The following is a 113,482-nucleotide window of genomic DNA, read 5'->3' as shown; positions in this document are numbered from 1 at the left end:
CGCCGACCAGCTCGCGGCGGTCGCCTCCGGTCTGACCTCACTGACCGCCGGTGCCTCGCGCATCTTCGAGGGCGGCAGTGTGAACCAGACGGTTGTGGAGATGGAGCGGGGATTCCTCTTCATCATGTCCATCTCCGACGGTTCGTCGCTCGCAGTTCTTGCACACCCGGAGGCGGACATCGGCCTCGTTGGGTACGAGATGGCGCTTCTGGTGGACCGTGCCGGTACGGTCCTCACCCCTGATCTGCGTGCGGAGCTCCAAGGGAGCCTTCTCAACTAACAGTCAGACGGTGCGTTTTGGCGTCCCGTGGCCGTAAGGTTTCGGGACGCGGCTCCACAGTGATGGGTGCCAGGCACAGTCGGAGGAGGAGAAAGTGGCAACACCCCCAGGCGGTTCGTCTTCGGGCAACTGGTCATACGGCCCTGCCCAGGGCCCGGGTCAGGACGACGGGTCGGCGAACCGGTACAACTTCCCCTCCGCACCGAGCCAGCGGCGGCAACAGCCGTACCCGCCTCAGGGGCCGCAGGGTCCCGGGCCGTACGACCAGCCGCATCAGCCGCGCATCCAGCCGGTGCAGCCGCAGCGACGCGCCCCTGAGCAGGCGCCCGCCGGGGCGTCAAGCAACCCCCTGGTGCGCCCGTACGCCATGACCGGCGGCCGGACGCGCCCGCGTTACCAGCTCGCCATCGAGGCACTGGTGCACACCACCGCGCAGCCGCATCAGATGCAGGGCCAGTTGCCCGAGCATCAGCGAATCTGCAACCTCTGCCGAGAGATCAAGTCGGTGGCCGAGGTCTCGGCTCTCCTCACGATCCCCCTCGGCGTGGCCAGGATCCTCGTCGCCGACTTGGCGGAGGCGGGCCTGGTCGCCATCCATCAGCCCGGCGGCGACGAGAACGCCGGCGGCCAGCCAGACGTGACACTGCTCGAAAGGGTGCTCAGTGGACTTCGCAAGCTCTAGCGGAGGGCCTTCCCGCTCCACCACGTCCGCGAAGATCGTGGTGGCTGGCGGCTTCGGCGTGGGCAAGACCACGTTCGTCGGCGCCGTCTCGGAGATCAACCCGCTGCGCACGGAGGCCGTCATGACGTCTGCTTCGGCAGGCATCGACGACCTCACCCACACCGGGGACAAGACGACCACGACGGTCGCCATGGACTTCGGCCGTATCACCCTGGACCAGGACCTCATCCTGTACCTGTTCGGCACCCCCGGTCAGGACCGGTTCTGGTTCATGTGGGACGACCTGGTGCGCGGCGCCATCGGCGCGGTCGTCCTGGTCGACACCCGCCGTCTCGCCGACTGCTTCCCCGCGGTCGACTACTTCGAGAACAGCGGACTCCCGTTCGTCATCGCCCTCAACGGCTTCGACGGACAGCAGCCGTACAATCCGGACGAGGTCCGGGAAGCGCTTCAGATCGGGCCTGACACTCCGATCATCACGACGGACGCGCGGCATCGCGCGGACGCGAAGTCGACGCTGATCACTCTCGTGGAGCATGCGTTGATGGCTCGCTTGCGCTAGCCGCGCGGTGCCAAAAGGGGGCGCCCTCTCCGTTTGGAGAGGGCGCCCCCTTTTGGTGTGCTGCGTGCGGCTACTGGGCTGCCCCTGCGGGTAGTTGGCCGTCTGCGGGCCGTGTGTGGCTGGTCGCGCAGTTCCCCGCGCCCCTTACGGGGTGGGTCTTAGCGCCAGCTGTGCGGGGCCCGGAAACCCGGCTCGCGCTCCAGGCGGCGCCAGCCGGCCTTGGCGCGGCCTCGGTGGGTCGGCTCGGTGGGCGGCTGGGCGGCGGCGCGGGCGAGGAGGATGGCTGTGATGGCGGCGACTTCCTCGGGCTCGGCGTGGCCCTTCTCGACGCGGATGTCAGGGGTGTTCATAGGTCTCAGTCTCCGTGAGAGAGGTTTCCGCGCGGGTAGCGCAGAGGGTCCGCTGGGTTACTGCGGAGGGTTGCCGTGCTTGCGGGAGGGCAGGTCTGCGTGCTTGGTGTGCAGCATCGCCAGGGACTTGATCAGGACCTCGCGGGTTTCCGCCGGGTCGATCACGTCGTCGACCAGACCGCGCTCGGCCGCGTAATACGGGTGCATCAGCTCGGACTTGTACTCCTTGACCATCCGGGCCCGCATCGCCTCGGGATCTTCCGCCTCGGCGATCTGCCGGCGGAAGATGACGTTGGCCGCGCCTTCCGCGCCCATCACCGCGATCTCGTTCGTCGGCCAGGCGTACGTCAGGTCGGCACCGATGGACTGGCTGTCCATGACGATGTACGCACCTCCGTAGGCCTTGCGCAGGATCAGCGAGATCCGCGGCACGGTCGCGTTGCAGTAGGCGTAGAGCAGCTTCGCTCCGTGCCGGATGATCCCGCCGTGTTCCTGGTCGACACCGGGGAGGAACCCCGGCACGTCCAGGAAAGTGACGATCGGGATGTTAAAAGCGTCACACATCTGGACAAAGCGCGCAGCTTTTTCCGAGGCCTCGATGTCCAGGACCCCGGCGAGGGTCTGCGGCTGGTTGGCGATGATGCCGACCACCTGGCCGTCGAGCCGGGCCAGCGCGCAGATGATGTTGCGGGCCCAGCGCTCGTGGACCTCGAGGTAGTCGCCGTCGTCGACGATCTCTTCGATCACCTTCGCCATGTCGTACGGCCGGTTCCCGTCCGCCGGCACCAGGTCCAGCAGGACGTCGCTGCGGCGGTCCGGGGCGTCCGTGGAGTCCACCCGGGGCGGGTTCTCGCGGTTGTTCTGCGGGAGCATCGACAGCAGGTAGCGCACCTCGGCGAGGCACGTCTCCTCGTCGTCGTAGGCGAAGTGGCACACGCCGGAGGTCTCGGCGTGCACGTCCGCGCCGCCCAGGCCGTTCTGGGTGATCTCCTCGCCGGTGACCGCCTTGACCACGTCCGGGCCGGTGATGAACATCTGCGAGGTCTCGCGGACCATGAACACGAAGTCGGTCAGCGCGGGGCTGTAGGCCGCGCCGCCCGCGCACGGGCCCAGCATCACCGAGATCTGCGGGATCACGCCGGACGCCCTGGTGTTGCGCTGGAAAATGCCGCCGTATCCGGCGAGCGCCGAGACGCCCTCCTGAATACGGGCCCCCGCACCGTCGTTCAGCGACACCAGCGGCGCCCCGGCCGCGATGGCCATGTCCATGATCTTGTGGATCTTCGTCGCGTGGGCCTCGCCCAGCGCACCGCCGAAGATGCGGAAGTCGTGGGCGTAGACGAAGACCGTACGACCCTCCACCGTGCCCCAGCCGGTGATCACACCGTCCGTGTACGGCTTCTTGCCCTCCAGACCGAACCCGGTCGCCCGGTGCCGGCGCAACTGCTCGACCTCCCGGAAGGACTCCGGGTCGAGGAGCAGCTCGATGCGCTCCCGGGCCGTCAGCTTGCCCTTGGCGTGCTGCGCCGACGTCGCCTTCTCGCTCGGACCGGCCACCGCCTGCGCCCGGATCTCGTGCAGCTCGGCCACGCGCCCGCGGGCGTCGGTCGGCTCGCTCGTGGACTCACCCGGCGCCTCATCCAAAACGGTCATGTAGCGACCTTACGAAGGACAGCAAGGAAAGCGGGCCGTCGACTCCGTACAGTCTCCGGCCCGTTTTCCTGGTACCCCTGGACAGAACCTCGACGGCATGCAGGCGTTCCGACTGGTCAGAGGGGATCCGGCTTGTAGAGGTCGCACAATTTGTCAGCCGAGAGCCACCTCACATTCATGTGCGGCACATGCCATCGCCGGAGTGAAACTCAGGCACGGCTCGACGGCCGGTCGAGCGTACCTCCAGGCGACTGCCCGGCGGCCTTTCAGGAACACGGCGCGCAAGATGTTGAAGCTCGAACGGAATAGGTCTACGGTCGGCCGTGTTGACCTCGTTGAATCTTCAACATCACCGGCCGTGGTCTCCGCCCGGAGCCGCGACCCGTCCCCTTTGGAGCAGATCATGGGCATCTTCGGCCGCAAGGAAGACACCACCGCGACCGCCGCCGAGACCGCCGCGGCGACCTCCGACCTGGCCGCCCTGACCGGCGACTACACCATCGACCCGGCTCATTCCTCGATCGGGTTCGTCGCCCGCCACGCCATGGTCACGAACGTCAAGGGCAAATTCCTCGACTTCACCGGCTCGCTGCACCTGGACGGCACCGACCCGGCGCAGTCCACCGCCTCCATCGACGTCAAGATGGACAGCGTCGACACGGGTTCCGCGGACCGTGACGGGCATCTGAAGGGCTCCGACTTCTTCAAGATCGAGGAGTTCCCGACCATGACCTTCCGCTCCACCAAGGCGGAGGCCCTCGGCGACGACGACTACCGGATCACCGGCGACCTGAGCATCCTCGGCGTCACCAAGCCACTCACCATCGACCTGGAGTTCAACGGCGCCGCGAAGGACCCCTTCGGCAACGAGCGCGTCGGCTTCGAGGGCAAGGCGGAGATCAAGCGCTCCGAGTGGGGCCTGACCTGGAACGCGGCGCTGGAGACCGGCGGTGTCCTGGTCTCCGACAAGATCAAGCTGAACTTCGACATCTCGGCGATCAAGAACGCGTGACGCTGCGCTCGGCTTGAACGGGGTTTCCTGAACGTGGCTCCGTAAAGGTGAACGGGCCTCCGTGAAACCGCGCCGCATGAGCACGCACGCCCGCCCTCCACCCGTCGTAGCGGGAGGGCGGGCGTTCGGCGTTCAGCCCGCTACCAACTTTGCGATCACCGCGGCGAGTTGGACGGCTCGGCTCTCAGGGGTACGGGCCTGGAGCAGGCCGAGCATGACGAGGTACCGGTCCGTCTTGCCGAGCCGGTCGAAGGCGGCCTTGGCCCGTGGGTTCCGCTCCAGTTCCCGCGCCAGATCCTCCGGTACGGCGGCGTTCTTCTGCGACTCGTACGCAGCCTCCCAACGCCCGTCCGCTTTGGCCGCGTTCACTTCTGCGAGGCCCGCGGGGCGCATCCGGCCGTCCTCGGAGAGTTCCGCCACCCGCCGCACGTTGACCATCGACCAGAGGCTGCCCGGCCTGCGCGGGGTGATCCTCTGGAGGAAGTACGAGTCGTCGAGCGCCCTGCGCCGGCCCGTGATCCAACCGTGGCAGAGGGCCACGTCATTGACGTCGGCGGCCGTGACGGAGGGGATGCCCGAGCCCTTCTTCGCGACCTTCACCCACAGGCCGGGATGCGGCGCCGGGTGAGCCGTGAGCCAGGCGTCCAGGTCGGCGACGGACGTGAAGAGGTGGGGCTGCGGCTCGTCGGGAGACGTCATGGGGAAACCGTAGGCGCGGAAAACCGGTGGAGCGGGTCACGTGGGGGCCGTTAGTGTGCGTCCCGTGTCCAGCCCCGAAGCGTCCAGACTCCGGCCACCGGCTCTCCGGTGGCTGTTCGTGACCTCGGGCTGAGCAGGCGCCCTCCGCGTCTGCCGCGATCCGTCATGTCGTCGCGTCGTCACGCCACCGGACTGCCGTCCGACGTGTCGTGTTCGACTTCGACTTCGGGTTGCGGAGTTTCTTCATGCCGTTCGCTCTTCTTCTGCTGGGCGTTGCCGTCTTCGCCCAGGGGACCTCTGAATTCATGCTGTCCGGACTGGTGCCGGACATCGCCCGGGATCTACGCGTTTCCGTCCCCGCCGCGGGTGCTCTGACCTCGTCTTTCGCCGTGGGGATGATCGTCGGGGCGCCCTTGATGGCCGGGCTCGGCAGGCGCTGGTCGCGGCGGGGTGCGCTGCTGGGATTCCTGGGCACCTTTCTCGTCGTCCATGTCGTCGGTGCGGTCACCGACAGTTTCGGCGTGCTGCTCGCCACGCGGGTCGTGGCCGCGCTCGCGAACGCCGGGTTCCTGGCCGTGGCCCTGGTGGCCGCCGTCGACATGGTGAAGCCCGATGCCAAGGGGCGGGCCACGTCCACGCTGCTGGGCGGGGTCACCCTCGCCTGTGTGATCGGGGTGCCCGCGGGGGCGCTGCTCGGTCAACTGTGGGGCTGGCGTTCGGCGTTCTGGGCGGTGGCCCTGCTGTCGGTGCCGGCGCTGGCGGCGGTCGCGAGGTCGGTGCCGGCCGGGGCCGCCGATGTCACGCGTCCCGCGCTACGGCTGGAGATGCGCACGCTGCGCCGTCCCCGGCTCCTGGTCACGCTGCTGCTGGGCGCCCTGGTCAACGGCGCGACCTTCTGTTCGTTCACCTATCTCGCGCCTCTGGTCACCCACGTCACCGGGCTGCCGGGCGGCTGGGTGCCCATCGTGCTCGCGCTGTTCGGCCTGGGCTCGTTCGTCGGGGTGAGCGTCGGCGGGCGGCTCGCGGACCGGCGGCCCGCTCTGGTGCTGGGGGCGGGCGGTGTCGCGTTGGGCGTCGGGTGGGGTGCGCTCGCGTTCGCGGCCGGGAACCCGGGCCTCGCGCTCGGCCTCGTCCTCGTGCAGGGCGCGCTCGCCTTCGGCGTCGGGTCCACCCTCATCTCCCGGGCGCTCTACGCCGCGTCCGGCGCGCCCACGCTCGCGGGCGGTTTCGCCACGGCCGCGTTCAACGTCGGTGCCGCGCTGGGCCCTTGGCTCGGCGGTACGGCGATCGGCTCCGGGCTCGGCTACCGGTCGCCCCTGTGGATCAGCGCGGCGCTGGTGGCGATCGCGCTCGCCGTGGCCGTCGCCATCAGGCCACGAAGGAACTAGGTGGTTGGCCGGTTTTCGGTCCTTGTGCACGCGCTCACAGCGTCCACATAATCCAGCAACCAGGAATTGACCGGTCCATGCCAGAACCGTCATGTCAGACATGAACGGGCGTGGGCCGGTCGATTGCCAACCCCCCACGGAAGGCGTCACGTTGAAGACTCTCCTCAAAGCCCTCAAGAGATGCGCGGTCGCCGGTGCGGCCGTGCTCGCGGTCGTCAGCCTTCAGCCCGTGTCCTCGGCGCAGGCCGCTCCCGCGCCCGTGGTCGGCGGAACCCGCGCCGCGCAGGGCGAGTTCCCGTTCATGGTCCGGCTCTCCATGGGTTGTGGTGGCGCGCTCTACACCCAGCAGATCGTGCTCACCGCCGCGCACTGCGTCGGCTCCACCGGCCCCAACACCAGCATCACCGCCACCGCCGGTGTCGTGGACCTCCAGTCCACCTCCGGCCGCGTCCAGGTCCGCTCGACGTACGTCTACCGGGCACCCGGCTACAACGGCACCGGCAAGGACTGGGCCCTCATCAAGCTCGCCCAGCCGATCAACCTGCCGACGCTGAAGATCGCCACGACCAACCAGTACAACACCGGCACCTTCACCGTCGCCGGCTGGGGCGCCGCCACCGAGGGCGGCGGCCAGCAGCGATACATGCTCAAGGCGACCGTGCCGTTCGTCAGTGACGCCACCTGCCGCACCTACAGCGGCTACAGCGGCCTCGTCGCGAACGAGGAGATCTGCGCGGGGTTCGCCTCCGGCGGGGTCGACACCTGCCAGGGTGACTCCGGCGGTCCCATGTTCCGCCGTGACGCGTCCAACGCGTGGATCCAGGTCGGCATAGTCAGCTGGGGCATCGGGTGTGCCCGCCCGAACGCGCCCGGTGTCTACACTGAGGTCTCCACCTTCGCCTCCGCGATCGCTTCGGCCGCCTCGTCGCTCTGAGTTCCCTGTCTCGTACGGCTTGATGGGCCCCGGTGCGGATGTGTGCGCCGGGGCCCTTCGCTCCGCGGGTTGTGCCGCGATCGGTTGTCGGTCGGCTGCGGGTCCGTCGTGGCTTGTCGCGCAGTTCCCCGCGCCCCTTACGGCGCTTCAGAACCCTCCGCCGAAGTCCCCGCCCCCTCCGAAGTCCCCGCCTCCGAAGCCGCCGCTGAAGTCGTCCGAGCTGAAGTCGGCGCCAGAGACATCGCCGCCCTCATAACCGCCGGAGCCGAAGTCGCCGTAGCCGGAGCCGTAGTCGGCCGCGTAGGCGGGGGTGGCCATCATGCTGCCGAGCACGGTGCCGATGAGGAGGCCGGGCAGGATGCCACCGCCGAAGTAGCCGCCCGCCCAGGGGCCGTACGCCGGGCCCGCGTCCCAGTAGGGGCGGCGGCCGGAGTCGGTGTCCACCTCGCGGACCATCGGATCGCGGCCGTCGGCCAGCCGGGACCGGTCGGCTGCGCAGACGGGCACCTCGCGGGGTGCGCCGCCGGACGGCGTCCAGGCCTCGTCGGCGACGGACGGGCCGTGCCGCGGGTCGAAGAAGCAGGGCGGCCGGCGTTCGGGCAGAGGGCTCTTCTCGCGCCTCGCCTCCAGCCGGGCCAGCGAGAAGCGGCCGTCCTCCAGGGACTGCGTGACGGCACGGACGTGCTCGGGTTTCTCCGCCTGAGCCATGTGCGTCTTCGCCTTGTCATAGGCGTCGAGCGCGTGCTCGTAGTCCTCCCGCATGGCGTCGTCCGCGCCGGGCTCGCCCGGATGGAAGTCGAGGCGGTCCAGCTCCTCGCCGAAGGCGGTGATGTCCTCGTCGACGACGACCCGCAGCTTCTCCAGTGCGGCCCGCTGCTCCCGCTCATGCATCAGACGCCGGCGCCGCACCAGCGCGTAGGCGCCCGCACCGCCCGCTGCCAGCACCACACCGGTGGTGACCAGACCGGCGACCGGCACGCCGTCGTCCGTCGTCGTGGAACCCCAGGACGACGGCGCCGAGCCGCCCACGTTCTGCAGGGCGGAGTCGACGAAGTCGTTCAGCTGGGCCTTGGGATCGGCGGTGCTCTCGGCGGCCGTGACCAGGTTGTCCACGGCCTGGTTGGGGAGCACGGAGGAGTCGGCCTGGGCACCGAAGCGGTCACCGCTGCGGATCGCGTACAAGCCGGTGATGCCGGTCTCCGTACGGAGGTTCTTGAAGAGGTCGTTCTCAGGCTGATCGGCCGGCAGAACCGCCACGAAGACGGGCTTGTCGGCGTCCCTGATCTTGTCGGCGAGCGCCTCGGCGTCCGCCGACGACAGCTGGTCGGAGGCGGCGGGGTCCACATAGACGGGGTCCTCGCGCAGCGCCTCGGCGACTGTCGACAGATCCGCGACCGCGGACGCGCCGGGCACACCGGCGGTCAGCACCGCCAGCGTGGCGGCGACCGGGACGAGGGCCCAGCGCACAAGGCCCCGGAGCAACGGAGTCCTCATACTTCGACGCTACCTGACGAATCGGGCAAACGGACCGGGTCCGACGGGGGCAAATCCCGCCGGACCCGGTGCCGTACGACGGGCTCAACCCGCCCGGTAGGCAGCGGTCAGCTTCTCCACCGCCGTCCCGTACCGCCCCTGCGTCAACAGCCGGTCCGCCTCGGCGAAGGGCTTGGCGGAGGCCGGCGTGATCGCCTTTTGCTGGACGATCAGCCTCGCCTTCGTGACCAGCGCACGGCCCGCCTCGTCCGCCCCGGCCCGCTCGGCCAGCGCCGCCGCGATCCCGAGCGCCTTCAGCGCGGTCGCCCCGCCCTGCGGGACCTTGGTCAGCGTGGTCAGGCCCCAGCCGTACGGGAACTGCGGGTCGTACGCCGAGTCGCCGACGTTGATCGGCAGCTGCGCCTGCGACTTCGGCCAGGTCACCGGAAGCTGCCCGGTGAACGGCCGCCTGCCGTACAGCACGTCCGCCACGCCGTCGCCCTCCGTGCCCGGCAGCCAGGACGCCACCAGCGCGTCGATGTCGCCGAGCCGGTCGCCGATCAGCTGCGGGCGCCCGGAGACGATCAGCACCGCGCACTTCATCGCCGCGCACACCTTGTCCACGGCCGCCTTGTCGGCGTCGGTCAGCTCCAGGTCGTGGCCGTTGCCGACGTCACCGACGCCCTCGGCGTAAGGGGTCTCGCCGACGACCACGACACCGACGTCATGGCCGGTCGTCGGCGCCGACGCGTCCTTCGAGTACGTCAGCTGCGCGGAGCTCTTCCGCATCCCCTCCAGGATCGTCGTGCCCTCGGTGATGTCCCCGGACGAGCCCTGCCAGGTGATCGTCCAGCCGCCGGTCTGGTTGCCGATGTCGTCGGCGTTGGACCCGGCGACGTACACCTTCTGCGACTTCTTCAGCGGCAGGACGGAGCCCGCGTTCTTCAGCAGCACCTGCGACTCGGCCGCCGCCTCCCGCGCCACGGCCCGGTGACCGGCGGAACCGATCTTGGAGGCGCCGCTCGTGTCGGCGTACGGCTGCTCGAAGAGCCCCAGCTTGAACTTCTGGGTGAGGATGCGGGAGACGGCGTCGTCGATCCGCTTCTCGCTGATCCGGCCCGCCTCGACCTCGTCGACCAGCGTGGTGTGGAAGTCCTTGTACGCGTACGGGACCATGATCATGTCGAGGCCCGCGTTGACCGACGTACGGACGTCGGACGGGTAGTCGCCCGGGATCTGGTCGATGGCCTGCCAGTCGCTGATCACGAAGCCGTCGAAGCCCATCCGGTCCTTGAGCACGCCGTTGATCATGTCGGCGCTCGCGTGCATCTTCACCGGGCCCTCGTCGTCGCCGAGGAGGTCGAGGGAGGAGTACGACGGCATGACCGTGCCGACGCCCCGGTCCACGGCGTCCTGGTACGGCGCGAGATGGACGGCCTCCAGTTCCCGCTCGGTGACCTTGGTGACGCCCTGGTCGATGGTGTAGGTGCCGGTGGTGGAGGAGCCGTACTCGGTGCCGCCGTCGCCGACGAAGTGCTTGGCGGTGGCGAGCACCTTGTCGTTCCGGTCCAGGTCCCGTCCGTCCGCGCGCCCTTGAAGGCCCTGGATGACCGTCTCCATGGACTCGACGAGGGCCGGGTCCTCGCCGAAGGACTCGTAGGAGCGGCCCCAGCGTTCGTCGCGGGTGACGCACAGGCAGGGGGCGAAGTCCCACGGGATGCCGGTGGCCCGGACCTCGGCGGCGGTCACCGCGCCCGCCTGGTAGGCGAGTCGGGGATCGCGGCTCGCCCCGATGCCGATGTTGTGCGGCATGATCGTCGCGCCGACCAGGTTGTTGTGGCCGTGCACCGCGTCGACGCCGTAGATCAGCGGGATCTGGAAGCGGGTCGCCTGGGCCCGCAGCTGGAAGCCGTCGATCATCTTCGCCCAGGCCTCGGGGGTGTTGGGCGTCGGCGTCGAGCCACCGCCGGAGAGCAGCGAGCCGAGGTCGTACGTCGCGATGTCACCCTGCGCGGTGAGCGCTCCGCGTTCGGCCTGGGTCATCTGACCGGCTTTCTCCGCGAGGGTCATGCGGGACAGGAGGTCGGCGACGCGCTTCTTCAGCGGCAGCTTGGTGTTCAGGTACGGCAGTCCGTGGGCGTCGACGACGACCTGCGCGGTTTCCGCCGGGGCCTTGGCACCGGTGACCGTCAGCTTCAGCGGGACCGTCTCCGCGGACTCGGCTGACCGGTCCTTGAGGGTGGGGACCTGGACGGTGCGGGTCGTGCCGGAGGCGGTGCCGGCGGGGAAGGCGATCGTGCCGGTGACCGGGGTGTAGTCCTTGCCGGGGTCGGCGGTGCCGGCCGCTGTCTCGTAGGTGACCGTCACGGGCTCGTCGATCGGAGCGGACCCGGTGGTGACGACGGAGACCTTCACCGCAGCCGTGCCGCCCTCCTTCACCGGGTACACGGCGGCGCCGGTCGTGACGGACGCGCGCAGCGACTGGTCCGCCTTGCCGTAGAGCTCGACGCCGTCCATGGCGAAGTCGCTCTTGACGCCGACGGGGAGCGTGACGGCGTATCCCCACATCTCGGTGAGGCCGAGGACCTGGTCGATACCGCCGACGGGCTGGTAGTCCGTGCGATACGTGAAGTCGGTGAAGGGGATCTCGATCTGTTTCCAGCCACTGAAGTCGTCGGTGAAAGAGGTCGTCCACAGCTCGGAGGCCTCGCCGTTGGCGCCGCCGTCCTTGAGTTCGAAGGGGACCTTCTTGCCGTTGTTCCGGCCGTCCCACCAGAAGCGGATGCCTTTGCTGGCCGACCAGTCGTGGGCGGGCTTGTCGAAGGCGAAGTCGTGGGTGAAGCCGCCGTAGCCGCTGATGTCGTAGGTGCCGGTCAGGACCTTCTCGCCCTCGGGTGCGTCGGGGCGGGCGGTCAGCTGGAGGGCGGGCGGGTCGTCGGTGTCGCTGCCCCAGGTGAAGATGCCCTCGGCGGGCGGGCTCGCGAAGGGGACCTCGCCCTCGAAGCGGTCGACGGGGACGGGCGCGGGTTCATCGGCGCCGGCGGCCGCGCTCGCGGCGGTCAGCGGCAGCAATCCGGTCAGCAGGGCGGTGGAGACGAGCAGGGCGGTTCTTCGCATGGACCTTCCCTCGGCTCTCATAGTCCACATACGACTTAGATCACGCCGTGAGTTAACAAGCGCCCCTCGCTGCCGTCAAGACTTCACGTCAGAACCGGTACAGAGGCAACGGGCGGCCGGAACTGGGCCGTTGTCCGTTCGACCAATGAATGCGCGACCCCTTGACGGCTCCACGAAGCCGTCATTAACTCACGGCTCGCACGCCCCGCTTCCCCCACCACAACCCCCACGGAAGGGCGGCGCACCATGAGACGACCCCCACGCGCGATCCGGATGGTTCTCGCCGGACTGCTCACCACCGCCGGACTCACCGGCCTGGCCCACTCGTCAGCGCACGCGGCCGGCGAGCCGGTCACGGCCTACCTGACCACGACCGACGACGCCGGCGGACGCCACGTCGTTCGCGGACTCCAGGCCCAGACGCCGTTCAACTTCCAGGCAGGCAGCGGCGGTTCGGGCGAGAACATCACCGTCGACGAGAACACCCGCTACCAGAGCTTCACCGGCGGCGGCGCGTCCTTCACGGACACCGCGGCCTGGCTGATGGACGGCAGCGGCGCCCTGTCCCAGGCCACCCGGGACGACACCATGCGCAAGCTGTTCTCACCGACGGACGGCATCGGGCTGTCGTTCCTGCGCAATCCGATGGGCGGTTCGGACCTGGCACGGTTCGGCTACACCTACGACGACATGCCGGCCGGGCAGACGGACCCCGACCTCTCCGAGTTCACCATCGCGCACGATCTGCAGGACGTCGCGCCGCTGACCAAGCAGGCGCTCCAGCTGAACCCGTCCCTGACAGTGATGGCGTCACCGTGGACCGCTCCGGCCTGGATGAAGGACAGCGGGCAGCTCAACGGGGGCTGGCTGAAGGCGGAGTACTACGGGACATTCGCCTCGTACTTCGTGAAGTACGTGCAGGCCTACCAGGCGCAGGGCATCCCGATCTCGTACGTCACCGCGCAGAACGAGCCGACGTGCTGCGCCGGCTATCCGTCGATGAGCTGGAACTCCTCCGGGCTGCACTACTTCACCAAGAACGAGCTGCTGCCCAAGCTCCAGGCGGCCGGGCTGTCCACCAAGGTGCTGGCGCACGACTGGAACTGGGACACCTACGACGCCTACGCCGCCCAGACGGTGGACGACGCGGCGATCCGCTCGCACCCGAACTTCGGCGGGATCGCCTGGCACGGGTACGGCGGTGACGTGGCCAAGCAGACGCAGGTGCACAACCAGTACCCGCAGCTGGACGCCTTCGGCACCGAGCACTCCGGCGGGACGTGGATCGCCAACCAGCAGCGCGAGGACATGATGAACATCATCGACTACACCCGTAACTGGGCGAAGTCGGTGACGAAGTGGTCCCTCGCCCTGGACCAGAACCGCGGCCCGCACAACGGCGGTTGCGGCACCTGCGACGGACTGATCACCGTGCACAACGGCGACTCCCGGCACGGCCAGGTCGACTTCACCGTCGAGTACTACACGATGGGCCATCTGACGAAGTTCGTGAAGCCGGGTGCGCAGCGGATCGCCTCCACGGCATCCTCGTCGGTGCCGAACGTGGCATGGCGCAACCCGGACGGTTCGAAGGCGCTGATCGCGTACAACGACGCGTCGACCGCGAAGACGGTGACCATCAACTGGGGCTCGCAGCACGCCACTTACTCGCTGCCGGGCAAGACGTCGGCGACGTTCACATGGTGATCTGACGCGGGGCCGCTACGATGCCCTGGCCGCCGTGGACGGCGCGCCAGTCACAGCAGAAGGGCAGGGGGATGCTCCGCAGACGCAGCGCCGCCGACATGACGGTGTCCGAACTCAGCGAGCTGGACCGGTCGCGTACCCGGGCCGAGCTGCTGTGGGAGCTGTTCCGGCACGCCGAGCGCGAGGCGACGGACGCCATCGGCTGGTATCTGGCCAAGCGCCGAAGCCCGTCCAAGTGGTCGCGGGCGCTGCGGGCGCTGGCGGCGCTGCTGGGCATCGTCGGCACGCTCACACCGCTGGTGCACGCGGCCGTTCCGGAAAGCATCCAGCCGGAATGGGGCTTCGTGTTCCTGGCCGGCGGTGCGGGCTGTGTCCTGTTCGACCGGATCTTCGGTTTCTCCGCGTCCTGGACCCGCTACATCCGCACCGAGGTGGCGTTGCAGCAGGTCCTCAAGAAGGCCCAGGCCGACTGGGCGCAGGCCTACTTGAGGACCACCGACTCCCCCAGCGACAAGGAGCAGGCCGCGCTGCTGGGCATCATCGAGCGGCTGCGGATGGACACCCAGCGGATCCTGGAGGAGGAGAGCTCGGCCTGGATCGGCTACCTGGCGGACGGCGTCGAGGAGCTGACCCGCTCCACGGCGCACGTCCCCGGGCAGCGGCCGGGCGGCGCCGGGCTGTTCCGCCTGGACCGGATGCCCGGACGCGACCGGGGCGCCGACCAGATGCCGAGGCAGCGCGACACGGCCTTGTGACACGGCCCGGCTGCGGGCGGCCTACTCCGCCGGCTCCACGCCCGCCCGCAGCAGCCCGTAGGCGTAGGCGTCCTCCAGCGCCTGCCAGGACGCGGCGATGACGTTCTCGCCGACGCCCACCGTCGACCACTCGCCCTCTCCGTCGGAGGTGGCGATGAGGACACGGGTCGTGGACTGGGTGCCGTGCTTTCCTTCGAGGATGCGGACCTTGTAGTCGACGAGCTCGAGCTTGGCGAGCTGCGGGTAGATCTTCTCCAGGGCGACCCGCAGGGCGCGGTCCAGGGCGTTGACCGGGCCGTTGCCCTCGGCCGTGGCGACGATGCGCTCGCTCTTGGCCCACAGCTTGACGGTGGCCTCGTTGGCGTGGGTGCCGTCGGGGCGGTCCTCGACGATCGCGCGCCAGGACTCGACCTCGAAGTACTTCAGCGGCCTGCCCTCGACCTCGGCACGCAGCAGCAGCTCGAAGGACGCGTCGGCGGCTTCGTACGTGTAGCCCTTGAGCTCCCGCTCCTTCACCCGCTCGACGACCCGGCCGACCAGCTCGCGGTCGCCACCGAGGTCGACGCCGAGCTCCTTGCCCTTGAGCTCGATGGAGGCGCGGCCCGCCATGTCGGAGACCAGCATGCGCATGGTGTTGCCGACCTGCTCGGGGTCGATGTGCTGGTACAGGTCGGGGTCGACCTTGATCGCGGAGGCGTGCAGTCCCGCCTTGTGCGCGAAGGCGGAGACGCCGACGTAGGGCTGGTGGGTGGAGGGGGTGAGGTTCACGACCTCGGCGATGGCGTGCGAGATCCGGGTCATCTCGCGGAGGTGGCCGTCGGGGAGCACCTTCTTGCCGTACTTCAGCTCCAGGGCCGCGACGACGGGGAAGAGGTTGGCGTTGCCGACGCGCTCGCCGTAGCCGTTCGCCGTGCACTGGACGTGGGTCGCGCCGGCGTCCACGGCGGCGAGGGTGTTGGCGACGGCGCAGCCGGTGTCGTCCTGGGCGTGGATGCCGAGCCGGGCGCCCGTGTCGGCCAGGACCGTCGAGACGACCGCCTGGACCTGCGCCGGGAGCATGCCGCCGTTGGTGTCGCAGAGGATCACGACGTCGGCGCCGGCGTCCGACGCCGTACGGACGACGGCCTTGGCGTACTCGGGGTTGGCGCGGTAGCCGTCGAAGAAGTGCTCGCAGTCGACGAAGACGCGGCGGCCCTGTTCCTTCAGGAAGGAGACCGTGTCGCGGACCATCTCCAGGTTCTCGTCGAGCGTGGTGCGCAGCGCGAGTTCGACATGCCGGTCATGGGACTTGGCGACCAGGGTGATCACCGGGGCGCCGGACTCCAGCAACGCCCTGACCTGGTGGTCCTCGCTCGCCTTGCCGCCCGCGCGACGGGTGGCGCCGAAGGCGACCAGCTGGGCGTGCTGGAAGGCGATCTCCGCCTGCGCCCGAGCGAAGAACTCCGTGTCCCGCGGGTTGGCGCCGGGCCAGCCGCCCTCGATGAAGCCCACGCCGAAGTCGTCCAGGTGCCGTGCGATGGCCAGCTTGTCCGCGACGGTGAGGTTGATGCCCTCCCGCTGCGCGCCGTCGCGCAGGGTGGTGTCGAAGACGTGGAACGAGTCGTCGAGTTCGCTGGTTTCCGTCATGGTCTGTTGGCTCCTGATGAAGGGATCTCGGTCGTTACCGGAATGACCGGCTCCACCGTCCTCCAATGATCCCTCGCGCTGCGCTCCCGGCTGTAGGTGGGCCAGAAATGCGAAAAACCCCTCGCGGGTGCGAGAGGTCTGCGCGCGGGTCGAGGACGACGGTGTCCGCCCGTACCTGGTCGTACGTGGCGGTCACTGCGGACCGGCGCGCCTGCTGCCAATAATCATGGCGAACGAGAGCACGGGGGCAGTCTGGCACAGCTTTCCCCCGCGCTCACCGTCCGTCTCATGATGCGAACAGCCGGTTGATCATCGCAGGTGGCGTACGAACGCGTCGGCGCCGTCGTTGGTGTCGCCGGCCGGGATCAGCGTCGGGTCGAACGACTGGAAGACGATACGGCGGGCACCGTCGGCGATCCGGCCCGGCAGGACCTCGGCGGAAGCGGTGCCGCCGGTGGTGTCCGGGGTGACCAGGGTGGTGGTGCCCTTCTTCAGGTCCCGCAGATAGACGGGCGTCTCCTTGCCGTAACGGCTGCCGGGCTCGGCCACCTCCGACATGAACGTGAGATACCGGCCGTCGGAACTGATCGCGCCGTTGCGGGTGTAGACCTCGCCGGGGCCGCCCTGGGTGCCGTGGATGCGCTGGTTGGCGCCGGTGGCGACGTCGTGGACGAAGACATTCCAGCTGACGTCGTTGTCATCGGGGACCAGGTGGGTGTCGCGGGACTCGAAGACGACGGTACGGCCGTTGCCGCTGATCGACGGGTTCAGGGACTCCTTCTCCGTCTGCGAGCCGTCGTGGGAGCGGTCGATCTGGGTGTGCTCGCCCCTGGTGCGGTCGTACATCCAGACGTCGCCCCAGTCGTCGCCGCGCGGGCCGTTCATGAAGTTGTACTGGTAGACGACCCGGCGGCCGTCGTCGCTGACCGTCGGCCGGGAGGCGTTGCGCGGCTCCCAGGTGGGCTTCGGGTGGCTGATCCGCTCGGTGGTGCCGGCGACGCGGTCGCGCAGGAAGACCACGCTCGCGCTGCTCTCGGCGCTCTCCTGGAGCGTGTAGACGGCGTAGCGGCCGTTGGGGCTCACGGAGACCTCGGCGGGCTGTCCGGTGAAGCCCTCGGGGATCTCCAGGCCGAATCCCACCCGCTTCCCCGTGTCGATGTCGTGGATCCACACGTCCGTGTCCTCGTTGGACGGGCCGTACTGGACGTAGACATAGCGGCCGTCGTCGAGAACCGCCACCAGGCCGCCGAACCCCGCGAATCGGAGCTTGCCGGTGTGCGGGTCACGCAGGTACATGCCGCCGTGCGGCACGTTGGGGTCGAGGTCTTCGGCGTCCGAAGTGAGCGCGATGTGACGGCCGTTGCGGCTGATGACGGAGTTGTGCGTGATGCCGTTGCCCGCCTTGCCCTCCGGTGTGACGCTGATCGGCTCGGTGCGCGGAGCGCCGGGTGCGGCGCCCGCCGTGGTTCCCGTCAGCGCCACCGTGACGGCGACGGCGACGGCAGTGAGCGCGGCAATCCGCTTGCCGCTGTGCATGGTTGTTCCCCCCGTGGCTGGACATGTTCCCCCTGAGTTCCCCGTGGACGCTTCTCCCCCGGCCCCGCGCCGAGGGCTCTCTTCGAGGCAAACGCACCACGCGCTACAGGGTCAATCGCCCTTTTTGCGTACAACCAGGGCGTGTGGTCAGACGTCCGCGAGGAGGCTCTCGTCGAGGAACTCCCGTACGTGGCTGAGAATCTGCGCTCGGTCCGTGCCGCGCAGCCCGATCGCCACGTGGATGGAGAAGCCGTCGAGCAGGGCTCGCAGACGGGCGGCGAAGCGGTCCGGGTCGACCGCCCGGAACTCCCCTCTCGACATCCCTTCCGCCACCAGGGCCACCAGGTCCCGGTGCCAGACGCCCTCGATGGCGGCCTGGCGTTCGCGGGCCTCGTCGTCGGCGTTCTGCGAGCGGTTCCAGACCTCCAGCCAGAGCGTCCAGTGAGGGTCGCGGTGGCCGTCGGGCACGTACAGGTCGACGTACGCGTCGAGCCGCTCCCGGGCCGGTGCGGACCGGGTCAGCAGCCGGCCGCGCTCCGCGCCCAGTCTGCCTTCGCTCCACTCCAGGGTCTGGAGCAGCAGCTCGTCCTTGGAGTGGAAGTAGTAGAGGAGATGGCCGCTGCTCATCCCGACCTGGCGGCCGAGCGCCGCCATGGTCAGCTTCTCCAGACCGCGCTCGGCGATCATCTCCATGGCGGCGGCGAGAACGTCCTCGCGGGGCGGGGCGGGGGTGCGGCGACGGGTCGTCACTCGGCCGCCTCCACCTGCACGGCGTCGGGCAGGAAGTGGATCTCGTACGGGACGTAGCAGTCGCTGAACAGGGTCGCGACCAGCCCTCCGCAGCATCCGCACACCCGGTTGGGCCCCTCCTGGCCGGGTGCGCCGCAGCAGCCGATCTCCGACGACTCGGGGTTGTGGGACAGCCGACCTGCCGTGTCCTCGGGATGTGTCACCAGGGTGTCGCGCGGTCCGGCCGACATCAGGAACCCGTCGCCGTCGGGGTCCGAGATGCACACACCCGGGATCGCCGCCCCCGCCCACTCCGGATCCGGATGTGGCACGAACGGTGCCCCGGACGGCTCCGGGTCCACCGCGTAGGTGCCGCGCGGCACGGTCGACGGGGCGTGCCGTGAGCCGTCCGGATTCTTCAGCCCGCCGTACTCGGGGCGTTCCGGCAGCCCGGGCAGCGGTCGCAGCGGCTCGGTCAGCCGGTGTCCGCAAGCGGCGCAGAGCAGTACGTTCACCCGTACGTTCTACCTGACCGGCACCTTGGGCTGCTGCTGAGTGACGCAGTGGATCCCGCCGCCGCCCGCGAAGATCGTCCGGGCGTCCACCAGCGTCACCGTCCGCTCCGGGAACAGCCGGCGGAAGATCCCGGCCGCGATCTCGTCGCGCGGGTCGTCGAAACCGCAGAGCACCACGCCGCCGTTGCAGAGGTAGTGGTTGATGTAGGAGTAGTCGGCCCAGTGGCCGTCCGCCTCCAGGACGGTCGGCGCGGGCACCTCGACGACCTCCAGCCGGCGCCCGCGCGCGTCCGTCTGCGACGTCAGCAGGCCGACGATCTCCTGGGTCACCTCGTGGTCGGGGTGCGCCGGGTCCGGCTGCACATGGGCCACGACCACACCCGGGCGGGCGAAGGCGGCCACGATGTCCACGTGCCCCAGCGTGCCGAAGCCGTTGGGCGGGTAGTCGCCGGTGAGGCCGCGCGGCAGCCAGATCGCCTTGCGGGTGCCGAGGTGGGCGTGGATCTCCGCCTCGACCTGCGCCTTCGTCCAGCCCGGGTTGCGCTCGGGACCGAGCTGGACCGTCTCGGTCAGCAGCACCGTGCCCTCGCCGTCGACGTGGATCGCGCCACCTTCGTTGACGAGTTTCGAGGCGTACGTCTTCGTCGCACCCGCGAGGTCCGAGACATACGCGGCGATCTTCGCGTCGTGCTCCCAGCGGGCCCAGCTCTGGGCGCCCCAGCCGTTGAACGTCCAGTCGACGGCGGCGAGTTCACGCCCGTTGGTCAGGAAGGTCGGCCCGATGTCGCGCATCCAGGCGTCGTCGAGTTCGCGCTCGACGATCTCGATGTCCTCGCCCAGCAGGGACCGGTCGGCCTGCCCCGGCCCGCACACCACCGTCACCGGCTCGAACCGGCGGATCGCCCGGGCGACCGACGCCCACGCGGCACGGGAGTCCGCCAGGTCGTCCGGGTCCTCGAAGGTCGGGTTCGGACCCGGCCAGGCCATCCACGTGCGCTCGTGCGGGGCCCACTCGGCGGGCATGCGGAAGCCGTCGGAGGCGGGAGTGCTCACAGGGTTCCTCACAGGAAGTACAGGCGGTTGAGGGAGACCGAGTCGGCGGGCTCGGAGCGCATCGGATCGCCGTCGAGGGTGACCAGTCCGGTGCGCTGGTCCACATCGACGGTTCCGGTACGGGAGTTGCGGCGCAGGTCGGCCGGTCCGATACCGCGGGTGCCGCGGACGGCGACCCGGCGGCGGCGCGTCGGCATCGAGTCGTCGCCCTGGTCGACGGCGGCCCGGGCGACGAAGGCCACCGAGAGGTCGGCGGGTGTGGCGCCGTACGCCCCGAACTGCGGTCCGAGGACGAGGGGTTCGCAGGTGTCGGTGGCCGCGTTGGGGTCGCCGACCACGCCGTACGCCGGGAAGCCCGCCTTGAGTACGAGCTGCGGCTTGGCGCCGAAGTACTCCGGCCGCCACAGCACGATGTCGGCGAGCTTGCCGACCTCCAGTGAGCCCACCTCGTGCGAAAGCCCGTGCGCGATGGCCGGGTTGATCGTCAGCTTGGCCATATAGCGCAGGACGCGGTCGTTGTCGTGACCGTCGTCCGGGGCGCCGAACTCGGCCTTCATCTTCCCGGCCATCGCGAACGTACGGCGCACCGTCTCGCCCGCGCGTCCCATGCCCTGCGCGTCCGACGAGGTGATGCCGATCGCGCCCAGGTCGTGCAGCACGTCCTCGGCGCCCATGGTCCCGGCGCGGATGCGGTCGCGAGCCATGGCGGCGTCGCCCGGCAGGTCGGTCTTCAGGTCGTGGACGGACACGATCATGCCGTAGTGCTCGGCGACCGCGTCCCGGCCGAAGGGCAGGGTGGGGTTGGTGGAGGAGCCGATGACGTTCGCGACGCCAGCCATCTTCAGCACGTTCGGCACATGTCCGCCGCCGCAGCCCTCGATGTGGAAGGCGTGGATCGTACGCCCCTCCAGGACCCGCAGGGTGTCCTCGACCGACAGGCACTCGTTCAACCCGTCGCTGTGCAGGGCGACTTGGACATCGTGCTCCTCGGCGACCCGCAACGCCGTGTCCAGCGCCCGCGTATGGGCGCCCATGTCCTCGTGCACCTTGAAGCCGGAGGCACCTCCTTCGGCCAGGGCCTCCACCAAGGGCGCCTCATGCGACGACGAACCCCGGCCCAGGAAGCCGATGTTGACCGGCCAGGCGTCGAAGGCGTTGAACGCATGCCGCAGCGCCCAGGGCGAGTTGACCCCGACCCCCCACACGGGCCCGAACTCCTGGCCGATGATGGTGGTCACCCCGGACGCCAGTGACGCCTCCATGATCCGCGGCGACAGCAGATGGACGTGCGTGTCCACGGCACCGGCGGTGGCGATGAGCCCCTCGCCGGACACGATCGACGTACCCGTGCCGACGACGACATCGACCCCGTCGAGGGTGTCCGGGTTCCCGGCCCGCCCGATGGAGCAGATGCGTCCCTCACGGATGCCGATGGAGACCTTCCGGATCCCCTGCACGGCGTCGATCACGACCACATTGCTGATCACCACGTCACAGGTCTCCCGCACGGCGGCGGCCTTGAGGTGCAGCCCGTCGCGCGCGGTCTTGCCGAATCCGGCGAGGAACTCGTCGCCGTAGCGCTGGGAGTCGTCCTCAACACGGATCACCAGACCCGAGTCGCCGAGGCGGACGCGGTCGCCCGCGCGCGGGCCGTGCGTGGACGCGTACTCGTACGGATTCACCGTTCGACTCCCAGGTATCCGCAGGCGGCGGCCCTGCGCAGGGCCTCTTCCTTCACCCCCGGCGCGTCCAGCGCCCCGTCGACCAGACCGGCGAACCCGATCGCGATCCGCTCACCCCCGATGGGCACGAGCCCGACCTCGACGCTCTCCCCCGGCCCGAACCGCACCGACGACCCGGCGGGCACGGCGAGCCGCATGCCGTAGGCCTTCTCGCGTACGAAGTCCAGGCGCGGGTTGGCCTCGAAGAAGTGGAAGTTGGACGTCACCGAGACCGGCACGGTGGCGGTGTTGGTGACCTTCAGCCGTACGACCGCCTCGGGCTCGGCGTGCGCCGGTCCCGGCAGCAGCGCACCCGGTGCGCCCTCCCCCAGACCGCCCCCGATGGGGTCCGGGACCACCGCGAGCCGCGAACCGTCGTCGAAGACGGCCTCGACATGCACCTCGGTGACCACGTCCGCGACACCCGGCAGCACGTCATCGGGGCCCAGGACCGACCGGGCGCGCTCGATGGCCTCGGCGAGCCGGACGCCGTCCCGGGCCGCCTCGCAGACGGTGTCCGCGATGAGCGCGGTGGCCTCCGGCACATTGAGCCGGAGCCCTCGGACCCGGCGCGCCCGGGCCAGCTCGGCGGCCCCGAAGAGCAGCAGCCGGTCGCGTTCGGTGGGGGTCAGCCGCATGTCGTTCCCTTCGTTTCGAACGCCACTCTAAACATGAACGCATGAGAAGGGAAGGGTTGACGTCTCCCATCGCGTGACCCACATTGAGTGGCGTTCTAAATGTCGGGCAAGGCGAAGGAGACCAGGTATGCCGATGGAACAGCGCGGAGTCGACACCGTCCCCGACGAGGAACGCACCAGCTCCCCCCGTGACCTCGTCTCGATCCTGCTCGGCTCGAACCTCTGCCTGGGCGTGATCGTCTTCGGCTGGCTGCCGCCGTCCTTCGGCCTCGGCTGGTGGGCGTCGGTGAGCTCGATCGCCGTGGGCACGGTGCTCGGCACGCTGTTCACGGCCCCGCTGGCGCTGGTCTCCCTGCGCACAGCCACGAACCTGTCGACGTCGTCCGGCGCCCAGTTCGGCGTGCGCGGCCGGTTGGTCGGCTCGGTCGTCGGCCTGCTGCTGGCCCTCGGTTACACCGCCCTGACCCTTTGGATCGGCGGCGATGTGATGGTGAGCGTCCTGGGTCGGCTGTTCGGGCTGCCGACGAGTGGAATGTCATATGGCACTGTGTACGGGCTGCTCGCCGCGGCGACCGTCGCAGGCGCGGTCTACGGCTACCGCGTACTGCTGGCCATGTCCCGCGTCCTCGCGATCGGCATGACGGCCCTGCTGCTGCTCGGCGTGTTCGCGTACGCCCCGGACTTCACGACGGACGCGCTCCCGGAGGCGGGCGGGTATCTGCTGGGCGGGTTCTGGCCGACGTGGCTGCTGGCGACGGTGGCGGCGGGCCTGTCCGGGCCGATCGCCTTCATCACCCTCCTCGGCGACTACACCCGCTACATCTCACCGGTCCGCCACACCTCGCGCCGGGTCCTGCACGCGACCTGGCTCGGGCTGATGCTCGGCCTGCTGATTCCCCAACTCTTCGGCACCTTCACGGCGTACGCGGCACGCGCGGCCCTCGACTACGCGGGCCCGCTGGTCGACGCCGCCCCCACCTGGTACCTGCTGCCTCTCCTGCTGGCCGCCTCCGCGGGCTCCGCCGGCAACGCGGGCCTGATGCTCTACTCCATGGGCCTCGATCTGGACGCGATCGTCCCGCGCACCTCCCGCGCACGGGCGACCTGCGCCGTCGCGGTCGTCGCCACGGCCTGTGTGTTCGTCGGGCACTACGCGTGGGAGGCCCAGTCGGCGATGACGTCCTTCGTCCTGCTGCTGACGGCGATCGGCACGCCCTGGGCGGTGATCACCCTCATCGGCCATGTCCGCTGCGGCGGGGTCTACGACGCGGAGGCCCTCCAGGTCTTCAACCGCCGCTCCCGGGGCGGGATCTACTGGTACCGGGCAGGCTGGCACATCCCGGCGACCGTGTCCTGGGCGGCCGGCGCGGTGACCGGTCTGCTGGCGGTGTCCCTGCCGTCGTACGAGGGCCCGCTGCTGGCGCTGACCGGCGGGGTCGACTGCAGCTTCCTGCTGTCGGGTGCGGTGGGCGGGATCGGCTACCTGGCGCTGACCTCGCGGGCGGCTCATGCGCCGGTGGCCACCGAGGGCGTCGAGGGCACGGAGGCTCAGCGCGCCTCGGTGACGTCGTAGGCGGTCCGCGACTGCCGTATCTCCTCGTCGTCGGTGAGACCACCACTCGCCAGCGCCCCGCCGAGGAGGGCGGTCAGCAGCACGGCGGCGGCGACCCCCGCCCACCGCTGTGGCCGCGGACGCCGCACCGGCACGGCCTCCACCGACTCGCTCCGGCCCGGCGGCGTCACCACCGCGACGCGCCCGACGGAACCTCCCGCGTCCACCGCGGCGCGCCCGGCGGGGCTCCCGGCGTCCACCGCAGCGCGCCCGACCGAGCCTCCCGCATCCACCGCCCCGCACGCGATGCGGCTGCGCGCGTCCAGCCACGCCTCGGCCTCCGTCCCGCGCACCCCGCACGCCGCCACGAACGCGGCGACGAGTTCCGCGCGGGGCAGCCGTTCCCGGCCCAGCATGGTGGCCGCCGTGGAGTACGGCAGGGTGTGGCCCGCGTCCGCCGCACGGCGTTCCAGCCGGCGGTAGCTCAGTCCCGACCAGGCCTTGAGGCGGCGCAGCGCGGCGACGAAGGCGGCGGCGTCGGTGTCGGGCGGTGTGGGCGGTGCGGTGGTCATCGTGATCCCCCCTGGTGAGCTGGACGTACACAGGCTCGCACAAGCTCGAACGCCCTGACAGCTTGAGCAACGGCCACAGCGGCGGTCAACCTCGGTGCGGATTCCCGCCGTTGGAGGTCACATGGGTCCGTCTCACCGCTCCCGCCGCCGCCTCGCCGGTGCGGCCGCCGCCGTACTGGCGCTGCTGCTGCTCGGCGCTCCCCCGGCCGAGTCACGGCCGCCGCACGACGGCGACTCGATCGCCGACTTCGTCCACCGCACCTGGCCCAAGGGCGCCGGCGGCACCGTGCTCGCCGCTCACGGTGACGAGCTCGCGTACTGCGCCGGGTTCGGCACGTCGAACCGCGCCGCCGGCACCCCCGCGAGCTGCCGCACGGTGTACGACGTCGGGTCGGTCACCAAGCAGTTCACGGCGGCCGCGATCGTGAAACTGGAGGCGATGGGCCGGCTCCGGGTGAGCGACCGCGTCAGCCGGTACCTCGGGCCGGTGCCGGACGACAAGCGCGACATCACGATCGAGCACCTGCTCACCCACACATCGGGCCTGATCGAGGGGCTCGGCGACGACTACGACCCTCTCTCGCGCGACCAACTGGTGCGCGCGGCGCTGGCATCGAAGCTCCGGTCGGCGCCGGGAGCGGAGTTCTCCTATTCCAACACCGGGTACAGCCTGCTCGCCGCGATCGTCGAGAAGGCGTCCGGGGAGGGCTACGAGCCGTTCCTGGCCCGGCATCTGTTCGCCCCGGCCGGCATGACCCGGACCGGGTACGTGCTGCCCCGGTGGCCACGGCATCTGGTCGCCGTGGAGTACGACAGCGCGGGCCGGAGCCAGGGCAGGCCCTTCGACCACCCCTGGGCCGCCGACGGGCCGTACTGGAACCTGCGCGGCAACGGCGGCATGCTCTCCACCGCCGGCGACATGCTCCGCTGGCACCGTGCTCTCCTGGGCGACGAGATCCTGCCGGCGCGGGCCAGGGACAAGCTGTTCGAGCCACGCGTGCCGGAGCCCGACTCGGACGACTCGTACGGCTACGGCTGGACCATCAGCGACACCCCCGACGGCCCGGTGGCCTGGCACGACGGCGGCAACGACTGGTCACTGGCGCTGCTCGGCCGCTCCCTGCGCGACGGCGTCCTCGTCTTCTGGGTGAGCAACCACGCCTACCGGGAAGGGAAGTGGAACCTCGATGACCGGGCGGGAGAGCTGACCCAGGGCATCCTCGACCGGGTGCGGGCCGAGAGTTCCTGAGAACGCGAGGACCCGCCCCGGACAGGAGCCTCCGGGGCGGGTCGGCGTCCGCGGTGTGCGCTCAGCCCAGCGGGTGCATCCAGCCGTGCTTGTCCTCCGTGACGCCCCGCTGGATGTCCAGCAGCGCCTGACGGAGCTTCAGCGTGACCTCGCCCGGCTCGCCGCCCGACTGCTGCCACTCGGCGCCCTCGCGCTTGACGGTGCCGACGGGGGTGATCACGGCCGCCGTACCGCAGGCGAAGACCTCGGTGAGGGTGCCGTTCTCGGCGTCGCGCTGCCACTGGTCGCTGGAGACGCGGCCCTCCTCGGAGGTGTAGCCGAGGTCGCGGGCGACGGTGAGCAGGGAGTCGCGGGTGACGCCCTCGAGGATGGAACCGGTGAGGGCGGGGGTGACGATCTTGTCGCCGTACACGAAGTACAGGTTCATGCCGCCGAGTTCCTCGATCCACTTGTGCTCGACGGCGTCGAGGTAGCAGACCTGGTCGCAGCCCTTGGCGGCGGCCTCGGCCTGGGCGAGGAGGGAGGCCGCGTAGTTGCCGCCCGTCTTCGCGTCGCCCATGCCGCCGGGGACGGCGCGGACGCGGTCCTCGGAGAGCCAGATGGAGACCGGCTTCACGCCGCCGGGGAAGTAGGCGCCCGCGGGAGAGGCGATGACCAGGAAGAGGTACTCGCCGGCCGGCTTCACACCCAGCCCGACCTCGGTGGCGATCATGAACGGGCGCAGATACAGGGACTCCTCGCCGCCGTGCGCCGGAACCCAGGCCTCGTCCTGCTTCACCAGCGCGTCGCACGCCTCGATGAACGTCTCGACCGGCAGCTCCGGCATGCCGAGGCGACGGGCGGACGCCTGGAAGCGCCTGGCGTTCTTGTCCGGGCGGAACATGGCCACGGAGCCGTCGGGCTGGCGGTAGGCCTTCAGGCCCTCGAAGATCTCCTGCGCGTAGTGCAGGACCATGGTGGCCGGGTCGAGGGAGAGCGGCGCGTACGGGACGAGCTGGCCGTCGTGCCAGCCGCGGCCCGCCGTCCACTTGATGACCACCATGTGGTCGGTGAAGTGGCGGCCGAACCCGGGGTTGGCCAGGATCGCCGCACGCTCCGCGTCGGAGAGTGGCGAGGCCGAGGGCTTGAGCTCGATCGTGGGCGTCGTCATGAGTTGTCCTTCACCGGTTGTGTGTGACGGGCCGCGCTCACGCCAGTACTGCCAGTGGCCAGTGCTAGGACGTCCGAGCATTCCCTGATACCGCGGCTCCGCGTTCGATTATCGCAAGCGGGGGCCGTGGAAGAAATCGGCGTGAATGCGACCCAGAGGATGATGGTGGCACCCGGCGGGGACATAGAAAAGCCGCCGGGTACTGGAGACCCGGCGGCTTCGTGCAGCGCGGCGGGTCAGCCGGCTACTCGTACCGCGAGCGCGTCGCCGATCTCGGCGGTGCTGCGGGCGGGCTTGCCGGTGCGCTCGGCCAGGTCGACGGAGACCGCCTCGTCGATACGGGCGGCCTCGGCCTCGTAGCCGAGGTGGCGCAGGAGGAGGGCGACGGACAGGACCGTGGCGGTGGGGTCGGCCTTGCCCTGGCCGGCGATGTCGGGCGCGGAACCGTGGACCGGCTCGAACATCGAGGGGAACTCGCCGGACGGGTTGATGTTCCCGCTCGCGGCGACGCCGATGCCGCCGGAGACGGCCGCGGCGAGGTCGGTGATGATGTCGCCGAAGAGGTTGTCGGTGACGATCACGTCGAACCGCTCGGGCTGGGTGACCAGGTAGATGGTCGCCGCGTCGACGTGCATGTACTCGGTGGTGACCTCGGGGAACTCCTCGGCCACCTTGTTGAAGATGTTCGTCCACAGGTGACCCGCGAAGGTCAGCACGTTGTTCTTGTGGATCAGCGCGAGCTTCTTGCGGGGACGGGCCTGCGCACGGGCGAACGCGTCCCGCACCACACGCTCGACACCGAAGGCCGTGTTCACGGAGACCTCGGTGGCGACCTCGTGCTCGGTGCCCTTGCGGATGGTGCCGCCGTTGCCGGTGTACGGGCCTTCGGTGCCCTCGCGGACGACGACGAAGTCGATGGACGGCTCGCCCTTCAAAGGTGTCTCCACACCCGGAAGCAGCTTCGACGGACGCAGGTTGACGTGGTGGTCGAAGAGGAAGCGGAGCTTCAGCAGGAAGCCGCGCTCCAGCACACCGGACGGGACCGACGGGTCGCCGATGGCGCCGAGCAGGATGGCGTCGTGCTTCTTCAGGGCGTCCACGTCCGCGTCGGTGAGGGTCTCACCGGTGGCGTGGTAGCGCTTGGCGCCGAAGTCGTACTCCTTGGTCTCCAGCTTCACATCCCCAGGGAGGACGGCGGAGAGGACCTTCAGGCCTTCGGCCACGACTTCCCGGCCGATGCCGTCACCGGGAATCACTGCGAGATTGAGGATGCGAGAGCTTACCGACATACGCAGCACCCTACTCCTCGTCCCATGGGGTGACACAAGGCGTCCGGGATACGGACACCCGGTCGGCGGCAACACCACGGCGTCGGCCTCCGTTCACCCGTACGTAGGGCGGGTGTTGGGCTTCGCTGGGAAGTTCACAGCCATGGACCTTCCCGACTTCGGTATTCCGCCGCAGCTCGCGCGCCGGATGAGCATGGCCGAGCAGCACGAGTACCTGCGGACCAGACTGACCCGCCGCCGCACGCTGGTGACGGCGGGCGCGGTGGCGGGCGGACTGCTCACCGGATGCTCGGAGTCGGGAACGACGACGACAAAGCCGTCCCCCTCCGCGACGTCGAAGGTCCCCGGCTCCGTCGCCACCCCCTTCGGCCGCCACCTCGCCTTCGGCGCCGACCCGAAGACCCAGATGCGGGTCTCCTGGCAGGTGCCGGCCGCGGTGAAGAAGCCGTACGTCCGGATCGGCACCCGGCCCGAGGAGCTGAGCCGGAAGATCGAGGCCGAGGTGCGCGATCTGCACACCCCCGAACTCCAGGGCGTGCGCCCGGCGTTCGAGCAGTACTACGTGCACGCGGCCCTGGACGGCCTGCGCCCCGGCACCACGTACTACTACGGCGTCGGCCATGACGGCTTCGACCCGGCCGCCCCGGACCGCCGCTCGACGATCAGCTCCTTCCGCACGGCGCCGGCGACCCCGGAGACCTTCGTCTTCACCGCGTTCGGCGACCAGGGCGTGGGCAAGGACGCGGCAGCCAACGACCACGTACTGCTCCGCCAGAAGCCCGCCTTCCATCTCCATGCAGGCGACATCTGCTACGCGAACGTGAACGGCCGGGGCAAGGAGTCGGACTCCTACGACCCCGGACACTGGGACCTGTTCCTCAAGCAGACGGAGACGGTGGCCAGATCGGTGCCGTGGATGGTGACCACCGGCAACCACGACATGGAGGCCTGGTACTCGCCGGACGGCTACGGCGGCCAGACTGCCCGTTTCTCCCTCCCGGACAACGGCTTCGACCCGCGCACCGCGCCGGGCGTGTACGCGTTCACCTACGGAAACGTCGGTGTGGTGGCGCTGGACGCGAACGACGTGTCGTACGAGATCCCGGCCAACCTCGGCTACACGGACGGCAGGCAGACCAAGTGGCTGGACGAGAAGCTGCGTGAACTGCGGTCGTCCGCGGACGTCGACTTCATCGTCGTCTTCTTCCACCACTGCGCGTACTCCACGTCGACCCATGCCTCCGACGGCGGCGTGCGCGCCGAGTGGCTGCCGCTGTTCGCGCGGCACGAGGTGGATCTGGTGATCAACGGGCACAACCATGTGTACGAGCGGACGGACGCCATCAAGAACGGCGAGGTCGGCAAGCCGGTACCGATCGGCGAGTCGACGGATCCGACTCGGGACGGGATCGTGTACGTCACCGCGGGCGGCGGCGGCAAGGATCTGTACGGCTTTCCGGTGGGCGCGGAGGAGAGCTACGAGGGTCACGTCCGCGAGCGCGAGTCGGTGACGACCTTCCAGTGGACCAGGTCACGGCTCGCCAAGGCGGAGACCGTGGAGTGGTCACGGGTGCGCTACCGGGGCTTCTCCTTCCTCTCGGTGGAGGCGGAGAGCGGTGCGGCGCCCCGGCTGAAGGTGTCGGCGCTGGCGCAGAGCGGCGAACGCATCGACCACTTCGAGGTGCGGCGCGGAGCGTAAGGCTCCGCACCGCACCTCATACGGGCGGCTCCCGGTTTGCGAGGTGCACAGCGCCCCGAAGGGGCGCGGGGAACTGCGCGACCAGCCACGACGGTGCCGCAGACGAGCGACGGCATACCGCGGCACTTTCGAGCGGAGCGGGAGCGCTCAGTGGCCGGTCGCGCCGCCGTTGTCCCGGCGGTCGAGGGCGCGCTGGAGGGCGGCGGCCGCGTTCTTGCGGTCGGACTCGCTCGTGCGGGAGAGGTGACGGACTCGACGGCGGGCGGTCGTCTCGGCCATGAGAAATCGACTCCTTCGAATAATCCTGGAGTTCGGACAGGGGTTACGAGACGCCGGGTGGGGCGGGGAGCGGTGGCCGCAGGGGTTGCCTGCACGGGGCCCGGCTCACGTCCGCCATTCGCTTGATCGAGCGAGACGTTCGGCTCCTACAAAGTTAAGGGAGGACGGAGCGTCTGTCTCCACAATTACTCGGACTTCCTACTATCTGAGACGGCGGATTACGTCACACGGGGCTGACCTGGGATTTCACCGGACCCCCCTCCCCCACACGACTGATCCTTTTCGCGGCATGCGACTTCGTCCCGCGGCAGCGGGAACCCGTGACGTCATGAGCGACACGGCCAAGGCACTGCTCGCGGGCGGCCCGGACGATCTGCCCGAGCGGATCGTCCCGGCCCCGCCCCCGGGGACAGACGTGAAGATCAAGTTGCGCGGTGGATACGAGCACTTCCGGGCGACCGAGCGGCACGAGGACACGACGGAGGGCCGGCTGCCCGTGTACGAGTGGTGGGAGCGGACGGAGATCGCCGAGTAGGTCACCGCAGCGCCGGCACGACCGCTTCCCGGAAGCCCTTCGGGTCCTCCACCCACGGCAGATGTCCGGCCTCCGGCAGGGTCACTCGGCGGACGTTCGGCAGGGCCCGCTCCAGGGAGTCGACGGCTGAGCGCGGGCGGATGTCCTGGGCGCCGTCGACGATGAGGACGGGCAGGTCCAGGGCGCCGCAGGCGTCGTACAGCTGAGGGGCGCCCCAGGTGCGTCGGCTCTCGGCGTTCAGGGCCGTGTTGCACTCGGTGTTGATGCCGAACCAGGGGTCGGCCATCCGCCCGGCATGCTCCAGCGCCCGCTCACGGTCCTCGAACTCGACGGACCACTGGAGCACCGCACGCTCCCGGTCCTCCTTGGGCAAGTCCTGCCAACGAGACAGCCGTTCGGGGTCCTCACCGAGCCGCGCGAGGAAGGTCTCCTTGTAGGGGCCGTGCCAGTCCGACTCCGGCACGATGCCCGTACCGCTGACGTAGATGAGCGCATCGACCCGTTCCGGACGGTCCAGCGCATAGCTCAACGCCAGCTGCGCGCCCCAGGAGTGGCCGAGCAGCGCCATCCGGTCGAGGCCGTAGTGCCGTCGTACGGCGTCCAGGTCGGCCACGAAACGCTCGGTCGTCCAGGGTCCCGCGCACCGCTCCGAACGCCCGCAGCCGCGCTGGTCCCAGCGCACGACCATGGCCGTGTCGGCGAGCAGGGCGGCCACGTCCTCGAACATGTCCCAGAGGCCGGGCCCGCCGTGGCACAGCACCAGCGGCTCGCCCCGGCCCGACCGGCTCGCCCACAGCCGTACGCCGTCGTCCGTCGTGACGGTCTCCATGGGAGTCCAGTGTGCCCGCCTGCGCATGGAAACCGCCCCCGCTCCGGAGGGGGGATCCGGAACGGGGGCGGAGTTTCGCCGGGGCCGTCAGCCCATGTGCGGGTAGGTGTAGTCGGTCGGCGGGACCAGCGTCTCCTTGATGGCGCGGGTCAGGGTCCAGCGCATCAGGTTCTGCGGGGCGCCCGCCTTGTCGTTGGTGCCCGAGGCGCGGCCGCCGCCGAAGGGCTGCTGGCCGACGACGGCGCCGGTCGACTTGTCGTTGATGTAGAAGTTGCCGGCCGCGTAGCGCAGCTTGTCCATCGTGTACGCCGCCGCAGCGCGGTCGCCCGCGATGACCGAGCCGGTGAGCGCGTAGTCGGTGACCGACTCCATCTGGGTCAGCATCTCCTCGTACCGGTCGTCCTCGTAGACGTGCACCGCGAGGAACGGGCCGAAGTACTCGGTGGTGAAGACCTCGTTGGCCGGGTCCGTGCACTCGACGACCGTCGGGCGGACGAAGTAGCCGACCGAGTCGTCGTAGGAGCCGCCCGCGACGATCGTGCAGGTCGGGTCCTCCTGCGCCCGGTCGATCGCGGCCTTGTTCTTGGCGAAGGCGCGCTCGTCGATGACCGCGCCGATGAAGTTCGACAGGTCGGTGACGTCGCCCATGGCGATGCCGTCGACCTCGGCCGCGAACGCGTCACGGAAACCGGAGTTCCAGATCGACGCCGGGATGTACGCCCGGGAGGTCGCCGAGCACTTCTGGCCCTGGTACTCGAAGGCACCGCGGGTGAGGGCGGTCTTCAGGATCGCGGGGTCGGCGCTCGGGTGGGCGACCACGAAGTCCTTGCCGCCGGTCTCGCCGACGATGCGCGGGTAGGAGCGGTACTTCTCGATGTTGGCGCCGACCGTCTTCCACAGGTACTGGAAGGTCTTGGTCGAGCCGGTGAAGTGGATGCCGGCGAGGTCGCGGTGGGCCAGGGCGACCTCGGAGACCTCGATGCCGTCGCCGGTGACCAGGTTGATGACGCCCTTGGGCAGACCGGCCTCCTCCAGCAGCTGCATCAGCAGCACGGCGGCGTGGGTCTGCGTCGGGGACGGCTTCCAGACGACGACGTTGCCCATCAGGGCGGGGGCGGTCGGCAGGTTGCCCGCGATCGCCGTGAAGTTGAACGGCGTGATCGCGTAGACGAAGCCTTCCAGCGGGCGGTGGTCGAGGCGGTTCCAGACGCCCGGGGAGTTGGCGACCGGCTGCTCGGCGAGCAGATCGCGGGCGTAGGCGACATTGAAGCGCCAGAAGTCGATCAGCTCACAGGGCGTGTCGATCTCCGCCTGCTGGGCGGTCTTCGACTGGCCGAGCATGGTGGAGGCGGCCAGCGTCTCGCGCCACGGGCCGGACAGCAGCTCGGCCGCGCGAAGGATGATCGCGGCACGGTCGTCGAAGGACATCGCACGCCAGGCCGGCGCGGCGGCGAGGGCCGCGTCGATCGCGTCCTGGGCGTCCTGCTGAGTCGCGTTGCCGTACGTGCCGAGGCGCGCCTTGTGGTTGTGCGGCTGCACGACGTCGAACCGCTCGCCGCCGCCCATCCGCTTCTCGCCGCCGATGGTCATCGGCAGGTCGACCGGGTTCTCGGCCAGCTCCTTGAGCCTGGCCTCCAGCCGGGCACGCTCGGGCGAGCCGGGGGCATAGCCGTGCACCGGCTCGTTGACGGGGGTGGGGACCTGGGTCACAGCGTCCATAAGTTCCGTAACTCCTTACTGAGCGGGTGGGTCAGCCCTTGGTGAGGGTCGAGCGAGCGCTGTGCCAGCCCGGGGGACAACCCCCGGACCCCCGGCAGAAGCCGCAGCACAGCCAAGCTGAATCAGCCACGTGTGATCACGCTCCGCACGAAGAACACGAGATTGGCGGGCTTCTCGGCAAGACGCCGCATGAAATAGCCGTACCAGTCGGTGCCGTAGGCGGTGTAGACGCGCATGCGGTGGCCTTCGGCGGCGAGCCGTACGTGCTCGTCGCTTCTGATGCCGTACAGCATCTGGAACTCGTACTCGTCGAGTTTGCGCCCGGCGCGCCGGGCCAGTTCCTGGGCGATGGAGATCAGGCGCGGGTCGTGGGACCCGATCATCGGGTACCCGTCGCCCTCCATCAGAACCTTGAGGATGCGGACGTACGCCTTGTCGATCTCGTGTTTCTGCTGGTAGGCGACCTCGGCGGGCTCCTTGTACGCACCCTTCACCAGCCGTACGCGGCTGCCGTTCGCGGCGAGGCGGCGGGCGTCGGCCTCGGTGCGGAAGAGGTAGGCCTGGATGACGCAGCCGGTCTGCGGGAAGTCCCTCCGCAGCTCGTCGTGGATGGCGAACATCGAGTCGAGGGTGGTGTGGTCCTCCGCGTCCAGGGTGACCGTGGTGCCGATCGCGGCGGCGGCCTCGACGACCGGACGGACGTTGGCCAGCGCCAGTTCGTGGCCGCCGTCCAGCGCCTGGCCGAACATCGACAGCTTGACGGACATCTCGGCACGGGTGCCCAGCTCCAGCTCCTTGAGCCGGTCGATCAGCTCCAGGTAGGCGTCGCGGGCGGCCTCGGCCTGCTGGGGGGTGGTGATGTCCTCGCCGACCACGTCCATGGTCAGTTCCAGGCCCTTGGCCGTCAGGTCCTGGATGATCGGCACGACCTCGTCGACCGTCTCGCCGGGGATGAAGCGGTCGACGACCTGCTTGGTCACCGGGGCCGCCGAGATCAGGCGTCGCATCCGGTCGCTGCGCGACGCGGCAAGAATCACGGGACCCAGCACGGGGCACCTCCACAAACAGCAGATAGAACCACCGTGAAACCTAAGGATCCCTCCGATCGTCGGCCATCGACAGCTGTCACGCATCCGTGCCGCAGATCTCAGACAGATGTATGAAGGCGCGGTGGTTCTGCGGGAGAATGCCCGAGTGACGGCCGACACTCCATCTTTCAACCGAGCGGACGACTACCAGGAGCTGGTCGACGAGATCTCCGAGTTGCTCGGCGTCCCCGCGACCCTGGAGAACCGCGACTTCGAGCTGATCGCCTTCGCTGCGTACGACAGCGAGGACGAACTGGATGCGTCGGCGCTGGACCCGGTGCGCGCACGATCGATCCTGACCCGGCGCTCGACAGCGGCCGTTCGGGCGTGGTTCGAGGGCTTCGGCATCACGCGTGCGACCGCCCCGGTCCGTATCCCGCCCACTCCGGAGGCGGGGGTCCACCGGGGACGGATCTGTCTCCCGGTACGCCATCGGGGTGTCGTCCTCGGGTACGTCTGGCTGCTCGAAGGCGAGCCGGGCCCCACCGAGCAGCAGCTCGCCGCCGCGATGGACGTGACCGGGCGGATCGGCGCGCTGCTCGCCGACGAGGCGCAGGCGGGCGCGGATCTCACACGGGAGCTGCGGGAGGTGCTGACCGCCGAACGCGGCTGGCAGCGGGACATGGCGGTGGCGGCACTGCGTACGGCCCTCGGCCCGCGCGGCGAAGGCCTGCACACCGTCGTGTGCGTCGCGCCCTGGCCGTCGACCGACCCGGACGACGCCCCGTCGGCCCGTACGATCCCGCACGCGACGGCGTTGTGCACGGTCCCGTGGGGCACGTCCGGCCAGAGCCTGGCCGTACTGGTCCGGCTGCGGTCACCGGACGCCCGGACCCCGGCGCTCGCGGCAGCGGCGCGGCTGCTCAAGGAGGGGGCGGGCGCGGCCGGGGTCGGCGAACCTCGCACCGGACTCGCCGAGTTGGGCACCACCTGGCAGGAGGCCTCGGCAGCCGCGCGCGCCGCCCTGGCGGAACCCCGGTTCGGGCCGGTGGCCGAGTGGAACCACATCGGCCCGTACCGGCTGCTCACCTCGCTGCCCCCGGACACCGCCCACGACCCGGCCGTCGCCCCTCTCCTCACCCCCGCCCACCGCGACCTCGCCCGCACCGCCGAGGTCTACCTCGACTGCGCCGGCCAGGCCGCCCGCACCGCCGCCGAACTGGGCATCCACCGGCAGACGCTCTACTACCGCCTGTCCCGCGTCGAGAAGCTGACCGGTCTCGACCTGGACGACGGCGAGCAGCGGCTGCTGCTGCACATGGCGCTGAAAGCGGCAAAGCTGTAGATCCAGACACGCTTCTGAAAACGATTGTCATCATGCTACGGTCGTCGCACGCTCAACCTTTGACCACCCCTTTACTCGGAGTGTCCCGTGCGCGTCCCTGCCCGCTTGCTGTCCCTCACCGCGGTCTCCGCCGCCTCCGTGCTGCTCACCGGCTGCTTCTCGGGCTCGGGGTCCTCCGCCGGGGAAGACGGCAAGCGCATCCGCGTCGCCCATATGCTGCCGCCGCGCTCAGGTCTCTCCCCGCTCTCCGACGACGCGTTCAAGCTGTCGCGCTGGTCCACCGCCGAGACCCTGGTGAAGCTGGACGCGGACGGCGACGCCGAGCCCGCGCTGGCCACCGAGTGGAAGCAGTCCGGACGGACTTGGGCCTTCGAGATACGCGACGGCGTCACCTTCCACGACGGAACCGAGCTCGACGCCGAGGCCGTCGTGCGGTCACTCACCACCGCGGCCACCGCCTCCCCCAAGCCCCGCATCCTCGACGGCGTCGAGCTGACCGTGAAGGCACAGGGCTCCGACACCGTCACGGTCACCACCGCCGACGAGGACCCCCTCGTCCCGCAGCGGCTCAGCTCGCCCCAGCTGTCGATCCTCGCCGCGAGGGCGTACACCGGAAAGACGGTCAACCCCCTCGGCGCGGGCACCGGCCCCTTCGAGCTGACGAAGGTCAACGGCACCGCGTCCGCCTCCCTCGACCGCTATGACGACTACTGGGGCAAGAAGGCCAAGGCCCCCGGTATCGACGTGAAGTTCGTGCCGGACGGCACCGCCCGCGCCGCCGCCCTGCGCAGCGGCGAGGCCGACATCGTCGAGGCCGTGCCGGTGTCGCAAGCCGCGTTGCTGGACGAAGAGCTGATCACCGAGGTCCCGATGCCGCGGACCAACACGCTGTATCTCAACACCGAGCAGGGCGTCTTCAAGGACGCCTCCCTGCGGGCCGCCGCCCGCGAGGCCATCGACGCCGAGTCGATCGTGAAGGGCGTGTACGAGGGGCGCGCCGATGTCGCCGAGGGGCTGCTCGGGCCCGCGCTGCCGTGGGCCGCCGACCTGCGCACCGAGGTGAAGCGGGCGGCGGCGAAGAAGGCGAGCGGCCAGACCGTCACCATCGGCACCTTCACCGACCGCGCCGAACTGCCCGAGGTCGCCGCCACCCTGCAACAGCAGCTCCAGAAGGTCGGCTTCAAGGTGAAGCTGGACGTCCGGGAGTACGCCAACATCGAATCCGACGCGCTGGCGGGCGAGTTCGACGCGTTCATCCTGTCCCGGGCCACCGTCCTCGACTCCGGCGACCCGACCGCCTACCTCTACAGCGACTTCGCCTCCGACGGCTCCTTCAACCTCTCCCAGCTCACGGACGACTCCGTGGACAAGGCACTGAAGAGCGCGGGCGAGACCGCGGTGGGCGACGCACGCCGCAAGGCCGTCATCGCGGCCGAGGCCGCCGTGCTGACCACCGATGCCGCGATCCCGATGCTGCATGAGCGGGTCATCCAGGGCGACGCCGCCGGGGTCGTGGACGCCGCGCACGACCCGCGCGAGCGTGAGCTGGTCACGGCCGACACGTACATCAAGTGAGGCCGACCGCCGCCGGGGTGACCCGGGTTCTCTGTCTCGTCGCGGTCCTGGCCGCCGTAGGACTGCTGCCCTGGCTCTCCGGCAGGGACCCCGCGCTGACGGTCCTGCGGGCGCGCTCCGCCGAGCAGGAGCCGACGAGGGAGGCGCTGGACGCCGTACGACGGGATCTCGGGCTGGATGCCGGTCCCCTTTCGCTGCTGGGGAGTTGGGTCTCCGATCTGGTGCGCGGGGACCTCGGCCTGTCGTGGGTGTCCGGCACCGAGGTCCTGCCGTCGGTGACCGCCGGGCTCCAGGTGTCGCTGGGGCTGATGGGCGCGGCCTTCGGTTTCGCGGTGGTGCTGGCCTGCGTGCTGGTCGCGCCGGTGCTGGTACGGGGGCGCGGGTCGGGCGGGGCGGGGGCCGCGATGCTGGCCGCCGTACCCGAATTCCTGCTGGCCACCGTGGCGTTGCTGGTCTGCGGGGTGTGGCTGGGCTGGCTGCCGACCTCGGGCTGGCAGGGGCCGGAGTACATGGTCCTGCCCGCGCTCGCCCTCGGCGTCCCGGCGGGCGGCGTCCTCGGCCGGCTGGTCGCGGACGCGTTGCCCGCCGTGCTGGACGAGCGGTGGGTGGAGCTGTGGCGGGGCGCCGGGGTGAGCAGGGCGCGCGTCTCGGCGGCGGCGCTGCGGCGTGTACTGCCGCCGCTGGTACCGCAGTTCGGGATGGCCGCCGTCGGTCTGACCGGGGGTGCGGTCGCGGTGGAGACGGTGTTCGCGGTGCCGGGCATCGGGCGTACGGCGCTCGGGGCGGCCAAGTCGCAGGACCTGCCGCTGCTCCAGGGGGCGGTGCTGGCCCTGCTGGCGCTGGGGCTGGTGACGGGTGCCGTCGCGGCTCTGCTGCGGCGGCGGCTGCTGGGTCCCGCGCTGCGTGACGCCGAGCTCTCCCTGCCGCCGGTCCGGCCGGTCCGTACCCACCCGGCCATCCCGTTGACGCTGTTCACGGTCCTTGCCGTGGCCATCGGCTGGGGTCTGTTGCGCGACCCGTACGCCGTGAACACCGCCGCCCGCCTGGCCTCGCCCTCCTGGGCGCACCCGCTCGGCACCGACGGAATCGGCCGTGACGTACTGGCCCGGCTCGGGCACGGCGCCGCTCCGACGGTCGGCACCGCGGCCGCCGTATGTCTGGCCAGCCTGCTGCTCGCGCTGGCCCTCGGCTTCCTGCCGGGTGTCGCGGCGGGCGCGTCGGACATCGCGAACGCGCTGCCGCCGGTGATCGCCGGGATCCTGGTCGCGGCCGCCGCCGGGCCCGGCACCGGCGGTGCGGCCTTCGCGGTCGCGCTGATCTCCTGGCCGCCGTTGGCCGCCCATGCGGCGGCGCTGGTGCAGGAGGTGCGCGCGTCGGCGTTCCTCACCGCCCAGCGGGCCATCGGGGCAACGCCGTGGTGGATCCTGTCCCGGCATGTGCTGCCGTCCGTGGCGGCGCCGGTCGCCCGGCACGCCCTGCTGCGGCTGCCCGGCATGGCCCTCGCCCTGGCCTCGCTGGGCTTCCTGGGCCTGGGCGCGCAGCCGCCCGCGCCCGAGTGGGGTCTGCTGCTCGACGAGTCGCGCGCCTATGTGGAACGGGCACCGTGGGCCGCCCTCGCGCCCGCCGTGGCACTGGCCCTGCTGGCGGGGCTCGCGGTGTCCGGGGCGTCGTATGCGCAAGGAAGGCAGGTCACCCGTGTGAAGCCTGTGACCCGTGTGCCCCGTGTCGGGAAGGAGGCCTCCGGTGGAGTCGGACGTGCTGTTGTCGGTGCGTGATCTGCGGATCGCCTTCGACGGGGTGGAGGCGGTGCGCGGGGTGTCCTTCGATATGCGCCCGCGTGAGGTGCTCGCCGTGGTGGGCGAGTCGGGCGCGGGCAAGTCGCTGACGGCGCGGGCTCTGCTGGGCATGCTGCCGGCGGAGGCGACGACGAACGGCACGGTCCTGCCTGACCTCACGGCCCAGCGCGGGCGCCGTATCGCGCTCGTCCCGCAGGACGCCCTCTCCTCCCTCTCCCCCGTACATCCGGTGGGCGACCAACTGGCCGCCGCCGTACGGTCGGTGGCCCGCGTCTCCCGCAAGGAGGCACGGGCGCGGGCGGTGGCGGCGCTGGACCGGGTGGGGATCCCGGATGCGGCGCGCAAGGCGCGGGCCTATCCGCACGAGTACTCCGGCGGCATGCGTCAGCGCGCGGTCATCGCGATGGCCACGGTCAACGAACCGGACATCGTCGTCGCCGACGAGCCGACCACCGCGCTCGACGAGGAGCACCGGGACCAGGTGCTCCGGGTGCTGGGCGAGCAGCGCGAGGCGGTCGGGGCGGCGCTGGTGCTGGTCACGCACGACATGGACGTCGTACGGGCGCACGCCGACCGCGTGCTGGTGATGTACGCCGGGCGGGTCACCGAACTCGGCCCGGCGGACGAGGTGTTGACGCGTCCCCGGGCGCCGTACACGGCGGGCCTGCTGGCCTCGCTCCCGGACGGCGCGTCCAGGCGTCGCCGTCTCCCCGCCCTCCCGGGCACCCCGCCCGCTCCGGGCGCCCTCCCGCCCGGCTGTGCCTTCGCGCCGCGCTGCTCGCTCGCGTCGGACGCGTGTCACGAGACCGAACCGGAGCCCCAGCGGGTGAAGGAGCGGCTGATCGCCTGCCACCGCTGGGCCGACGTCCCCGACCTGCTCCAGGAGACGCACCGTGCCTCTTCTTGACGTCCGCGACCTGGTCGTCCGCTATGGCACGGTCACGGCCGTGGACCATCTGTCCTTCGCGCTGGAGGCGGGCGAGACCCTCGCCCTGAACGGCCCTTCCGGCTGCGGCAAGTCGTCCACCGCGCTGGCCGTGCTCCAGCTGCGCCGCCCGGACGGAGGTGAAGTGCACTTCGAAGGCCGGGAGTTGACCAGCCTGACGGACAGCGAACTGCGCCCTCTCCGCCCCCGGATGCAGCCGGTCTTCCAGGACCCGTACGGCTCCCTGAGCCCCCGCCACCGCATCCGTGACGCGATCGCCGAGCCCCTGAAGATCCACGGCCGCTGGACCGCCACCGACGGCCCCGCCCGCGTCGCCGAACTCCTCGACCGGGTCGGCCTCGACGCCTCGTACGGCGACCGCCGCCCGCACGAACTCTCCGGCGGCCAGTGCCAACGCGCCGGAATCGCCCGCGCGTTGGCCTCCGACCCACGCCTGCTGATCCTCGACGAGCCGGTGTCGGCCCTGGACCCGTCGATCCGCGCAGGCGTGCTGAACCTGCTCGCCGACCTCCAGGACGACCTCGGCCTCGGCTATCTGTTCATCTGCCATGACCGGGCGGTGGTACGGCACTTCGCGGACCGGGTGGTCGAGATGCGGGACGGGATCATCACTTCCGAGTGGCGGCTTCCATCACCTGACGCAGTCCCTCGGTGAGCGCGTCGGCGTCGGGCGCGTGCTCGGGGTCGAAGTTCCACTGTGCGATGAGGCCCGTCATCAGCGTCGTGTAGAACCTTCCGAGCGTGTCCAGGGTCTTGTCGGGGATCTCATCCTCCGGCACCCCCATGAACAACGCCACGAGAGCGCGCTCGGCGTCCCGCTGCTGCGACGCCAGATGGTCGCGCACGGCGGGCAGTTGATCCCCCATGGCCACGATCTCCACGCTGAGCCGCCACATCGAACCGGGCCCCCGCATGGTGTCGATGATGTTCGACCACGCCTCCTGGAAGCGCTCGACGGAGCCGGGCGCGGTGGCGCTCTCGGCGGTCCCGTCGCCGTCGAAGGCGTCGGAGAGCTCACCGACCAGCGCGAGGTAGGCCTCCGCCAGCAGCGCGTCCTTCGAGCCGTAGTGGTAGCCGATCGACGCCAGGTTCGTCCCCGACTCCTTGACGATGTCGCGCGCGGTCGTGCGCACGAATCCCTTCGCCACCAGGCAGCGCTTGGCGCCTTCGAGCAGATCCTCACGGTGTCCCATGGCACCCAGACTACCCCGGATCCATACGGCCGTCCTATACATGCGTCATAGACAAGCGTTTAAGACGTGTGTACATTCACCGGCATGACAACGAACCCGACTCCACCCACCCGTGCCGGCCGCCGCGAATGGACGGCGCTCGGCGTGCTGATGCTGCCGCTGCTGCTGGTGTCGATGGACGTCTCGGTCCTCTACTTCGCCGTCCCGGCGATCAGCGCGGACCTGGAGCCGACCGGCACCCAGCAGCTGTGGATCTTCGACATCTACGCCTTCGTCCTGGCCGGCCTGCTGATGACGATGGGTTCGCTCGGCGACCGCATCGGCCGGCGCAAGCTGCTCCTGATCGGCGCGGCCGCCTTCGGGGCCGCCTCACTGGCCGCGGCGTACGCCGACAGCGCCGAGATGCTGATCGTGGCCCGCGCGGTCCTCGGCGTCGGCGGTGCGACCCTGATGCCGTCCACGATGGCGCTGGTCCGCACGATGTTCACCGACCCGGCGCAGCGGACGAAGGCGATCGCCCTGTGGTCCGGCGTCATGACGGCCGGGATCGCGCTCGGCTCGGTACTGAGCGGACTGCTGGTGGAGTTCTTCTGGTGGGGCTCGGTCTTCCTGGTCAACCTGCCCGCGATGGCCCTGCTGCTGGTCCTCGGCCCGATCCTGCTCCCCGAGGCGAAGAACCCCGAGCCCGGCCGCTTCGACTGGCCGAGCATCCCGCTGTCCATGGCCGCGGTGCTGCCCGTGGTCTACGGCCTCAAGGAGATCCCCTCGGAGGGCTGGAACGTCCGCTACGTCGTGTCGATCACCGTCGGCCTGCTCTTCGCCGCGCTCTTCGTCCACCGCCAGCGCACGACCGCCGCGCCGATGATCTCCCCGGACCTGTTCCGCCGCCCCGGCTTCACCCCGGCCCTCACGCTCTACCTGATCACCATGTTCGCGATGATGGGCTCGGCGTACTTCACCACCCAGTACATCCAGTCGGTCCTCGACAAGAGCGCCCTGGAAGCGGCCCTGTGGGCCCTGCTCCCCTCGGTGCCGATCGGTCTCGCGGCGCCCCTGTCGACCCAGCTGGTGCACAGGGGCCTGAGCCGCGTGCACGTCGTTACCGCAGGCTTCCTGATCGGCGCGGGCGGCTACGGCCTGCTGGCCCTGACCGGAACGGACTCCATGTGGCTGCTGCTGACCGCGTGCGGGGTCCTCGCCTCCGGGATCACCCTCGTCACAGTCCAGATCGCGGACCTCGCGCTGAGCTCGGCCCCGGTGGAACGGGCGGGCGCCGCCTCCTCACTCATGGAGACCGGCGCGGAGTTCGGCGGCGCCCTCGGCATGGCTCTGCTCGGGTCCATCGGTACGGCCGTCTACCGCCACGAGATCCCGTCCTCGGCGCCGGACGCGGCCCGCGAGACGCTGGGCGGTGCGCTGGCGGTCGCCGACCGGTTCCCGGGCCTTGCCACCACGGCCCGCGAGGCGTTCACCCACGGCATGCAGGGGGCGGCGATCGCGGGAACGGTACTGCTGGCCGGGGCCGCGTGCCTGACTCCCCTGGCTCTGCGCCGGACGCGCCGGCACGACAAAACGCCGGGCGAGCCGAGTTCCCTCAGCCCGTCCGGCGTTTGAGGACGACCTCAGGCCAGGTTCACCGCGCGAGCGGACGTCGCCCCGATCTCCGCCTCGACCTCGGCCAGCACCCCGGAGGGCACCGTGTCGTCGACCGTCAGGACGGCCAGCGCCTCGCCACCGGCGACGGCCCGCGACACCTGCATGCCGGCGATGTTGATGCCCGCCTCACCGAAGATGCGGCCGACGGTGCCGACGACACCCGGCCGGTCCTCGTAGCGCAGCACCACCATGTGGTCGGCGAGCGCGAGATCGACGTCGTAGTCGCCGACCGCGACGATCTTCTGCAGGTGCTTGGGACCGGCCAGCGTGCCGGAGACCGAGACCTCCTCGCCGCTGCCGAGCGTGCCGCGCACGGTGACGACGTTGCGGTGGTCGGGGGACTCCGAGCTGGTGGTCAGCCGCACCTCGACGCCGCGCTCCTGGGCGAACAGCGGGGCGTTGACGTACGACACGGTCTCGTCGACGACGTCCTCGAAGACACCCTTGAGGGCGCTGAGCTCCAGCACCTTCACATCGTGCTGGGTGATCTCGCCGTACACCTCGACGTCGAGGCGGACGGCGACCTCACCGGCGAGCGCCGTGAAGATCCGGCCGAGGCGCTCGGCGAGCGGCAGGCCCGGCTTGACGTCCTCGGCGATGACGCCGCCCTGGACGTTCACCGCGTCCGGGACCAGCTCACCGGCGAGCGCGAGGCGCACCGAGCGGGCGACGGCGATACCGGCCTTCTCCTGCGCCTCGTCGGTGGAGGCACCGAGGTGCGGGGTGGAGACGACCTGGTCGAACTCGAACAGCGGCGAGTCCGTGCAGGGCTCCTTCGCGTACACGTCGAGACCGGCACCGGCGACCCGGCCCTCCTTGAGAGCGGAGTACAGCGCCTCCTCGTCGACGATCCCACCGCGCGCGGCGTTGACGATGCGCACGCTCGGCTTGACCTTGCGCAGCGCCTCGTCGCCGATCAGACCGAGGGTCTCGGGCGTCTTGGGCAGGTGGACGGTGATGAAGTCGGAGACCTCGAGCAGGTCGTCCAGCGACAGCACCTTGACGCCCATCTGCGCGGCCCGGGCAGGCTGGACGTAGGGGTCGTAGGCGACGACCTTCATGCCGAACGCCGACATGCGCTGCGCGACAAGGGCACCGATGCGGCCGAGCCCGACCACACCGAGGGTCTTCTCGGCCAGCTCCACGCCGGTGTACTTGCTGCGCTTCCACTCGCCGTTCTTCAGCGCGGCGTTCGCCTGCGGAATGTTGCGGGCGGTGGCGAGGATCAGACCGCAGGCCAGCTCGGCGGCGGTCACGATGTTCGAGGTGGGGGCGTTGACGACCATCACGCCGGCCTTGGTGGCGGCGGAGACGTCGACATTGTCCAGGCCGACGCCGGCTCGTGCGACGACCTTCAGTTTGCTCGCGGCGGCGATCGCCTCGGCGTCCACCTTCGTGGCCGAGCGGATCAGGATCGCGTCGACGTCGGCGATGGCGGGGAGCAGTTCGGCTCGGTCTGCTCCGTTGCAATGCCGGATCTCGAAGTCCGGCCCCAGGGCGTCGACAGTCGCGGGCGACAGTTCTTCAGCGATGAGTACGACCGGTTTGGCGTTGGCAGCAGTGCTCACGTGAGTCCTCACAAGTCCAATGCGGACGGCCGTCCCGACGGCCGCAGGCGGTGGAGGGGTTGCCGCGTGGAAGACGCACGACGCTGTGGCCCGACGCGTATGTAGTGCAGCAGTCTAGTGCTGCTCGGGAGGTCGTCCTGCGCCTCCACGGAAGGATCACTCATCCGTGGCTGCACGCCGTGGACGAGCGGTTACCGGAGGTTCGGCAAAGGGGCCGCAGCGAATCGCTGCGGCCCCGTGCCCATGGCTACGCCTCTTCGTCGTTCACCCACGACATGAGCTTGCGCAGCTCCTTGCCGGTGGTCTCCAGCAGGGACTCGGCGTCCTGCTGCTTGTACTCGTTGTACTTCTTCAGACCGCCGTGGTACTCGGCCATCCACTCACGCGCGAAGGTGCCGTCCTGGATCTCCGCCAGGACCTTCTTCATCTCGGCCTTGGTGGCGTCGGTGATGATCCGCGGGCCGGTGACGTAGTCGCCCCACTCGGCGGTCTCGGAGACGGACCAGCGCATCTTCTCCAGGCCGCCCTCGTACATGAGGTCGACGATCAGCTTCAGCTCGTGCAGGCACTCGAAGTACGCGATCTCCGGCTGGTAGCCCGCCTCGGTCAGCGTCTCGAAACCGGCCTTGACCAGCGCGGCCGTACCACCGCAGAGGACGGCCTGCTCACCGAACAGGTCGGTCTCGGTCTCCTCGGTGAACGTCGTCTTGATGACGCCGGCGCGGGTGCCACCGATGCCCTTGGCGTACGACAGGGCCAGCGCGAAGGCGTTGCCGGTCGCGTCCTGCTCGACAGCGGCGATACAGGGAACGCCGCGGCCCTCTTCGTACTGGCGACGCACCAGGTGGCCCGGGCCCTTCGGGGCGACCATGCAGACGTCGATGCCGGCCGGGGGCTTGATGAAGTCGAAGCGGATGTTCAGGCCGTGGCCGAAGAACAGGGCGTCGCCGTCCTTGAGGTTGTCCTTGATGGACTCCTCGTAGACCTGGGCCTGGATCGGGTCCGGAACCAGGATCATGATCACGTCGGCCTCGGCGGTGGCCTCGGCCGGGGTCACCACGCGCAGCCCCTGCTCCTCGGCCTTCGCCTTGGACTTGGAGCCCTCGTGCAGACCGACCCGGACGTCGACACCCGAGTCACGGAGCGACAGCGCGTGGGCGTGGCCCTGGCTGCCGTAACCGATGACCGCGACCTTGCGGCCCTGGATGATGGACAGGTCGGCGTCGGCGTCGTAGAACAGCTCGGCCACTTTGGGTTCTCTCCTTGTGTGCAGGTGTTGCGTCCCACCGTATGACGGCGGGCTGAAGGGAAGTTCGCGGGTCTCGGTATACGGGCGGCCGGTGTCCTCCCGGCCGCCCGTGTCCGTCGTTATGCCGACCGGTCCAGGGCGCGCAGCGACCGGTCGGTGATCGAACGCGCGCCGCGGCCGATCGCGATCGTGCCGGACTGGACCAGCTCCTTGATGCCATACGGCTCCAGCATCTTGAGCATGGCGGACAGCTTCTCGCCGCTGCCGGTGGCCTCGATGGTGACGGCCTCAGGAGAGACGTCGACGGTCTTGGCGCGGAACAGCTGGACGATCTCGACGATCTGGGAGCGCGTCTCGTTGTCGGCGCGCACCTTCACCAGAACGAGTTCGCGCTGAACGGCCGAACCGGGTTCCAGTTCAACGATCTTCAGCACGTTGACGAGCTTGTTGAGCTGCTTGGTCACCTGCTCGAGCGGCAGGTCCTCGACGCCCACCACGATGGTGATGCGGGAGATGTCGGGGTGTTCGGTGACGCCGACGGCGAGCGAGTCGATGTTGAAGCCGCGGCGGGAGAACAGGGCGGCGATCCGGGCGAGGATGCCCGGCGTGTTCTCCACCAGGACGGAGAGCGTGTGCTTGGACATGGTCTTTTTACGTCTCTCTCGCTCAGTCGTCTTCGTTGTCGCCGAAGTCGGGGCGGACGTCCCGGGCGGCCATGATCTCGTCGTTGGAGGTGCCGGCGGCGACCATCGGCCACACCATCGCGTCCTCGTGGACGATGAAGTCGACGACGACCGGGCGGTCGTTGATCGAGTTCGCCTCTTCGATGACCTTGTCGAGGTCGGCCGGGTCCTCGCAGCGGATCGCGTAGCAGCCCATGGCCTCCGACAGCTTCACGAAGTCGGGGACGCGGGTGCCGGCGCTGGGCTGCTTGCCGTCCGCCTCCGGGCCGCTGTGCAGCACGGTGTTGGAGTAGCGCTGGTTGTAGAAGAGGGTCTGCCACTGGCGGACCATCCCGAGGGCGCCGTTGTTGATGATGGCGACCTTGATCGGGATGTTGTTCAGGGCGCAGGTGGTGAGTTCCTGATTGGTCATCTGGAAGCAGCCGTCGCCGTCGATCGCCCAGACCGTGTTGTCCGGGGCTCCGGCCTTGGCGCCCATCGCGGCCGGGACCGCGTAGCCCATCGTCCCGGCGCCGCCGGAGTTGAGCCAGGTCGCGGGCTGCTCGTACTCGATGTAGTGCGCGGCCCACATCTGGTGCTGGCCCACGCCCGCGGCGAAGATCGTGCCCTCCGGCGCGAGTTGGCCGATGCGCTGGATGACCTGCTGCGGGGAGAGCGAGCCGTTGTCGGGCTGCTCGTAGCCCAGCGGGTAGGTCTCGCGCCAGCGGTTCAGGTCCTTCCACCAGGCGCTGTAGTCGCCGGTGTTGCCCTCGCTGTGCTCCTTCTGCACGGCCTGGACCAGATCGGCGATGACCTCGCGGGCGTCACCGACGATCGGCACGTCGGCGGCGCGGTTCTTGCCGATCTCGGCCGGGTCGATGTCGGCGTGGACGATCTTGGCGTACGGGGCGAAGCTGTCGAGCTTGCCGGTGACGCGGTCGTCGAAGCGGGCTCCGAGGGCGACGATCAGGTCGGCCTTCTGCAGCGCGGTGACGGCGGTGACCGCACCGTGCATGCCCGGCATTCCCACGTGCAGCTCGTGACTGTCGGGGAATGCGCCGAGCGCCATCAGGGTGGTGGTGACGGGCGCTCCGGTGAGTTCTGCGAGGACCTTCAGCTCGGCGGTGGCGTGCGCCTTGAGGACGCCGCCGCCGACGTAGAGGACGGGCCGCTTGGCGGAGGTGATCAGCTTGGCGGCCTCACGGATCTGCTTGGCGTGCGGCTTGGTGACGGGCCGGTAGCCGGGCAGGTCCATGGTCGGCGGCCAGGAGAAGGTGGTCTTCGCCTGGAGGATGTCCTTGGGGATGTCGACCAGGACCGGCCCCGGGCGGCCGGTGGAGGCGATGTGGAACGCCTGCGCGATCGCCCGGGGGATGTCCTCCGCCTTGGTGACCAGGAAGCTGTGCTTGGTGATCGGCATGGTGATGCCGACGATGTCCGCCTCCTGGAATGCGTCCGTACCGATCGCCTTGGACACGACCTGCCCGGTGATCGCGACCAGCGGCACGGAGTCCATGTGCGCGTCCGCGATCGGGGTGACCAGGTTGGTGGCGCCCGGCCCGGACGTCGCCATGCACACCCCGACCTTGCCGGTGGCCTGCGCGTAACCGGTGGCCGCGTGGCCGGCGCCCTGCTCGTGACGGACCAGCACGTGCCGCACCAGCTTGGAGTCCATCATCGGGTCGTACGCCGGCAGGATGGTGCCGCCGGGAATGCCGAATACCGTGTCGGCGCCGACCTCCTCGAGAGAGCGGATGAGGGACTGCGCACCCGTCATCTGCTCGGGGGCGGACTGGTGTCCTCCGGAACGGGGCCGCGGCTGCGGATGATGGGCCCCGGTGGCCTGCTCGGTCATCGGCATTCTCTTCTCGATGCTGAGGGTTTTTGCGAAGTTCGTGCGGTGTGCGGCTGCTGTACGACAGGTGCCTGTGCAACAAAAAACCCCTCGTGCCATAAGGCAAGCGAGGGGAGCGCGCCGGGAGGGGTCGCTGAGCGGTCTGGGGCTCAGCTTCAGCCGACGCGCTTTCCAAGTACGAGAATTCGGGTGCGCATGGCACTGACCCTCCCCCCGGCACGCACCGCATGTCAAGGTGGTGGGACGGGAGTCTCATTATGTGAGCGAAGGGCACTGCCGCCTCCAAGAACAGCGGGGACACCACCGGTGTACACCCCCGAACCCCTTTCCCTTGTTCGTTCACCTCCGGGGCGCCACAGTCGGTGTCGAGGCCGCGACCGTGCTCAACCCTTCGGGCCTGCGCGCGGTCGCACCCTCGACACCGACGCGCCCCTGCGGTTCTCTCACGCCACCCACGAACGCGGGCTCGGCCGGGCCGTGCGGGACCGGATAGTGGCCGGAAGCCAGTGCTCTGCGCAGCCGGTACTCGTCCAGTGGACCGGAGAACGCCATGCCCTGCCCATGTGTGCAGCCCATCGCGCGCAAGGCCACGACCTGCTCCGGAAGGTCCACGCCGTCGGCCACGGACTGCAGTCCCAGATCACCGGCGATCCGCAGCAGCCCACTGGTGATCTTGTGCAGCCGAGCCGACTCGACGACGCCCTCGACCAGGGAGCGATCGAGTTTCAGTACGTCGACGGGGAGCCGCCTGAGCGCGGTGATCGCCCCGTATCCGCTGCCGAAGCCGTCGAGCGCGATCCGGACACCCAGCCGGTGCAACACCCCAAGGCGTCGCTCCAGCTCGTCCAGGGACACCCGCGGATCGGTGTCGGCCAGCTCGATCACCAGCGCCCCGGACGGCAGCCCGTGCCGGGTGAGCAGCGCCTCGATCGAGCCGAGCGGCATCGACCGGTCCAGCAGACGCCGGGCACTCACCCGTACCGTCACCGGGACGGCCGACCCCGTCGTGGCCCGCTCGGCGGCCTGCTCGACGGCCTCCTCGAGCACCCAGCGGCCCAGTTCCTGCGTCTTGTCGCTGTCCTCGGCCACCCGCAGGAACTCGGCCGGGGTGAACAGCACCCCCTGCGAGGAGCGCCAGCGCGCCTGGGCGGCGACCGATGTGATCCGGCCGTTCTCGAGACAGACGACGGGCTGGTGCAGCAGCGCGAACTCGCCGTCGTGCAGCGCGGCCCGCAGGCGCGTGGCCAGCTCCGCCTTCCGTACGACGTCCTGCTGCATCTGCGGTGCGTACAGCTCCACGCGGCCCTTGCCGGCCGCCTTGGCGCGGTACATGGCGAGGTCGGCGTTGCGCTGGATCTCGCCCGCGCCCAGGCCCGCCTCGGCGAAGGCCACGCCGATGGACGCGGCGACCCGGACATCGTTGCCGTCGATGAGATACGGCTGCGAGAGCGTGACCCTGAGGCGGTCGGCGAGCTCCAGTATGTGACGTTCGCGGGAGGCTCGGTCACGGGTGCCGTCGCCGACGATCAGGGCCGCGAACTCGTCGCCGCCCAGGCGGGCCGCGGTGTCGCCCTGGCGGACGCCGTCCTGGAGTCTGCGGGCGGCCTGGACGAGCAGCTCGTCCCCGGCCTGGTGCCCGATCGTGTCGTTGACCGCCTTGAAGCCGTCGAGGTCGATGAAGAGGACGGCCGTACCGGCGAGTGCGGCGCCCCGGTCGGAGGCGCGCCGGCCGGACAGGGCCTGCTGGACGCGCTGGGTGAACAGGGCGCGGTTGGGCAGGTCGGTGAGCGGGTCGTGTTCGGCGTTGTGCTGGAGCTGCGCCTGCAGGCGCACTCTTTCGGTCACGTCCCGGCTGTTGAAGATCAGGCCGCCGTGGTGGCGGTTGACGGTGGACTCGACGTTGAGCCAGCCCCCACCGCCGGCCTTGAAGCGGCACTCGATGCGCGTGGTGGGTTCTTCGAGCGGGCTGGCGGCGAGGAAACGGCGCACCTCGTGCACCACGCAGCCCAGATCCTCCGGGTGGATGAGATCGGCCAGTTCCGTACCCACGAGATCCTCCGCGGGACGGCCGTAGACCCCGGCGGCGGCCGGGGAGACGTACCGGAGGATGCCGTTGGGTGCGGCGATCATGATGACGTCGCTGGAACCCTGCACCAGGGAGCGGAAGTGGTTCTCCTTCTGCGCCAGTTCCTGGGTGAGGGTGATGTTGTCGAGCAGCATGATGCCCTGGCGCACCACGAGGGCGAGCACGACCGTGCCGCCGGTGAGGAGCACCACGCGGTCGACGCTGCGGCCGTTGAGGACGTTGTAGAGGATCCCCAGGGTGCAGACCGCGGCGGCCAGATACGGCGTGAGGGCGGCCAGCGAACCGGCGATGGGCCGGGCGACCGGATACCGGCTGTGATCACCTCCCTGCGAGGAGGTGTGGTGGTGGCCGCCGCCACGCTGTCCGGGCAGGTGCTCGTGCACCACGCGCGTGTGCCCCTCGTCCTCCGGTTGCCCGTGCCGCGGTGCGGCCCAGGGGGCGTACGCCAGGAGCAGCGAGCCGGCGAACCACCCCGCGTCCAGCAACTGTCCGGAACGGTAGGTGTAGTGCAGCAGCGGTGAGGTGAACAGGGCGTCGCACATCACGGTCAGGGCGAGCGCGCCGATCGCGGTGTTCACGGCGGTGCGGTTCCCCGAGGAGCGCCGGAAGTGCAGCGCGAGCACCATGCTGACCAGGGCGATGTCCAGCAGCGGGTAGGCCAGCGACAGCGCGGTGTGCGCCACGCTCGATCCCTCGGACTTCGCCGCCTGGGCGAGCGCGAGGCTCCACGACAGCGTCAGCAGCGAGCCGCCGATCAGCCAGGCGTCGAGGCCCAGGCAGACCCAGCCCGCCTTCGTCACCGGCCGTTTGGCGAGGACCAGCAGGCCCACGATGGCGGGCGGTGCGAAGCAGAGGAAGAACAGGTCGGCGTAGCTGGGGCTGGGCACGGGCTGTCCGAGGACCACCTCGTACCACCCCCAGACCAGGTTGCCGAGGGCTGCCATCGCCGAGGAGAGTGCGAACAGCAGCCAGGCGGGCCGAAACCGGATACGCCGGCTTCGGGCGTAGAGAAAACAGGACACGGCCGCGGCGGCCGCCGCGGCGCTCAGACCGAAGTCACCCATGATCAGCGCGACTTGGTGCGAGCCCCAGCCGAGCGCGGAACCGACGGCGTATCCCGCGCACACCAGGGCCAGTGACAGTCGGAGGACCAGGCTCGACCCGCCACCGGAGGACGGTGGCCGGGTCAGCAGCGCCCGCGTCGGGCGCTGCGCGCGCAGCGCTCCGTCGAGAGTGGTCGTGGTGGGCATCGGCGAGGTCACCGGGCCCTCCCGGTCCGCGCCGCTCCGGGGTCCCGGGGGTCCCGGTGCGCCGGGTGCGCATGCCTCCTGCGGCTGCTGTGCCTGCGGTGGTGATGGCTGTGGTGATTGGCGTGGTGGCCGCGTCTGCGCGCGGCGGTGCCCCAGGGTCGCCGCCGGCGGCCTCGCCGCGTCGGATCGTTCGTCCATAGGCCGTGCATCGCCCGTCGCCCCCCTCACAGTCTGAAATGTCCATCCCCGGCGCCGAACGGTGCGCGGCGCATCCCCTGTCGGGACGATACACCAGTCTCGTCACTCAGGGACATAGCTTCTCTACGCTCCGTGACGACCAGCGGCGATGTGGGCACGTACCGCGTTCGGAGGATTGCGGAGGGTACTCGAAGCGGATTACACGCCCGTTTCGTCCGGCTCCTGTGCGCTCGCGGCATCCGTCGGCCGTGTGCCGGTCGCGCCTGTCGTAAGGATCACGTTCCGCAGCGGCTCGTGGTTCACGAAACGGCTCAACTGGTCCGTGAGAAGCCGCTTGGCGCGCGGCAGGAAGGCCGATGTGGGGCCGCCGACGTGGGGGCTGATGAGCACGCCGGGCGCGCGCCACAGGGGGTGTTCGCGGGGCAGCGGTTCGGGGTCGGTGACGTCGAGGGCGGCGGTGATGCGGCGGCTCTCCAGTTCGGCGAGCAGGGCCTTGGTGTCGACGACCGCGCCGCGGGCGATGTTGACGAGGAGCGCGCCGTCCTTCATCCGGGCCAGGAAGTCGGAGTTGACCAGGTGGCGGGTGTTTTCGGTCAGGGGCGTGGACAGGATGACGACGTCCGCCTCGGGCAGCAGGGCGGGCAGTTCGGTGAGCGGGTGCACCAGGCCGCGCGCCGTGGTGCGCTCAGAGCGCGCGACGCGCGCCACCCGCGCGAGCTCAAAAGGCGCGAGCCGGTCCTCGATGGCGGCGCCGATCGAGCCGTATCCCACGATGAGCACGTTCTTGTCGGCCAGCGCCGGCCGGAACCCGCCGAGCCACTCGCCCCGGTCCTGCGCCCGCACGAAGTCGGGTACACCGCGCAGTGAGGCGAGGATCAGGGTGAGCGTGAGTTCGGCGGTGCTCGCCTCATGCACCCCGCGCGCGTTGCACAGCCGTACGCCGGGACGCAGATGCCTCAGCCCCGGCTCGACGTGATCAATGCCGGCGGACAGGGTCTGCACGACCTGGAGGGACGTCATCTCGGGCAGCGGGCGCTGTCCGATCGCGGGCGCCTTCATATAGGGCACCACGTAATAGACGCAGTCAGCGGGGTCCGCGGGGAAGTCCTCGCCACCGTTCCAGAAGCGGTAGTTCGGCCCTTCCGGGAGCCCTTCGATCTCTTCCGGCGGGATGGGCAGCCACACGTCAGCAGTCATGCCAGGAGGCTATGTCAGGGGTGCGAGGGCTCAGAGGTTAGGTTGGGGGCGCGGAAGAGGGAGGGTTACGGGCAGGTGGAGCGCAGGACGATCGGCGCGGCGGCGCTCGTGGTGGGGGCCGTCGGACTCGGGTGCATGCCGATGAGCTGGGCGTACAGCGGCTCGCGGCAGCGGGGCGACGAGTCGCTCAGGGCCGTGCACCGGGCGCTCGATCTGGGCTCGAACCTGCTCGACACGGCCGACATGTACGGCCCGTTCACCAATGAGCTGCTGGTGGGGCGGGTGCTGAAGGAGCGCCGCGAGGACGCCTTCGTGTCGACGAAGGTCGGCCTGCTGGTCGGCGAGCAGCACGTCGTGGCCAACGGGCGGCCGGGCTATGTGAAGCGGGCGTGCGACGCGTCGCTGCGGCGGCTGCAGACCGACTACATCGACCTCTACCAGCTGCACCGACAGGACCCCGAGGTTCCGGTCGAGGAGACCTGGGGCGCGATGGCGGAGCTGGTCCAGGCCGGGAAGGTACGGGCGTTGGGGCTGTGCGCGGTGGGCGCGCGCTCCGGGCGGCGGCCGGGGGCCCGGCTGCACGACGCGACGGTCCGGCAGTTGCAGCGGGTGCAGCAGGTCTTCCCGGTGAGCGCGGTGCAGGCGGAGCTGTCGGTGTGGTCGCCGGAGGCGCTGGAGGCGCTGCTGCCGTGGTGCGAGGCGCGCGGCGTCGGTTTCCTGGCGGCGATGCCGCTCGGCAACGGCTTCCTGACCGGCACGCTGACACCCGGCGAGGGCTTCGAACCGGACGACGTCCGGGCCCGCCACCCCCGTTTCACGGCCGAGATGATGGCCGCGAACCAGCCGATCGTGGCCGGTCTGCGCCGGGTGGCGCGCCGCCATGGCGAGGACGTCACACCCGCGCAGGTCTCCCTGGCATGGGTGCTGGCCCAGGGACGGCATGTGGTCGCGGTGCCGGGCGCCAAGCAGGAGCGCTGGGTGGCGGAGAACGCGGCGGCGGCCGGGGTGGGGCTCACGGTGCAGGACCTGGCGGAGGTGGCGGAGCTGCCGGGGGCGCAGGGGTCCTGGGACTGAGAACGGCGGGTTGCGGACGTTTCGGGATGTGCTGGTGCCGATGTCCGGAGCTTGGTTGGCCGGGCGGTGATTCGGGATTGGTTGATCGGGAACCTGTGGGGCGCGAGCGGTGTATGACAAGTAGAACTCGCCGCGTCGAAGGGACCATGATCGTGCAACGTCGAGCTGTGGCGGCCGTATTGGCCGCCGCCACACTCCTGCTGACGGCCGGCTGCTCCTCCGACGACGGAGGTTCGGAATCGTCGGGCGGCGAGGAGAGCGCGTCAGCGGGTGGTACGAGCCCGCAGTCGTCGCCCTCGGGACAGGCCGCCGAGGCCACCCCGCCCGCGAAGGGCTCGGTGAAGGTCGTGCGCACGGTCACCGAGGACCTGAACACCCCGTGGGGCCTGGCCCCGCTCCCCGACGGCGACCTGCTGGTCTCCTCACGCGACGAGGCCACGATCAGCCGGGTCGACACGGAGACGGGCAAGAAGACGGAGCTGGGCGAGGTGCCGGGGGTGTCCCCGGCGGGAGAGGGCGGCCTCATGGGCCTCGCGCTCTCCCCGGACTACGCCTCGGACCACATGATCTACGCGTACTTCACCTCGGCCTCGGACAACCGCATCGTCCGCATGCTGTACGAGGAGGGGAAGCCGTCCGGCGAGCAGCTCGGCGCGCCCGACACGATCTTCCGGGGCATCCCCAAGGGCTTCATCCACAACGGCGGCCGGATCGCCTTCGGCCCGGACAAGATGCTGTACGCGGGCACGGGCGAGAGCGGTGAGGAAGGCCTGTCCCAGGACAAGGACTCCCTCGGCGGCAAGATCCTCCGCCTGACCCCGGAGGGCGAACCGGCGCCGGGCAACCCGTTCTCGAACTCGCCCGTGTACTCCTACGGCCACCGCAATGTGCAGGGTCTCGCCTGGGACTCCAAACAGCGCCTGTTCGCCGCGGAGTTCGGCCAGGACACCTGGGACGAGCTGAACGCGATCAAGCCGGGCGACAACTACGGCTGGCCGGAGGCCGAGGGCAAGTCCGACAACTCCGCCTACCACAACCCCATAGCCCAGTGGGGCACGGACGACGCGTCCCCCAGCGGCATCGCCTATGCCGAGGGCTCTGTCTGGATGGCGGGCCTGAAGGGCGAACGCCTCTGGCGCATTCCCCTGAAGGGCACGGAGGCCTCGGCCGACCCCCAGGCCTTCCTCGAAGGCGAGTACGGCCGGCTGCGCACGGTCGTCCCGGCGGGCGGCGACAAGCTCTGGCTGGTGACGAGTGAGACCGACGGGCGCGGTTCCCCGTCCGGCGGCGACGACCGGATCCTGGAGGTGCAGGTGAGGTAGAACCGCCGCTCACTCCTCGTCGGCGGACTCCGTGTCGTCCTCCTCCGGCGTCGGCTGCCGTACGACGACCTTCCCGGACGCGAGATCTATCGGCCCACGCCCGGGGTCCCCGTCCCCGACATCCTCCCGGGTCAGTTCCAGCCGGTTCTGCTCGTCGCGGGTGTGCTTGCGGCCCGGGGAGAACAGTTCCTCGAAGGCGTTGAACATAGTTCTTCCTTCCCCGGGCCACGTGGCGACGGTGATTATTCGTCTATGAGCGACTGATCGAGGACCGCCACGGAGACGAGGATCAGAAAAGCCCGGTGCACCATGTAGCCCACTGTCAGGCCGGGCGCCACGGAGACGACCCGGATGTCCTCACCGCTGACGGCCTGCGACACCGTCGTGAACGGGTCCTCGGCGAGCTTCAGGAGCCCGCGCTCCAGAAGCTTGCGCCGGTCCTCGGGGAGCGCATCCCGCTGTGCCGCAGCACGCTCGGTGAATTCGATCTGGTACAACACGGCTCCTACCTAATGGCCGACCTCCATTATCGCGCGGCCAGCCGGTCGTCGTGCCCCGACGGGAACAGCCCCAGCCGATGCGCCACCGCCGCCGCCTCTCCCCGGCCCGAGACGCCGAGTTTGGACAGGATGTTGGAGACGTGGACGCTGGCGGTCTTCGGGGAGATGAAGAGTTCCTCGGCGATCTGGCGGTTGGTGCGGCCGGCGGAGACCAGGCGCAGGACGTCGCGTTCCCGGCCGGTGAGGCCGAGGGCGTCGGCGGGGTCGGCGGGGGCGAGCTGCTGTTTGGGGGTGTGGGTCAGGGGGAGGCGGGCGCGCTGGGCGAGCAGGGCGGTCGCGTCGGCCAATGGGCGGGCGCCGAGGTGGTCGGCGACGGCATGGGCGAGGCGGAGCAGTTCGGCGGCCCGGTCACGCTCGTCGTCGCCGCCGGACGGCAGCAGCGCCTCGGCGAGGCGGTACCGGACGCGGGCGAGATCGTAGGGCCGGTCGAGGCATTCGAAGGCGGCGACGGCCTCGGACCAGTCGTCCGGGGTGCTGCGTGCCTCGGCCCGCAGCAGTTCGGCGCGGACCCAACGTTCGTACGCCTGCCAGACGGGGACGTTCGTCGCCAGGGTTTTGGTGGCGGTGCGGATGCGGTCGAGGATCTCGGCCCGGCCCGCATCGGCGGTGGGCAGGCCGCGGGCGTCGGCCTCCGCGGTGGCGGCGGTGAGGAGCAGGGGCCAGGCGTAGCGCTGGGTGCCGGGTGGGAAGCCGGTGTCCAGGGCGCGCTCGAGTTCGGCGCGGGCGTCGAGGAGGCGGCCCTCGGCGATGGCGATGCCGATCGCGAGGCGGACCAGCGGCAGTTCGTGCTGGGGCACGTTGTCGTGGGTGCCGAAGTGGCCGCGGGCCGCGGACAGTTGGCGGCCGGCCTCCGTCAGGTCTCCGCGGGCGAGCGCGAGCAGTGCGTGGGTCTTGGCGCGGAAGCCGCGGGGCTTGGCGCTCTGACCGACGCGCTCCGAGGCGTCGGCGGCTTCGGCGGCCTCGGTCCAGCGGCCCAGGGAGTGCAGGGAGTCGGCGAGGTTGCCCCACACCCAGGCCTCGGTGTCCGGCAGGCCCAGTCCCCGGGCGAAATCGACGCCTTCCTGGAGCACGGCGACGGCCTCCGGCGAGCGGCCTATGCCTTCCAGGTGGGAGGGCAGGTTCACAAAGGCGCGGCCCATCACGGAGACGTCGCCGAGCGTGGCCACCTGCTCCTTGACCCGGTACACCTGGGCGAGGCCGGGCTCGATGTCACCGGAGTCGATCATGAGCCCGCCGAGGGTCAGCCGTGCGTTCATCTCGATGTCGCGGGCGCCGACCATGCGGGCGTACTCCACGGCGCGTTCGGCGGCGGTGAGCGCGTCGGGGCCCGGGTTGTGCAGCATCGACCAGTTGGCGACCGAGGAGAGGACCTCGGCATGCACTTCGGAGGGCGGCAGGCCGCGTACGAGGTCCTGGGCGGTGGCCAGTTCCTGCCATCCGTCGCCGCGGCCGAGGGCCTGGATCAGCCGGGCCCGCTGGTTCCAGAACCAGGCGGCGCGCAGGGAATCTCCCTCGTCCTCCAGCAGCCGAATCGCGCGCTTGGTGATCTTCAGGGCGCGTTCCCGCTCCCCGCACAGCCGCCCGGCGACGGCGGCCTCGGCCATCAGGTCGAGGGAGCGCAGCGGGGTGGTGGCGGGGTCGCAGCCGCAGGGGGGATACACCTCGGTGTAGTCGACGGGGCGCAGCGTGGCCCGGATGTCCTCGGGGGCGGTGTCCCAAAGCTCCATCGCCCGTTCCAGCAGCCGCAGTTGTTCGGAGTAGGCGTGCCGGCGGCGGGCGGTGACGGAGGCGGCGAGGACGGCGGGCAGGGCCTTGGCGGCGTCATGGGCGTGGTACCAGTAGCTGGCCAGGCGCATGACGCGCTCGTCGGCGGGGACGAGCGTGGGGTCGGCCTCCAGGGCTTCGGCGTAGCGGCGGTTGAGCCGGGAGCGCTCGCCGGGCAGCAGATCGTCGCCGACGGCCTCGCGGACCAGGGAGTGGCGGAAGCGGTAGCCGTCCTTGTCGGGGGCGGCGCTGAGGATGTTGGCGTTCACGGCGGCCCGCAACGCCTCGATCAGGTCGTCCTCGGCGAGCCCGGCGATGGCGGCGAGCAGCCGGTACTCGACGGCGGACCCGCCCTCGGCGACGATCCGGGCGACCCGCTGGGCGCTCTCGGGCAGGCCCTCGACCCGGACCAGGAGCAGATCGCGCAGGGAGTCCGTGAGCCCGGTGCGACAGCCCTCGGCGGCGGAGACGGCGAGTTCCTCGACGAAGAAGGCGTTGCCGTCGGAGCGCTGGAAGATCTCGTCGACCTGGGCGGGGTCGGGCTCGGCGGCGAGTATGCCGGCGATCTGGCGGCTCACTTCCTCGCGGCTGAAGCGGCCGAGTTCGATACGGCGGACCGTGCGCAGCCGGTCGAGTTCGGCGAGCAGGGGGCGCAGTGGATGGCGGCGGTGGATGTCGTCGGAGCGGTAGGTGGCGAGGACGACGAGGCGGCCGGTGCGCAGCGTGCGGAACAGGTAGGCGAGGAGGTGGCGGGTGGAGGCGTCGGCCCAGTGCAGGTCCTCCAGCGCGACGACGACGGTGTGGCCGGCGGCGACGCGCTCCAGCAGGCGTGCGGTGAGTTCGAAGAGGCGGGCCATGGCCTCTTCGTCGTCCCGGCCCGTGGCCCGCGCGGTGAGTGTCTCGCCCATCTCGGGCAGCAGCCGGGCCAGTTCCTCCTCCTGTCCGGCGGCCGCGGCGGCCAGTTCGTCGGGCAGGGCGCGGCGCAGGGCGCGCAGGGCGGCGGAGAAGGAGGCGAAAGGCAGTCCGTCGGCGCCGATCTCGACACAGCCGCCGAGCGCGACGACCGCGCCCTGCCGGCACGCCGCGGTGGCGAACTCCTCGACGAGCCGCGTCTTGCCGACCCCGGCCTCACCGCCGATCAGTAACGCCTGCGGCTCTCCCCCAGTGCCAATAGCCTGGGAGGTACCCCCAGCAGCGGCGTCGGCGAGCGCGTCGTTCAGCATGTCCAGCTCGTCACCACGGCCGACGAAAACGGGACTTACGGACCTGGTCTCCACAGCCCCGAGCATGGCACGGGGGTCCGACAACGCGGGACCGGTTTTCTTCCCGGCGATCGTCGGGACAGTGGTCTGAGCCGGAGTGCGAGCGAGGGCCGTACCGCTGATCGGTACGGCCCCTCCACCCCCGCCCTCCCCCGCGCTCATGCGACCCGGGCGAACCGGTGCCGGCGTGGGCGGTGGGTATGGCTGTCCGGCTCGGCGGTGCGTCGCGCCGCATCGCGGCGGGCGGCGCGGCGGGCGCGGACGACCTCGCGGGCCAGCCGCTCCTGCTCTGCCTGGTGGATGAGCTCGGCGGAGCGGAGCTGCAGCATCTCGTACTCGTACATGGTGTCTCCCCGGTGAGAGTCGGTTTCGGGTCTCGCTTTCTGCGATGCCTCTACCTTCGTCTCCCAGGGGGGTCCGCCACATCGGGAGAGTTCCGCATCTTCGGCTGCGGGCGGCGCCTTAGACGTGCGTGAGGGGTCCCAGGAACTCCGTAAGGTGCTTACGGATGCCCTAAGACCCCTCAGGTCCTGCGGTGGTTCAGCTCGTGGAGGGCAGGCTGACCAGGACGTCGGTGTACTTGAGGACGGCGAGCAGCAGCCCGATGACGCCGAGCGAGACGCCCGCCCAGGAAACCGACTTGATCCAGACCGGCTGCGGCTTGCCCGGGACACCGAACGCCGGCCGGGCGAGGACCGCGACGCCGACGATCAGCGCGATCAGCGCGAAGGCCCCGCCCCACAGCGCGGTGGCCTCCCAGGCGTCGCCGTAGACCGCCTGAAGCTGCGCTGCGACGCTCGCGTTCGACGAGGCCTGCATCTCCAGCTGGCCGGTGATCTCCTCGCGCGCCGAGGCCACCGTGCCGACCCAGCTGCCGGTCAGCGAGACCAGGCCGAGCGCGGCGGAGACGATGGCGCCGGCGCCCTGACCCACTCCGGACGACTCCTTCACCTGGGCCTCGGGCAGCTCGTCGCCGTCCTCGTCCTCGGCGGACTCGATGTCGGCCGGCTCGGCCGTGGCCTCCGCCTCGGTCTCCGTTACTTCGTCGGTCTTGGTGACGTCCACCTTCTCCTCGTCGTTCGTGGCCTCGGCGCCCGTCCCGGCACCGGTTTCGTCAGCTGTCTTGGTTCCCATGTCGCGCACCGTACGGATCCTGTCTGAGAAGTCTCTTAATGATCGTTGTCAGCGGCACACGCGCGTGCTTCACGCCATTCGGGGGCGAGGATCGACCACACCTCCAGGTCGTGCCGCACGCCACGATAGGGGTGCGCCTCCCGCCGTGTGCCGTCGCGGGTCATTCCGAGCCGCCGGGCCACGTTCAGGCTGGCCGTGTTGCCCGCGGCCGCGACCCATTCGATCCGGTGGATGCCGCGCTGCTCGACGGCGAAGTCGATGAGGACCCGCATCGCGCGCGTGACGAGCCCGCGGCCCGTGCCGGCGGGCTCCAGCCAGCAGCCGGCCTCGCCGTTGCCGTGCTCGGCGTCGAAGTTCAGGAAGAGCACCCCGCCCACGAGCTTGCCGTCCAGCCAGATGCCGTGCAGGGAACCGGTGTCGGCGGCGCGCATGTCGGCGTACCGCTGGAGCGTCTGCCGGGCGGACGGCACGTCCGTGGCCTTGGAGCCGAAGGGGACGTACTGGTTGATGAACTCCCGCCCGCGCTCCAGGTGGGCCAGGAACTCCTCGGCGTGCCAGGGCTCCAGGGGCCGCAGTTCAGCGTCGTCACCCAGGGATATCGCGTACATCCTGATCCCGCTCCTTCTCCAGCTGCTCCACCACGTCGACGTCGGCGAGCCTCTCATGGGCGGCGCGGGACTCGGGCGGCTCGATGCTGATGCGCGGGAGGTGTTTCTCCAGCGGGCGCGGCAGCCACCAGTTGGCGCCGCCGAGCAGGTGCATGAGGGCGGGCACGAGCAACGTACGGAGAACGAAGGCGTCGAGGGCGACGGCGGCGGCCAGCGCGATGCCGAACATGGCGATCACGCGGTCACCGCTGAGCACGAAGGCGAGGAAGACCGAGATCATGATGACGGCGGCGGAGTTGATCACCCGGCTGGTCTCGGCGAGGCCGATACGGACGGCCCGCCGGTTGTCGCCGGTCTCCAGCCACTCCTCGTACATCCGGCTGACCAGGAAGACCTGGTAGTCCATGGAGAGTCCGAACAGCACCGACACCATGATGACCGGCAGGAACGGTTCGATCGGTCCCGCCCGCCCCAGCCCCAGCAGCTCGCTCCCCCACCCCCACTGGAAGATCGCGACGACCACACCGAACGCGGCGGCGACGGCCGCCACGTTCATCACGGCGGCCTTCAGCGGGATGCCGACGGACCGGAAGGCGAGCAGGAGCAGCAGACAGCCGAGGCCGACGACGACGCCCACGAACAGCGGCAGCTTGCCGACGATGACCTCGGCGAAGTCGTCGTAGGCCGCCGTCACTCCGCCGACGTGCACATCCAGCGAGGTGCCCTTCTCGGCACGCGGCAGCACCTCGGTGCGCAGCCGGTCGACGAGGGCGCTGGTCTTCTGCGACTGCGGCGAGGACTGCGGGACGACGGTCAGATACGCGGTGTGGCCGCCGGAGCTGTAGGTCACCGGTATGACGGACGCGACGCCCTCGGTGGTGCGGAGCGTGGCGTCGAGGTTGTCGAGGGCGAGCTTGTCCTCGGCTCCGTCGACGGCGGTGACGAGGGTCAGCGGCCCGTTGACGCCGGGTCCGAAACCGTCCGCGAGCAGGTCGTACGCCTGCCTGGTGGTCGTCGTCTCGGGGTTGTTGCCCTGGTCGGAGGTGCCCAGGCGGAGCCCTAGCGTGGGCAGGGCCAGCAGTGTGATCACGGCGAGGGCGACCGCGCCGAGTTTCTTGGGGTGCCGTTCCACGAAGGCCGACCAGCGGGCCGCGAACCCGGTCGGCAGTTCGGGCTCGGGACCGTGCTCGGCGAGCCTGCGGCGCTCACGGCGGCTGAGCGCCCGTACGCCGATGAAGGACAGCAGCGCGGGCAGCAGGGTCACGGCGGCGGCGACCGTGAGGACCACGGTCAACGAGGCGGCGATGGCGACGCCGTTCAGGAAGTTCAGCCGCAGGATCAGCATGCCCAGCAGGGCTATGCAGACCGTGGCGCCCGCGAAGACCACCGCACGCCCGGTCGTCGCGACGGCGCTGGTGACCGACTCGGTGACGGACAGCCCGCGTTTCAGGCCGCGGCGGTGTCGGGTCACGATGAACAGCGCGTAGTCGATGCCGACGCCCAGCCCGATCAGCATGCCGAGCATGGGCGCGAAGTCGGCCACGGTCATGACATGCCCGAGCAGCACGATCCCGGCGTACGCCGTGCCCACGCTCACCAGCGCGGTGGCTATGGGCAGCAGCGAGGCGGCGAGCGAGCCGAAGGCGAGGAACAGCACGACCGCGGCGACCGCCACCCCGACGATCTCCGCGAGGTGCCCGCCGGACGACTCGGTCAGCGCGATGGCACTGCCGCCCAGCTCCACCTGGAGCCCGTCGGACTGCGCGGACTCGGCGGTGTCGACGACGGCCCGCGCCTCGGACCTGTCGATGGACTCGACCGGGTCGTCGAAGGTGACGGTCGCGTAGGCCGTACGTCCGTTGCCGCTGATCTGCGCCGCGCCCTGGCCGTCGTACGGGCTGATCACGGTGGCCACGCCGGGCAGTTCCGCGATCTCGTTCAGGGTGCGGGTCATGGTCTGTTCGACGTCGGCGGCGCGGACGGTGCCGGACGCGGTGTGCCAGACAACGGTGTCACCATCGCCGCCGAGCTTCGGGAAGCCGTCCTGCAGCAGCTGGGTGGCGCGCCCGGACTCGGTGCCGGGGGCCTCGTAGTCGTTCGAGTACGCGGCGCCGGCGACGGCGGCGCCCGCGGTCACCCCGCCGAAGGCGAGGAGCCACAGCAGAACGGCGACGAGGCGGCGTTGGACACACCAGCGTGCAAGGGCTGCCACGAACGTGCTCCCAGGGGTGGCGATTTGTGGATCTTTGACCGGGAACAGTCGCTCAGGACGTGAACGGCCCGCAAAGAACGTATGAGCAATGCGAGGACCACTCTTGCAGGCGGAAGTGATCGTTTATCGCGTTCGTGGGCTTATTCACAGGAGTGGGAGGCAGATCACAGGACAGTAACGGTCACTCTGTCACATCAGTCGAACTGGTCGCCCAGCGCCATCACCATGACCCCGATGATCAGCAGCCACAGCGCCCTTCGGGTACGCCCCCGGGAGCCCAGGAGCGACGCGAGCGCGCACACGAGCGCACCGAAGGCGTACGCCGCCGGAACGACCGTCGGCGCGGAGCCGCCGGCTCGCAGGGCCGACGCGGCCAGACCGGCGAGGGCGAGCAGCGCCCCGGTCCCGGCCGCCGTCCAGCGGGCCCGTCGCACCTCCTGCACGGAGTCCTCGGGGGTCTCGGATTCACCGCGTCCGTTCATGGCGGGCGAGCGTAGCGCCTCCGGCTGAGAAACCGGGTGCGGGGTGCTGGAGGCGGCTGTTAGCTTCCGACGGTCCGCCCTTCTCGCGGCACCTCGCCGCCGGCCGAAGCAGGTGCATTGTTTGAGCGTCCGACCGAGCTCCTCCGTATCCCTCTCCGCTTCCCAGGACTCAAGGAGCCCGTTCACCGATGCCAGACATCACCCCGCCGATGGCAGGGCCCTCGGATGAGGACCTCACCCAGCGGCTGACCCACGCCCGCTACCCACGCAGCAACAGCTACGACGCCCGCTGGGTCGTCGAGAACCAGATGGGCCCGAACGCGCTGTGGCTGCTGGAGTGGCTGGCCCCCGCCCTCGGCCTGGACACCCTCCGCCCCTGCGCCCGTGTCCTCGATCTGGGCTGCGGCCGGGCCATGACCTCGGTCTTCCTGGCCAGGGAGTACGACGCCCAGGTCACCGCGGCCGACCTGTGGATCAAGCCCGACGACAACGCCCGGCGTATCGCCGAGGCGGGATTCACCGACCGTGTGCTGCCCGTGCACACGGAGGCGCACGACCTGCCGTTCGCCGAGGCGAGCTTCGACGCGATCGTGAGCATCGACGCGTACCAGTACTTCGGCACCAACGACCTCTATCTGCCCACCCTGACCCGGCTGTTGAAGCCCGGCGGGCGGATCGGTGTCGTCGTGCCCGCATTGCGGGAGGAGCCGGAGGGCACCGAGCCTCCGGCACATCTCAAGCCCTACTGGGAGCCCGACTTCTGGTGCTTCCACACCGCCGACTGGTGGCGACGGCACTGGACACGCAGTGGCGCCGTCGAGGTGGAGGCGGCCGACTGGCTGGACGAGGGCTGGCGGGACTGGCTGCTGTGGTGCGACGTGGTCGCCGAGGAGAGCCCCGAGGAGTTCCATCGCTCGATGGCCCGCCGGGTCGGCGAGATGGTGCGGTTGGACGAGGGCCGCACGCTGGGCTTCGTACGGCTCGTAGGTCGCCGCACGTAGGTAAGGCAACGGCCCCGGAGGCTTGCCTCCGGGGCCGTACTACGCGTGTGGGCTCAGCCCTCGCTGACGCCCAGCTTCTCCAGGATCAGCTCCTTGACGCGAGCCGCGTCCGCCTGACCCCGGGTCGCCTTCATGACCGCGCCGACCAGGGCGCCGGCCGCGGCCACCTTGCCGCCGCGGATCTTGTCCGCGATGCCGGGGTTGCCGGCGATGGCGTCGTCGACGGCCTGGCCGAGCGCGCCCTCGTCGGAGACGACCTTCAGACCGCGCTTGTCGACGACCTCGTCCGGGGTGCCTTCGCCCGCGAGGACGCCCTCGATGACCTGGCGGGCCAGCTTGTCGTTCAGGTCGCCCTTCGAGACCAGCTCGGCGACCCGCGCGACCTGCACGGGCGTGATGGCCAGCTCGTCCAGCGACGTGCCGGACTCGTTGGCGCTGCGGGCCAGTTCGCCCATCCACCACTTGCGGGCGGAGGCCGCGTCCGCACCGGCCTCGATCGTGGCGACGATCGCTTCCAGCGCACCGGCGTTGAGGATCGCCTGCATCTCGGTGGCCGAGATGCCCCACTCCTCGCGGAGCCGGTTGCGGCGCACCAGCGGCAGCTCGGGCAGCCCGGCACGGATCTCCTCGACCCACTCGCGGGTCGGGGCGACCGGCACCAGGTCGGGCTCCGGGAAGTACCGGTAGTCCTCGGCCTCTTCCTTCACGCGGCCCGAGGTCGTCGACCCGGTGTCCTCGTGGAAGTGCCGGGTCTCCTGGATGATCGTCCCGCCGCCGCCGAGGACGGCCGCGTGCCGCTGGATCTCGTAACGCGCCGCACGCTCCACGGAACGCAGCGAGTTGACGTTCTTCGTCTCGGACCGCGTGCCGAACTTCTCCCGGCCGTGCGGGCGCAGCGACAGGTTCACGTCGCAGCGCATCTGCCCCATCTCCATGCGGGCTTCCGACACACCGAGCGCCTTGATGAGCTCGCGCAGCTCACGGACGTACGCCTTCGCCACCTCGGGAGCGCGCTCGCCCGCGCCGACGATCGGCTTGGTGACGATCTCGATGAGCGGGATGCCGGCGCGGTTGTAGTCGAGGAGCGAGTGCGAGGCGCCGTGGATGCGGCCCGTCGCGCCGCCGACGTGCGTCGACTTGCCGGTGTCCTCCTCCATGTGGGCGCGCTCGATCTCCACGCGGAAGGTCTCGCCGTCCTCCAGCTGTACGTCGAGATAGCCGTTGAAGGCGATCGGCTCGTCGTACTGGGAGGTCTGGAAGTTCTTCGGCATGTCCGGATAGAAGTAGTTCTTCCGGGCGAAACGGCACCACTCGGCGATCTCGCAGTTCAGCGCGAGACCGATCTTGATCGCGGACTCGACGCCGGTCGCGTTGACGACCGGGAGCGCGCCCGGCATGCCGAGGCAGACCGGGCAGGTCTGGGTGTTCGGGTCGGCACCGAGCGCGGTCGAACAACCGCAGAACATCTTGGTCTTGGTGCCGAGTTCGACATGGACCTCAAGGCCCATGACGGGGTCGTACGACGCCAGCGCGTCCTCGTACGACACCAGGTCGGTCGTGGTGGTCACGGTGAAACTTCCCTCTCAGCCCAGCAGGACGTCGTCGTCGCCCAGCCGCTTCAGTTCGCGGTACAGGATGGCGAGGCCGGTGACGACCGCGACCGCGGAAACGGTGGCGTCGATCAGCCGGAGCGTGTCCTGCTCGGCGCGGGCCTTCTTGATCTGCTTGGCGACACCGATCGCGCCGAACGCGGTGGTGGCCATCGACAGGTACGTACCGGACTTGGACTTCTTGAAGTCCTTGGCCTTGGACAGCTTGCTCACAGCGACGGTGCCTCCTCCAGAAGCGGGTGCCCCCACTTTTCCACGAAGGCGGCCTCGACGGCTGCCCCCACCTTGTACAGGCGGTCGTCCTTCAACGCCGGGGCGATGATCTGCAGGCCGACCGGGAGGTTGTCCTCCGGCGCGAGACCGCAGGGCAGCGACATGGCCGCGTTGCCCGCCAGGTTGGTCGGGATGGTGCACAGGTCCGCGAGGTACATCGCCATCGGGTCGTCGGCACGCTCGCCGATCGCGAAGGCGGTGGTCGGCGTCGTCGGGGAGACGATCACGTCCACCTGCTCGAAGGCCTTCTCGAAGTCACGCGTGATGAGCGTACGGACCTTCTGGGCGCTGCCGTAGTACGCGTCGTAGTAACCGCTCGACAGCGCATACGTGCCCAGCATGATCCGGCGCTTCACCTCGGGGCCGAAGCCCGCCTCACGGGTGAGGGAGGTGACCTCCTCGGCGGAGTGCGCGCCGTCGTCGCCGGAACGGAGGCCGTAGCGCAGGCCGTCGAAGCGGGCGAGGTTGGAGGAGCACTCGGAGGGCGCGATCAGGTAGTACGCCGACAGGGCCAGGTCGAAGGACGGGCAGTCCAGCTCGACGATCTCCGCGCCCAGCTCCTTGAGCAGAGCCACGGACTCGTCGAAGCGCTGGATGACACCGGCCTGGTAGCCCTCACCGCGGAACTGCTTGACGACGCCGACCCGCATGCCCTCGACGCTGCCGTTGCGGGCGGCCTCGACGACCGGCGGGACCGGGGCGTCGATCGAGGTGGAGTCCATCGGGTCGTGCCCGGCGATGACCTCGTGCAGCAGCGCCGCGTCCAGGACCGTACGGGCACAGGGCCCGCCCTGGTCGAGGGAGGAGGAGAAGGCGACCATGCCGTAGCGGGAGACCGCGCCGTACGTCGGCTTCACACCGACCGTGCCGGTGACGGAGGCCGGCTGGCGGATGGAACCGCCGGTGTCGGTGCCGATGGCGAGGGGTGCCTGGAACGAGGCGAGCGCGGCGGAGGAGCCACCACCCGACCCGCCGGGGATCTTGGTGAGGTCCCAGGGGTTGCCGGTAGGCCCGTAGGCGCTGTTCTCGGTGCTCGACCCCATGGCGAACTCGTCCATGTTGGTCTTGCCGAGGATGACGACGTCGGCGGCCTTCAGCCGCTTGGTGAGCGTCGCGTCGTACGGCGGGATCCAGCCCTCGAGGATCTTCGAGCCGACGGTGGTCGGGATGCCCTCGGTGGTGAAGATGTCCTTCAGCGCCAGGGGAACGCCGGCGAGGGGCCCGAGCTTCTCGCCCTTGGCCCGCTTCTCGTCGACGGCGCGGGCCTGGGCCAGCGCGCCCTCGCGGTCGACGTGCAGGAAGGCGTGCACCTTCTCGTCGACGGCCTCGATACGGGCCAGGTGGGCCTCGGTGACCTGCACCGCGGTGAGCTCACCGGAGGCGATCCTCGCGGCGGTCTCGGCGGCGGTGAGCTTGATGATGCTGTGGTCCGTCATGGTGGTCTTAGTCCTCCCCCAGGATCTGCGGCACCTTGAAACGCTGCTGCTCCTGGGCCGGGGCGCCGGAGAGCGCCTGCTCGGGGGTGAGCGACGGACGGACCTCGTCCGCCCGCATGACGTTCGTCAGCGGGAGCGGGTGCGAGGTCGGCGGTACGTCTTGGTCGGCGACCTCACTGACGCGTGCGACCGCGCCGATGATGTCGTCCAGCTGTCCCGCGAAGTGCTCAAGCTCTTCGGGCTTCAGCTCCAGACGCGCCAGCCGGGCGAGGTGGGCGACCTCCTCGCGCGTGATGCCAGGCATGCAGCGATCCTCTGGGGTGAGAGTGTGTGGTTTGGGGCCAATCCTATGGGGCGGGGGCCTCCGGCTGTTACACGGTTTCCCGGGAGGGGGGTGCCAGGCCGGACGTCGTCGGTCTGCGGCGCCGTTGTGGCTGGTCGCGCAGTTCCCCGCGCCCCTGAAGGGGCGCTACCGTCACTCCGCCGCAGGTAGTGCTGCCCTTGGTCGCTGCCAGCCCCTCGATCCCCGCGCCCGCAGCCACGCCGTCGTCTCCTCCGCCGGCATCGCGGCCGCGACCAACCACCCCTGAACCGCGTCACAGCGCAGATCCCGCAGCCGCTCCCACGTCTCGTCGTCCTCGACGCCTTCCGCCACCACGAGCAGCCCCAGCGAGTGGGCGAGATCCACCGTGCACCGCACGATCTCCGCGTCCTCGGCATCGAAGGCCAGCCGGGCGACGAAGGAACGGTCGATCTTCAGCTCGCTCACCGGCAGCCGCCGTAGATGCACCAGCGACGAGTACCCGGTACCGAAGTCGTCCAGCGACATCTTCACGCCGTGCCCGGTCAGTCCGGCGAGGGTGTCGGCGGCCCGCTGCGGATCCTCCAGAAGCACGTGTTCCGTTATCTCGAGTTGGAGCGCTCCCGCGGGAACTCCGTGCCGGGCGAGCCGCGCGGCCACCGAACCCGCGAACCCGGGGGTGTGAACGTCGCGCGGGGACACGTTCACCGCGACCGGCACGTACAGCCCCTGCGCCCGCCACCGCGCGACCTGTGCGAGCGCCGTGTCCAGCACGTACTCCGTCAGATGCGGCATCAGCCCGGACGACTCGGCGATCGCTATGAACTCGTCCGGCGGCACCTTCCCGCGCTCCGGGTGCACCCAGCGGACCAGCGCCTCAAGACCGGCGACCTGTCCGTCGAAGCGGACCTTGGGCTGGTAGTGCAGCTCCACCTCGTGCGCGTCGAGCGCGCGCCGCAGATCGCCCAGCAGGCCGAGGCGGTCCGGGGTGTTGGAGTCCCGCTTGGACTCGTAGACCTCTACGCCCGTACGGTCCCGCTTCGCCTGGTACATCGCCACGTCCGCCCGGCGCAGCAGACCCTCGGCGTCGAGGGCGTGGTCGGGGAAGACGGCGACTCCGGCGCTGGCCTCCAGGACGAGGGTGAGTCCGTCGAGGTCGAGCGGTGAGCTGAGCGCGGCGACCAGGGCCCGGGCGATACGGGTCGCGGACGTCGTGGAGTCGGCGACCGGCAGTAATACGGCGAACTCGTCCCCGCCGAGCCGCGCGGCCTCCGCCCCGCGCGGCAGCGCCACCCGCAGCCGGTCGGCTATCTGCAGCAGCAGCCGGTCACCGGCGAGATGACCGAGGGTGTCATTGACCGACCGGAAACGGTCGAGGTCGATCAGCATCAGGGCGGACCGTGCGCCGATGCGCTCGGCGTCGTCCAGCGCGGTCCAGATGCGCTCCAGCAGCCACTGCCGGTTGGGCAGCCCGGTGAGCGGGTCGCGCAGCTGCTCCTCGGCGCGGGCCCTGGCTATCCAGAGGGTGAAGTCCAGGGCGATGAGCGGGATCGAGAACAGCGGCAGCAGCACCGGCTTGGCCACGGCCACGACACACACCAGCGGTGCGATGCCGAGCAGCGCGACCGTGACCAGGCCCTGTCTGACCAGGGCTGTGCGGGCGACCGTGGGCAGGCCGCCGGTGCGCGGGGCGTGCAGATACCAGAGCAGGGTGCGGGTGACCGCGAGGTAGGCGACGGCCACGAGGATGACTTCGGGGGCGGTGTAGAAGGTCCAGGTGTCGGGGTTCCAGGGCGTCTCCACGGAGGGCACCCGGCCGAACGCGGCCAGCACCAGGGCGCCGGCGCCGATGCCGAGGATGTCCACCGCACCGTGCAGCAGCCCCTGCCGCCAGCGGTTGCGGCGGGCCACGCCGACCAGGACGACGACGGTGAGGCTGACCATTCCGGCGGGCACCCAGCCGTACAGCATCAGGACGGCGAGGGTGAGGGCGGCGCCGGAGCCGGTGCCGCCCCACCAGCGGGCGCGGCCGAGGGCGACCAGGTGGCCGACGATGATGCCGGTCAGCACGGCGAGCGACCAGCCGACGGCGCCGGACGGGAAGAGGGCGTGGTCCAGGGTGAACGCGCGGAAGAAGCCGCCGCCCAGGACGAATCCGGCCGCCGCCCCGACCGCGGCGGGCAGTGCGGGCCAGAATGTGTGCCGTTCCGCGTCGGTGTCCGGCAGTGCGCTGTGCGACCGGTCGGCGGTGAGCTGTGCGGTGTTCTTCGCGTCGGCCGCGGGACGCTGCCCGGCGGTGCGCTCTCCCGTGCCCGGACGCTCCCCGGACCGCCCGCCCCATCGGCTCGCCCGCCATGCGTCGGCGACCCGGTGCAGGCGCAGCCGCGAGTACGGGGCGGCGCTCTCGGTCGGTTCCATTCCCGTCCCTCTCACAGCCGGCGGTGCCCACGCCACGCGGCCCGGTGCCGGACATCCCTCAGCGGCGCCGCGTCAGAAAACCCTTCCCCCCGCCCGTCAAGGCCCTCTTTGAGCAAGGGGATGCCCCGACCGCAGCTGGGCACGGCAGGCGCACCCCTCAACAGTAGGCCGCAGAAGGCTTCCACGGGCAGCGGTCGTCGACGGTTGCCCGATTGCGCCCCGGCCACCCGTATGCATCTGGTATGCGCCGATCGGGTGGCCTTCAACCGCTACTCCTCTGCCGGGAGGGCGACTTCGGCGGCCGCGTCCGGTCCTTGTTCCAGTAGGACGTTGAATCCGTCCTCGTTCAGAACCGGCACCTTCAGCTGCATCGCCTTGTCGTACTTCGAACCAGGATTGTCACCCACAACGACGAAAGAAGTCTTCTTCGATACAGAACCGGTCACTTTGGCTCCCCGGTCCTGGAGGGCCTCCTTGGCTCCGTCCCGTGTGAAGTGTTCGAGCGTTCCGGTCACGACGACGGTGAGTCCTTCCAGCGGACGCGGGCCCTCGTCCTCCCCGGCGCCCTCTTCCTCCGTGCGGACACCTGCCGCCTTCCACTTACGGATGATCTCTTGGTGCCATTCCTCGGCGAACCACTCCTTGAGGGAGGCGGCGATGATCGGGCCGACCCCGTCGGTGTTCGCCAGCTCCTCCTCCGTGGCCTGCTCGATGCGGTCGATCGAGCGGAAGTTGCGGGCCAGCGCCTCGGCGGCGACCGGGCCGACATGACGGATCGACAGGCCGGTGAGGATACGGGCGAGCGGGCGCTGCTTGGCCGCGGCGATGTTCTCCAGCATCGCGGTGGCGTTCTTCTTCGGCTCGCCCTGCTGGTTGGCGAAGACCGTGGCGATCTTCTCCTCGCCGGTCTTCGGATCGCGCTTGGGCAGACCGCTGTCCTGATCGAGGACGTACGCCTTGATGGGCAGCAGCTGCTCGATGGTGAGGTCGAACAGGTCGCCCTCGTCGACGAGCGGTGGCTCTGCGGGCTCCAGCGGCTTGGTGAGCGCGGCGGCGGCGACATAGCCGAAGTGCTCGATGTCCAGCGCCTTGCGGCCGGCGAGGTAGAACAGGCGCTCACGCAGCTGGGCTGGGCAGGTGCGGGCGTTCGGGCAGCGCAGGTCGACGTCGCCCTCCTTCATCGGCCGCAGTGCCGTACCGCACTCGGGGCACTCGGCCGGCATCACGAACTCGCGCTCGCTGCCGTCGCGCAGGTCGGCGACCGGTCCGAGGATCTCCGGGATGACGTCACCGGCCTTGCGCAGCACCACCGTGTCACCGATGAGGACGCCCTTGGCCTTGACGATGTCCTGGTTGTGCAGGGTGGCGAACTCGACCTCCGAGCCCGCCACCGTCACCGGTTCGACCTGGGCGTACGGCGTGACCCGGCCCGTACGGCCCACGCCCACGCGGATGTTGATGAGCTTGGTGTTGACCTCTTCCGGCGCGTACTTGTACGCGATCGCCCAGCGTGGCGCTCGTGAGGTGGAGCCGAGCCGGCCCTGGAGCGGGATCTCGTCGAGCTTGACCACCACGCCGTCGATCTCGTGCGCCACGGAGTGGCGGTTCTCGCCGTAGTGGGCGATGAACTCCCTTACGCCGTCCAGGCCGTCGACCACCTTGTTGTGCGTGGAGGTGGGCAGGCCCCAGGTCTTCAGCAGGTCGTACGCCTGGGAGAGGCGGGTGAGGCCCTCGAAGCCCTCCAGGGCGCCGATGCCGTGGACCACCATGTGGAGCGGCAGGGTGGCCGTGACCTTGGGGTCCTTCTGGCGCAGGGAACCCGAGGCGGAGTTGCGGGGGTTGGCGTACGGCTTCTCACCGGCGGCCACGCGGCGTGCGTTGAGGTCCTGGAAGGCCTCCATCGGGAAGTAGACCTCGCCGCGGATCTCGACGAGCCGGGGGACGCGGTCGCCCTTCAGCCGGTGCGGGATCTCCGCGATCGTCATGACGTTCGGCGTGATGTCCTCGCCGATCCGGCCGGTGCCGCGGGTGGCGGCGCGGGTGAGCCGGCCGTCCTCGTAGGTCAGGTTCACCGCGAGGCCGTCGACTTTGAGCTCGCACAGCAGGTGGTAGTCGGGTGTGCCGACGTCCTTGGCGACGCGGTCGGCCCAGGCGGCGAGGCCCTCGTCGTCGAAGACGTTGTCGAGGGAGAGCATGCGTTCGCGGTGCTCGACCTCGGCGAGGTCGGTCTCGTACTCGACGGCGACCTTCTGGGTCGGCGAGTCCGGTGTGCGCAGCTCGGGATGCTCCTCCTCCAGCGCCTCCAGGGTGCGCAGCAGCTGGTCGAACTCCGCGTCGCTGATGACGGGAGCGTCCTTCACGTAGTACCGGAAGCGGTGCTCCTCGATCTGCTCAGCGAGTTGCGCGTGCTGCTCCCGTGCCTCGGCGGGCACCGTCGTCTCCGCTTGCTTGTCGCCGGCCACCGTGTGTCCTCCCGTTACTCTGGGTTGTCCGCGAGGGATCTCGCCGCCTGGACGCAGTGGGCGAGGGCCTTGCGTGCGTAGTCGGGGGAAGCCCCCGCGAGTCCGCACGCCGGCGTGACCGTGACCGCCTCCGCGAGAAGCGCGGGAGACAGCCCCAGCCTGCGCCAGAGCGTCCTGACACCCATGACGCTACCGGCAGGGTCTGACAATGGGCCGTCCGTGCCCGGGACGACACCGGCGAAGAGCCGGGTGCCCCCTTCCACCGCTTCACCGATCACGTCGTCATCACGCTCGGTGAGGAGGGAGAAGTCGAAGGAGATCGCGGTCATGCCCGCCCGGCGCAGCAGGGCGAACGGGACGTCCGGTGCGCACGAGTGCACCACGACCGGCCCGCCCGCGTGAACCCCGGCGACCTCGCGGAGCCCGGCCTCGACGATCTGCCGGTCGACGGCCCGGTGCGTGCGGTATCCGCTGGCGGTCTTCACCTGGCCGCGCAGCACGGCGGTGAGGGAGGGTTCGTCCAGCTGGAGGACGAGTTGGGCGCCGGGTACGCGCCGCTGGACCTCCGCGAGATGCTCCCGCAGCCCCTCGGCGAGCGAACCGGCCAGATCACGGCAGGCACCCACGTCGGACAGTACGGACTCGCCGTTCTTCAGCTCCAGCGCGGCGGCCAGCGTCCAGGGGCCGACGGCCTGCACCTTCAGCTGCCCCTCGTACCCCTGCGTGAACTCCTCCAGGGCGTCGAGGTCTTGGCCGAGCCAGGACCGGGCCCGCTTGGTGTCGCGCCCCGGCCGGTCCCCGATCCGCCAGCCGCTGGGCTCCACTCGCGCGTACATCTCGACGAGCAGTCCGGCGGTCCGGCCGATCATGTCGGCGCCGGGGCCGCGGGCGGGCAGCTCCGCCAGGAACGGGAAGTCTTCGAGGCTCCCGGTGACGGTCTTGACGGCCTCGCGGGCATCGCCGCCGGGCATGGCGCCGATGCCGGTGGCGGGGGCGGAAAACTCCTGTCAGCGGCCGGGGCGAACCGTCAGGTCGTTGACCTCCGCGTCCCTCGGGAGGTCAAGGGCCATCAGGATCGTCGTCGCCACCGACTCGGGGTCGATCCACTGTGCGGCGTCGTACTCCTTGCCCTCCTGCTGGTGCACCTTGGCCTGCATGGGGCTCGCCGTACGGCCGGGGTAGACGGAGGTGACGCGGACGCCGTTGTCGTGCTCCTCGTTGCGCAACGCGTCCGCGAGGGCCTTCAGGCCGTGCTTGGAGGCGGCGTACGCGGACCAGTCGGCACTTGCCCTGAGGCCCGCGCCCGAGTTGACGAACACCACGTGGCCGCGGGTGGCCCGGAGTTGGGGCAGGAAGTGGCGGGTCAGCTCGGCGGGGGCGATGAGGTTGACGTTGAGCTGGTGACGCCAGGACTTGGGGGTCAGGTCTCCGACCGGGCCGAGGTCGACGACGCCCGCGATGTGCAGCAGGGAGTCCACCCGGTCGGGCAGCGTCTGGTGCGAGAAGGCCCAGCTCAGCTTGTCCGGGTCCGCCAGGTCGCCCACCAGTGTCCTGGCACCGGGGAACTGAGCGGCCAGTTCCTTCGCGCGGCCCGCGTCACGCGCGTGCAGGACGAGTTCGTCCCCGCGCGCGTGGAGGCGGCGGGCAACCGCCGAACCGATGCCGCTGCCCGCCCCGGTGATCACATGTGTAGCCATGTGCGCCATGGTCGCATCAGGCCACGCCCCGGCTCTCCTCCAGGTACGCCATCGCCCCCACAGGCTCCTCCGCGAAGAACACCAGGTCGGTCAGCGGACGGGGCAGGAACCCCTCGTCCTCCATGCGGCGGAACTGTTCCTTGAGCCCGTCGTAGAAGCCCGCGGTGTTGAGCAGCACCACCGGCTTGTCGGTGTGGCCGTGCTTCTTCAGCTCAAGGATCTCGGTCGCCTCGTCGAGCGTCCCCGTACCACCCACCATGATCACCACGGCGTCGGCCTTCTCCAGCAGCAGCTTCTTGCGCTCGGCGAGGTCCTTCGCGATGACCATCTCGTCGGCGCCCGGACGCGCCTTGGCGGCGAGGAAGTCCACGGAGACCCCGAGCAGCCGCCCGCCCGCCTCCTGCACGCCGTCGGCGACCACCTTCATGAGGCCGACGTCGGACCCTCCCCACACCAGCGTGTGGCCGCCCTTGCCGAGGAGCTTCGCGAACTCTCGCGCGGGACGCGTGTAACGGTCGGACAGGTCGGCGGCGGAGAGAAAGACGCAGATTCGCATGAAGTCACCGTACGCGGGAAGAACCGGCGCCCCGCGGGTGCTTTCCCGGTATGGCTGATGGACACACGATCACGATCGAACAGGGCACCCAGCGCGTGCGGGTGGTCAGCGGCGACCAGGTACTGGCGGAGTCCGACCGCCCGTTGATCCTGCGCGAGACCGGCTGTCCCGCGCGCTACTACCTCCCCGCCGAGGACGTACGCCTCGACCTCCTGACCCCCTCGGAGACCCACACCTACTGCCCCTTCAAGGGAACCGCCTCCTACTGGTCCCTGCCCGACACGGCCGACCTCGTCTGGTCGTACCCCGACCCCAAGCCGGACGTCGCCCAGATCAAGGACCACCTTTGCTTCTACGACGTCGAAGTGGTGTGAGGAGCGGTGTCGTGACTGACTAGTTCACCGCCGGGTGGCAGTCTTCCCGGCATGGACAAGAAGACCCTTTCGCGCGACGGCACCCCGATCGCATACGAACGCACGGGCAGGGGCCCGGCGGTCGTCCTCGTGAGCGGCGCGATGTCCACGGGCCACACGGTGGCACCGCTGGCCGGGCAGCTCTCCGACGGCTTCACCGTCGTCGTGTACGACCGCCGGGGGCGCGGCGAGAGCGGAGACACGCTGCCGTACGCGGTGCAGCGCGAGGTCGAGGACCTGGCGGCGCTGATCGAGGCGGTCGGCGGTCAGGCGGCGCTGTACGGCATCTCGTCGGGCAGCGCGCTGGCCCTGGAGGCCGCGGCGAGTGGGCTGCCGGTCAGCAAGGTCGCGGTGTACGAGCCGCCGTTCGCGGTGTACGAGGGCGGTGCGCAGGAGCGCGCCGAGTACACCGAGCGGCTGACTCAGGCACTGGCGGAGGGCAGGCGCGGAGACGCCGTCGAGCTGTTCCTGCGGCTGACCGGGCTGGCCGAGGAGATGATCCAGGGCGCCCGCCAGTCCCCCATCTGGCCCGGCATGGAGTCGATCGCACAGAGCCTGGCGTACGACAACGCCGTCATGGGCGACGGACTCGTCCCCCGGCACCGGCTGGCCGCGATCACCGTCCCCGTCCTGGCCGTCGCGGGCGGGGAGAGCCCCGCGTGGCTGCGCGAGGCGGCGCAGGCGGTCGCGGAGGCGGCGCCCGAGGGCGCGTACCGGAGCCTGGAGGGGCAGACGCACATGGTGGATCCGCAGGTTCTGGCGGCGGTGCTCGCCGAGTTCTACGCACCGTAGGCGGCACCCGCCGACGCGGTACGCGCGTGGATGGCGGTTACCCGGTACGTCCCGCGCGGGCTAGGCCGGTACGGCCCTCGCCCGCGTCGTCGCCGCGATCGTCGCCGAGCCCACCACGCGCGTGTCGTCGTACAGGACGATCGCCTGGCCGGGGGCGACTCCGCGGACCGGGGCGGTGAACGACACCTCCAGGGAGCCGTCGATCAGTTCGGCGGTGACCTCGGTCTCGCCGCCGTGGGCGCGGAGCTGGGCCGTGTAGGTACCGGGGCCGGAGGGGGCCGCGCCGCACCAGCGGGGCTTGATCGCGGTCAGTGCGGTGACGTCGAGGGCGGCGGCTGGGCCGACGGTCACCGTGTTGTCCACCGGGGAGATGTCGAGGACGTAGCGCGGCTTGCCGTCGGGTGCCGGGTGGCCGATCCTCAGACCCTTGCGCTGGCCGATGGTGAAGCCGTACGCGCCCTCGTGCGTGCCGAGCTTGGCGCCGGACTCGTCGACGATGTCGCCCTCCGCCTTGCCCAGCCGGTTGGCCAGGAAGCCCTGGGTGTCACCGTCGGCGATGAAGCAGATGTCGTGCGAGTCGGGCTTCTTGGCCACCGCCAGCCCCCTGCGCTCGGCCTCCGCGCGGATCTCGTCCTTCGTCGTCACGGTGTCGCCGAGCGGGAACATCGCGTGGGCGAGCTGCCGGTCGTCGAGCACGCCGAGGACGTACGACTGGTCCTTCGCCATGTCGGAGGCGCGGTGCAGTTCGCGGGTGCCGTCCTCGTTCACGATCACCTTGGCGTAGTGGCCGGTGCAGACGGCGTCGAAGCCGAGCGCGAGGGCCTTGTCCAGGAGGGCTGCGAACTTGATCTTCTCGTTGCAGCGCAGGCAGGGGTTCGGGGTGCGGCCCGCCTCGTACTCGGCGACGAAGTCCTCGACCACGTCCTCGCGGAAGCGGTCGGCGAGGTCCCAGACGTAGAAGGGGATGCCGATGACGTCCGCGGCGCGGCGGGCGTCGCGGGAGTCCTCGATGGTGCAACAGCCGCGCGCGCCCGTACGGAAGGACTGCGGGTTCGCGGAGAGCGCGAGGTGGACGCCGGTCACGTCGTGGCCCGCCTCGGCCGCGCGGGCGGCGGCCACGGCGGAGTCCACGCCGCCCGACATGGCGGCGAGTACGCGGAGGGGGCGGGGGCGCTGCGGGATCTCAGTCATAACCCTTCCAGGGTAAGGGCCCGCGGGAACCAAGGCGGACGAGTATCCGTTCACGATCACATGGGGGCGAGAAGAGCAACCAAGAACCCCGGGGATACGGCGAACACGCCTGAGAACTCCGGGGGCAGGGACAGCGACCGGCGCATCGGGCGACGGGCGCTGCTGGCCGGCCTGGCCGCGACCGCGGTGGGCACGGCCGTGCTGGCGCGCGACGAGCTGGGGCGTCTGTGGTGGCGGGTGCCGGGGGTGGAGAAGCCGCGCAAGGCGGGCGCGGTCGACTACACGGGCGCGAAGTGGGTGGAGGCGTCCTCGGCGAACTGGCGGCGCGCGGACCGGCCCGACGACTACGGCATCGACATGGTCATCATCCATGTCACCCAGGGCAGCTTCGACAGCGCGGTGAAGGTGTTCCAGGATCCGGGGCACGGGGCGGCGGCGCACTACATCGTCCGCAAGGACGGCCACATCGCGCAGATGATCCGCGAGTTGGACGTGGCGTTTCACGCGGGGAACCGCGACTACAACGAACGCAGCGTCGGCATCGAGCACGAGGGCTTCGTGGACAAGCCGGAGGACTTCACGGACGAGATGTACGAGGCCTCGGCGCGCCTCACGGCCCGGATATGCGCGCGGTACGACATCCCCGTCGACCGGCAGCACATCATCGGGCATGTGGAGGTGCCGGGCACGGACCACACCGACCCGGGTGAGGGCTGGGACTGGGACCGGTACATGCGGCTGGTGCGGAAGGCGAGCGCCGGCACGACGGGCCAGGCTCAGGGGCGGTCGCGGTCCGGCGTCAGCTGAGTCCGGCTGCCCTGGCCCGCTCCACCGCCGGGCCGATGGCCTTGGCCAGCGCCTCCACGTCGGCTTCGGTGGAGGTGTGGCCGAGGGAGAAGCGGAGGGTCCCGCGGGCGAGGTCCGGGTCGGTGCCGGTGGCGAGGAGGACGTGGCTGGGCTGGGCGACGCCGGCGGTGCAGGCCGAGCCGGTGGAGCATTCGATGCCCTGGGCGTCCAGGAGAAGGAGCAGCGAGTCGCCCTCGCAGCCCGGGAAGGTGAAGTGGGCGTTCGCCGGGAGGCGGCCCTCCCGTGCGGGGTCCCCTCCGAGCATCGCGTCCGGAACCGCCGTACGCACCGCCTCGACCAGGTCGTCCCGCAGGCCGCCGATCTCCCGTGCGAACCACTCGCGCTGTTCGGCGGCGAGGCGGCCGGCGACCGCGAAGGAGGCGATGGCCGGGACGTCGAGGGTGCCGGAGCGGACGTGGCGTTCCTGGCCGCCGCCGTGCAGCACCGGTACGGGGGTGTACTCACGGCCGAGGAGCAGGGCACCGATGCCATACGGGCCGCCGATCTTGTGACCGGAGACCGTCATCGCGGCGAGTCCGGAGGCGGCGAAGTTCACGGGGACCTGGCCGAAGGCCTGGACGGCGTCGGCATGCAGGGGGACGCCGAACTCGGCGGCGGTCTCGGCGAGTTCGCGGATCGGCATGACCGTGCCGATCTCGTTGTTCGCCCACATGACGGTGGCCAGGGCCACGTCGTCGGGGTTGCGGACGATGGCTTCGCGCAGCGCCTCGGGGTGGACCCGGCCGTACGGGTCGACCGGGAGGTACTCGACGGTGGCGCCCTCGTGTTCGCCGAGCCAGTGGACGGCGTCCAGGACGGCGTGGTGTTCGACGGGGCTCGCGAGGACCCGGGTGCGGGCCGGGTCGGCGTCTCGGCGGGACCAGTACAGGCCCTTGACGGCGAGGTTGTCCGCCTCGGTGCCGCCGGAGGTGAAGACGACCTCGCTGGGGCGGGCGGCGAGGGCTTCCGCGAGGGTTTCGCGGGCCTCCTCCACGGTTCGCCTTGCCTGGCGGCCCGATGCGTGGAGGGAGGACGCGTTGCCGGTGACGCCGAGGTACGTGGTGAGTGCCTCGACTGCCTCGGGGAGCATCGGGGTGGTTGCGGCGTGGTCGAGGTATGCCATGGTGACGCCGATTCTACGGGGCCGCTGCGCTGGGCTTGGGCCGCCGGTTGTGCCTGGGCCTCGTTACGACGCACCCGGCGCTGCAGGCTGTGCCCACCCGTTCCGCCCTGCGGAACGACTGCCCACAGCGGTAGCCACTCAGGAACGGCTGCCACAGCGGTAGCCACTCAGGAACAACTGCCCAAAGCGGTCAGAAACTCCACGACACCGTGTTGTCCGCCTGCATGAAGGCCACCAGGACCAGGAGGTCGGCGATTCCGAGGCCCAGGCCCAGGTATGCGCGGCCCTTGCGGGTCGTGCCGCGCCAGAGGGCTGTGGATGCGAGGGCGATGGCGATCGGGCCGAGGAAGACGTTGAGGACGAGGAGGCCCACGAGGCCGAGGATGAAGGCGGCGACGGCCATGCCGTCGGCGTCGCGGGCGGTGGTCTGACGGGTTGCAGGTGCGGTGAGTTGCATGGTGGTCAGCTCCCGACGGGCTGGATGAGCGGTCAGTTGACGGATGACGCGCGCCGGCGGGCGTGCCGCTCGCGGAGCGCGAAGATGCCGAGCCAGGCGGCGATCACTACGGCGGCGACGGCGGTGAAGGTGAGCGGTGCGTGGGCCACGGTGCCCAGCACGACGCCCAGCAGCAGAAGTGCGGCGACGATGAACAGCATGGGTGGGTTCCCCCTCCGTTACGGTTCAGTGAACGATTGTAGTTACAAGTGTTCACTGACTTGCAAGTCTAGCGCGTCGCACGGCTTTCCAATTACGGAGAACAGTTGTTAACTGCATGGCATGAGTCACACCCTCGGCGTCCGACAGGCCCAGAAACAGAAGACCCGGCAGGCGCTCCTGGACGCCGCCCTGGGGCTGTTGGAGGAGCAGAGCCTGAGCAGCCTGGGCCTGCGTGAGGTCACCCGCGAGGTCGGCGTCGCCCCGACCGCCTTCTACCGGCACTTCCGCTCCATCGCGGACCTCGGCGTCGCGCTGGTCGAGGAGGCGCTCGGCAGTCTGCACCCGATGATCCGGATGGTCGTGTCCGCGACGGACGACCCCGACGAACGCATAGCCCGCGCCATCGAGTTGATCGTCGGTCACGTGGAGGCGCACCCCGCCCACATCCGCTTCATCGCCCGTGAGCGCAGCGGCGGGGTCCGGCCGGTGCGCGAGGCCATCCGCGACCAACTCGCCCTGTTCACCGAGGAGGTGAAGGCCCAGCTGGTCAAGGACCCCCAGGCCGAGGGGTGGACGGACGACGACCTGTCGATGCTGGCCAGCCTCTACGTCGACCAGATGCTGTTCACGGCCTCGCTCTTCCTGGAGGCCCTGGAAGCCCCGCCGGAGGAGCGCGAGCGCGTCGCCCATGTCGCGACCCGGCAGCTGCGGCTCATCAGCATCGGCCGGCAGCACTGGCTCGACTGACGCACGCACGGACGGCGGCGCCCCGTTCACCGGGGGCGCCGCCTGCGTCGTACGAGATCCGTGGTCAGCTCATCGCTTCCTTGGGACCACCAAGCGTCAGCGGAGCCGGGCGCGCGCCAACTGCCGTGACTGCGCGACCAGTCGGTCCGCGCTGTCCCAGACCTCGGCGTCCTCCTCCAGGAAGCCGCCGGCGAGGTTGCGGGTGGTGATGGACACCCGCAGCGGGCCCGCTGCGGGACGGCAGCGGACGTGGGCGGTCAGCTCGACCGTGGGGACCCAGCCGCCGAGGCCGAGCTCGAAGGCGGTCGGCGGCAGCGCGTCCACCGCGAGGAGCAGCGAGAAGGGGTCGGCGTCCCGGCCGTCGGCCAGCCCGAACCAGGCCCGCATCTCGCCCTTGCCGGACGGGGATCCGAGCGCCCAGCCCAGGGTCGAGGGGTCGAGCTTCAGCATCAGCCGGTCGGCGATCGCGGAGCTGCCGGAGACCGGGGCGGGTCCGTCCTCGGGGCCGAAGCACTGGTCCATGGGCGGGATCGCGGGCGGCAGGGCCGTCGTACGGACGTCGTCGGGCAGGGTGTCGAGGTCGCCGTAGGAGGCGAGGACGCGGATGCGTTCGACTTCGCGGCCCTCGTCGTCGTACTGGAAGAGGGAGGCCTGGCCGGTGGAGAGGGTGCGGCCGGTGCGGACGACGTCCGTGCGGACGATCGCGGGGCCGGGGCGGGAGGCGGTGAGGTAGTGCGCGGAGATCGTGAAGGGGTCGCCGTGCGGGAGCGTGTCCGCGAGGGCGCGGCCCAGGACGGCCAGCAGATAGCCGCCGTTGACGGCGTTGATGATCGTCCAGCCGGCGGAGATGTCGATGTCGTAGACGCCGGGTCCGCGTGGGGTGAGCGCGGTGTCGCGGTCGAATTCGCTGTCGCCGATCGTGGCCCGTGCGGCCGGGGCGGAGGCTGCTTCTGGCATGGCTGAACGGTACAACAAGTAACTACTAAGCGGTAGCTTTTCTCGGGTCGGGGCACCCCACTCCTGGTGAGGACGGCGCAATTTCTCGGTAAGTGTCCGCACTAGTCCGTAAACCTCAGGCCGCGTCTTCCCCTCTGTAGGGACATGAGCCTCACCGGGACCCCGTTCCTCTACACCCTGGTCGCGCTGTCCCTCGTCGCCGTCGCGCTGCCGCTCGTCCTCTGGTCGCGGATCCGCGGCCCCCGAGCCCTGCGCGCGCTGGCCCGGATGCTGATGCTGCTGTTCGCCCAGGGCACGGCCGTCGCGCTCGTCTTCGTGCTGGTCAACAACCAGAACATGCTCTACGACAACTGGGGCGACCTGCTCGGCACCAGCGACCACGTGGAGCAGGCCGCCGACCTCGGCCCGGACGGCACGGGCGGTATCGCGCTCGACAAGCTGCCCCCTGTCCGGCAGTCGTTCGCCCCCGCCCTCGGGCCGGGCATGGGTTCGGCCGGCGGTGTACGCGTCACGCATCTGACGGGCCGCGTCTCGGGCGTGCGCGGCGAGGTCTACGTCTGGCTGCCGCCGCAGTACGACCAGCCCGCCTACCGGGATCACAAGTTCCCGGTGGTGGAGCTGCTGCCGGGCTATCCCGGCTCGGCGAGGGCGTGGTTCAGGACGATGGACGCGCATGAGCAGCTGCTGCCCCTGATGCGCAGTGGCCGGGTCGCGCCGTTCATCCTGGTGGCGCCGCGCACCACCCTGCTGCCCGGGGTGGACACCGGCTGCGCGAACATCCCGGGCAAGGTGAACGCCGACAGCTGGCTGAGCATCGATGTACCGCGGATGGTGATGGACAACTTCCGGGCGCAGTCCGCGCCCGAGGGCTGGGCGGTGGCCGGGTACTCGGCGGGCGGGCACTGCGCCACGAAGCTCACCGTCGCTCATCCCGACCGCTACCGGGCCGCCGTCAGCATGTCCGGCTACAACGACCCGAAGGCCGAGCACGCCGCGCTCACCGCGAAGTCCCCGGCCCTGCGCCGCGCGAACGACCCGTATCTCCTGCTGCGCGAGGCCCGCACCCCGCCCCCGGTCGCGCTCTACCTCTCCGGCCAGCCGCACGACGGGTACGAGGCGGCCATGGCCCTGCAGCGGGCCGCGAAGCCGCCGACCTCCGTGGACGTGGTGTTCGTGCCGCGCAGCGCGGGCGGTCACACGATGGCGCTGTGGAAGCCGCAGGTGGTCCCGGCCTTCGAGTGGCTGACGCGGCAGATGCCGGTCACTCCTCCCGTACCGTCGAGCGCCGATTCCACGCGCGCGGCGCTCGCCAGTGGAAGCGCATCGCCAGCAACCGCAGTGCGAAGGCCGTGACGGCCGCGAACCCGCTGGCGAGCGGGGTCAGCACGTCGTAGTGGATGCACAGGACGACCATCGTGGCGCCGACGATCGCCGGGACCGCGTACAGGTCGCGGTCCCAGCGCAGCAGCGACGGCACCTCGTTGGCGAGGACGTCCCGCAGCACGCCCCCGCCGACGGCCGTGGCCAGGCCCAGCGTCGCCGAGGCGGTCAGGCCGAGCCCGTACTCGTACGCCTTCGTCGTGCCCGCGACGCAGAACAGGCCGAGGCCCGCCGCGTCGAAGACGTTCACGCCGACCTGGATCCGCTCCACGTGCGGATGCAGGAAGAAGACCAGGAGCGTGGCGAGCAGCGGGGTGAGGAAGTACCCCAGATCCGTGAAGGCCGCGGGCGGTACGGCGCCGATGACCAGGTCGCGGAAGAGCCCGCCGCCGAGCGCGGTGGCCTCGGCGAGGACGGCGATGCCGAACACGTCGAAGTTCTTGCGGACGGCCAGCAGCGCGCCGGAGATAGCGAAGACGAAGATGCCGATCAGGTCGAGCGTGTGCTGGACGGACGGGGTGAACAGTTGCTGGAGCACCCCCATATTCTCACCCAGAAGTGAGCCTCCGCCTTACAAACGAAGGCGGAGGCTCACTGAGGGGACTCGCTGAGAGGGCTCGCTGGGGGTTCACTTCTCCTTGGTGGGCGCCTCGTCCGCGGGGGCTTCGGGCGCGGCTTCCGCAACGGCTTCCACCTGGGCCGCCACCGCCGCGCTGGTCTCCGCCGACTCCGCGAGCACCTCGTCCGACACCAGTTCCGCCGCCTCCTTGGCCGCGGTGAGCAGGACGGTGTCCTGCGGCGCCTGGTCCTCGAAGTTCTCCGGGTGGTGGCAGGCGACCTGCTGGCCGGGCTTCAGCTCGATGAGCGGCGGCTCGGTGGTCGTGCAGATCTGCGTCGCCTTCCAGCACCGGGTGTGGAAGCGGCAGCCGCTCGGCGGGGCGATCGGCGAGGGCACGTCGCCCTTGAGCAGGATGCGCTCGCTCTTGGCGTTCTTGCGCCGCGGGTCCGGGATCGGCACCGCCGACATCAGGGCCTTGGTGTACGGGTGCATCGGCGCCCGGTACAGCGATTCACGGTCGGCGAGTTCGACGATCTTGCCGAGGTACATCACCGCGATCCGGTCCGACACATGCCGTACGACGGACAGGTCGTGGGCGATGATCACGTAGGTCAGGCCCAGCTCCTGCTGGAGGTCGTCGAGGAGGTTGACGACCTGCGCCTGGATGGACACGTCCAGCGCGGAGACCGGCTCGTCCGCCACGACCAGCTTCGGGTTGAGGGCGAGCGCGCGGGCGATGCCGATGCGCTGGCGCTGGCCGCCGGAGAACTCGTGCGGATAGCGGTTGTAGTGCTCGGGGTTGAGACCGACCACCGACAGCAGCCGCTGCACTTCCTTCTTGATGCCGCCCTCGGGCGTGACGCCCTGCAGCTTGAAGGGGGCGCCGACGATGGTGCCGATGGTGTGGCGCGGGTTCAGCGACGAGTACGGGTCCTGGAAGATCATCTGGACATCGCGGCGCAGCGGACGCATGCCGCTCACACCCAGGTGCGTGATGTCCTTGCCCTCGAACTCGACCGTGCCGGCGGTCGGTTCGAGCAGCCGGGTGATCAGCCGGCCCATCGTCGACTTGCCACAGCCCGACTCACCCACCACACCGAGGGTTTCGCCGGACTTGACCTCGAAGTCGATGCCGTCGACCGCCCGCACCGCGCCGACCTGCCGCTGGAGCAGGCCCTTGCGGATCGGGAAGTGCTTCTGGAGCCCGGTCACCTTCAGCAGGGTCTCGCCGGGGGCGGCGTCGCCTTTGGTGATCACGGCGCCTTGGCTCTGCGCAGGGATGCTCACTTTGTCCTCGCTCACAGCTTCGGCGCAATCTCTTCGGTCCAGATCCGCTCCCGCTGCTCCGTGGTCATGTGGCAGGCGGCCCAGTGCTGGCTGCCGACCTCGGCCAGCTCGGGACGGACCGTGCGGGTGACGTCGCCCTTGGGGATGTCGGCGTACGGACAGCGCGGGTTGAAGGCGCAGCCGGACGGGATGTTGATCAGGGACGGCGGGGAGCCCTTGACCGGGATGAGCCGCTCCTGCTGCTCACGGTCCAGGCGCGGCATCGAGCCCAGCAGGCCCCAGGTGTAGGGGTGGCGGGGCTCGTAGAACACCTTCTCGGCGGGGCCGCGCTCCACGCAGCGGCCGCCGTACATCACCAGGATGTCGTCGGAGAGCTCGGCGACGACGCCCAGGTCGTGGGTGATGATGATGACCGCGGAGCCGAACTCCTTCTGCAGATCGCGGATCAGGTCGAGGATCTGCGCCTGGACGGTCACGTCGAGGGCGGTCGTCGGCTCGTCCGCGATGAGCAGTTCGGGGTTGTTGACCAGCGCCATGGCGATCATCGCGCGCTGGCGCATACCACCGGAGAACTCGTGCGGGTAGCTGTCGACCCGCTTGTCCGGCTGCGGGATGCCGACCCGGTCGAGCATCTCCACCGCACGCCGCTTGGCGACCTTCTTGTCCACGTTGTGGTGAACGCGGTACGCCTCCACGATCTGCTGGCCGATCGTGTAGTACGGGTGCAGCGAGGACAGCGGGTCCTGGAAGATCATCGCCATGTCGCGGCCGCGCAGCTTGCGCACGTGGTCGGGGTCGGCGGAGAGCAACTCGGTGCCGTCGAGCCAGATCTCGCCGGAGATCTGCGCCTTGCGCTTGCCGTACTGGCCGGCGGTGTGCAGGCCCATGATGCCGAGCGAGGTCACCGACTTGCCGGAGCCCGACTCGCCCACGATGCCGAGGGTCTTGCCCTTCTCCAGCTGGAAGCTGAGCCCGTCGACGGACTTGACCAGGCCGTCGTCGGTCGGGAAGTGCACCTTCAGATCGCGTACTTCGAGGAAGGCGGTCGGGGCGGGCGAGGTGCCGGTGGGCTCCCCGACGGCCGCGCCGGTCTTGCTGAGTTCCGTCATGCGAGCCTCACTCGGGGGTCGATCACGGCGTACAGGATGTCCACCACGAGGTTGGCGAAGAGCACCGCGAGGGATGTGATCAGGGTGACGCCCAGGATGACCGGCAGATCCTGGTTCCTGATCGCCTGAAGCACCGCCTGGCCGAGACCGGGCAGATTGAACGTCGTCTCGGTCAGGATCGCACCGCCGATGAGGGCGCCGAGGTCCATGCCGAGCATGGTCAGGATGGGCGTCATCGTCGAGCGCATGGCGTGCTTGCCGATGACGGTCTGCTCCTTGAGGCCCTTGGCGCGCGCGGTGCGGATGTAGTCCTCGCCGAGGATCTCCATCATGGTGGCTCTGGTGATCCGGGCGTACATCGCCGCGTACAGGAACGCGAGGGTGATCCAGGGCAGGATCATGCCGCCGAGCCAGCCGCCGAAGCTGTCTTCGAGGGGCACGTACGACGCGTCGATCCAGTCCAGCCCGAAGGCGAAGATCGCCAGGCTGAGCAGGCCGGTGAAGTAGATCGGCAGGGAGACACCGGCGAGGGCGACGACCATGGCGCCGCGGTCCCACAGGGTGCCCCGCTTGAGCGCGGAGAGCACACCGGCCGCGACACCGAAGATCAGCCACAGCACGGCGGCACCGAGCGCGAGACCCAGGGTCACCGGGAAGCGGTCGGTGAGCACCGGCCAGATGGCCTGCTCACTGCGGAAGGAGTAGCCGAAGCACGGCGCGGCGCACTCGGTGACGTCGCCGCCGCCCGAGTAGGTGCGGCCGACGAAGATGCCCTTGAAGAACTCCCAGACCTGGGCATAGATCGGGTCGCTGAGACCCAGCTTCTGCCGCACCGCCTCCACCGAGGCGGGGTCGGCCTGCTTGCCCACGAAGCTCGCGGCGATGTCGACGCCCGCCCACTTGGGGACGAGGAAGAAGATGCCGAAGACCACCATGATGATGACCACGAGCATCACTGCGGCGGCGAACAACCGCCTGATGAGGTAAGCGAGCACAGCTCTCGGCCCGCCGCGGACCGCGGGCCACCGGAGGTCTTCCGGTGGCCCGCGATCACGCTGCGCCGGCCTTCACCTGCCTTTCGTGCCGTATGGCGGGTGTGCCGGGTGTCAGCTTGCGGACTTCAGACCGAGGTTGACGAAGTCGTACATACCACTGAAGCCGTCAGTGGTGTAGACGTTCGCCAGTCGGTCGGAGCGCCAGTTGACGAACTTCTCGAAGACGAAGGGCAGGTAGTAACCGCCCTCCATCACCTTGTGGTTGATCTCCGTGGAGATCTCGGTCTTCTTCGCGTCGTCCAGCTCGCTGACGTAGTCGTCGAACAGGCCGTCGATCGTCTTGTCCTTGATCAGCGCGAAGTTGTTGTTACCGCTCTCCAGGATGTACTTGCTGTCCCACAGCGGCATGCCGTAGCCCTGGACGGTCGGGAAGTCCGGGCCCCAGCCCATGATGATGATGCCGTAGCCCTTCTTGGCCACGTTGGAGGGGCTGCCGATGATGCCGGAGGTCTGCGAGCCGTCGAACTGGTCGATCTCGGCGGTGATGCCGATCTTCTTCAGCGACGCCTGCAGGGACTGGGCGGTGGCCACCTCGACCGGCTTGTTGTTGCGGACGGCGATGGTGGTCTTGAAGCCGTTCGGCTGACCGCAGGCCTTCAGGGCTTCCTTGGCCTTGGCCTCGTTGCCCTTCTTGTTGGCGCCCGCCACCTCGTACGGGTCGTACTTCTGGCCCTCGGAGCCCGGGACGGACGGCGGCAGCATGTTGGTGCCGATGTCGCCACCGGCGACGGGGCCACCGCGCGCGGTCTGCAGCGACACGTGGTCGGCGCCGTAGATCACGGCCTTGCGGCACTCGATGTTGTCGAACGGCTTCACGCTCTGCGGGAAGGTCGCGTAGCGGATGTAGCCGGAGACCGGGTTGTCCAGGTTGGCCTTGTGCTGCTTCAGGGCAGTGGTGCGGCCCTGCGGCGACATGCCGGTCTGGTTGATGTCGAGGTCCAGGTCACCGTTGAGCAGGCGCTCGTCCAGCTGGTTGGCGTCCGAGAAGAACTGGACAGTGATCTTGTCCGGGTACGCCTTGCGGATCGGGTCCGACTCCTGCTTCCAGCTGGTGTTGCGGACCAGCGTGAGGTCCTTGCCCGGGCTGTACGACTCGAACTTGTACGGGCCGGAGGAGAACGGCTTCAGGCCGTACTTCGACTTGGTGTCCTTGTCCTGACGGACCGGGGACGCCGAGATCAGGGCCAGCACCTCCTCGAAGTCCGAGTTGGGCGCGGGCAGCTTGAAGGTGATGGTCTTGTCGTCCGGCGTCTCGATCGCCTTCAGACCCAGCTTGTCCTTGGACGTGTCCTTGTACGGGCCCTTGTACTCGCTCTTGGGGTCGAGCATGTCCTTCAGGTAGACCGGGCCGCCGGACAGCACGTCCTGCGCCCAGACACGCTCGATGCCGTACTTGATGTCCTTGGAGGTGATCGGCTTGCCGTCCTCCCAGGTGATGCCGTCACGCAGGGTGTACGTGTAGGTCTTGCCGTCGTCGCTGACCTTGGCGAGCCCGGTGGCGAGGTCCGGAGTGAGCTCGGCGCCGGCCTTGCCGGGCTCCGTCTTGCCCGTGACGAGCTGGCGGCTGTAGTAGCGCGCGAAGTTCCACATGAAGCCGTAGTAACCGCGCGTGGTGTCCCACGAGTCGGCGTCCTGGGCGCCACCGAACTTCAGCGTGCCGCCCTTCTTGGCCAGGGAGGCCTGGGCGACCTTGTTGTTGGCGGCGTCGAAGCCGGCCGCGCCGTTCTTCGAGCCCTCGCCGTCGCTGTCGCCACCGCCGCACGCCGCCGTGGTCAGCAGCGCGGCGACCGCGGCGACAGCGGCAAATGCCTGCTTACGCCGCCCTGAGGTGCGTTTGGTAGTCACGATCTCGGATCCTCCGGTTGTGATGAGAGACCCCGTGTCAGTGCCACGGGACGCTTTAGGTACGGCAGTTCAGCGGGAGCCCTTCGGGTCCAGCGCGTCACGCACGCCGTCGCCGAAGAGGTTGAAGGCGAGGACAGTGATGAAGATCGCCACACCAGGGACCACCATGTACATGGGATCCGACTCGTAGTAGTCGATCGCGCTCGAAAGCATCTGCCCCCAGGACGCCGTGGGCGGCTTGACGCCCACGCCCAGGAAGCTGAGTGCCGCCTCGGTGAGGATGTTGGTGGGGATCATCATCGTCGTGTACACGACGATCGGTGCGACGAGGTTGGGCAACAGCTCCTTGAACAGGATGTACAGCCGCCCGGCGCCCAGGGAGCGGGCGGCTTCCACGTACTCGCGCTCGCGCAGCGACAGCGTCTGGCCGCGCACCACGCGTCCGATGTACGGCCACCCGAAGAAGCCGATGACCAGGATCATCACGAACACACGCACGCTGGACCCGGTCAGGCCCAGCATCTCGTTCGGCATGACGGAGACCAGCGCGATGATGAAGAGCAGCTGCGGGAAGGCCAGCAGACCGTCCATCACCCGGCTGATGACCGAGTCGACCCAGCCGCCGAAGAAGCCGGCGAGGATACCGAGGACGGTGCCCAGGATGACGGCGACGACGGCCGACAGGAAGCCGACCAGCAGCGAGATCCGGGCGCCGTAGAGGATGCGGGCGAGGATGTCGCGGCCGTTGACCGGCTCGACGCCCAGCAGGTGGTCGCCGCTGATGCCGCCCAGCGAACCCGTGGGGGTGCCGAACAGCGGGTCGATCAGCTCCTCGTGATACGCGTCCGGATCCTGCCCGAGCAGGTTGGTGATGACCGGCGCGAGCAGGGCGACCACCACGAGGAGGAGCACCACGGCGCCGCCCGTCAGAGCGAGCTTGTCCCGCTTCAGGCGCTCCCAGGCGATCCGGCCCAGGGAGCGACCCTGTACGGCCTTCGCGCCGGTGCCTGCGACCGCCGCTTCCTCGGCCGCGCTCGGGGCCGCCTCGGCGGTCGGCTCGTGCAATGGTGCCGTCATCTGGCAGGGACCCCTCTCAACCGGTGGTAACCGGCCCGCACTTGCCGCTGTGGCGGCGTGATCAGTCCGTCGTACTGGGGTTTCGAACACCCCTGGTGCGGGAGTCTTCAACGCTTTGGCGACGCGTTGCCAGACTTGGCGGTGAAAGGATGCGTAACCGTGATGCGGCGTCCGGGGTTCCGTTATCCGGACAGCGGGTAACGGGGGCCGGACGAGGACAAGTCGGGCATCCGACGCGGGTCAGGTCTTTCCGTCGCGGTCTACGCGCGAAGAAGGGCTCCGCCCCTGTGGCGGAGGGTGGCCACGCGTCATGTGTTCAGTATCCGCCGTGGGCCGGAGGGTAGCCGTACCCGCCGGCGGGGGCTTGGGCGGGGGCCGCGTGGGCCTCGCGGTCGTAGAAGGGGCGGGCCTGGGCTCGCATCCACATCGCGACCGGGTCGTACTCGTCGGACATGGCGACCGTCGACACCGGCAGGCCGTCCGGGACGGCGCCGATGGACTGCTGCATCATCGCCCGCACCGAGTCCACGGCGGCCGGGCTGGTGTCGTATACATCGAGGCCGATGGCGAGGTACGGCGCCCCCAGCGCCGGCTGCACCCAGGCGCGGCGCAGGGTGCGGACGGCCGGGGTACGGTGGGCGTTCTGCGCGAGCAGGGCGTAGAACTGCGGGATTTCGATGCCGGGCTCCGACAGCCGCAGCGGCCCCGCGGGCTGCCGCTCCAGGCCGGTGGCGATGCGGCGCAGGTCGAGCCAGGGGATGCCGACGCCGCCGCCGGGCGCGTGTGGGTTCAGCCAGAGGCCGTAGTGGTCGGGGTAGAGGGTGCGGGCGACGTCCACTCCGTCGACGACTTCGTAGGAGCGGTTCCAGCCGCTGGCCGAGAGCTCCTGGGCGGAGGTGACACAGGGGGCGTACCCGTGGCCGTCGACCTCCATGTTTCCGTACTGCGCGTCCGGTGAGCCTGCCTGACCGTGCCAGAGGAGCATCCAGACCTGGCCGGCGGAGGGGGTCGCGAGGGCGCGCAGCAGTGCCTCGTAGGCGTCGTAGCGCCCGGGCGTCACCTGGCGCAGCATGTGCTCGACCTGGCCGGTCGCGATGCTGGCGCTCACCTTGTACCGCCCCTTCACTGGAGGTTGCCCCGGATATGAAACCAGCTTAAGCGCCCTAGAGCTCGGGACCTGTTCGTCGTGGGCGAGTGCGGGTTCATCGTGGCTTGTGGCGCAGTTCCCCGCGCCCCTGGGGTGTTGCAATCACCGTTGGTAGAAGGGGCGGGCCCTGTTGCGCATCCATTCGGCTACCGGGTCTTGTGTTACGTCCAGGAGAACCAGGTTTACCGGCCACTGCACGGGGACCTTGGCCAGGGCTCGGCCCAGGGCGTCGAGGGGGAGGGCCCTGATGTCGCCCTCCCAGTGGTTGAGTTCGACGCCGACGAACATGACCGGGTCGGCCGTTTCGATCGCCGCCAGGCAGCGGCGGGCCGTTGTCACCACGCCGGTCCGGTCGAACTCGGTGGCTGCCGCGGAGAGGAAGTCCACGGGGTCGTCCTGCCAGTCCGGTTCGTAGAGCTTGACCCGGCCGCCGGTGGTGAGGCCGTCCAGGGGGGTGCGGCCCACCCGGCAGAGTTCGGCGACGGCGGGCGGCGGGAGGGGTATGCCGACCACGCCGTCGGGGTTGACCGCGATGCCGACCTGCGGGGGCAGGCCGCGGGCGAACTCCACCGCGGGGGCGATCGTGTACGACATGTGGGAGCCGGCGACCTGGCGGAACTGTTCCTCGGAGCTGAACACCGGGACGTAGGCCTGGCCGCCGAGTTCGAGTGTGGGCAGGTCGAGCGGGACGCTGTCCGGGCCGCCGCCATTCGGGAGCGGGACCCAGACGAAGCTGCGGCCGAGGACTTCGATGACCCTGCCGCCGGCCCCCGGGACGTTGAGGGAGGCCGAGAGCACCTCCTCCAGCTCGTTGCCGGGCCAGCCCCCGTGGGGGTGGGGGTGTGCCTGTGCCGGGAAGTCCGGGAAGTCCCCTGGGAAGTCCATCTGCTGTCAACCGCCTGCCGAGATCACTGCTGTGACTCAAAGGCTAGCGGGTGGAATACCGGGTTCAGCCCGTGAAGCCTCAGCCCGTGAAGCCGATCCGGCGCAGCACGTCCGCCGCGTCGCGGTCGAGCAGGACCGCGGAGCCGCAGCCGTCGGGCAGATCACCGCGCTCCACGGAGCGGATCAGCCGGGCGGCCGCCGTGCGGTGGCGCAGGAAGGCGTAGCGGGAGACACCGCGGCCGCGTTCGCGCTGGCCCTCCAGGGCGGTGCCGGGCGCGACGTCGAGCAGCAGGAGGTGCAGGGTGCCGCCGCGGCGGCGGGCCTCGCGGGACAGCCAGCGGCGCACCCAGGACTGCGTACCGCAGTCGTGGACGACGACTCCGGTGCCGGTGCGCAGGGCGCGGCGCAGTCCGGTGTAGTGCGCGAGGCGGACCAGGGGGCGGTAGACCGCGTACGGCAGGAAGCGGGGCGCGTGGGTGTCCCAGCGGTCGCGGGTGTCCTGGGAGTCGATCCGGATGCCCTTCACCGTGCGCGCCATCAGCGTGGACTTTCCGCTTCCGGGCAGGCCGGTGATCACGACGAGGTCCTTGGGGCCGAAGAGCAGTGCGTGCGGGCTGCGGCCGGCCCGGTCGCGCAGATCCCGGACGACGGGCGCCCGGTGCGCGCCGCAGGCCTCCCTGGCCGGAGCCGTGGGCTGCTCGGGCAGCGCGAGGGCCGAGCTGGTGGCGTACGCCGTGATCCTGTTCACCGTGATCGTCCTCCCCATGGGGTCGGGAGTTCCCATCCCCGTCGAGTGTAAAGAGAAGGTAATACGCGGCCCTCCCGATTACGTCCGCTTCCCGCAACAAGCCTGCTACAGGCCACTGTGCCCGACGGTGACCCCTGCGCGGCCCCTGCGGACGGCCGCCTTGAAAAGGTCCCCCTGCCGCGGTCGGCGGATGCGTGCAATGATGTGCGCGCCAACTGCATACCGGCCGCTTGAATCCGCGCGGGAGAGTTCCCAGCACCGCTGTCGCTGGGGCGCCGAAGGAGCAAGTCCCTCCCTTGAATCTCTCAGGCCCCGTTACCGCGCGGGCGAGGCACATCTGAAAAGCGGGCCGCTGCCGCAGTGGCTCCACCCAAGGTGCAAACCGTGATCTTCACCGGTCACGGCGAACCTCTCAGGTTCCGATGACAGATGGGGAGGAACTTTCCTCGCCTGTCATGCCTTTGGGAGCAGATCCGATGAGCAGTACGCCTCTCCGTCACACCGCGCTCGATGCCCTGCATCGTTCGCTGGGCGCGACGATGACCGACTTCGCCGGCTGGGACATGCCCCTGCGCTATGGCTCCGAGCGCGAGGAGCACCTCGCCGTACGCACCCGGGCCGGGCTCTTCGACCTCTCACACATGGGCGAGATCACGGTGACCGGCCCCCAGGCCGCAGCACTCCTGGACTACGCCCTCGTCGGCAACATCAGTGCCGTCAAACCCGGCCGCGCCCGCTACACCATGATCTGCCGCGAGGACGGCGGCATCCTCGACGACCTGATCGTCTACCGGCTGGCCGAGACCGAGTACCTGGTCGTGGCGAACGCCGGTAATGCGCAGATTGTTCTGGACGCGCTGATCGAGCGCTCCGAGTCGTACGACGCCGAGGTGCGCGACGACCGCGACGCCTACGCCCTCATCGCCGTCCAGGGCCCCGAGTCCCCCGGCATCCTGAAGTCGCTCACCGACGCCGACCTCGACGGACTGAAGTACTACGCCGGCCTGCCCGGCACCGTCGCCGGCGTCCCCGCTCTCATCACACGCACCGGCTACACCGGCGAGGACGGCTTCGAGCTGTTCGTGAAGCCGGAGCACGCGGTCGAGCTGTGGCAGGCGCTGACCAAGGCGGGCGAGGGCGCCGGCCTGGTCCCGTGCGGCCTCTCCTGCCGGGACACCCTGCGCCTGGAGGCGGGCATGCCGCTGTACGGGCATGAGCTGTCGACCGCGCTGACGCCCTTCGACGCCGGGCTCGGCCGGGTGGTGAAGTTCGAGAAGGAGGGCGACTTCGTCGGGCACGCGGCGCTGACCGAGGCTGCCGCCCGGGCCCAGTCGAACCCTCCGCGCGTCCTCGTCGGGCTCGTCGCCGAGGGCCGCCGGGTGCCGCGCGCCGGGTACGCCGTCGTCGCCGGCGGCGAGGTGATCGGCGAGGTCACCTCCGGCGCCCCCTCCCCCACCCTGGGCAAGCCGATCGCGATGGCCTACGTCGACGCCGCACACGCGGCACCCGGCACGGCCGGGGTCGGTGTGGACATCCGCGGCAGCCACGAGCCGTACGAGGTCGTGGCGCTGCCGTTCTACAAGCGCCAGAAGTAGACACTGGGCTGTGATGCCGGGCACATCCTCCCTGCTCACAACCGTCTTCCGTAGTCCCCCATTCACCAGCACTCCCCCGCGTACAGGAGAATTCAGGCCATGAGCAACCCCCAGCAGCTGCGCTACAGCAAGGAGCACGAGTGGCTGTCGGCCGCCGAGGACGGCGTCGCGACAGTCGGCATCACGGAGCACGCGGCCAACGCGCTCGGCGATGTCGTCTTCGTCGACCTCCCCACGGTCGGCGACACCGTGACCGCGGGCGAGACCTGCGGCGAGCTGGAGTCGACCAAGTCGGTCAGCGACCTGTACTCCCCGGTCAGCGGCGAGATCACCGAGGTCAACGAGGACGTGGTCAACGACCCGTCGCTGGTGAACTCCGCCCCCTTCGAAGGCGGTTGGCTCTTCAAGGTACGTGTCGCCCAGGACCCGTCCGACCTGCTCTCCGCCGACGAGTACACCGCCTTTTCCGCCGGCTGAGGAGTCGCACCAGCATGTCTGTCCTCAACACCCCCCTGCACGAACTGGACCCGGACGTCGCCGCCGCCGTCGACGCCGAACTGCACCGCCAGCAGTCCACGCTCGAGATGATCGCCTCGGAGAACTTCGCGCCGGTCGCGGTCATGGAGGCGCAGGGCTCCGTCCTGACCAACAAGTACGCCGAGGGCTACCCGGGCCGCCGCTACTACGGCGGCTGCGAGCACGTCGACGTGGTCGAGCAGATCGCGATCGACCGCGTCAAGGACCTGTTCGGCGCCGAACATGCGAATGTCCAACCGCACTCGGGCGCCCAGGCCAACGCTGCGGCGATGTTCGCGCTGCTCAAGCCCGGCGACACGATCATGGGCCTGAACCTCGCGCACGGCGGGCACCTGACCCACGGCATGAAGATCAACTTCTCCGGCAAGCTGTACGACGTGGTCGCCTACCACGTGGACGACTCCGGTGTCGTCGACATGGCCGAGGTCGAGCGGCTGGCCAAGGAGTCCAAGCCGAAGCTGATCGTGGCGGGCTGGTCGGCCTACCCGCGGCAGCTGGACTTCGCCGCGTTCCGCCGGATCGCGGACGAGGTCGGCGCGTATCTGATGGTCGACATGGCGCACTTCGCCGGTCTGGTGGCAGCCGGGCTGCACCCCAACCCCGTCCCGCACGCGCACGTGGTCACCACGACCACCCACAAGACGCTGGGCGGCCCGCGCGGCGGAGTGATCCTTTCCACCGCCGAGTTGGCGAAGAAGATCAACTCGGCGGTGTTCCCCGGTCAGCAGGGCGGGCCCCTGGAGCATGTGATCGCCGCCAAGGCGGTCGCCTTCAAGGTCGCCGCCTCGGAGGACTTCAAGGAGCGGCAGCGCCGTACTCTGGACGGTGCCCGCATCCTCGCCGAGCGTCTGGTGCGGGAGGACGTGAAGGCGGAGGGCGTCGACGTGCTCTCCGGCGGCACGGACGTGCACCTGGTCCTGGTCGACCTGCGCAACTCCGCGCTGGACGGCCAACAGGCCGAGGACCGCCTCCACGAGGTCGGTATCACGGTCAACCGCAACGCGATCCCAAACGACCCGCGTCCGCCGATGGTGACCTCGGGCCTCCGCATCGGCACCCCCGCCCTCGCCACCCGCGGCTTCACCACCGAGGACTTCGCCGAGGTCGCGGACGTCATCGCCGAGGCGCTCAAGCCGTCGTACGACGTCGAAGCGCTCAAGGCCAGGGTCACCGTGCTCGCGGACAAGCACCCGCTGTATCCCGGTCTGAACAAGTAAGTCCCCCTGGTGGGACACCCGGCCACCCGGTCCTGATCGCCGGATGCCGGGTGCCCCACCACCCCCGCTGTGAGGAGTCCCCGTGGCCATCTCGGTCTTCGACCTGTTCTCGATCGGCATCGGCCCGTCCAGCTCCCACACCGTGGGCCCGATGCGCGCGGCCCGCATGTTCGCCCTCCGGCTGCGAGGCGAAGGCGTCCTGGACTCCACCGCGTCCGTTCGGGCCGAGCTGTACGGCTCCCTGGGCGCGACCGGACACGGCCATGGCACGCCCAAGGCGGTACTGCTCGGACTGGAGGGCGCGTCACCGCGCACGGTGGACGTCGAGACCGCCGACCAGCGGGTGGAGGACATCAAGGCGGCGGGCCGGCTCCGGCTGCTCGACGAGCGGGACATCGCCTTCGACTTCGACAAGGACCTGGTCCTGCACCGCCGTAAGGCACTCCCGTACCACGCGAACGGCATGACGCTCTGGGCGCACGACGTCTCCGGCGCCGAACTCCTCTCCAAGACCTACTACTCCGTGGGCGGCGGCTTCGTCGTCGACGAGGACGCGGTCGGCGCCGACCGCATCAAACTCGACGACACGGTCCTGAAGTACCCCTTCCGCACGGGCGACGAGTTGCTGCGCCTCACGCAGGAGACCGGCCTGTCGATCTCCGCACTGATGCTGGAGAACGAGCGGGCCTGGCGGACCGAGGAGGAGATCCGCGCGGGCCTGCTGGAGATCTGGCGGGTGATGCGGGAGTCCGTGGCACGCGGCATGTCCCGCGAGGGCATCCTGCCGGGCGGCCTGAAGGTACGGCGGCGGGCCGCCAACACGGCCCGCAAGCTGCGCTCGGAGGGCGACCCCAAAGCCCTCGCCATGGAGTGGATCACGCTCTACGCGATGGCCGTGAACGAGGAGAACGCGGCGGGCGGCAGGGTCGTGACGGCCCCCACGAACGGCGCGGCCGGCATCATCCCGGCGGTCCTGCACTACTACATCAACTTCGTGCCCGGCGCCGACGAGGATTGCGTCGTCCGCTTCCTGCTCGCCGCCGGCGCCATCGGCATGCTCTTCAAGGAGAACGCCTCCATCTCCGGCGCCGAGGTCGGCTGCCAGGGCGAGGTCGGCTCGGCCTGCTCCATGGCGGCGGGCGCCCTCGCCGAGGTCCTCGGCGGCAGCCCCGAACAGGTCGAGAACGCCGCCGAGATCGGCATGGAACACAACCTCGGCCTCACCTGCGACCCCGTCGGCGGCCTCGTCCAGATCCCCTGCATCGAACGCAACGGCATGGCCGCGGTGAAGGCCGTCACGGCAGCCCGCATGGCCATGCGCGGCGACGGCTCCCACAAGGTCTCCCTCGACAAGGTCATCAAGACGATGAAGGACACGGGCGCCGACATGAGCGTGAAGTACAAGGAGACGGCGCGGGGCGGGCTCGCGGTGAACATCATCGAGTGCTGAGGGGACGGGACCTGACCTGCGCGTTCGTGTCTTTCAGCGCTGTCGGGGCCTTTCCTGCAGGACGAGTCCGTCGAGCCGGTCGGCGAGATGCCCCCCTGGCTGGGCAGCGCCACCCTCGATGGACCCGCCGCGGGCTACTGGGGCAACGCTGCGACGGCCGCGGCCCTGCGCCGGGCGGGCAGGAACAGACCTGCCGCAACGACGGCCGAGGCCAGGCCGAGCAGGCCGACGGCGGCGGCCAGAGTGCCGAGGGCGGACTTGGCCGCGATCAGCACCAGGGGGCAGATGAACTGGCCGATGAAGAAGGACGCGGTCCACAGGCCGGTGCCGCGGCCGCGGTCGGCGAAGTCCAGCCTGGACATGGCGATGGTGAGCAGGGAGGGCAGCAGGAGACCGGTGCCCAGGCAGTTGAGTACGGCGCCGACGATCAGCAGTGGCGCGCTGTTGGCGAGCCACATCACCGCGAAGCCGGCCGCGCACAGGGCGAAGACGAGTGGCAGCCGGGGCCCCGGGGTCCCGCGCAGCTTGGCGAAGGTGATCGCGCCGGCCACGGTGGCGGCGCTGGCGATCGCTGTGGCCAGCCCGATCACGCTGGTCGCCGTCACGCCGAGGTCGTCCAGCAGATAGGACATCTCCACCGGGACGGTGTAGAAGACGAGGGCCCCGAACACGGTGAGTCCGCAGATCCCGGCCAGCTGTCGGAAGGGGAAGGAGCGCTTCGGCGCGACCGTGGTGTCCGTGCTCTCCCCGTCTCCATCCCCGACCTCGGCGGCACCGGTGGCCGCGGTCGGCTTCGGCAGTCCGATGGCCATGAGCGGGGCGATGAGCAGGCTGACGGCGTAGATCCAGAACGGGGTCCGCCAGCCGGCCGACCCCGCGGCACCGCCGATGACGAAGAACGCGGTCGCGGAGGCGGAGGCGCACATGGTCTGGAGGGCGAGGTAGCGGTCCCGTACCCGACCGCTGTAGTAGTCGCCGATCAGCGTGGTGGAGCAGGTCATGATGGCGGCCTCGGCGACACCTACCAGGGCGCGGCTGGCCACGATGGCGCCCAGTGACTCCAGCCACAGCGGGGCGGTGCCGAAGATCGCGTACAGCACGGTCGCGACGATCAGCAGGCGCTTGCGGCCGAGCCGGTCGACGATGACGCCCGCGAAGGGGGCCAGCAGGCCCAGCGCCAGGGCCGGGACGGTGAGAGCCATCGGGACCAGGGCGCCCGCGCCGGGGGTGTCGGCGAAGTGGTCCTGCATCTTGGGCAGCACGGGGGCGATCAGGACGGCCCCGAGGATCGGCAGACAGCTGCCGGCCATGAGGAGAGCGACGCGCAGCCGGTGCGCGGCACCGGACGTCGGAAGGACCGCACCGGACGGCGGCACTGGTTCCGCGTAAGCGGGCGGGGACGGTGGCACGGAAGCGGGCATGCGGGAACTCCACGTGGCGAGGGGAGGGGTGGGCACGCCACCGGGGAACAGACACCCCGAGAAGAGGAGCGTCCGGGGAACTGGGGTCGACTATGAGTGAGCGGCCCAGCCCTGCCTAGCCTCTGTCCGATCGATCTCCCGGATCGCGATCATCCTTGCCGTGGATGGTCTCGGTGACCCGGGCCGCCGTCTCCCGCAGCCAGATGTGCGCCGCGTCGTGCGTGTGCACCGGGTGCCACCACAGGGCTTCCCGGAGCGGCACGGCGTCGTAGGGCGGTTCCATGACCCGTACGGGGACGAGCCCGTCGAGCCGGTCGGCGAGATGCCCCTGGATCAGGGCGACCCGGCGGGTGCCCGCGACCAGGAGGGGCATCAGCTGGAAGCTGTCGACGGAGACTTCGACGCGCGGCTCGATACCGAGCATGGCGATCTGACGGGCGGCAGGTGCGTCGTACGTGCGCTGGTACGTCACCCACGGCAGCCGGGCCAGGTCGTCGAGGGTGAGCTCCTCGCCGACCTCGGGGTTGTCCTCGGCGACGAGGTAGACCCAGCGGTCCCGGTAGAGCTCCACGGCGGGAAAGTCGCCGATGATGCCGTGCGGCAGCAGCAGCCCGTCGGCGGTGCTCAGCAGCGCCCCGGTGTTCTCGGTGATGTCCGTCGGAGGCTGCTTGAAGCGCAGCCTGATCCCCGGCGCCTCGGTGTGGACGATGCGGGCGAGTTCGGCACCGAAGACGGCCACCGCGTAGTCGGAGGCGATCAGGGTGAACTCGTGCTCCTCATGGGCGGGGTCGAACACCGCCTGGCTGGTGAAGACGCGTTCGAGCAGGTCGCAGGCGGTGGCGGTGCGGTCGAGGAGGGCCAGGCCGAGGGCGGTCAGTTCGTAGCGTCCGCCGATCCTGGAGAGCAGGTCGTCGTCGAAGTGGCGGCGCAGCCGGGCCAGGGCGGCGCTCATGGCGGGCTGACTGAGCCCGATGCGTCGGCCCGCGTTGGTGACGTTGCGCTCCTCCAGAAGGGCCCGCAGGGCGACGACGAGGTTGAGGTCCAGGCTGGCCAGGTTCACGCGAAATCCCTGTACGGAGTAGGAGACTGTGCCTGGGTATTCGCGGCCTGGATGCCCGGCATCCAGAGAATCGATTTCCCCGATCGCAATCTACGGGCCAGATTGGTGGCACCGCAATCGGGAGGACATCTCCGTGAAATCCGCAGCCACGTCGGCGCCTCTCTTCGCCGGCCCCTTGGCCATCGGCACTCTCTCCGCTCCGGGCAGGGGCGTGTTCCCCGGCCTCGCGGTGCCGGACGGCCGCGTGCTCGACCTGCGTACGGCCCTGGACGAACCCGCGCTGACCACCCTCGCTCTCCTGGAGCGCTGGGACGAGGAACTGCCTCGCCTGCGCGGCCTCGCGGACGAGCCGGCCGGTGACTGGCTGCCGCTGGACGACCTGTCCGTGCACGCGCCCGTCGAGCCCCGGCAGATCTTCCAGTCCGGTGCCAACTACCGGCAGCACGTGATCGACCTGGAGGTCGCGCACCGATCCCCGGACGACCCGCGCACCGTCGAGGAAGCCCGCGCCGAGATCGCGGCGATCATGGACAAGCGGGCCGCCGAGGACCTCCCGTACGTCTTCATCGGCCTGCCGACCACGATCACCGGCCCCTACGACGATGTCGTACTGCCCGCGTGGGCCGGGCAGCCCGACTGGGAGCTGGAGTTGGCGGCTGTGATCGCCAAGCCCGCCTACAGGGTGCCCGTCGAGGAGGCGCTGGAGTACGTCGCCGGGTACACGATCGCCAACGACCTCACCGACCGCGCGACCGTCTTCCGGCGGGACATGAAGGCCATCGGCACCGACTGGCTGCGCTGCAAGAACGCGCCCGGCTTCACCCCGCTCGGCCCATGGCTGGTCCCGGCCGAGTCGATCGCCGACCCCGGCGACCTGCGGGTCACGCTGAAGCTGAACGGCGACACCATGCAGGACGAGTCCACCAAGGACATGCTCTTCGGCATCGCGCGGCTGGTGTCGTACATCTCCCAGACCGCCCAACTCCTGCCCGGCGACCTGGTGCTGACGGGCAGCCCGGCCGGCAACGGCATGCACTGGGGGCGGCTGCTGCGCGACGGCGACGTCATGGAGGGGTCCATCACCGGTCTGGGTGTGCAGCGCACCCGATGCGTCGGGGAGGCCTCGTGAACCGACACGACCCCGAGGGCGCGATCGCCGAGGCCGCCAAGACGTACTCGAACTGGGGCCGTTGGGGCGAGGACGACGTCCTCGGCACGCTCAACTTCCTGGACGCCGGAAAGCGCCGCGAGGGCGCGGCCCTCGTCCGCGACGGCGTCAGCTTCTCGCTCGCCCAGCGTTTCGACATGAACGGCCCGCAGAAGGGCTGGCGGCGGCGTACGAATCCGGTGCACACCATGCTCGACACCGGCACCGACGCCGCCCTGGGCAACCAGGGCTTCCCGCACGGCCTCGGCGGCGCCGACGACGTGATCGCGATGCCGCTGCAGTGCTCCACCCAGTGGGACGGTCTCGGCCACATCTTCGACCATGGCAAGGCATGGAACGGGCGGGCCGCCGAGAAGGTCGTCACCTCCGACGGCGACCTCGTCACCGGCATCGAGCACATGGCGCCGTACGTGGCCGGGCGGGGCGTCCTCCTCGATGTGGGCCTGGTCGTCGGCCAGAACGGCGAACTGCCCGACGGCTTCGCCATCACCGAGGAGCACCTGACCGCAAGCGCCGCGGCGCACGGCGTCACCGTCGGCCGCGGCGACCTCGTCCTCGTCCGCACCGGACGGCTGGCCCGAGCGAAGCGCGACGGCTGGGGCGAGTACGCGGGCGGTCCCTCGCCCGGGCTGAGTTTCACCACCGCCGGCTGGCTGCACGGCAGCGAGATCGCCGGGATCGCCACCGACACCTGGGGTTTCGAGGTCCGGCCCAACGAGTTCGACCACGCCTTCCAGCCGCTGCACCAGGTCGCCATTCCCAACATGGGCCTGCTCATAGGCGAGATGTGGGACCTCGACGCCCTGGCCGAGCACTGCGCGGCCGACGGGCGGTACGAGTTCTGGCTCACCGCCGCTCCGCTGCCCATCACCGGAGCAGTGGGCTCCCCCGTGAACCCGATCGCCGTCAAGTAGCGCCCCGGACCGGCCGAGTGGGCCCCCGGACCGGCCGAGTGGGCCCCCGGACCGGCCGCGTGGGCCGCGCCCCGACAGCCACTGCCGTCCGGCTCGCACCACCACCCCTGCCGCTCGAAGTCGCGCGGCCACACCGCAGGGAGACCCCATGACCGACCCCCGCCCCCGCACCGTCCTCGTCATCGGCGGCGGTGCCTCCGGCAACGCCGTGACCGTGCTGCTGCGGCGAGCGGGCATCACCGTGGACCTGATCGAGGCCAAGTCCGACTGGAACGTCCTCGGCTCCGGCATCACCCTCCAGGGCAACGCGCTGCGCGTGCTGCGCGAGCTGGGCGTGTGGGACGAGGTCCAGGAGAGCGGCTACGCCTTCGACTCCGTGGGCCTGGCCACGCCCGACGGCCACGTGTTCCACGTCCAGCAGGACATCCGTACCGGCGGCGAGGACCTGCCCGCGACCATCGGCATGCAGCGGCCCCGGCTCCAGGAGATCCTGTGCGCGGCGGTCCGGGCGAGCGGTGCGACGGTCCGCCTCGGCACCACCGCCGACGAGCTGGTCCAGGACGAGACGGGCGTCACCGCCCGCTTCAGCGACGGCACCGAGGGCCGCTACGACCTCGTCATCGCGGCCGACGGTCTCAACTCCCTGACCCGCGCGGTGATCGGCATCAGTGAGAAGCCCGAGCCGACCGGCATGGCCATCTGGCGCGTCGCGGCACCCCGCCCGGCAGGCGTGGAGCGCACGGACCTGGCCTTCGGCGGGCCCTGCTACATCGCCGGCTACTGCCCCACCAGCGAGAACACCATCTACGCCTATCTCGTCGAGGCCAACCGCGACCGCGCCTCCATCGATCCCGCCTCGTACGCGGACGAGATGCGGCGGCTTGCAGCCCCGTACGGCGGTGCCTGGCCCGAGATCGCCGCGAGCATCACCGACCCGGCCAAGGTCAACTACACCTGGTTCGACCGGCTGCTCGTCGAGGGTTCCTGGCACCGCGGCCGGGTCGTGCTGGTCGGTGATGCCGCCCATGCCTGCCCGCCCACTCTCGCGCAGGGCGCGGCCATGTCGCTGGAGGACGCCTCCGTGCTGGCCGAACTGCTGAGCGCGGGGGAGTCGTGGGATTCCCTCGACTCCCTCGACGACCTGCTGACCCGCTACCACGAGCGCCGCATCGACCGTGTCCGCATGGTCGTCGAGGCCTCGATGCAGCTCGGCCAGTGGCAACTGGACGGCGTCCGTGACGCCGACGTGCCCGGCCTGATCGGCCGCACGATGTCCGCCCTGAAGGAGACCCCGTGACGACCCCGGACACCCTGGCCACCCCCACCATCGACGTCCACGCGCACGTCCTGCTTCCGCAGGTCGAGGAGGCCGTCGCCGGACACCCCGGGCTGGCCGCCGCCCGCAGTCTCGACGCTTGCCGCAACGGCCCCGAGGCGCTCGCCGTCAGCGGCCCGATGGTCCGCGACCGCATCCCTCGACTGACCGACGTCAAGGCCCGGCTCACCGCTATGGACGCCTCCGGCGTCGACGTCCAACTGGTCTCGCCGTCCCCGTCGCACTACCACTATTGGGCCGACGAGGACCTGGCCCGCACGGTGTGGGAACTGGCCAACTCCGGCACCGCCGCACACGTCGCCCAGGCCCCCGACCGGCTTCACGGACTGGGCCTCGTCCCGCTCCAGCACCCGGACCTCGCCGTCAAGGCCCTCGACCACGCCCTCGGTCTGGGCCTGCGCGGAGTGGAGATCTCCAGCCACGCGCCCGGGCGTGAGCTTTCGGATCCGGCGTACGAGCCGTTCTGGGCGCTCGCCGAGACGACCGGGGCGGTGCTCTTCCTGCACCCCTTCGGCTGCACGCTCGACGAGCGCCTGAACCGCTGGTACCTGTCCAACACGGTCGGCCAGCCCACCGAGAACGCCGTCGCGCTCTCCCACCTCATCTTCTCCGGTGTGCTCGACCGCCACCCCGGACTGAAGGTGATCGCCGCGCACGGCGGCGGCTATCTGCCCACCCACATCGGCCGCTCCGACCACGCCTGGCGGACCAGACCGGACACGCGGGGCTGCGCGTCCGAGCCGAGCAGCTACCTCAAGCGGCTGTACTTCGACTCGCTCGTCCACGACCCGCACGTCCTGTGCGAACTGATCCGGGTGGCCGGCCCCGACCGGGTCCTGCTCGGCTCGGACTTCCCCTTCGACATGGGCACCGAGGACCCGGTCGGCGCGCTGCGCTCCGTCACGGACCTGCCCGACCCCCATTTCCACGCCGTACGCGGCGGCAACGCGGCAGCGCTGCTGCGCCTCTCCTGAGGAGCCCCGACATGACCAACGACCTGCCCAACCTCATGCCCAATCGTCTGCTCACCCACCTGCGGCACGTCGACCTCGCCGTGCCCGACTACGACAAGCAGCTCGACTTCTACGCCGGAGTCTGGGGTCTGACCAAGGTCGCCGAGGACTCGGGCATCTCCTTCCTGGCCGCCGAGGGCAGCCCCGAGCAGTACGTCGTACGGCTCCGCAAGGCCGAGGAGAAGCGGCTCGACCTCGTGTCCTACGGCGCCGCGTCGGCCGCCGACGTGGACACGCTCGCGGAGCAACTCCTCGCGGACGGCGTGCGGTTGATCTCGCAGCCGGGCACGGTCGGCACCCCCGGCGGGGGCTACGGCTTCCGCTTCTTCGACGGCGACGGCCGCACCATCGAGATCTCGGCGGAGGTCGAGGCCCGGCAGCACCGGCGTATCGAGGAGAAGGAAGCCATCCCGGTCCGCCTCTCGCACGTCGTCCTCAACTCCCCCGACCTGGACGGCACCCGCGCCTGGTACGAGCGCCACCTCGGCTTCCGCCTGTCCGACACACTCAGCTCCCCGCACATGGGCGAGGTCATGCACTTCATGCGGATCAGCAGTCAGCACCACTCGATGGCTCTCGCCAAGGGGCCGCACACCTCCCTGCACCACGTCTCGTTCGAGATGCGCGGCCTGGACGAGTACATGCGCGGCTCGGGGCGCGTGATGCGTTCCGGTGCCCGCAAGATCTGGGGGCCGGGCCGCCACATGGCGGGCGACAACACCTTCACGTACTTCCTCGACCCGCACGGCAACACCGTCGAGTACACAACGGAGTTGGAGGAGCTCGACGAGGACACCTGGCATCCGCACGTCTACGACTTCTCCCGGCCCGAAGTCACCGACCAGTGGGGCACGGCGAACCCGATGAACGAACTGGTCGCCAAGGAGTCCTTCAACGACGTCGACCCCGGCGTCTTCGTCGCCCCGCCGGTCTGATCCCCAGGACTGCCATGCGCTTCGCCACGTACGAACACCACGGCCGCCGCAGCGTCGCCACCGTCGATGACGACGGCACCCTCCACCCCATCCCCGGCCGCGCCTCGCTGCTGGACCTGCTCCAGGCGGGCCCCGCAGCCCTGCGCGAGGCGGGCAACGCCACGCCGGCCGAGCCGGGCGGCCCGCATGTCTCGCACGTGCGGCTGCTGCCGCCGCTCCAGCCGCCGTCCGTACGGGACTTCGTCACCTTCGAGGAACACGTCGAGGGCGTACGACGCAGCATCGACAACACGGCCGGGGTCCCCGACGCCTGGTACGACGCGCCGACCTTCTACTTCACCAATCCGTACGCCGTCATCGGCGCCCACGACGACGTGCCCGTGCCGCCCGGCTCCTCGGTCCTGGACTTCGAACTCGAAGTCGCCGCCGTCATCGGCCGCGAGGGCCGCGACCTGACACCCGAGCGGGCCCGCGACCACATCGTCGGCTACACGATCTTCAACGACTGGTCCGCCCGTGACCTTCAGTCCGCCGAGATAAAGGTGGGGTTGGGCCCCTGCAAGGGCAAGGACACCGCCGCCACCCTCGGCCCGTACCTGGTCACCGCCGACGAGCTGGAGCCGTACCGGGACACGGACGGTTTCCTGCGGCTGGCGCTGACCGCCTCGGTGAACGGCGTGGTGGTCGGCAAGGACCTGCTGTCCAACATGAGCTGGACCTTCGAGGAGATGGTCGCCTACGCCTCGCGCGGCACATACGTCCGTCCCGGCGATGTGCTCGGCTCCGGCACCTGCGGCAACGGCGGCTGCCTGGCCGAGCTGTGGGGCGTACGCGGCCGGCAGGACCCGCCACCGCTGAAGCCCGGCGACACCGTCACCCTCACCGTCGAGGGCATCGGCACCGTCTCCAACACCGTCGTGCCCGGCGCCGGACCGGTACCGGTCCCCCGGGCCCGCAAGCGCCCGCGGCTGCGCCCGTGAACGGCGTGGCCGTGAACAGGCTGGACGGCAAGGTCGTGGTCGTCACCGGAGCCGCGCGTGGGCAGGGCGCGGCCGAGGCCGAGGCGCTGACCCGGGCGGGGGCGGTGGTCGTCGCCACCGATGTGACTCAGGCTCCGGGCTGTCTGCGCCTGGACGTCACCGACGCGAAGGAGTGGGCGGCGCTCGCCGAAGAGCTGCGCTGCCGGTACGGAGAGGTCCACGGCCTGGTCAACAACGCCGGCATCACCTGGCGCGCGCGGCTCCACGAGGTCACGCCCGAGGACTTCGCCCGCGTCCATGCGGTCAACGTCACCGGCCCTCTCCTTGGCATCCAGCACCTTGCGCCGTTGATGCCGCCGGGCTCGTCGATCGTCAACGTCGGCTCCTCCGCCGGGCTCACCGGGCACTACCCGGTCGCGTACACGGCCAGCAAGTGGGCGCTGCGCGGCCTGTCGAAGGCGGCCTGTGTCGAGCTGGGCCCGCGGGGCATCCGCGTGAACACCGTCCATCCCGGCTTCATCGAGACCGAGATGACCGCCTCCGCCGCGCCCGCCTTCCGCGAGGCGAACATCCGCGAGACGCCGCTGGCCCGCACCGGCACCGTCGACGAGATCACCCCACTGGTGGTCTTCCTCCTCTCCGACGACGCCTCCTTCATCACCGGGGCCGAGATTCCCGTCGACGGCGGCTTCACCGCACACGGCGGCGCCAAATCCATCTCCGACGCCCTGCGGTCGGCTTCCGACTGACCCCCGACTGACCTCCGGCTGAAAGGACCCCTACGTGAACAAGGTCAGCGCGAGCGCCGCCGCAGCGGTCGCCGACATCCCCGACGGGGCCTCGTCGGCAGTCGGCGGCTTCGGCCTGTCCGGCATACCGGCCACCCTCATCGGTTTCTACACCCCGGCAGGCGTGGGCACACAGGTCTCCGAAAGAGTCCCGCACCTTCGGCGGTCGCGACCACATCCTCGAACACAAGCATCACCACCGACTGGGCCCTCGTCCGCGCCTGGCGCCCGACGCGATTCACGTCCCCGGCATCTTCGTGCAGCGAGTCGTGGCCCTCACCCCTGCCCAGGCCGCCGACAAACGCCTCGCGCCGCAGCGCGTTGATCAGCTTGCCGAACTGACCCAAGGGCGAGGCCGTCTGCGGGCCTCATGAGCGTGGAAATCCCTTTGCCGGGATTCGCCGTGTGACTCCAGACTGAGGACATGCTCGGGTTCATCAGAACCGACGACGAAGCCCTCGTTTCCTGCTTGGGCGATCCTCAGCGCACTGTTGCGGCATACCGCGAACTGCTGCGACGCGGGGAGAACGCGCTGAGCGCCATCCGCGCCGGCCTGCGCGACACGAATCCGGGTGTCCGTGAGGGCTGCTGCCGCCTACTCGATCACCTGGTCGACACCGAGTCGATGGGCGAACTCATCCGCATGGCCGACGACCCCGACGCCCGCGTCAGGATCGCCGCATTCCACGCTCTGGCCTGTGACCGGTGCAAGGGCGACGTCTGCGCACCCGGCCCGGACCGGGTCCTCGAACCCGCACTGCACCACCTGATCTCAGACCCCGACCCGCACGTCCGAGCAATGGCTGCCGAACTCGTCGGCAAGTTCGCCCACTCCGAGGCACGCGCCGTCGCGGCCTTGAAGGCGTCTCACACCGACGACCCGAGCCCAGCGGTGCGGAAGAAGGCGGGTTGGTTCATCCCCGGCGGGACCATCTACGAGCGGGCCCTCCCTTGAGGTGAGAATCCGCCCGCGCGGACGGATCACACGTGCCATGGTGGGGCATACATCCAACAACTCCTGTTCCCCCACGAGCACTTCCGGGAGTGCCCATGCTGCGCGGCATCGACGTGAGTTCCTACCAGTCCTCCGCCTACGACACCGACGGCCTCTCCTTCGTCTTCATCAAGGCGACGGAAGGCCGTTCGTACGTCAACCCGAAGCTCGCCGCCCAGACGAAGAGAGGCCGCGACGCCGGCCTGGTCGTCGGCTTCTACCACTTCCTCTGGCCCGGCAACCTCACCGCCCAGGCCGAGTACTTCGTCAAGCACGCCCCGGAAAAGGGCAGCGACATCCTCGCCGTCGACTGGGAGACGACCGGCGACGGCACGCACGCGAGCAACGCGGAGAAGGACCGGTTCATCCGGAAGGTGAAGGAGCTTCGGCCGAACCATCGGGTGATCCTCTACTGCAACCGCCACTTCTGGTTGACCGTCGACGACACCTCATACGCCGGTGACGGCCTCTGGATCGCCGACTACGTCGACGCCGGCAAACCCCGCATTCAGGCGAAGTGGCGCTTCCACCAGTACACGAGCAACCCGATCGACAAGAACGTGGCGGACTTCGCGAGCAAGGCGGCGCTGCGGGCATGGGCCGACAAGGCCTGATTTGTCCAACCGCCTGCTGAGGTAGCCAGTTCGCACCGGTCACGATTGATTGGCGCCAAACCTCGGCCTCTCCGGTGCTGCATACGTAACGCGCACAAACGTCTAGGCTCTGACCTGCGGTTCAACGGCAATCACACGGACGTGGGGAGCTTCGGGCATGGGTGGGGCCATCAGTGCGGTCAGTAGCAACGGGACGTACTCGTTCAGTAAGCCGAATCGGGAGAGCATCACGTTGCTCCAAGGGCTCGGAGTGGAGGGGGACGTTCATGCGGGGGTGACGGTGAGGCATCGGTCTCGGGTGGAGCGGGATCCCTCGCAGCCGAATCTTCGTCAGGTGCACCTCATTCACGAGGAGTTGTTCGAGGAGGTGCGGGCGGCCGGGTTCGAGGTGGTGGCCGGGCAGCTCGGGGAGAACGTCACCACGCGCGGGATCGATCTGCTGGGGCTGCCCGTCGGGACGCTGCTGCGGCTCGGGGACGAGGCCGTCGTGGAGGTGACCGGGCTGCGGAATCCGTGTGCGCAGATCGACGGCTTCCGGAAGGGGCTGTTGAAGCAGGTCGTCGGGCGGGACGACGAGGGGGCCGTGCGGTTCAAGGCCGGGATCATGAGCGTGGTCGTCAGTGGCGGTGTGGTGCGGCCCGGGGACCCGGTCGATGTCGTACTGCCGGACGGGCCGCACCGGGCCCTGGAGATCGTCTGAGTCTGAGGGGTGAGGTGGTCAGGCGCGGAAGGCTGCCGGGCGTTCGCGTGATGCCTCCGCCAGTGCCTTCGTCACCGCCTCGACGCCCGCCCGCAGGCCGTACACCGGGGTGTCGGGCTGCTGGCGCCAGGAGTCGTCGATGCCGCCGGAGTCCACGGTGTCGAAGCCGAGGTCGTCGATCAGGGCGCGCACCTTGCGCTTGGCCGCCTCGTCGTCGCCCGCGACGGGGAGGGCCATGCGGTCGGGGTCACCGGCGGGACGCGGGCGCTCCAGGATGTCCTGGGCGTAGGTGCCGTTGAAGGCCTTGATCACGGGGTGGCCGATGTTCCGTTCCGTCCAGCGGCTTTCGGTGAGGCCCTCGTCCTCGATGGCGGCGATCCTGCCGTCCCGCTGCTTGGGGTAGTAGTTGTTGGTGTCGATGACGGCGAACCCGTCCGCCGCCCCGTCCAGCAGCCCGGCCGGCAGGTCGGGCACCGCCCTCGTGGGGACCGTGATCACGACGATCTCCGCACCCCGTGCCGCCTCTTCGACCTTGACGGGCGTGGCGCCGGTTTCCTCCGCGAGCGCGGTGAGCGTGTGCGGTCCGCGGGAGTTGGCCACGGAGACGTCGTGACCGAGGGCGGTGAGCCGCCGGGTGAGGTTGCCGCCGATGTTGCCCGCGCCGATGATGCCGATCTTCATGACAGGCCCTTCCGGGGTTGCTGCTCCTGACAGTGCGTGTGACAGGGGGCAACAACTCCGGGACCGGGCGTGCTATTCCGCCGGGCATGGCGAAGGGGCGCTCGTCCGCTGCGGACGGGCGCCCCTTCGCCGACTCACGTCACTTGTTCAGGTACGACCAGAACTCGTCGAATGACAGGAGCTTGTCGCCGTTGAGGTCACGGCTGCCGATGATCACCTCGGCGACCGCCTCGGTGACGTTCCAGTCGCCCTGCTGGGCGAGGGCGGTCTTGAACTCGGCTGCGGTGATGAAGCCGTCACCGTCCGTATCGATCCGCTCGAACTGCTTGCGTGCTTCGTCGATGTCCGCCACCGATCCGCCCCTTCGTCATGCATGTTCCGTGTGTGCGAGGGTCAGATTATCGGGCCACCCGATGACGCAGTGCGGCGACCACCCAGGCGAACTCCTCGGCATGCCGCGGCTTGGGGTCACGACCGTTCACCAGCGCGATCAGCTCGCGGTAGCGGTTGGCCCGGGCGTGGAAGCCGGCCTCCAGTCGCGCCAGGACGGCGGCCTTGTCGGTGTCGGGTCCGATCAGCTCGTCCAGGACCGGCTCGGCCTCCGGCGCGTCGGGCACGATGCCCTGCTCGCGGGCCTGCTCGGCCAGCTCCACCAGCCGTTTGAAGAACCACATCGAGGCGCCTTCGGGGGTGTCTGCGCCGCGGTCCCGGGCGTTGAATTCCACCATCTCGCGCATCTGCGCCCTGAAGTCCGGGTCCTGGACCATTTCCGCCAGCTCCACCCAGGCATCGACCTGCTGTGGGGTCGGCTCGTCCGGCAGGTCTACGGTGACGTGCCTCATCCGGCGCTTGATGTCCGGGTCGACCGTGTCGAGTCCGTCGAACACCTCCGCCACGAACTCCTCCATGATCCGCCGCCGCTCCGCGGCCGACAGCCGCGCCAGTTTGTTCATCAGGGTCATCTCCTCCGCGGTCGAGCCGCGTCGCGCCACGGTCGACAGCACCGCACGGGTCACCTTCAGCGAGCGGATCTGCGCGTCCAGCGCCGCCACATGCGTGGCCGCGACGGACGCGATGTCCTGCTCGCCGCCGACCACCTTGCGTACGTCGTCCAGGCCGAGGCCCAGTTCACGCAGGGTGCGGATCAGCTCCAGGCGGGCGACGGACCCGGCGTCGTACAGGCGGTAGCCGCCCGTCGACCGGGTCACCGGGGGCAGGGCGCCCTCGTCCGACCAGTAGCGGATGGTGCGCACGGTCAGCCCGGTGGCCCTGGCCAGCTCGCCGATGGTGAACAGTGCGGTGCCGTCTTCGCTCATGTCCGCGAGTCTGGGGCTTCCAGTGGGTGGAGACTCAAGGGGCGCCCGCTCAAGTGCCTCTGCGTCACCGGAAGATTCCGGTGTGCCCGAGCGAGTAGCGGCCCGGCTGTGGGTAGACCGCGAGGCCGTGTGGGCCGTCGCCGACCGGGATGCGGGCGAGCTGGGTGCCGTTGCGGGTGTCGATGGCGTAGACCTCGGCGTCGTACCGGCCGGACAGCCACAGGACCTTGCCGTCGGCGGAGACGCCGCCCATGTCGGGGCTGCCGCCGTCGGGGAGGTGCCACTTCTTGGTGAGCTTGTTCTTGACGAAGTCGAAGACGGAGATGGAGCCCTCGCCGCGGTTGGAGACGTACATCTCGCGGGAGTCCCGGCTGACGTACAGGCCGTGGCAGCCCTTGCCGGTGGGCAGGAGGGTGGGCTCGGTGAACTTCTCGCCGTCCAGCACCCACATGCCGTCGGCCATCATGTCGGCGATGTAGAACTTCTTGCCGTCCGGGGAGATCTTCACGTCCTGCGGCATGGCGCCGTCGAAGGGGAGCTTCTGCTGTCCGACGACCTCCATCTTCTCCGTGTCGACCTTCAGCAGTTCGCCGCTGAACTCGCAGGAGACGATGAAGTACTTGCCGTCGGCGGAGAAGTCGGCGTGGTTGACGCCGTAGCAGGTGACCGGTTCGGTCTTGATCCGCTCCATGGTGTGCGGGTCGCGGAAGACGAGTTCGCGGTCGAGGGAGGCCATGACGACGGCGTACTTGCCGTTGGGCGTGAAGTAGAGGTTGTACGGGTCGTGGACCTCGACCTCCTTGCCCGCCTTGCCGGTCTTCGGGTCGATGGGGGTGAGGGTGTGGCCGCGGTTGTTGTTGACCCAGAGGGTCTTCATGTCCCAGGACGGCACGACGTGCTGGGGCTGGCGGCCGACGGGGATCGTCTCGATGATCTCGTACGTCTTCGGGTCGATGACCGAGACCGTGTCGGACTCGGTGTTGGGGACGTAGACCCGGGACGGGAAGTCCTTGACCACGGGCGAGAGTTGGTTCGGTCTGTCCGCCGCGTAGACGTCCTTCGGGTCGAGGACCGGCGGCATGCCGGGCAGGCCCTGGACGGTCTTCTTCGGCGGTGCGGGTACGGCCGCCTTGGTGTTGAGGGCCTGGGGTGCCGGGTCCGGGGACTGGGTGCCGCAGGCGGCGAGCGCGATGAGGGCGGCGCCCGCGATCAGGGTGCGTGTGACGAGGTTCCGGTGCATCAGCTCAGCAGCTCCGTGGTGGTGACCGCGCGCAGTCCGCGGTGGTCGAGTTCTTCCAGTACGGCGGGGAGCGCGGCGACCGTGTCCGCGTAGCCGAAGTGCAGGCTCACGATCGATCCGGCCCGGATTCCGCCCATGACGTTGCCGGTGACGGCGTCGGGGCCGGGCGAGGTGAAGTCGAGGGAGTCCACGTCGTAGGAGAGGACGTGGGGGTAGCCCGCGGTGCGGGCCAGTCGTTCGACGAGCGGGGAGGCGCGCGCGGCGCGGGACGGGCGGAACCAGGTGCCGAGCGATCCGGTCAGCCGCCGCAGCCGCTCGGCGCATTCGGTGATCTCGGCGTGGGCCTCGGCCTCGGACATGGCGTTGATGTCCAGGTGCCGCTGGGTGTGGTTGCCGAGGTCGTGGCCGCCGTCGAGGATGCGGCGGGAAAGCTCCGGGTGCTCGTCGAGCCAGGTGCCGACGGCGAGCACGGTGACCCGGGCGCCGTGCCGTTCGGCCGCGCCGAGCAGGGAGCGGGCGGTGGCGGGGTCGCCGGCGCCGTGGAAGGTGAGGGCGACGCGGGGGTGGTCGCGGGGGCCGTGGGTGATCTGGGCGGGGTGCCGGGGGAAGCGGCGGGGTCCGGGGG

General features: G+C 70.2%; 103 protein-coding genes, 2 pseudogenes and 2 riboswitches (1 of these 107 cut by a window edge). Of the genes and pseudogenes, 41 read left to right on the top strand and 64 right to left on the bottom strand.

Annotated features, from left to right (window positions below; translation table 11 throughout):
- The 3 genes from ACTWQO_RS08200 to ACTWQO_RS08190 form a co-directional block, all read left to right on the top strand.
- Positions 1-280 carry the 3' portion of a roadblock/LC7 domain-containing protein gene (locus ACTWQO_RS08200; protein WP_033321188.1) on the top strand. It extends 134 nt beyond the left edge of the window, so the window shows 280 of its 414 coding nt (coding positions 135-414); its start codon lies beyond the left edge, outside the window; its stop codon occupies positions 278-280.
- A 94-nt stretch (positions 281-374) separates the two neighbouring features.
- Positions 375-962, top strand: coding sequence for a DUF742 domain-containing protein (locus ACTWQO_RS08195; protein WP_443236547.1), 588 nt, complete (start codon positions 375-377; stop codon positions 960-962).
- A complete protein-coding gene (locus ACTWQO_RS08190) occupies positions 943-1,524 on the top strand; it encodes a GTP-binding protein (protein ID WP_026243582.1) in 582 nt (193 codons plus the stop codon). The genes ACTWQO_RS08195 and ACTWQO_RS08190 overlap by 20 nt, the downstream gene beginning before the upstream one ends.
- Positions 1,525-1,682: 158 nt before the next feature.
- Here ACTWQO_RS08190 and ACTWQO_RS08185 read toward each other — a convergent pair whose 3' ends face one another.
- Positions 1,683-1,874, bottom strand: a complete 192-nt coding sequence (locus tag ACTWQO_RS08185; RefSeq protein WP_210577335.1) for an acyl-CoA carboxylase subunit epsilon — start codon at positions 1,872-1,874, stop codon at positions 1,683-1,685.
- A 57-nt stretch (positions 1,875-1,931) separates the two neighbouring features.
- Positions 1,932-3,527: an acyl-CoA carboxylase subunit beta gene (locus tag ACTWQO_RS08180; protein ID WP_443236546.1), complete on the bottom strand. Its 1,596-nt coding sequence runs from the start codon at positions 3,525-3,527 to the stop codon at positions 1,932-1,934.
- A 403-nt stretch (positions 3,528-3,930) separates the two neighbouring features.
- Here ACTWQO_RS08180 and ACTWQO_RS08175 point away from each other — a divergent pair, with 403 nt between their 5' ends.
- Positions 3,931-4,539 carry a YceI family protein gene (locus ACTWQO_RS08175; protein ID WP_443236545.1) on the top strand — a complete coding sequence of 203 codons (609 nt, stop codon included), beginning with the start codon at positions 3,931-3,933 and terminating at the stop codon, positions 4,537-4,539.
- A gap of 132 nt (positions 4,540-4,671) precedes the next feature.
- Here ACTWQO_RS08175 and ACTWQO_RS08170 read toward each other — a convergent pair whose 3' ends face one another.
- Positions 4,672-5,238 carry a YdeI/OmpD-associated family protein gene (locus tag ACTWQO_RS08170; RefSeq protein WP_443236544.1) on the bottom strand — a complete coding sequence of 189 codons (567 nt, stop codon included), beginning with the start codon at positions 5,236-5,238 and terminating at the stop codon, positions 4,672-4,674.
- A 245-nt stretch (positions 5,239-5,483) separates the two neighbouring features.
- Between ACTWQO_RS08170 and ACTWQO_RS08165 the strand changes: the two genes are divergently transcribed.
- Both ACTWQO_RS08165 and ACTWQO_RS08160 read left to right on the top strand, forming a co-directional pair.
- Positions 5,484-6,626 (top strand): Cmx/CmrA family chloramphenicol efflux MFS transporter, encoded by a 1,143-nt coding sequence (locus ACTWQO_RS08165; RefSeq protein ID WP_443236543.1) that lies wholly within the window; start codon positions 5,484-5,486, stop codon positions 6,624-6,626.
- Between the two features lie 151 nt (positions 6,627-6,777).
- Positions 6,778-7,560, top strand: a complete 783-nt coding sequence (locus ACTWQO_RS08160; protein WP_443236542.1) for a serine protease — start codon at positions 6,778-6,780, stop codon at positions 7,558-7,560.
- A 147-nt stretch (positions 7,561-7,707) separates the two neighbouring features.
- Here ACTWQO_RS08160 and ACTWQO_RS08155 read toward each other — a convergent pair whose 3' ends face one another.
- A complete protein-coding gene (locus ACTWQO_RS08155) occupies positions 7,708-9,054 on the bottom strand; it encodes a hypothetical protein (RefSeq protein ID WP_443236541.1) in 1,347 nt (448 codons plus the stop codon).
- An 84-nt stretch (positions 9,055-9,138) separates the two neighbouring features.
- The gene (locus tag ACTWQO_RS08150; protein ID WP_443236540.1) at positions 9,139-12,150 is read right to left on the bottom strand and encodes a glycoside hydrolase family 3 protein; all 3,012 of its coding nucleotides are present in this window, start codon (positions 12,148-12,150) and stop codon (positions 9,139-9,141) included.
- 246 nt (positions 12,151-12,396) lie between these two features.
- Between ACTWQO_RS08150 and ACTWQO_RS08145 the strand changes: the two are divergent.
- Together ACTWQO_RS08145 and ACTWQO_RS08140 are read left to right on the top strand one after the other, a co-directional pair.
- Positions 12,397-13,854, top strand: a pseudogene (locus tag ACTWQO_RS08145) (glycoside hydrolase family 30 protein); the annotation flags it as partial.
- A gap of 74 nt (positions 13,855-13,928) precedes the next feature.
- A complete protein-coding gene (locus ACTWQO_RS08140) occupies positions 13,929-14,612 on the top strand; it encodes an SLATT domain-containing protein (RefSeq protein ID WP_443236539.1) in 684 nt (227 codons plus the stop codon).
- 21 nt (positions 14,613-14,633) lie between these two features.
- Here ACTWQO_RS08140 and cimA read toward each other — a convergent pair whose 3' ends face one another.
- From cimA to ureA, 7 genes are all read right to left on the bottom strand, one after another.
- The gene (cimA, locus tag ACTWQO_RS08135; protein ID WP_443236538.1) at positions 14,634-16,238 is read right to left on the bottom strand and encodes a citramalate synthase; all 1,605 of its coding nucleotides are present in this window, start codon (positions 16,236-16,238) and stop codon (positions 14,634-14,636) included.
- Positions 16,239-16,547: 309 nt separating this feature from the next.
- Positions 16,548-17,774 (bottom strand): TolB family protein, encoded by a 1,227-nt coding sequence (locus tag ACTWQO_RS08130; RefSeq protein ID WP_443236537.1) that lies wholly within the window; start codon positions 17,772-17,774, stop codon positions 16,548-16,550.
- Positions 17,775-17,921: 147 nt separating this feature from the next.
- The gene (locus ACTWQO_RS08125) at positions 17,922-18,467 is read right to left on the bottom strand and encodes a TetR/AcrR family transcriptional regulator (RefSeq protein ID WP_443236655.1); all 546 of its coding nucleotides are present in this window, start codon (positions 18,465-18,467) and stop codon (positions 17,922-17,924) included.
- 53 nt (positions 18,468-18,520) lie between these two features.
- Positions 18,521-19,018 carry a hypothetical protein gene (locus ACTWQO_RS08120; RefSeq protein ID WP_443236536.1) on the bottom strand — a complete coding sequence of 166 codons (498 nt, stop codon included), beginning with the start codon at positions 19,016-19,018 and terminating at the stop codon, positions 18,521-18,523.
- 9 nt (positions 19,019-19,027) lie between these two features.
- Positions 19,028-20,071 carry an agmatine deiminase family protein gene (locus tag ACTWQO_RS08115; RefSeq protein ID WP_443236535.1) on the bottom strand — a complete coding sequence of 348 codons (1,044 nt, stop codon included), beginning with the start codon at positions 20,069-20,071 and terminating at the stop codon, positions 19,028-19,030.
- Positions 20,072-20,079: 8 nt separating this feature from the next.
- Positions 20,080-21,753: an urease subunit alpha gene (locus ACTWQO_RS08110; protein ID WP_443236534.1), complete on the bottom strand. Its 1,674-nt coding sequence runs from the start codon at positions 21,751-21,753 to the stop codon at positions 20,080-20,082.
- Positions 21,750-22,430, bottom strand: a complete 681-nt coding sequence (gene ureA / locus ACTWQO_RS08105; protein ID WP_443236533.1) for an urease subunit gamma — start codon at positions 22,428-22,430, stop codon at positions 21,750-21,752. The genes ACTWQO_RS08110 and ureA overlap by 4 nt, the downstream gene beginning before the upstream one ends.
- 127 nt (positions 22,431-22,557) lie before the next feature.
- Here ureA and ACTWQO_RS08100 point away from each other — a divergent pair, with 127 nt between their 5' ends.
- Positions 22,558-24,003 (top strand): cytosine permease, encoded by a 1,446-nt coding sequence (locus ACTWQO_RS08100; protein WP_443236532.1) that lies wholly within the window; start codon positions 22,558-22,560, stop codon positions 24,001-24,003.
- On the opposite strand, the gene ACTWQO_RS08095 is transcribed toward ACTWQO_RS08100, so the two are convergent.
- Positions 23,979-24,554, bottom strand: coding sequence for a hypothetical protein (locus ACTWQO_RS08095; RefSeq protein ID WP_443236531.1), 576 nt, complete (start codon positions 24,552-24,554; stop codon positions 23,979-23,981). The genes ACTWQO_RS08100 and ACTWQO_RS08095 overlap by 25 nt on opposite strands.
- A 121-nt stretch (positions 24,555-24,675) precedes the next feature.
- Here ACTWQO_RS08095 and ACTWQO_RS08090 point away from each other — a divergent pair, with 121 nt between their 5' ends.
- The gene (locus ACTWQO_RS08090; RefSeq protein ID WP_443236530.1) at positions 24,676-25,803 is read left to right on the top strand and encodes a serine hydrolase domain-containing protein; all 1,128 of its coding nucleotides are present in this window, start codon (positions 24,676-24,678) and stop codon (positions 25,801-25,803) included.
- 61 nt (positions 25,804-25,864) lie between these two features.
- Here the strand turns inward: ACTWQO_RS08090 and ACTWQO_RS08085 are convergent, their stop codons facing one another.
- Positions 25,865-26,953, bottom strand: a complete 1,089-nt coding sequence (locus tag ACTWQO_RS08085; protein ID WP_443236529.1) for a branched-chain amino acid aminotransferase — start codon at positions 26,951-26,953, stop codon at positions 25,865-25,867.
- Between the two features lie 236 nt (positions 26,954-27,189).
- Entirely contained in the window at positions 27,190-28,242 is a 1,053-nt protein-coding gene (locus ACTWQO_RS08080) for a 3-isopropylmalate dehydrogenase (RefSeq protein ID WP_443236528.1), read from the bottom strand.
- A gap of 142 nt (positions 28,243-28,384) precedes the next feature.
- On the opposite strand from ACTWQO_RS08080, the gene ACTWQO_RS08075 reads away from it, so the two are divergent.
- Positions 28,385-29,941, top strand: coding sequence for a purple acid phosphatase family protein (locus tag ACTWQO_RS08075; protein ID WP_443236527.1), 1,557 nt, complete (start codon positions 28,385-28,387; stop codon positions 29,939-29,941).
- A 147-nt stretch (positions 29,942-30,088) separates the two neighbouring features.
- Here ACTWQO_RS08075 and ACTWQO_RS08070 read toward each other — a convergent pair whose 3' ends face one another.
- Positions 30,089-30,220 (bottom strand): hypothetical protein, encoded by a 132-nt coding sequence (locus ACTWQO_RS08070; RefSeq protein WP_301984497.1) that lies wholly within the window; start codon positions 30,218-30,220, stop codon positions 30,089-30,091.
- 328 nt (positions 30,221-30,548) lie between these two features.
- Between ACTWQO_RS08070 and ACTWQO_RS08065 the strand changes: the two genes are divergently transcribed.
- A complete protein-coding gene (locus tag ACTWQO_RS08065; protein ID WP_362949231.1) occupies positions 30,549-30,755 on the top strand; it encodes a DUF5988 family protein in 207 nt (68 codons plus the stop codon).
- A gap of 1 nt (position 30,756) precedes the next feature.
- On the opposite strand, the gene ACTWQO_RS08060 is transcribed toward ACTWQO_RS08065, so the two are convergent.
- The 3 genes from ACTWQO_RS08060 to ACTWQO_RS08050 form a co-directional block, all read right to left on the bottom strand.
- Entirely contained in the window at positions 30,757-31,584 is an 828-nt protein-coding gene (locus ACTWQO_RS08060) for an alpha/beta fold hydrolase (protein WP_443236526.1), read from the bottom strand.
- Positions 31,585-31,671: 87 nt separating this feature from the next.
- Complete coding sequence (gene pruA, locus ACTWQO_RS08055; RefSeq protein WP_443236525.1) at positions 31,672-33,303, bottom strand: L-glutamate gamma-semialdehyde dehydrogenase; 1,632 nt, start codon at positions 33,301-33,303, stop codon at positions 31,672-31,674.
- A gap of 122 nt (positions 33,304-33,425) precedes the next feature.
- Positions 33,426-34,352, bottom strand: a complete 927-nt coding sequence (locus ACTWQO_RS08050) for a proline dehydrogenase family protein (protein WP_443236524.1) — start codon at positions 34,350-34,352, stop codon at positions 33,426-33,428.
- 106 nt (positions 34,353-34,458) lie between these two features.
- Here ACTWQO_RS08050 and ACTWQO_RS08045 point away from each other — a divergent pair, with 106 nt between their 5' ends.
- From ACTWQO_RS08045 to ACTWQO_RS08025, 5 genes are all read left to right on the top strand, one after another.
- Complete coding sequence (locus ACTWQO_RS08045) at positions 34,459-35,676, top strand: PucR family transcriptional regulator (RefSeq protein ID WP_443236523.1); 1,218 nt, start codon at positions 34,459-34,461, stop codon at positions 35,674-35,676.
- A gap of 87 nt (positions 35,677-35,763) precedes the next feature.
- Entirely contained in the window at positions 35,764-37,251 is a 1,488-nt protein-coding gene (locus ACTWQO_RS08040) for an ABC transporter substrate-binding protein (RefSeq protein WP_443236522.1), read from the top strand.
- Positions 37,248-39,026, top strand: coding sequence for an ABC transporter permease subunit (locus tag ACTWQO_RS08035; protein ID WP_443236521.1), 1,779 nt, complete (start codon positions 37,248-37,250; stop codon positions 39,024-39,026). The genes ACTWQO_RS08040 and ACTWQO_RS08035 overlap by 4 nt, the downstream gene beginning before the upstream one ends.
- A complete protein-coding gene (locus ACTWQO_RS08030; protein WP_443236520.1) occupies positions 38,995-39,954 on the top strand; it encodes an ABC transporter ATP-binding protein in 960 nt (319 codons plus the stop codon). Before ACTWQO_RS08035 ends, ACTWQO_RS08030 begins: the two co-directional genes overlap by 32 nt.
- Positions 39,941-40,648, top strand: coding sequence for an ATP-binding cassette domain-containing protein (locus ACTWQO_RS08025; RefSeq protein WP_443236519.1), 708 nt, complete (start codon positions 39,941-39,943; stop codon positions 40,646-40,648). The genes ACTWQO_RS08030 and ACTWQO_RS08025 overlap by 14 nt, the downstream gene beginning before the upstream one ends.
- On the opposite strand, the gene ACTWQO_RS08020 is transcribed toward ACTWQO_RS08025, so the two are convergent.
- Positions 40,602-41,186: a TetR/AcrR family transcriptional regulator gene (locus tag ACTWQO_RS08020; protein ID WP_443236518.1), complete on the bottom strand. Its 585-nt coding sequence runs from the start codon at positions 41,184-41,186 to the stop codon at positions 40,602-40,604. The two genes, ACTWQO_RS08025 and ACTWQO_RS08020, sit on opposite strands and share 47 nt — an antisense overlap.
- 84 nt (positions 41,187-41,270) lie before the next feature.
- On the opposite strand from ACTWQO_RS08020, the gene ACTWQO_RS08015 reads away from it, so the two are divergent.
- Positions 41,271-42,800, top strand: a complete 1,530-nt coding sequence (locus ACTWQO_RS08015; RefSeq protein ID WP_443236517.1) for an MFS transporter — start codon at positions 41,271-41,273, stop codon at positions 42,798-42,800.
- An 8-nt stretch (positions 42,801-42,808) separates the two neighbouring features.
- On the opposite strand, the gene serA is transcribed toward ACTWQO_RS08015, so the two are convergent.
- The 6 genes from serA to ACTWQO_RS07985 form a co-directional block, all read right to left on the bottom strand.
- Positions 42,809-44,410, bottom strand: coding sequence for a phosphoglycerate dehydrogenase (gene serA, locus ACTWQO_RS08010; RefSeq protein ID WP_443236516.1), 1,602 nt, complete (start codon positions 44,408-44,410; stop codon positions 42,809-42,811).
- Positions 44,411-44,657: 247 nt separating this feature from the next.
- The gene (gene ilvC, locus ACTWQO_RS08005) at positions 44,658-45,659 is read right to left on the bottom strand and encodes a ketol-acid reductoisomerase (RefSeq protein ID WP_210577311.1); all 1,002 of its coding nucleotides are present in this window, start codon (positions 45,657-45,659) and stop codon (positions 44,658-44,660) included.
- Between the two features lie 119 nt (positions 45,660-45,778).
- Positions 45,779-46,303, bottom strand: coding sequence for an acetolactate synthase small subunit (gene ilvN / locus ACTWQO_RS08000; protein WP_062708926.1), 525 nt, complete (start codon positions 46,301-46,303; stop codon positions 45,779-45,781).
- 22 nt (positions 46,304-46,325) lie between these two features.
- A complete protein-coding gene (locus ACTWQO_RS07995; protein ID WP_443236515.1) occupies positions 46,326-48,182 on the bottom strand; it encodes an acetolactate synthase large subunit in 1,857 nt (618 codons plus the stop codon).
- 333 nt (positions 48,183-48,515) lie between these two features.
- Entirely contained in the window at positions 48,516-51,512 is a 2,997-nt protein-coding gene (locus tag ACTWQO_RS07990; RefSeq protein ID WP_443236654.1) for a putative bifunctional diguanylate cyclase/phosphodiesterase, read from the bottom strand.
- Positions 51,513-51,908: 396 nt separating this feature from the next.
- On the bottom strand, positions 51,909-52,907 hold the full coding sequence (locus tag ACTWQO_RS07985) for a 2-hydroxyacid dehydrogenase (RefSeq protein ID WP_443236514.1): 999 nt from the start codon (positions 52,905-52,907) through the stop codon (positions 51,909-51,911).
- Positions 52,908-52,982: 75 nt separating this feature from the next.
- On the opposite strand from ACTWQO_RS07985, the gene ACTWQO_RS07980 reads away from it, so the two are divergent.
- Together ACTWQO_RS07980 and ACTWQO_RS07975 are read left to right on the top strand one after the other, a co-directional pair.
- Entirely contained in the window at positions 52,983-53,981 is a 999-nt protein-coding gene (locus ACTWQO_RS07980) for an aldo/keto reductase (protein ID WP_443236513.1), read from the top strand.
- Positions 53,982-54,094: 113 nt separating this feature from the next.
- Positions 54,095-55,303: a PQQ-dependent sugar dehydrogenase gene (locus tag ACTWQO_RS07975; protein ID WP_443236512.1), complete on the top strand. Its 1,209-nt coding sequence runs from the start codon at positions 54,095-54,097 to the stop codon at positions 55,301-55,303.
- Positions 55,304-55,312: 9 nt separating this feature from the next.
- Here ACTWQO_RS07975 and ACTWQO_RS07970 read toward each other — a convergent pair whose 3' ends face one another.
- The 8 genes from ACTWQO_RS07970 to ACTWQO_RS07935 all read right to left on the bottom strand — a co-directional run bounded on the left by ACTWQO_RS07970 (position 55,313) and on the right by ACTWQO_RS07935 (position 63,325).
- The gene (locus ACTWQO_RS07970; protein ID WP_443236511.1) at positions 55,313-55,510 is read right to left on the bottom strand and encodes a DUF6191 domain-containing protein; all 198 of its coding nucleotides are present in this window, start codon (positions 55,508-55,510) and stop codon (positions 55,313-55,315) included.
- A gap of 35 nt (positions 55,511-55,545) precedes the next feature.
- Positions 55,546-55,803, bottom strand: coding sequence for a type II toxin-antitoxin system RelE family toxin (locus ACTWQO_RS07965; protein ID WP_443236510.1), 258 nt, complete (start codon positions 55,801-55,803; stop codon positions 55,546-55,548).
- 26 nt (positions 55,804-55,829) lie between these two features.
- Positions 55,830-58,916 carry a helix-turn-helix transcriptional regulator gene (locus tag ACTWQO_RS07960; RefSeq protein ID WP_443236509.1) on the bottom strand — a complete coding sequence of 1,029 codons (3,087 nt, stop codon included), beginning with the start codon at positions 58,914-58,916 and terminating at the stop codon, positions 55,830-55,832.
- 131 nt (positions 58,917-59,047) lie between these two features.
- Positions 59,048-59,233, bottom strand: a complete 186-nt coding sequence (locus ACTWQO_RS07955) for a hypothetical protein (protein WP_443236508.1) — start codon at positions 59,231-59,233, stop codon at positions 59,048-59,050.
- Between the two features lie 196 nt (positions 59,234-59,429).
- Positions 59,430-60,023, bottom strand: a complete 594-nt coding sequence (locus tag ACTWQO_RS07950; protein WP_443236507.1) for a hypothetical protein — start codon at positions 60,021-60,023, stop codon at positions 59,430-59,432.
- A 35-nt stretch (positions 60,024-60,058) separates the two neighbouring features.
- Positions 60,059-60,631 (bottom strand): GNAT family N-acetyltransferase, encoded by a 573-nt coding sequence (locus ACTWQO_RS07945; protein ID WP_443236506.1) that lies wholly within the window; start codon positions 60,629-60,631, stop codon positions 60,059-60,061.
- Positions 60,609-62,843 carry an MMPL family transporter gene (locus ACTWQO_RS07940; RefSeq protein WP_443236505.1) on the bottom strand — a complete coding sequence of 745 codons (2,235 nt, stop codon included), beginning with the start codon at positions 62,841-62,843 and terminating at the stop codon, positions 60,609-60,611. Before ACTWQO_RS07940 ends, ACTWQO_RS07945 begins: the two co-directional genes overlap by 23 nt.
- Positions 62,844-63,037: 194 nt before the next feature.
- On the bottom strand, positions 63,038-63,325 hold the full coding sequence (locus ACTWQO_RS07935) for a hypothetical protein (protein WP_443236504.1): 288 nt from the start codon (positions 63,323-63,325) through the stop codon (positions 63,038-63,040).
- Positions 63,326-63,513: 188 nt separating this feature from the next.
- Between ACTWQO_RS07935 and ACTWQO_RS07930 the strand changes: the two genes are divergently transcribed.
- Positions 63,514-64,326 carry an SAM-dependent methyltransferase gene (locus ACTWQO_RS07930; RefSeq protein ID WP_443236503.1) on the top strand — a complete coding sequence of 271 codons (813 nt, stop codon included), beginning with the start codon at positions 63,514-63,516 and terminating at the stop codon, positions 64,324-64,326.
- Positions 64,327-64,379: 53 nt separating this feature from the next.
- Here the strand turns inward: ACTWQO_RS07930 and gatB are convergent, their stop codons facing one another.
- The 9 genes from gatB to ACTWQO_RS07885 form a co-directional block, all read right to left on the bottom strand.
- Positions 64,380-65,894, bottom strand: a complete 1,515-nt coding sequence (gatB, locus tag ACTWQO_RS07925) for an Asp-tRNA(Asn)/Glu-tRNA(Gln) amidotransferase subunit GatB (RefSeq protein ID WP_443236502.1) — start codon at positions 65,892-65,894, stop codon at positions 64,380-64,382.
- Positions 65,895-65,909: 15 nt separating this feature from the next.
- Positions 65,910-66,149, bottom strand: coding sequence for a hypothetical protein (locus tag ACTWQO_RS07920; RefSeq protein WP_362949274.1), 240 nt, complete (start codon positions 66,147-66,149; stop codon positions 65,910-65,912).
- Positions 66,146-67,645 (bottom strand): Asp-tRNA(Asn)/Glu-tRNA(Gln) amidotransferase subunit GatA, encoded by a 1,500-nt coding sequence (gatA, locus tag ACTWQO_RS07915; protein WP_443236501.1) that lies wholly within the window; start codon positions 67,643-67,645, stop codon positions 66,146-66,148. The genes ACTWQO_RS07920 and gatA overlap by 4 nt, the downstream gene beginning before the upstream one ends.
- A gap of 7 nt (positions 67,646-67,652) precedes the next feature.
- Complete coding sequence (gatC, locus tag ACTWQO_RS07910) at positions 67,653-67,949, bottom strand: Asp-tRNA(Asn)/Glu-tRNA(Gln) amidotransferase subunit GatC (protein WP_007384860.1); 297 nt, start codon at positions 67,947-67,949, stop codon at positions 67,653-67,655.
- Positions 67,950-68,120: 171 nt separating this feature from the next.
- Positions 68,121-70,364, bottom strand: a complete 2,244-nt coding sequence (locus ACTWQO_RS07905) for a putative bifunctional diguanylate cyclase/phosphodiesterase (RefSeq protein WP_443236500.1) — start codon at positions 70,362-70,364, stop codon at positions 68,121-68,123.
- A gap of 269 nt (positions 70,365-70,633) precedes the next feature.
- Positions 70,634-72,826 (bottom strand): NAD-dependent DNA ligase LigA, encoded by a 2,193-nt coding sequence (ligA, locus tag ACTWQO_RS07900; RefSeq protein ID WP_443236499.1) that lies wholly within the window; start codon positions 72,824-72,826, stop codon positions 70,634-70,636.
- Between the two features lie 14 nt (positions 72,827-72,840).
- Complete coding sequence (locus ACTWQO_RS07895; protein ID WP_443236653.1) at positions 72,841-73,806, bottom strand: methionine synthase; 966 nt, start codon at positions 73,804-73,806, stop codon at positions 72,841-72,843.
- A gap of 27 nt (positions 73,807-73,833) precedes the next feature.
- Positions 73,834-74,532 (bottom strand): SDR family oxidoreductase, encoded by a 699-nt coding sequence (locus tag ACTWQO_RS07890; RefSeq protein ID WP_443236498.1) that lies wholly within the window; start codon positions 74,530-74,532, stop codon positions 73,834-73,836.
- Positions 74,533-74,539: 7 nt separating this feature from the next.
- Positions 74,540-75,079 (bottom strand): TIGR00730 family Rossman fold protein, encoded by a 540-nt coding sequence (locus ACTWQO_RS07885; protein ID WP_443236497.1) that lies wholly within the window; start codon positions 75,077-75,079, stop codon positions 74,540-74,542.
- Positions 75,080-75,129: 50 nt separating this feature from the next.
- Here ACTWQO_RS07885 and ACTWQO_RS07880 point away from each other — a divergent pair, with 50 nt between their 5' ends.
- A complete protein-coding gene (locus tag ACTWQO_RS07880; RefSeq protein ID WP_443236496.1) occupies positions 75,130-75,453 on the top strand; it encodes a DUF427 domain-containing protein in 324 nt (107 codons plus the stop codon).
- Between the two features lie 51 nt (positions 75,454-75,504).
- Positions 75,505-76,284, top strand: coding sequence for an alpha/beta fold hydrolase (locus ACTWQO_RS07875; protein WP_443236495.1), 780 nt, complete (start codon positions 75,505-75,507; stop codon positions 76,282-76,284).
- 60 nt (positions 76,285-76,344) lie between these two features.
- On the opposite strand, the gene mnmA is transcribed toward ACTWQO_RS07875, so the two are convergent.
- Positions 76,345-77,475 (bottom strand): tRNA 2-thiouridine(34) synthase MnmA, encoded by a 1,131-nt coding sequence (gene mnmA / locus ACTWQO_RS07870; protein WP_443236494.1) that lies wholly within the window; start codon positions 77,473-77,475, stop codon positions 76,345-76,347.
- Between the two features lie 60 nt (positions 77,476-77,535).
- Between mnmA and ACTWQO_RS07865 the strand changes: the two genes are divergently transcribed.
- The gene (locus ACTWQO_RS07865; RefSeq protein WP_443236493.1) at positions 77,536-78,282 is read left to right on the top strand and encodes an N-acetylmuramoyl-L-alanine amidase; all 747 of its coding nucleotides are present in this window, start codon (positions 77,536-77,538) and stop codon (positions 78,280-78,282) included.
- On the opposite strand, the gene ACTWQO_RS07860 is transcribed toward ACTWQO_RS07865, so the two are convergent.
- The 3 genes from ACTWQO_RS07860 to ACTWQO_RS07850 all read right to left on the bottom strand — a co-directional run bounded on the left by ACTWQO_RS07860 (position 78,275) and on the right by ACTWQO_RS07850 (position 80,101).
- Complete coding sequence (locus ACTWQO_RS07860; RefSeq protein ID WP_443236492.1) at positions 78,275-79,444, bottom strand: cysteine desulfurase family protein; 1,170 nt, start codon at positions 79,442-79,444, stop codon at positions 78,275-78,277. The genes ACTWQO_RS07865 and ACTWQO_RS07860 overlap by 8 nt on opposite strands.
- 190 nt (positions 79,445-79,634) lie before the next feature.
- Complete coding sequence (locus ACTWQO_RS07855; protein ID WP_443236491.1) at positions 79,635-79,901, bottom strand: DUF4190 domain-containing protein; 267 nt, start codon at positions 79,899-79,901, stop codon at positions 79,635-79,637.
- Positions 79,902-79,933: 32 nt separating this feature from the next.
- The gene (locus ACTWQO_RS07850; RefSeq protein ID WP_443236490.1) at positions 79,934-80,101 is read right to left on the bottom strand and encodes a hypothetical protein; all 168 of its coding nucleotides are present in this window, start codon (positions 80,099-80,101) and stop codon (positions 79,934-79,936) included.
- A gap of 121 nt (positions 80,102-80,222) precedes the next feature.
- On the opposite strand from ACTWQO_RS07850, the gene ACTWQO_RS07845 reads away from it, so the two are divergent.
- Positions 80,223-80,849: a TetR family transcriptional regulator gene (locus tag ACTWQO_RS07845; protein ID WP_443236489.1), complete on the top strand. Its 627-nt coding sequence runs from the start codon at positions 80,223-80,225 to the stop codon at positions 80,847-80,849.
- A gap of 96 nt (positions 80,850-80,945) precedes the next feature.
- Here the strand turns inward: ACTWQO_RS07845 and ACTWQO_RS07840 are convergent, their stop codons facing one another.
- Entirely contained in the window at positions 80,946-81,806 is an 861-nt protein-coding gene (locus ACTWQO_RS07840; RefSeq protein ID WP_443236488.1) for a thioesterase family protein, read from the bottom strand.
- Positions 81,807-81,950: 144 nt separating this feature from the next.
- Here ACTWQO_RS07840 and ACTWQO_RS07835 point away from each other — a divergent pair, with 144 nt between their 5' ends.
- Entirely contained in the window at positions 81,951-83,159 is a 1,209-nt protein-coding gene (locus ACTWQO_RS07835; RefSeq protein WP_443236487.1) for an alpha/beta hydrolase, read from the top strand.
- On the opposite strand, the gene ACTWQO_RS07830 is transcribed toward ACTWQO_RS07835, so the two are convergent.
- From ACTWQO_RS07830 to ACTWQO_RS07790, 9 genes are all read right to left on the bottom strand, one after another.
- Positions 83,068-83,724, bottom strand: coding sequence for a trimeric intracellular cation channel family protein (locus ACTWQO_RS07830; protein ID WP_443236486.1), 657 nt, complete (start codon positions 83,722-83,724; stop codon positions 83,068-83,070). The genes ACTWQO_RS07835 and ACTWQO_RS07830 overlap by 92 nt on opposite strands.
- A gap of 90 nt (positions 83,725-83,814) precedes the next feature.
- Complete coding sequence (locus ACTWQO_RS07825) at positions 83,815-85,032, bottom strand: ABC transporter ATP-binding protein (protein WP_443236485.1); 1,218 nt, start codon at positions 85,030-85,032, stop codon at positions 83,815-83,817.
- A gap of 11 nt (positions 85,033-85,043) precedes the next feature.
- Entirely contained in the window at positions 85,044-86,141 is a 1,098-nt protein-coding gene (locus ACTWQO_RS07820) for an ABC transporter ATP-binding protein (protein WP_443236484.1), read from the bottom strand.
- On the bottom strand, positions 86,138-87,136 hold the full coding sequence (locus ACTWQO_RS07815) for an ABC transporter permease (protein WP_443236483.1): 999 nt from the start codon (positions 87,134-87,136) through the stop codon (positions 86,138-86,140). The genes ACTWQO_RS07820 and ACTWQO_RS07815 overlap by 4 nt, the downstream gene beginning before the upstream one ends.
- 111 nt (positions 87,137-87,247) lie before the next feature.
- Positions 87,248-89,041: an ABC transporter substrate-binding protein gene (locus ACTWQO_RS07810; RefSeq protein ID WP_443236482.1), complete on the bottom strand. Its 1,794-nt coding sequence runs from the start codon at positions 89,039-89,041 to the stop codon at positions 87,248-87,250.
- A 69-nt stretch (positions 89,042-89,110) separates the two neighbouring features.
- On the bottom strand, positions 89,111-90,118 hold the full coding sequence (locus ACTWQO_RS07805) for an ABC transporter permease (RefSeq protein ID WP_443236481.1): 1,008 nt from the start codon (positions 90,116-90,118) through the stop codon (positions 89,111-89,113).
- A gap of 316 nt (positions 90,119-90,434) precedes the next feature.
- Entirely contained in the window at positions 90,435-91,226 is a 792-nt protein-coding gene (locus ACTWQO_RS07800; protein WP_443236480.1) for an enhanced serine sensitivity protein SseB C-terminal domain-containing protein, read from the bottom strand.
- Positions 91,227-91,367: 141 nt separating this feature from the next.
- Positions 91,368-92,150, bottom strand: coding sequence for an enhanced serine sensitivity protein SseB (locus tag ACTWQO_RS07795; RefSeq protein ID WP_443236479.1), 783 nt, complete (start codon positions 92,148-92,150; stop codon positions 91,368-91,370).
- A 79-nt stretch (positions 92,151-92,229) separates the two neighbouring features.
- Complete coding sequence (locus ACTWQO_RS07790) at positions 92,230-92,934, bottom strand: AAA family ATPase (protein ID WP_443236478.1); 705 nt, start codon at positions 92,932-92,934, stop codon at positions 92,230-92,232.
- A 195-nt stretch (positions 92,935-93,129) separates the two neighbouring features.
- Positions 93,130-93,229, top strand: a riboswitch (glycine riboswitch).
- A riboswitch (glycine riboswitch) is annotated at positions 93,230-93,337 on the top strand.
- A gap of 37 nt (positions 93,338-93,374) precedes the next feature.
- Between ACTWQO_RS07790 and gcvT the strand changes: the two genes are divergently transcribed.
- The 4 genes from gcvT (at position 93,375) to ACTWQO_RS07770 (ending at position 97,697) form a co-directional block, all read left to right on the top strand.
- On the top strand, positions 93,375-94,493 hold the full coding sequence (gcvT, locus tag ACTWQO_RS07785) for a glycine cleavage system aminomethyltransferase GcvT (RefSeq protein WP_443236477.1): 1,119 nt from the start codon (positions 93,375-93,377) through the stop codon (positions 94,491-94,493).
- A gap of 99 nt (positions 94,494-94,592) precedes the next feature.
- The gene (gene gcvH, locus ACTWQO_RS07780) at positions 94,593-94,970 is read left to right on the top strand and encodes a glycine cleavage system protein GcvH (protein ID WP_443236476.1); all 378 of its coding nucleotides are present in this window, start codon (positions 94,593-94,595) and stop codon (positions 94,968-94,970) included.
- 14 nt (positions 94,971-94,984) lie between these two features.
- Positions 94,985-96,247: a serine hydroxymethyltransferase gene (gene glyA, locus ACTWQO_RS07775; RefSeq protein WP_443236475.1), complete on the top strand. Its 1,263-nt coding sequence runs from the start codon at positions 94,985-94,987 to the stop codon at positions 96,245-96,247.
- Between the two features lie 82 nt (positions 96,248-96,329).
- The gene (locus ACTWQO_RS07770; RefSeq protein WP_443236474.1) at positions 96,330-97,697 is read left to right on the top strand and encodes an L-serine ammonia-lyase; all 1,368 of its coding nucleotides are present in this window, start codon (positions 96,330-96,332) and stop codon (positions 97,695-97,697) included.
- A gap of 134 nt (positions 97,698-97,831) precedes the next feature.
- On the opposite strand, the gene ACTWQO_RS07765 is transcribed toward ACTWQO_RS07770, so the two are convergent.
- Both ACTWQO_RS07765 and ACTWQO_RS07760 read right to left on the bottom strand, forming a co-directional pair.
- Complete coding sequence (locus ACTWQO_RS07765; RefSeq protein ID WP_443236473.1) at positions 97,832-99,118, bottom strand: MFS transporter; 1,287 nt, start codon at positions 99,116-99,118, stop codon at positions 97,832-97,834.
- Between the two features lie 115 nt (positions 99,119-99,233).
- Positions 99,234-100,178, bottom strand: coding sequence for a LysR family transcriptional regulator (locus tag ACTWQO_RS07760; RefSeq protein WP_443236472.1), 945 nt, complete (start codon positions 100,176-100,178; stop codon positions 99,234-99,236).
- Positions 100,179-100,311: 133 nt separating this feature from the next.
- On the opposite strand from ACTWQO_RS07760, the gene ACTWQO_RS07755 reads away from it, so the two are divergent.
- The 11 genes and pseudogenes from ACTWQO_RS07755 to ACTWQO_RS07705 all read left to right on the top strand — a co-directional run bounded on the left by ACTWQO_RS07755 (position 100,312) and on the right by ACTWQO_RS07705 (position 109,620).
- Positions 100,312-101,307 carry a fumarylacetoacetate hydrolase family protein gene (locus ACTWQO_RS07755; protein ID WP_443236471.1) on the top strand — a complete coding sequence of 332 codons (996 nt, stop codon included), beginning with the start codon at positions 100,312-100,314 and terminating at the stop codon, positions 101,305-101,307.
- A complete protein-coding gene (locus ACTWQO_RS07750) occupies positions 101,286-102,260 on the top strand; it encodes a cyclase family protein (protein ID WP_443236470.1) in 975 nt (324 codons plus the stop codon). Before ACTWQO_RS07755 ends, ACTWQO_RS07750 begins: the two co-directional genes overlap by 22 nt.
- A gap of 148 nt (positions 102,261-102,408) precedes the next feature.
- Positions 102,409-103,557: an FAD-dependent oxidoreductase gene (locus tag ACTWQO_RS07745; RefSeq protein WP_443236469.1), complete on the top strand. Its 1,149-nt coding sequence runs from the start codon at positions 102,409-102,411 to the stop codon at positions 103,555-103,557.
- A gap of 14 nt (positions 103,558-103,571) precedes the next feature.
- On the top strand, positions 103,572-104,570 hold the full coding sequence (locus tag ACTWQO_RS07740) for an amidohydrolase family protein (protein ID WP_443236652.1): 999 nt from the start codon (positions 103,572-103,574) through the stop codon (positions 104,568-104,570).
- A gap of 35 nt (positions 104,571-104,605) precedes the next feature.
- Positions 104,606-105,544, top strand: a complete 939-nt coding sequence (locus tag ACTWQO_RS07735; RefSeq protein WP_443236651.1) for a VOC family protein — start codon at positions 104,606-104,608, stop codon at positions 105,542-105,544.
- Between the two features lie 14 nt (positions 105,545-105,558).
- Positions 105,559-106,524, top strand: coding sequence for a fumarylacetoacetate hydrolase family protein (locus ACTWQO_RS07730; RefSeq protein ID WP_443236468.1), 966 nt, complete (start codon positions 105,559-105,561; stop codon positions 106,522-106,524).
- Between the two features lie 11 nt (positions 106,525-106,535).
- The gene (locus tag ACTWQO_RS07725) at positions 106,536-107,273 is read left to right on the top strand and encodes an SDR family NAD(P)-dependent oxidoreductase (RefSeq protein WP_443236650.1); all 738 of its coding nucleotides are present in this window, start codon (positions 106,536-106,538) and stop codon (positions 107,271-107,273) included.
- 34 nt (positions 107,274-107,307) lie between these two features.
- Positions 107,308-107,686: pseudogene (locus ACTWQO_RS07720) on the top strand (CoA-transferase).
- 50 nt (positions 107,687-107,736) lie between these two features.
- On the top strand, positions 107,737-108,267 hold the full coding sequence (locus ACTWQO_RS07715) for a HEAT repeat domain-containing protein (protein WP_443236467.1): 531 nt from the start codon (positions 107,737-107,739) through the stop codon (positions 108,265-108,267).
- Positions 108,268-108,362: 95 nt separating this feature from the next.
- Positions 108,363-108,920 (top strand): glycoside hydrolase family 25 protein, encoded by a 558-nt coding sequence (locus tag ACTWQO_RS07710; protein WP_443236466.1) that lies wholly within the window; start codon positions 108,363-108,365, stop codon positions 108,918-108,920.
- Between the two features lie 157 nt (positions 108,921-109,077).
- Positions 109,078-109,620: an MOSC domain-containing protein gene (locus tag ACTWQO_RS07705; RefSeq protein WP_443236465.1), complete on the top strand. Its 543-nt coding sequence runs from the start codon at positions 109,078-109,080 to the stop codon at positions 109,618-109,620.
- Positions 109,621-109,638: 18 nt separating this feature from the next.
- Here ACTWQO_RS07705 and ACTWQO_RS07700 read toward each other — a convergent pair whose 3' ends face one another.
- The 5 genes from ACTWQO_RS07700 to ACTWQO_RS07680 form a co-directional block, all read right to left on the bottom strand.
- Positions 109,639-110,301, bottom strand: coding sequence for an NADPH-dependent F420 reductase (locus tag ACTWQO_RS07700; RefSeq protein ID WP_443236464.1), 663 nt, complete (start codon positions 110,299-110,301; stop codon positions 109,639-109,641).
- 139 nt (positions 110,302-110,440) lie between these two features.
- Complete coding sequence (locus tag ACTWQO_RS07695; protein WP_301984412.1) at positions 110,441-110,653, bottom strand: EF-hand domain-containing protein; 213 nt, start codon at positions 110,651-110,653, stop codon at positions 110,441-110,443.
- Positions 110,654-110,699: 46 nt separating this feature from the next.
- A complete protein-coding gene (locus tag ACTWQO_RS07690; RefSeq protein WP_443236463.1) occupies positions 110,700-111,617 on the bottom strand; it encodes a helix-turn-helix domain-containing protein in 918 nt (305 codons plus the stop codon).
- A gap of 64 nt (positions 111,618-111,681) precedes the next feature.
- Positions 111,682-112,857 carry a YncE family protein gene (locus ACTWQO_RS07685; RefSeq protein WP_443236462.1) on the bottom strand — a complete coding sequence of 392 codons (1,176 nt, stop codon included), beginning with the start codon at positions 112,855-112,857 and terminating at the stop codon, positions 111,682-111,684.
- On the bottom strand, positions 112,857-113,482 hold a 626-nt coding region (locus tag ACTWQO_RS07680; protein WP_443236461.1), incomplete at its 5' end, for a polysaccharide deacetylase family protein. The genes ACTWQO_RS07685 and ACTWQO_RS07680, both read right to left, overlap by 1 nt.

It is taken from the genome of Streptomyces sp. 4N124, assembly GCF_052245395.1.
GTDB lineage: Bacteria > Actinomycetota > Actinomycetes > Streptomycetales > Streptomycetaceae > Streptomyces.
The sequence above is the reverse complement of the archived record's forward strand: the minus strand, read 5'-3'. Positions and strand labels throughout refer to the sequence as shown.

Coding starts and splice junctions, on each gene's coding strand:
- ACTWQO_RS08140 (WP_443236539.1), top strand. CDS start 13,929: ATGCTCCGCAGACGCAGCGCCGCCGACATGACGGTGTCCGAACTCAGC.
- ACTWQO_RS08150 (WP_443236540.1), bottom strand. CDS start 12,150: ATGCGAAGAACCGCCCTGCTCGTCTCCACCGCCCTGCTGACCGGATTG.
- ACTWQO_RS08060 (WP_443236526.1), bottom strand. CDS start 31,584: ATGGAGACCGTCACGACGGACGACGGCGTACGGCTGTGGGCGAGCCGG.
- ACTWQO_RS08175 (WP_443236545.1), top strand. CDS start 3,931: ATGGGCATCTTCGGCCGCAAGGAAGACACCACCGCGACCGCCGCCGAG.
- ACTWQO_RS08070 (WP_301984497.1), bottom strand. CDS start 30,220: ATGGCCGAGACGACCGCCCGCCGTCGAGTCCGTCACCTCTCCCGCACG.
- ACTWQO_RS07710 (WP_443236466.1), top strand. CDS start 108,363: ATGCTGCGCGGCATCGACGTGAGTTCCTACCAGTCCTCCGCCTACGAC.
- ACTWQO_RS08085 (WP_443236529.1), bottom strand. CDS start 26,953: ATGACGACGCCCACGATCGAGCTCAAGCCCTCGGCCTCGCCACTCTCC.
- ACTWQO_RS07880 (WP_443236496.1), top strand. CDS start 75,130: ATGGCTGATGGACACACGATCACGATCGAACAGGGCACCCAGCGCGTG.
- glyA (WP_443236475.1), top strand. CDS start 94,985: ATGTCTGTCCTCAACACCCCCCTGCACGAACTGGACCCGGACGTCGCC.
- ACTWQO_RS07865 (WP_443236493.1), top strand. CDS start 77,536: ATGGGGGCGAGAAGAGCAACCAAGAACCCCGGGGATACGGCGAACACG.
- gcvT (WP_443236477.1), top strand. CDS start 93,375: ATGAGCAGTACGCCTCTCCGTCACACCGCGCTCGATGCCCTGCATCGT.
- ilvN (WP_062708926.1), bottom strand. CDS start 46,303: ATGTCCAAGCACACGCTCTCCGTCCTGGTGGAGAACACGCCGGGCATC.
- ACTWQO_RS07945 (WP_443236506.1), bottom strand. CDS start 60,631: ATGTACGCGATATCCCTGGGTGACGACGCTGAACTGCGGCCCCTGGAG.
- ACTWQO_RS08045 (WP_443236523.1), top strand. CDS start 34,459: ATGTATGAAGGCGCGGTGGTTCTGCGGGAGAATGCCCGAGTGACGGCC.
- ACTWQO_RS07745 (WP_443236469.1), top strand. CDS start 102,409: ATGACCGACCCCCGCCCCCGCACCGTCCTCGTCATCGGCGGCGGTGCC.
- ACTWQO_RS07735 (WP_443236651.1), top strand. CDS start 104,606: ATGCCCAATCGTCTGCTCACCCACCTGCGGCACGTCGACCTCGCCGTG.
- ACTWQO_RS07995 (WP_443236515.1), bottom strand. CDS start 48,182: ATGCCGATGACCGAGCAGGCCACCGGGGCCCATCATCCGCAGCCGCGG.
- ACTWQO_RS07890 (WP_443236498.1), bottom strand. CDS start 74,532: ATGGCGCACATGGCTACACATGTGATCACCGGGGCGGGCAGCGGCATC.
- ACTWQO_RS07835 (WP_443236487.1), top strand. CDS start 81,951: ATGAGCCTCACCGGGACCCCGTTCCTCTACACCCTGGTCGCGCTGTCC.
- ACTWQO_RS08185 (WP_210577335.1), bottom strand. CDS start 1,874: ATGAACACCCCTGACATCCGCGTCGAGAAGGGCCACGCCGAGCCCGAG.
- ACTWQO_RS08075 (WP_443236527.1), top strand. CDS start 28,385: ATGGACCTTCCCGACTTCGGTATTCCGCCGCAGCTCGCGCGCCGGATG.
- ACTWQO_RS07960 (WP_443236509.1), bottom strand. CDS start 58,916: ATGCTCGGGGCTGTGGAGACCAGGTCCGTAAGTCCCGTTTTCGTCGGC.
- ACTWQO_RS07935 (WP_443236504.1), bottom strand. CDS start 63,325: ATGAACGGACGCGGTGAATCCGAGACCCCCGAGGACTCCGTGCAGGAG.
- ACTWQO_RS08080 (WP_443236528.1), bottom strand. CDS start 28,242: ATGTCGGTAAGCTCTCGCATCCTCAATCTCGCAGTGATTCCCGGTGAC.
- ACTWQO_RS08125 (WP_443236655.1), bottom strand. CDS start 18,467: ATGGAGATGATCGCCGAGCGCGGTCTGGAGAAGCTGACCATGGCGGCG.
- ACTWQO_RS07685 (WP_443236462.1), bottom strand. CDS start 112,857: ATGCACCGGAACCTCGTCACACGCACCCTGATCGCGGGCGCCGCCCTC.
- ACTWQO_RS07750 (WP_443236470.1), top strand. CDS start 101,286: ATGCGTCGGGGAGGCCTCGTGAACCGACACGACCCCGAGGGCGCGATC.
- ACTWQO_RS07690 (WP_443236463.1), bottom strand. CDS start 111,617: ATGAGCGAAGACGGCACCGCACTGTTCACCATCGGCGAGCTGGCCAGG.
- ACTWQO_RS08180 (WP_443236546.1), bottom strand. CDS start 3,527: ATGACCGTTTTGGATGAGGCGCCGGGTGAGTCCACGAGCGAGCCGACC.
- ACTWQO_RS08015 (WP_443236517.1), top strand. CDS start 41,271: ATGACAACGAACCCGACTCCACCCACCCGTGCCGGCCGCCGCGAATGG.
- ACTWQO_RS07840 (WP_443236488.1), bottom strand. CDS start 81,806: ATGCCAGAAGCAGCCTCCGCCCCGGCCGCACGGGCCACGATCGGCGAC.
- ureA (WP_443236533.1), bottom strand. CDS start 22,430: ATGCGGCTGACCCCCACCGAACGCGACCGGCTGCTGCTCTTCGGGGCC.
- ACTWQO_RS07855 (WP_443236491.1), bottom strand. CDS start 79,901: ATGCAACTCACCGCACCTGCAACCCGTCAGACCACCGCCCGCGACGCC.
- ACTWQO_RS07905 (WP_443236500.1), bottom strand. CDS start 70,364: ATGGAACCGACCGAGAGCGCCGCCCCGTACTCGCGGCTGCGCCTGCAC.
- ACTWQO_RS07950 (WP_443236507.1), bottom strand. CDS start 60,023: ATGGGAACCAAGACAGCTGACGAAACCGGTGCCGGGACGGGCGCCGAG.
- ACTWQO_RS07850 (WP_443236490.1), bottom strand. CDS start 80,101: ATGCTGTTCATCGTCGCCGCACTTCTGCTGCTGGGCGTCGTGCTGGGC.
- ACTWQO_RS07805 (WP_443236481.1), bottom strand. CDS start 90,118: ATGACGGCACCATTGCACGAGCCGACCGCCGAGGCGGCCCCGAGCGCG.
- ACTWQO_RS07705 (WP_443236465.1), top strand. CDS start 109,078: ATGGGTGGGGCCATCAGTGCGGTCAGTAGCAACGGGACGTACTCGTTC.
- ACTWQO_RS07700 (WP_443236464.1), bottom strand. CDS start 110,301: ATGAAGATCGGCATCATCGGCGCGGGCAACATCGGCGGCAACCTCACC.
- ACTWQO_RS07715 (WP_443236467.1), top strand. CDS start 107,737: ATGCTCGGGTTCATCAGAACCGACGACGAAGCCCTCGTTTCCTGCTTG.
- ACTWQO_RS08130 (WP_443236537.1), bottom strand. CDS start 17,774: ATGCACAGCGGCAAGCGGATTGCCGCGCTCACTGCCGTCGCCGTCGCC.
- ACTWQO_RS07875 (WP_443236495.1), top strand. CDS start 75,505: ATGGACAAGAAGACCCTTTCGCGCGACGGCACCCCGATCGCATACGAA.
- ACTWQO_RS07930 (WP_443236503.1), top strand. CDS start 63,514: ATGCCAGACATCACCCCGCCGATGGCAGGGCCCTCGGATGAGGACCTC.
- gatA (WP_443236501.1), bottom strand. CDS start 67,645: ATGACGGACCACAGCATCATCAAGCTCACCGCCGCCGAGACCGCCGCG.
- ACTWQO_RS07985 (WP_443236514.1), bottom strand. CDS start 52,907: ATGACTGCTGACGTGTGGCTGCCCATCCCGCCGGAAGAGATCGAAGGG.
- ACTWQO_RS07860 (WP_443236492.1), bottom strand. CDS start 79,444: ATGGCATACCTCGACCACGCCGCAACCACCCCGATGCTCCCCGAGGCA.
- ACTWQO_RS08020 (WP_443236518.1), bottom strand. CDS start 41,186: ATGGGACACCGTGAGGATCTGCTCGAAGGCGCCAAGCGCTGCCTGGTG.
- ACTWQO_RS07730 (WP_443236468.1), top strand. CDS start 105,559: ATGCGCTTCGCCACGTACGAACACCACGGCCGCCGCAGCGTCGCCACC.
- ACTWQO_RS08155 (WP_443236541.1), bottom strand. CDS start 9,054: ATGAGGACTCCGTTGCTCCGGGGCCTTGTGCGCTGGGCCCTCGTCCCG.
- ACTWQO_RS07975 (WP_443236512.1), top strand. CDS start 54,095: ATGACAAGTAGAACTCGCCGCGTCGAAGGGACCATGATCGTGCAACGT.
- gatC (WP_007384860.1), bottom strand. CDS start 67,949: ATGCCTGGCATCACGCGCGAGGAGGTCGCCCACCTCGCCCGGCTGGCG.
- ACTWQO_RS07795 (WP_443236479.1), bottom strand. CDS start 92,150: ATGGACTTCCCAGGGGACTTCCCGGACTTCCCGGCACAGGCACACCCC.
- cimA (WP_443236538.1), bottom strand. CDS start 16,238: ATGACGGAAACCAGCGAACTCGACGACTCGTTCCACGTCTTCGACACC.
- ACTWQO_RS07820 (WP_443236484.1), bottom strand. CDS start 86,141: ATGACGGAACTCAGCAAGACCGGCGCGGCCGTCGGGGAGCCCACCGGC.
- ACTWQO_RS07845 (WP_443236489.1), top strand. CDS start 80,223: ATGAGTCACACCCTCGGCGTCCGACAGGCCCAGAAACAGAAGACCCGG.
- pruA (WP_443236525.1), bottom strand. CDS start 33,303: ATGGACGCTGTGACCCAGGTCCCCACCCCCGTCAACGAGCCGGTGCAC.
- ACTWQO_RS08165 (WP_443236543.1), top strand. CDS start 5,484: ATGCCGTTCGCTCTTCTTCTGCTGGGCGTTGCCGTCTTCGCCCAGGGG.
- ACTWQO_RS07885 (WP_443236497.1), bottom strand. CDS start 75,079: ATGCGAATCTGCGTCTTTCTCTCCGCCGCCGACCTGTCCGACCGTTAC.
- ACTWQO_RS08100 (WP_443236532.1), top strand. CDS start 22,558: ATGCCGATGGAACAGCGCGGAGTCGACACCGTCCCCGACGAGGAACGC.
- ACTWQO_RS08095 (WP_443236531.1), bottom strand. CDS start 24,554: ATGACCACCGCACCGCCCACACCGCCCGACACCGACGCCGCCGCCTTC.
- ACTWQO_RS07955 (WP_443236508.1), bottom strand. CDS start 59,233: ATGTACGAGTACGAGATGCTGCAGCTCCGCTCCGCCGAGCTCATCCAC.
- ACTWQO_RS08065 (WP_362949231.1), top strand. CDS start 30,549: ATGAGCGACACGGCCAAGGCACTGCTCGCGGGCGGCCCGGACGATCTG.
- ACTWQO_RS08090 (WP_443236530.1), top strand. CDS start 24,676: ATGGGTCCGTCTCACCGCTCCCGCCGCCGCCTCGCCGGTGCGGCCGCC.
- ACTWQO_RS07970 (WP_443236511.1), bottom strand. CDS start 55,510: ATGTTCAACGCCTTCGAGGAACTGTTCTCCCCGGGCCGCAAGCACACC.
- ACTWQO_RS07990 (WP_443236654.1), bottom strand. CDS start 51,512: ATGCCCACCACGACCACTCTCGACGGAGCGCTGCGCGCGCAGCGCCCG.
- gcvH (WP_443236476.1), top strand. CDS start 94,593: ATGAGCAACCCCCAGCAGCTGCGCTACAGCAAGGAGCACGAGTGGCTG.
- mnmA (WP_443236494.1), bottom strand. CDS start 77,475: ATGACTGAGATCCCGCAGCGCCCCCGCCCCCTCCGCGTACTCGCCGCC.
- ACTWQO_RS07790 (WP_443236478.1), bottom strand. CDS start 92,934: ATGGGAACTCCCGACCCCATGGGGAGGACGATCACGGTGAACAGGATC.
- ACTWQO_RS08170 (WP_443236544.1), bottom strand. CDS start 5,238: ATGACGTCTCCCGACGAGCCGCAGCCCCACCTCTTCACGTCCGTCGCC.
- ACTWQO_RS07765 (WP_443236473.1), bottom strand. CDS start 99,118: ATGCCCGCTTCCGTGCCACCGTCCCCGCCCGCTTACGCGGAACCAGTG.